Origin of the sequence: Yersinia enterocolitica, assembly GCA_002082245.2 — a bacterium.
Classification (GTDB): Bacteria; Pseudomonadota; Gammaproteobacteria; order Enterobacterales; family Enterobacteriaceae; genus Yersinia; species Yersinia enterocolitica_E.
In genome coordinates this window covers 1,384,114-1,499,456 of sequence record NBTC02000002.1, presented here as the reverse complement: position 1 = coordinate 1,499,456, position 115,343 = coordinate 1,384,114, and the positions used below count along the sequence as shown (strand labels likewise).

The window sequence follows — 115,343 nt, the reverse complement described above, 5'->3', positions numbered from 1 at the left end:
GTGGTGTGGCCTTCCGGGCGTTATATCACGCCTAAATTACGGGTATTTATCGATTTCCTTAGTGACAGGATGTTTGCGGGCAAATAGCCACTTAAGCTATAGGCGAAAAGTTTTTAGCACAGGATGATTGGCACCTTGATAATCCGGCCGTGGGGACATTACTTTTCTTCAGTCAATAAGACTTTTTTGGCTGCTTCAAGAAATTCATCCGACAACTTATCCCCGGCGGTGGCGCGCGCCAGTGTTAATGCACCGGACAACATAGCAAGCTGTGCCAGCGCGTGTTGCCTGCGTTGTTCTTCATTTTCTATATCAGAAACAGACATTAATCTGTCTAGCAGGGATCTCACGCCACTGAGATAAACCTCTCGCACCGGATTCTCATCATTCTCACGTGCCACATCGCTGGCTAGCGCAGTAATTGCACAGCCATCTTCTGCATGGTCACGGTGGGTGGTTGAGAGATAAAGTTCGACTAACGTGCGCAGATTATGATGCTCGGGCTGGCTGCTGATTTGCTGCCAACGGGTGCTGGAATCGTCGAGCGCTTTGCGACTGGCGATAGCCGCCAATTCATCTTTAGAGGTAAAGTGTCCATAGAACCCGCCATGAGTCAATCCGACCGCAGCCATTAAATCGTTGACGCTGACACCATTCAAACCCCGGGCACGGAAGAGTTGTGAAGAGGTCTGTACGATTGACTCGCGATTGAGTGCCATCTGTTGCTTTGATACTCGGGCCATACATTTCTCCTGATTGAACAGGCAGCATCATAAAGTATGCCATGCTAGCACATCAATAGATGTTGCCTCTCATCAATACAGATCTTGATTCATGCCCGCGGTGGTCGGGGGGCGATGATACGCGTACTATCGCCGCCCTGCGCCCGTGCCAGAGTGTTGGCGATTTGTTCGTGTGGCGTTCCCAGAGTAATGGCGCTGACCTTATCAAGACGTGCCACTTGTTCATCACTCAATATCACATCTAATGCTGCCAGTGTGTCATCCAGTTGGGCTTGGGTACGGGAGCCTAAAATAGGGATTAGGCTGGTAGGGGAGTTTGCGGCTTTATGGCGCAACCAGGCAACAGCAATATGTAATGGTTGCACGTGGTGTTCCTGTGCTATTGCGATAACTTCATCGAGTAGCGCAGTATCTTGCTCGGTATGCACCAATCGGCCCGCAAAACCAAGTAGACGACCTTCATCGCTTTGACGATATTTTCCTGTCAGCAATCCTCCCCCCAGAGGTGACCACAGTGTGGCTGCTAAGCCGAGTGCTTCGGCCATCGGCAGTAGTTCACGTTCAGCCGTTCGCTGTACCAAACTGTACTCTACCTGAATACCGGCAATACGTGACCAGCCGCGTAATTCTGCCAAGGTATCTGCCCGTGCAATGCGCCATGCCGGGAAATTGGAAAGCCCTGCATACTGTATTTTGCCTGCACGAGTCAGGTCGTCAAAAGCGCGCACAATTTCTTCAAGAGGCGTTAACTGGTCATCAAAATGGGCCCACAATAAATCAATGCGGTCGGTGTTAAGCCGTTTAAGGCTGCTTTCCACGGAAGCAATCATATTGCGGCGGCTGTTTCCGGTTTGAGCAATCCCCGCATCCGGTTGTGCTCCCAGCGTATATTTTGTTGCGACCACAAAACGATCACGTTCCGCAGCAATGAACTCTCCTACGATCTGTTCAGATTGACCGAATTGGTAAGTATCTGCGGTGTCGATGAAATTACCCCCGGCCTCGGCATAGCGGTCAAATACCTGTTTTGCTTCCTCTTTTTCCGAGCCATATCCCCAGGCAGTACCAAAGTTACCGGTACCCAGTGCCAGTTCGGAAACCCGTAGGCCGCTATTACGACCAAAAGTGGTGTATTTCATATTGATTCCCCATCCCAACAATTATTTATGATGACCAACATCTATTATATATGACATGCATAATCTATTTGTGCAAGTGAATCCTCTTTGACGCTTAGATGATGATTTTGGGGGGCTATTGTTATTATTGTTAGGCGACACATTTTATTAGAATAAACCCATCAATAAATTGTGGATTAATGACAGCGTAATCTTGCGTTACCGACAAGTTAGCCTATTATTTGAACAATTTAGCGTTGTAAGTGCTGCTTTGTCTGGTTTTCCCTCCATCCGACATTTTTTCCATCGATTATCAAAGTTTCCTTCAGAGGACGTCACGCACAACTTCGTATTCAAGCGTGGGGTGGATTTACCGTGGGCATTTGGATACCGAAGGCCAATGTTGAACTTGAATGCGACCTTAGCCAGCTTGAACGAGCTCCAAGCATCATAAAATCAAGATGACCTCCAGTATGAATAATGGGTCCGATCGTCGGTCTGGCACCGGAATTCGGTATATCAATTTATGGCGCGACGAAGGCTTTTGTGTTGTTCCTCCCTCAGGGACTGAACCTGGAGTTATAAATAGCGCTAAGAGAATCACATATTTTAATCGGATAAAAGTGTCTGAATCGCCATGGAGCGAATACACTCTTCTACGATGCCGTTTTTATTTGCATTACGTTCATCATCTAATTGTTGAGTGATATCACTGCCGTCCGAATGACGTTTCCTCTCTCGGGAACGCTCTGGTTTTAGTCGGTGACGATCCTGAGTCGGACTTTCTTTTATAGGCTGTTCGTTCGCGAACGGTCCCTGCATGCAACCAAGGAACGAAAGATGGCCTACGCAACAACCAATCCCTACACCGGCGAAACGATCAAGACGTTTTCTGACGCCACTACTGCCGATGTTGCTCTTGCTCTGGATCAAGGCGATGAGGCATTCAAGCAATGGAAAAATACTACAATCGCCGATCGTGTTGCCGTGCTGCAAAAGGCGGCCGACTTGCTCCGAGCCAAGCATACCGAATACGCCAAGTTGTTGACACTGGAGATGGGTAAGCTACTGGGAGAGGCCGAAGCGGAGGTTGAACTGTCGGCGGCTATCTTTGAGTACTACGTCGAGAATGCGCAGCAGCAACTGGCGCCGGAGAAGCTGCATTCTAAAGACCCTGCGGTAACCGAAGCGTGGCTGGTGCATGAGCCTCTAGGCATCATCCTGGCTATCGAACCGTGGAATTTTCCTTACTACCAGATAGCTCGAATCATCGCGCCGCAGTTAGCGGCCGGGAATGTCGTGATACTCAAGCATGCGTCTAACGTACCGCAATCCGCCGATGTGTTTGAGAAGCTAATGCTTGAAGCCGGCCTGCCGGTAGGCGGATTCAAAAACCTCTACGCTAGCCGTGAGCAACTCGAAACCATCATTAACGATCCGCGTGTACATGGTGTTGCGCTAACGGGTTCGGAGGACGCTGGCGCTGTGGTTGCAGCACAGGCCGGTAAGGCATTGAAGAAGTCAACGATGGAGCTGGGTGGTGCTGACGCCTTTGTGGTGTTGGAAGATGCTGATCTGGACAAGGCCGCTAAGTGGGCGGTGTTTGGCCGCCACTGGAATGCCGGCCAGGTGTGCTGCTCGTCCAAGCGTATTATCGTGGTCGAGGCTATCTACGACGCTTTCCTTGATAAGTACACAGCTGGCGTTGCCCAACTCAAGGCCGGCGATCCGCTGGACCCTGCCACGACTCTGGCCCCGCTGTCCTCACAGGGTGCGGCCGACGATGTGCGTAAACAGGTGAAGGAAGCTGTCGGCCACGGCGCGACCCTGACCGTGATTGGTGCTGAGGTGCCGTCGCAGGGCGCCTTCGTGCAGCCGGTGTTGCTCACCGGCCTGACTAAGGATAACCCGGCGTATTACTGGGAATTCTTTGGCCCGGTATCGCTGGTCTTTAAAGCCAAAGATGAAGCGGAAGCTATCGAGATTGCGAATGACTCGCCTTTCGGCCTTGGCGGTTCGGTGTTCACTCAAGACATCGAACGGGGCCGCAAGGTTGCAGCTCAAATGTCTACCGGCATGGTCTACATCAACCATCCGACTGCGGTGAAGGCTGACCTGCCATTTGGCGGTGTGCGCCGCTCAGGCTATGGCCGCGAGCTGATTGGTCTCGGACTGAAGGAGTTTGTCAATCATAAGCTGATTGGTGTGACGGATATCGATGGCGGCTTCTGATCTGCTCTGCAATTTTTAGTTATTCAGAATAAGATTTTATTAAATTGTTCGGAGATCAATAACGGTGCCGAAGCACCGTTATTGATGAGAGCTAATAACGATTAGAAGTTGTATTTCACCCCTAACATCACTGCAGTATCGCTGTAACCTTTGTCGCCCAATTGCTGGCCGACGTTACCCCAGACATTCAGTTGCTTGTTCAATTGCCCCTCAACACCCACTTTCAGTTCACCGATATTCTTCGCGCCAGCTTGTTTCACTTCAACCGCGTTCATATTGGTGCCAAAATCTTTGGTGTTGTGGATCCAGTTGGCTTCCACAAACGGTTGGAACTCGCGATCCTTGCCATTATCACTTTCGTGGTGGCCTTTCATATAAGAACGCAGCCCCAGACGGGTCTGGATATTACCGTCGCCTTGACCACTCACCTGAGTACCGTTTGCTTCACGGTGCTCGTCAGCCTTCACACCCATCCAGGTGATTTGGGCTTTCGGCTGGATAAAGTACGTTTCGTTCTTAGACTTATTCTCGCCGATTTTAAAGGTGTAGCCGCTCTCGACCGACGCGGTGATCCCTTTCGATTTATACTCTTCCGTCGCCAGACCGTCGCCCTGCACGCTATTGTTAAACCAGCTGTACTGCGCCCAACCGTCAACATACAAGCCCGACTTGTCTTCGTCGTTGGCATACCAGGTGCTGTACACCCCGGCGGTGTAACCATCAACCGAACCACTCGACTTATAGCCCGATTTCGCGTGGGTGTCGCTTTTGCTATTACCGTAACCGGCCATCACACCCAGGTGTAAACGGTCCAGACCATCGTTGCTCCACTGGGCGATATCGCCACCCAATTGCATCACATAGCGGTTGCTTTGGGTTTTCAACTGACCACTGGTGTCACGTGAACGGTTATGTCCGCCTTCGTTACGCAGCCACATGCTGGTCACTTTCTGCTCGCCAGTCAGGGCGTCGATATACTGTGTTTCGCCCAAACGATCGTGCAGACGCGTCACAAACATAGTGTTGGCTGCGGCCAGGTTCGCGGTGTAGCTGCCGGCTTCAGGACGTTTAGTTTCCTCGCCTGGGCCCACTGGATTTTCTGGATCAACCGGGTTCTCTGGATCAATCGGCAAATTGCTCAGGCTGGTCAAATACCAGTTACTGGCGTTTGAACCCACCCCACGTACGAGTGAGTAATCATATGCACCCGCTACGATACGGCCAGGGTTCACAAACTCACCGTCGGATTGACCATTCACCTGAATGAGCTCAATACCGTTTAAGGTTTTAGCGCCCGTACCGCCCGCATTATCTACGCTTACGTTAGTGGTGCCGCTGGTGTTGCCGTTCACAATCATGCTGTCGGTGGCAGAGCTGTCGTCGCCCAGCGCGGTGTTGAAGTGCAGCAGACCGTTGTTGCCAATATAGTTGCCGTTGACCACTAATTGGTTACCGGTGGTGCCCGTACCGTCACTGGTCTTGTTACCGATAAATACCGTGCCGCTGTTGGTTAAGTCAGTGCCAACGGTAAAGATATTACTGGCCGGCGCCAGGCGAGCCAGACGGCCCATCGCCGGTACCATCGGTGCCGCTGGGTTGCCCACAAACAGCACGCCCTGGTTATCAACCGCGCCCGCTACACCACCAAAACCGCCCATAAAGGCACCGCTGGCTATATTCACCTGCTGGCTTGCCAGCGTCATGGGGTCAGCACTGCTGCCTAACATCAGGCCACCCGCATTGATATCTGTCTGGCCGGTATAGGCCGCAGATTGTGTCAACGATACGGTGCCTGTGCCGTTTTTAGTCAGGCTGCCACTGCCGCTAATGCTGTTGGCCAGCAACCAGTCACTCGCACTATTGAGCACCAATGCGCCGTCGTTGGTGACCGCCGCCGTCCCCAGATGTTCTGCCTGAGAAGCAGTTAACTGGCTGCCGTTCGTGATAGCAAACAGGCCACTGAACAGGCTGTTATCACCGCTCAATGTGATGTCGCTGCTATCTTCCAGCACCACACTGCCGGCATCACTGATAGCATTTGCTAACTGGCCCGCAGCCCCTTTCAGTGTCAGCAGACCGGCGTTAACGATATTGCCATCGCCCAGACCCGCTGCATTGTTCAGTAACGCTTGTGCGCCACTGGCAATGGTGGTCACCGCGCTCAGGCCAGTATTGGCACCCTTAACGCTCAGCACATTGGCGGCAATTGTCAGCGCGCCACTGCCGGTCAGTTCACCCTCAGACATACCGCCCTGACTCAAGGTTAAGCTGCCACCATTGAGATCAACCGTTGAGCCCGCAGTACTGTTCAGTTCGCCCACGGTTTGGCTATGACCCTTCATGTCAAAGGCGGTATCTGCTGCCAGTGATAACAGCGAGGTATTCCCCAACACATTATCATTCAGCATCTGCAAGGTGCCGCTGCGTACATCGGTAGAACCGGTGTAATCATTGTCCAGATTGGACAGTGTTACCGTATTTCCTGCACCGGTATCAATCGCCAACTCACCACTGCCCGTCACTTTGGCACTCAAATCCGCCGCAGGACCGGTTTTATTGGTGGCATACAGCGCCAGTGCATCTGCACCGCTGCCCAGCAGTTCAACTTCGGTCAGGCCGTAACCGATATACAAACCGTCGTTACCCGTACCGCTGCTCAGGCGATAATCGTAAGTGCCTTTGGCGACCGTGGTGCCATTTTGTGCAATATCGGCCGTGGTGGCATCGGTAATGACATTGCCATCCTGGTCTTTCAGCACCAGATTGCCACCATTGCCTTGCACCACCACATCACTCACCGCCAGTTGCAGCAAGGTATTGGCATCATCCTGCTCCATGATGGGCAGTACCGGATTGACCGGCGTCTGGCTGTTGTCGACGCTGTCGATGTCCACCACCACCGTCCCGGTGCCCAGCAGGTTCATCTCTTTGGTGGTATGGATAGTGCTTTTCGCCACCGTCTCACCCGGAGTGCCGGTGTTAAATTTCACCGTACCGCCGTCAAAGGCCAACCCACCGATAGTTTGCACACCGTCACCGACGGTGGTGATACTGTCCGCGCCCAGTTTCAGGGTGGCATTCACTAATGCTGCCGTGTTATCCGCCGCCAGTTCAAAGGTGGCGTGACCTAATGCCAGTACCCCGTTAAAGGCGTTCTGTGCCGCATTGGCCGTAAAATCAAAGGCATTACCGGCGGTATTAACGGCCATCGTGCCGAGGCCGTTCAACTTGCTGTTAAAGCTCACGGCATTCAGGTTATTAACCTGCAACAGACTGCCGTCACCCAGATTAAAACCGGTGTTGGCATTGTCATCCTGACTGTCACCCAGCGCCAGCAGCACATTGTCCAGTGTCAGCGTTGAGTTATTGATCAGGTTGATGTATTCCATATTCTGGATGGCATCAGCATCACTCAGGGTATACAGCGAACTGTCCAGCGTCAGCGTATCGCTGCCGGTACCGCCGTTCAGTGAGCTGAACACGCCGGTATCGGCTAATGTCAGCCCTTTCAGAATGAAGGCATCATCGCCGCTGCCGGTGGTGAAGTCAGTGCCTTTACTGCCTTGCATCAGGGTCACGGTGTTGTTGCCCGCTAACAGATCCACCTTGCCAACAATTGTGCCACCCGTGGCGTTGGTAAATGCCAGACCCGTCCCAGTATTGGTTACGACAGCCTGCTGCGTGGCGCTGTTGGCTTGAATGGTACCGCTGTTGACGAAGCTGGTGACATAACCGTTATTGATGTCCACCACCGGGCTGGTGAGTGATGTTGATATCAGGTTACCGGACTGCTCGACACGGCCGGTAGTGCCTTTGACAATCAGGGCTGCACCGCCTGCGGCATCATTGACGTTTACGCTGGCACCGGTTTTCAGATCCTGACGGGAGTTGGTGACAATCCCTTTGCCCGCGGCTGAATTGACGTTAATCACCAGACCGGCCGAGTCGGACATGTCCAGCGTATTATCGGTGATGGTGTCGCCGGTGTTGGCAAACAGAATACCGGTACCGCTGCCGTTGACATTGATCGTGCCAGAGTTGGTTGCCGCCAGGGAGGCACCGGTACGAATACCTGCACCATTACCCACCGTCAGCGTGGTGTCTTTTAACTGAATACCGGTAATTTCCGCTTTGTTTTCAATCGCATTACCTGTGCCGCCCGCGGTCATGGTGATGGTTGCGCCATCCACGGTCAGTGCTGTGGCACCGGTATCAAGCAGTACGCCATGGGCAGTGCCGCCCGCTTTGGTTTCACCGTTACCGGATAAGGTCAGGCTCGCCCCCGCACCCAGCAGATAAGCGGCGGTGCCGTCGGTTGCGTTGACGGTACCGCTGTTATTCACGGTAGAGTTAGCACCCTGAATATTGACCGCAGTCCCATTGACTGTGATGAGGTTTTGGTTGGTCAGAATCCCGCCGTCTACCAGCACGCCAGTACTGCCTGCTTGTGTAAAATCAATGGAGCCATTGTGGATAAGCTCACCGCCATTACGGGCGATATAGCCATAGGCACCAGACGCGGTGTTACCGGTGGTCAATACCGCCGAACTGGTTAAGACAGATTTTCCGGTAGCACCGGTGGCAATACCATCCAGGCCGTAGTAGTTGCCATCGACGATACCGGCAGTAGCCCCATCACCGCTCAATTCCAGGCTGGCATCTGCCGTGATGGTGCCGCTGGCGCCACCCTCGACTTTTACCCCAGTAGAGCCCTCGCCAGACAGGACCATATCTAACGCGCCGGAGTTAAATGTACTGCCAACACCGGTGACTTGAATAAGAGAAGAATCTTTACCGGTGGCATTCATGGTTGAGGCTGTGGTCCCGATAAAGCTGGCACCCTTATCAACGCGATACAGTGTAGAGCCTTCGGTTGAAACCGTTTCATCACCCGTGGCAATGTTATTGACGCTAGAGCCCGTACCGTAAATCAGGTAGCCCACCTGTTTTTTACCTGAAACAAACTCAACCTGACCGGTACCGGAGACATTAATGGTACCTTTATCTTCAGCAACCACCCCAATAGCACCATCGCCCGCCAGCTTTACCTCACCAGAGAGATTAGCCACCGCGCCCGCACCAACCGCCTGAATACCGTAGTTCGCCAGTTTAGTGGCAGCATCAAGCCCGTTATTTACATAAACGTTACCGGCGTTAGTGGCTGAACTGTTGGTTAGTACTTTGATACCGACGGTATTGATACCATTTATAACGATATCACCATTATTGAAGATATTCGTGGCGTTAGCGCTGGAAGAGATACCGATATTCTGCCCTGCATTTTGTCCGGATACCGCACCAGCACCGTTGAGCTCAATAGTGCCGTTTTGATTGACTACTGTTCTCGCTCCTTGTGCAGCAATAGCTGTAGAGTTTTCAGTTTTGCTGCCAATCACGATTTTACCGGTCGCACTATTGGTAAAGGTAGCGATATTGCTCAGATTAACCGTATCTTGCAGTAATTTGACGGCATAAGACTGGGTCTTAATAGCCAGATCAGTGACGATATCAGTCGCTGAACGCTGTGCTTGACGGCCAATATAGACGGTACCGTTATTTTCAAAGGTAGAGCCTTTCTGAACACTCACCCCTTCGTTCAGATACCCTGTTGGAGGCGATTTATCGATAGTTGCAGCAATGTTAATAGCGCCGTTATTGACGAAGGTTGAGGTACCGTCAATGATAGCTACGCGGGTATAAACACTGCTCCCACGTGAAGCCGTGTTAATTACGCCGTTGTTAGTGACTGAGGAGGCCCCATTAGCCAAAATTGCAGTATGGCTCCCACTGGCGACATCCAGTGGTAAAGTGGCACTCGGTATGGGTTTGAAATCCAGCATGTCAGGGTTAGTCCCCGCGTCCAGAACCCCAGTCGCTTCATTGATTACTGTACTGTCAGTGGCGAAAATAATATTGGTGCCACGAACAGTGCCTGCGGCTGAACCTAATGTCCCAGCGTTATTCAGGGTCGCGCCATCGTTCAATCGCACCACGGAAATATCCGTATTGAACGCCTGAATATTGGCATCAGCACCTATATTCACAATAGCATGTTGACCATCACCATGAATAAAGGCAACACGGCTAGAATCGACCAGGTGATTTACGGCATCATTGGCATCAATCCCCATATCAAGATAGATCGGGGTGACTTTGGGTGTAACCTGGCCGCTAGTAGTTATATAAGCTCGCGCAAGTTCAGCCTGGTAGCCATTGCTGTCCAGTGCAATCGCACCACTTTTAATGCCTGCGATTAAATCATTGTTGTATTTTTGGAAATCAGCAAAGTTTTGAACATTTTGGGCCCCTAAATACGGGCTGGTGAATGCACCGGTAAAGTCATCAAGTACAGCATTCGCCACCGAGGTACCACTGTCACGAATGTTATTGCTGTTACTCCCCAGATTGACTACAGTTTTGGCGTTGTAATTTAAGACTGTATTCTGGGCTGAAGTCGTAGAGTCAACATAGAATCCTGAAGAAGTCGTTGTTGCCGCTTCACTTTTCAGGCTGCCTTTAAGAATGGCGTTAAAATAGTTATTGCTGTCATTAACCCAACCTGCGGCCGTGCTGCCGACAGCCACGGTCAGATCACTGCTATCCTGCACATGGAATAAGTTGCGATTCACATACTGGCCATTTTCACCAACCGCATAAGAAACAGGTACCACAAAATCAGCAAGTGGTTTAATTGACATCGCAGTACTGCTATACACATTAATAGTAATTAATGCGCCAGTGCCTTTCGGGTCAAGGAAAGTTTCAGTAACCATATCCCCTAAATTGAAAATATTTTTACTGATCAGATTCTCAGCACCATAGAGGAAGTTCCCCGGGGGAATATCACCCAGTTTACTGTTTTTGAAACCAACATCACCTTTGGCAATATTGCTAAAACTCCCCGATAAAGTATTGTTGGCCCCACTAAACGTCTGCGTAAAATCAACTTCAGGTGTAAATCCGGGAACACTTACATCCGCAGCAAAAGCAGAGCTCGCCCCTAATGTGAACATCAAGGTGATGGCAATTTGGCTCAGGCGAGAGGGGGTCGTTAAACCTAAAGTTGTATCGACAGTTCCCGAGCAAAGTGACTTAGTTTTTTTTCCTGATTTAGAGATTTCAGATGCAACGTCATAGCGGCCTAAGGCACTATTCCAAATGACTTTAAATACTTTATTCATAGTATTACTCTGATTAGATGCGTAGACCTAATAATCTGGTCTATCCACAAGGGTGTTGGTTTAGAACTGAGTAGGATTGTTTAAAATGTTAAATTAACAATGTTGACCTTTTAATCAGCACAATATAACTCACCCCACTAATTACGAATATAGGAGGGCGATAGGGGTGTTGTAGGAAATTTCCCTAAATTGATTTAATTTATTTATTAAGTGCAGTGCGACTTATTGTAAATGTAAGATGTTTGCTTTTTAATTTTTACTTGTTATTTTTCAGGCTGTTATGTTTTTTATTATGGTTTTGGTGGCGTGGTGTTTCGGATTTATTGGGGCGCTATCTTTATATTGATAGCGGTTGAGTTAACCATAGTAACTGAGTGGGTAACTTGCTGCTATTTTTTCGTCGCAATTATCTCAGCCACAGTTTTATATCTATTCTTATTTCAGGTTACGGATACAATGCTCAATGCGTTTAGTGTGTGATAGTTAAATAAAACTGAATCATTGTTAGATGTGTAATTGATAATCTTAATAAGATGAGAATGAAAAAATGTTTTTAATTATAAATTTAAACTGGAGTGAATTAATCTAGTTATTCAGCACCATTATTATCTTTTGTGTGCAGCTGAATTTATGAATGTTACCAAAAGCGCCGGACAAAGATGCTTTAACCCGTTTTTCTGCAGGTAAGGTTTCTGCAAGCCAGAATAGAGAAACCAGCATCAATGCACCGATAATTGCCAGCAACCAGAAAATGGCGTGCCAGGAGGTGATGCTAATCATTTGTCCGCCGACCAGTGGCCCGGCAATGGGCGCAATAGCCATAATGATCATCAGGGTAGAAAGCATCTGTGCTGCACGAGTACGACTAAACAGATCGCGTATCATTGCCCGTGCCAGCATGGGGCCTGTGCATACTCCCAAAGCCTGAAAGACACGCCAGAAAATGATTTGCACAATATCAGTCGATAATGCGCAGCCCACCGAGCCTATAACGAACAATATCATGCCGGCAGGCGTCGACTAAAGTGGTCACTAATTGACCCTAAAATCTGTTGGGCAAGACAAAAGCCGGTATAGTCAATTCCACATCGCCCTGCAAATCTATTGCCATGACTGGCATGGTAGGTAAATAGATATCGATTAAAAAGCCGGTGATAGCCATTAACGCACTGAGAATTAAAACAAGTGTAAGGCCGCTGGTTTTTCCGGCAGCTAGTTGCGATCGTGTCTGTGAGTTGGCCATGATCATCTATCTGAATATTAAGAGGTGAACGCATGTTAACGGATTTATGCAAAGAGATAATGGCAGGTAGCAGGATAAGCACTATGAGCAGTATTCATGAATACACTAAATAGCGGGTCCATTGAGTATCTTTTACCAGGCAGCCAATAAAGACATGACTCCTGGATACAACTAAAAGATAGTTCTCATGACTGTAGAATTTGGTCCGCACCTTCGGCAAATAACTTAGCCTGAAGGTGAGTGCGACAGCTTAAAGAAGAAGGTGTTGGGAAATCTTCGAAAGTGGCACCCATTTGAGGGGTTATTTTTTACGTATCCCATTACTCATAAATTATTCTCATTATTAACCATAATTGCCGGATTGTTCTACAGTTAAAGGGCGTTAATGCTTTCAAAAGGAAATAGGGTTAGGCTGATAAATAAATACTACCCCTTTTTATTGGCAAGTAATTTTTGCGGGTGATTGGATGATTCACGCATTTTCTGTACTTGAAGATAAATGTAGGACAATACTTTCTTGGGTAAAATCGTTTCGTTATATATCATCAGATAAGCGTGATTTAAGGATTGATCTGCTGCGGGGCATTGCTTTGGTGATGATGGTTGTAGCCCACATTGAAGTGATGTCGCTATTGAATATCTTTACTTGGGAGCGTTTTGGCCTGACAACCGGCGCGGAAGGGTTCGTTATTCTCTCGGGATTTATGTTGGGTGTAATCAATCGCCAGCGTTTAAAAAAAGAAGTTCTGCTAACTATAAGCTATGCACTATATCGACGAGCAGCAAAAATATATGTGGTTAATATAGTGATCATCCTTAGTATTTTACTTCTAGCTAAACTGACGTTCATAAACACTTTCGAAGTAACCCATTTTACCGATCGCTTTTCAAACGTAAGTTATACGTTATATCCACTTTACGACCAGCTAAAAGAATCTTGGTTTAACATGGTGCTCTACTTACAAATCGGGCCTCATCAGAGCCAGATTTTGGGGCTATATTTCTATCTGCTGTTGGCCAGTCCTATTTTTATCTATTTATTGCAACGCCGATGGGTAGGTGTATTGCTGCTGTTATCTCTGGCATTATATATTATCTACCATATTACCGGGATACGAGTTACATCAGCGGAATTTGAGTTTGCTTTTCCATTTTTGGCTTGGCAATTTATTTATGTCTTGGGGATGACGATTGGTTGGTACAAAGAAGAGTTGCTTTCTTTAGCCCATACTCAGGCTGGATTCTGGAGTTTGTCAGTTGTTGTATTATTTACATTAGTAATGATGTTTATTGCACAGAATCATACCAATCCATTTATGCCCTATAACACGATGCTCCATATCATAAATACGAAAAATTTCAATTGGTTCTATCTGAACTTTGCTGAAAAGAATGCATTAGGTCCACTGCGTATTATTAATGATTTTAGTCTGCTAACAACATGTTATTTGGTGTTAAGTTATTTTTGGAAACCAATAAATAAGATGTGTGGTTGGTTTTTAATAACATTAGGCCAACATTCTTTGTATGTTTTTATTATCCACGTGTATGTGGTCTTATTGGTTAGTCAGGTAGTTGATTTTGGTTTATGGCATCGGGCATGGTTGCTAAATACATTGGTTCATCTCTGTGCCTTAATGATGTTATGGCTATTAGCAAAATATGATGTCGGTAGGAGATTTATTCCTAACTGATTTGTATTTTTTTGACTCAATCTTATAAATAGGCTAGAAATGAAAAATACTCCATCGACTTCAGATAAGAATCAGATTAGCAAGCTACGTAATAGCATACTTTATGAACTGAAATATTCTCTCGGAGTGATACTATCAACAGCATCATCCAGTGACATTTTTAGTGCATTAGCACTGGTCGTGCGACGCAACCAAACTGATGATTATTTTAACACTCGGGAACGACATCACCAGGCAAGAAAAAAACGTATCTATTATATTTCTATGGAGTTTTTAATTGGTCAATCTCTGCGGAATAACTTAATAAATCAAGGGATAATGGAGATAGCTAAAGCCGCATTAGAATCTCTTGGGGTAGATTTTGAAGTTATTGTAAAAAGTGAAGAAGATGCAGCATTAGGTAATGGGGGGTTGGGGCGCCTGGCTGCATGTTTCATTGATTCAATGGCAACCTTGGATATTGCTGGCTCTGGTCACGGTATAAAATACGAATATGGCTTGTTTCACCAACAAATTCAGGATGGACAACAAATAGAGAAGCCTGATGATTGGCACTCTGCACACTCACCCTGGCTAATAGAACATCAAAGTCAGGCAATGATAATTCCGCTGTATGGGCGCATAGTCGAAATAGAGGACCAGCAAGGAAATTACAATCCAATGTGGATGGATTGGAAAATAATTATTGGTGTGCCTCACGACTATCTGGTCTCAGGTTATATTAATCATACCGTAAACTCGTTGCGTTTATATAGTGCTTGCGCTTCAGATTCATTTGATATTCATATCTTTAATCATGGTGATTATCTGAATGCTGTTAATCAAAAAATAGCATCGGAAAATATCTCTAAAGTGCTTTATCCCTCCGATGAAGTGTTGGCAGGGAAGGAATTACGCTTAACACAAGAGTATTTTCTGGTGGCTTGTACATTACGTGATGTCATGCATGATTTCTTCTTACTTTCCAGTGATATTAACCAGTTGCCGGATTTTGTAGCCATTCAACTTAATGATACCCACCCGGCCCTAGCTATTGTTGAGCTAATGAGAATATTGGTAGATGAACATACTGTTGATTGGGATATCGCTTGGGATTTGACACAACGGGTTTGCGCCTACACCAATCATACTTTAATGCCAGAGGCGTTAGAGAAGTGGTCAGTTAATTTATTCGAGTTGTTGCTGCCTCGACATCTACAAATTATTTATGAAATCAACCGCCGTTTCTTACTGGAAATACATAGATGGCGTCCTGAACGTGCAGATTTATTAGCATCAATGTCTTTGATTGAAGAGACGCCTGAAAAGAAAGTTCGCATGGCCTACCTTGCTATTATTGGTAGTCACAAAGTGAATGGAGTGGCTAAACTTCATTCGGAATTAATTAAATCGAATCTTGTACCCGATTTTTATCATTTAATGCCAGAGAAGTTCACTAATCAAACCAACGGTGTTACACCTCGTCGCTGGATTCAGCAGGCTAATCCTCGGTTATCGACTTTTCTGGATTGTCACTTAGGCCATGAATGGGTTACCGACCTGACTCTTTTGACTAAACTTAAATCGTTAGCGAACGAACGTGACATTATTGCCGAACTGGCTGAAATTAAAAAATTTAATAAATTAAAATTAAGTCAGATAATTACGCGTCAGCAAGGAATAATTATCAATCCCGAAGCTATGTTCGACTGTCAGATTAAACGAATTCATGAGTATAAACGGCAATTACTCAACATCCTCTATGTGATAAACCTTTACCAGAAAATGCTGAATGGAAGAGGAACTATTTCGCCGAAAGTCCATATATTCTCGGGCAAAGCTGCACCGGGTTATGCCATGGCCAAATTGATCATCCAGTTGATTAATCAAGTTGCTCTTAAAGTGAACAATGATCCTAGAGTCAATGAGCAACTAAAAGTGGTTTTTTTAGAAGACTATAAAGTCTCGCTAGCGGAAAATATTATTCCAGCCGCTGACTTATCAGAGCAGATATCTACTGCGGGTACTGAAGCATCGGGTACCAGCAATATGAAGCTGGCGATGAATGGTGCTTTAACTATCGGAACGCTAGATGGCGCTAATATTGAAATTAGAGATGCTGTGGGTCATGAGAATTTCTATGTTTTTGGTTTGTCTGCGGAGCAAATTGCTGAGCAAAGAGCTAAAGGACGGTCATCATATGATGAGTATTTATCTAATACAGAACTTAAAGAAACTGTTGATTCACTTATTTCAGGTGCTTTTCATGCCGATAAGAACCTGTTTTCACCGATATTTCATATGTTGGTGAGTCACGGTGACCACTATTTCCATTTGGCTGATTTTGATAGTTATTGTTACGCACAATATCAAGCATTGACCGATTATAGCGATACTTACAGTTGGCACAAGCGAGCATTAAACACGATAAGTGGCATGGGAGAGTTTTCCAGCGACAGGACTATTCGTGGATACAGCAAGGATATTTGGAGGGAGGACAACCTTAAGTGAAACATTACAAATCACTCACGGTATTACTTAGTGGACTCTTTTTCTGCCCGCTGGTGACTGCGAGTGAAACGACTAATCCACCAGCTGTTAAATTATTTACCAGCCCTTGGTCACGCCTTTTTTCTGGTGATGAGAACACATTTTCAACGGCATTAACCTATAGTTCGCCACTTAAAAAAAAGATGGTTAATGTACCTACAGGGAAATATAGCTCGGAGGAAATATATAAACTAAATCAGCGGGGACTTTTTAGTGTGCAGTATTCCCCAATAAGTTATCTTTTTGCCAATATGACGGTTCGGGTTCCATTACAAAATACCAGTAAATACAGTACCGATTTTGTTTATAGTTTTGGTTATGACGATTGGCATCCGGGTACTTTTAGTTTGGTTTATGGTAATTACAACGATAATAATAGTTTCTTCCCTACGACAGGTGCTCAAAGAACACGGTTTGAACAAGGCTCTTGGACTTTGGGCTATAAATTTACCTTACCCAAGACGGTGGAGTCTGCATTATTGATTAACAAAGATGACTCACTGATTTGTCAAGTTGGCTATAGCTATGTGCCTCGTTATTACTCTGACGCTTCATCAACTATCAAAGAAAATAAGAACAGTTTTTTAGGGAGTTGTGGCTATACCTTACAACAACACTATTTTTTGCGTTTGTCCGCGTTTTATTACCCTAACAAGAATCAGCAGCAACCTTGGAATTATGATTATACCTATAGTTTTGGCTATACGTCTGGCTACGCTCCGGGGTCCTGGTCGCTTTTTTATGGCAATTACACCGGGACTCGCTACCCGTGGCGGCAGAATGCAAATGCTAATTTTCGTAGTGGGACAATAAATCTCAGTTGGACATTACCCCTATAAATTGGAGGTGTAAGAATCTGTGCTACGCTTAATTACGCTATTAATAGTTAAGTGAGCATAATGTTTTTGTGGGTATGAAAGGTTCAGGGACGTTGAGCATCCTCTATCGACGATGATGTTTGATAAATTATGTTTACACGAAGCTCTTGGGTAACTTATGCAACCACATCCTTCCGCTACTGGTGTGACATCTATTCTTGTTGTTGATGATTCAGCAAGTTATCGCTTTTTACTGGTTAATCTACTAAAAAATTGGCAATTTACTGTTTTTGAAGCAGAAAATGGCCAAGATGCTTTGGCTATCCTTGATAATAATGCCATCAATATGGTGATCAGTGACTGGGAAATGCCAGTTATGGATGGGTTGAAACTCTGTACTACTATCCGTAAACATTATTCCGATAGGTATATTTACTTAGTATTGATAACCGTGCGGCAATCCGTCGAGGATTTGATCGCAGGATTAGATGCGGGCGCCGATGATTTTCTGTCAAAGCCGATAAATCAAAGTGAGCTACGCGCCCGATTACATGCAGGTGAACGGATATTAATGCTAGAGGCAACCCTCGATGCCCGTAATCAGAAACTGTCCCAAGCCTACCAACAAATAGAAGATGACTTGCAGGCTGCGGCAAAATTGCAACGTAGTGTTTTGCCAGCAGAAAAGCTAATGGTGAGTGGTTTTCAAGCCGAATGGATGTTTATACCCTCCGCGTATGTTTCGGGTGACTTGTTAAGTTTTTTCCAACTGGGAAATCAACACATTGGTTTTTATAGTATTGATGTTGCAGGGCATGGCGTGGCTGCGGCGATGCTCTCACTGTCAGTTGCACGCCAATTTCTTAATGGGCGCACGGTAGATAACTTACTGATTTCACTGGCAGATACTCCCTCTGGTTATCTAATTACCCCGCCACACAAAGTTGTGAGCGAACTTAATCGCCGTTTTTGTATAGAGAATGATGATATAGCCAGCTATTTCACTCTTATTTATGGCGTTATCGATGTTCAAACAGCGGGTGGGGTGCTTTGCCAAGCTGGGCATCCGACCCCCTTTATTGTCAGTAGTTCAGGTCAGATTACCCCTATTGGTGACGGTGGTGCACCGGTTGGACTTATTGATTCGATGGACTATCAGGACACTGCGTTCACTCTTGCTTCGGGTGATCGGCTCTATTTATTCACCGATGGCATTGTTGAGTGTGAAAACCCTGAGCAAGAGCTATTTGGAGAACGACGATTACAAGACTTACTGGCCGCAAGTCAACGTGACTGTGTGCAAACTGTTTTTGGGCAAGTACAGCAGGCACTGAAATACTGGCATCCGGTACAAAAAGATGAACATCAAAGTGATATTCAGAATGGGCGTTCTGTATTTAGTGATGATATCTCGTTACTGGTGATCGAACGCAATAACAATTCCCCTCTCCTGGCAGCATTGTAAGGAAGAAAAAATGAACTTTGAAACTCAGACAATTGACAATGTATTGGTGATAACCCCCTTGATCAGGCGACTCGATGCATCAGTTTCCCTGAAATTTAAGGAAGATATACAAGCAATGATCGCTCAGGGAGCCAAAAATATTTTATTGGATTTTAGTCGGGTAGATTTCATCGACAGTAGTTGTTTAGGTGCTCTGGTTTCGTTGTTGAAGACCTTAAATGGGAAAGGTGAACTGGCTATTTGCTCACTGAATAATAATATCCACGGAATGTTCAAATTAACCCGGATGGATAGGATATTTACTATCGGTGCTAATCAACCCGATACATTACAGCAGATGCATTCCGTAGCACCTTAATTTGTAAGGAATACCTATTTATGAAAGCCATGATCCTTGCTGCAGGGAAAGGAACCAGAGCCAGACCACTGACCACCATACTGCCAAAGCCAATGATTCCATTGATTCGAAAACCTATTATGGAATCGATTATTGAGCATTTAAGAAAATATGGTTTTAATCAGTTAATGGTGAATACCAGCTATCTATCTGTGGACATCGAGAATTATTTTCGTGATGGCCATGCCTGGGGAGTAGAAATAGGTTACTCCTACGAAGGTATTATGGAGGGTAATACTTTTGTTGACAATGTTCTGGGGTCAGCGGGTGGAATGAAACACATCCAAAATTTCTCAGGTTTTTTTGATGAAACTTTTGTCGTTGTCTGTGGTGATGCATTAATTGATGTAGATTTCGATAAGGTATTGGCTTTCCATCGAGCCAGAAAAAGTGTGGCAACCTTGGTGATGCGCCCAGTCTCAGCAGATCAGGTAAACAAATACGGTATTGTTGTTACTGATGAGCAGGGTAGAGTTAGTAAGTTTCAAGAAAAACCTAAAACCGAGGATGCATTATCAAACAATGCCAATACCGGAATCTATGTTTTTGAGCCAGAAATATTCGATTATATTCCTGATGGCGTTGAATACGACATTGGTAGTCAGTTGTTCCCCAAACTTGCTGAATTAGGTGTTCCTTTCTACGGTATTGCCTTGCCCTTCCAATGGGTTGATATTGGGTCTCTACAAGATTTTTGGCGTGTAAATCGCATGATCCTTAATCAAGATTTACCCGACTATCCCATGCCGGGAATTAAAATTGCACCTCAAATCTGGTGTGGACTTAATGTTAAAGCCGACTTTTCGACCTTAGATATTGAAGGGCCAGTCTATATTGGTAGTAGTACAGAAATACAGTCTGGCGTAACGATTAAAGGGCCTACAATTATTGGTGCGGGGTGTTTATTAGAGCAGGGAGCTGTTATCGATCAGAGTTTTATTGCTGATTATACCCGGGTCGGGGGTATTGCGCATTTGCATCAACAGATGATTTTTGCTGGGAAAGTTATCTCACCAGACGGTATGTCCATTGATTTATCTGAGGCGGGTTTAAACTGGCTCATTGATGATAAACGGCGTAAAGATATTATTATGGCAGAGAAATCTTTGTTCGATGAATTCCTACATAAAGATACGTTGATATGAGTTATCACCAGCGTGACTCACAGGGCTGGTTAATGAGAATATGTTTGCCTGCTTCCTTGTCTAGCCTGAATGTTTTACATGAAAAGTTACTACAATTTATTCAACCCTTAAAGATTGATTCATCTAGCAGTTATGCTATGGAACTTGCATTAAATGAAGCATTTATCAATATTGTAAAGCATGGTGTTAACTATGATGCCACCCAAGATATTACTATTGTGATGCATTATGGCAATAATCAACTAGCTGTGACCTTACAAGATAAAGGAAAGCCTATACCTACAAAATTTTTGCAAAATAAAAGTGGGTTGTCTCATATTCCTGAGTTGTCAGCGCCGGATTCTTGGCCAGAAAATGGGATGGGATTGATGATGATGTTTAATGCCGTTGATGACATCAGTTATAAAGTGGAAGAGGGCATCAATTATCTATCGCTGATAAAGAAAATAGAAGAGTAGGCGTAAAAATTATGTTTATTCATAAAATAATGCTCTTCGAACTCCCCCTTAAAATGGGCTGATTTATCTCACTTATCTTCATGGATTGACTGAGGTTGTGATAATGGCTTTTTATTTCTCTTCGTTTGAAAACAGGAAACCACCATCACCACTCAAAACTCATTGGGCTACTGAGTTTTTATGGCAAAGTCTGGCGGTTGCAGCGCTTATCTTGGGGGCAAATTATATCCGCTGGCGCTGGATGAATTCACTGAATTACGATGCGCTTTGGTATTCCATCCCTTTGGTAATGGCTGAAACACTAGCCTATATTGGTTCTGTTTTATTCACTATCAACCTCTGGAAAGTCAGAGATATTCCTGTACTCCCAGTACCTGAAACAATCGATGACTGTATAGCCGCGGAAGAGATGCAAGAAAGGCGTCAGATAAAAGTTGATTTGTTTATTGCCACCTATAATGAAGATGTCGAATTAGTGCGTTTATCGATTCGGGATGCACTCGCCGTAACTTATCCCTTCTCCTTGGATTATCGCATTCATGTATTAGATGATGGTAAACGAAGCGAAATGGAGGTTGTTGCAAAAGAAGAGGGGGTTAATTACTTAAGTCGGGAAAATAATATCGGTTACAAAGCAGGTAATCTCCGCCACGGGCTGGATATGACGGACGGTGACTTTATTATTATCTGTGATGCAGATACCCGAGTTTTCCCCACAATATTGACTCATACTTTGGGTTATTTTCGTGATGTTGATGTTGCCTGGGTCCAGACTCCTCAGTGGTTTTATGATTTACCACAGGGCAAGCGATTACCTGAATGGGCAAAGAAAAAATTAGGTTCAGCAGGTTATTTTGTTGGTAAAGGGATTGAAAAATTGGTTGGCCCGCTTACTGTGGGGCATGATCCCTTTTTTAATGATCCGCAAATGTTTTACGATGTTATTTTACGCCGACGTAATTGGGCTAATGCGGCTTTTTGTTGTGGCGCCGCATCAATTCATCGTCGTGAAGCTATTATGCAAGCTGCACTGCGTCGCTATGTAGATAATATAGAAGATGAGATCGAGCAATATACGGGCGACCTAACTGATAAAGAAACCAAAGTAGACTTGGCTAAGGCCATGTTACCTCATGTGGTGCATGATACCGAGCTGATGCCATATAAATTTCATGTTTCAGAAGATATCTATACTTCTATCGTTTTACATGGTGATCCAGGCCGTAAATGGCGATCTGTCATGCACCCGCAAATAGAATCAAAAATGCTTTCACCGCAGGATTTGTTGACCTGGATGATCCAGAGATTTAAATATGCGGCTGGTTCAATGGATATTGCCTTGCATGACAGACTTTTCACTAGTAAAAGGATTAAGCTCAGTGCAATACAAAAATTAATGTACGGAACTACTTTTTGGTCCTATTTTGCCTGTATCTGGAATACGGTATTCTTGATTGCCCCATTAATTTATCTTTTTACGGGGATCCCCCCCGTTTCGACTTACTCATCTCCTTTTTATTTGCATTTTTTGCCCTTCATGATTGTCTCTGAATTAGCATTTATGTTTGGCACCTGGGGTATATCAGCGTGGGATGGGAAATCGTCTTTTCTTGCTTTATTTTCCATGAATCTACGAGCTCTTGATACAGTACTAAGAGGTGAGAAAATCAAGTTTCATGTGACGCCCAAAGAACGCCAACAGGGCAATTTTTTATCCTTAGTTAAACCTCAGCTCGCCATTATTGGGCTGACGTTATTGGGGTTGATTTGGGGGGCGATTCAGATAGCCGTAGGGAACATAAAAGATCCCTCAGGTTTTGTGATCAATATCTTTTGGGGAGCTGCAAATATTGCAGCCATGATGCCGATGGTTTTAGCCGCATTTTGGCAACCCGAGCATGCTGAATCCACCGGACAGGAGGGGGCTTGATGTCATTCAAATATAACCTCCTCAAGGCGAGAAGTTATCTGGCGATGGTGATCGGTATTTTAATCGCATTTTCTATTGTGTTGTATGTCGAAAAGAACTCTCAAGATATGGAAGATTCTCGTGTCCATATCACCACCAGTATTGGCAGACCATTAACACCAGTTCCTCGACCATTGAGTTCCGAAGAAGTAATTTGGGCTAAGGCTGCATGGCAATATTTTATTAATAATACTCAGCCGAGTGGTTTAGTGAATTCCGTGGATAAATTCCCATCGTCGACAATGTGGGATACCAGTAGTTATTTTATGGCGCTGATTTCAGCGCAACGAATTGGTATTATTCAACAAGATGAGTTTGATACCCGAATCAGTAATGCATTAGGTGCATTGGCTAAATTGCCACTATTTGAAGGTAAATTACCTAATAAAGCCTATAATACACAGACTCTATCTATGGTTAATTATATTAATCAGCCCAGTACGAAAGGTATAGGCTGGTCGGCTATTGATATCAGTCGAATGATGGTGCCATTAAATATATTGGTCTGGAGTTATCCCCAGCATGCTGTCGAGGTCAATAAGGTTATTTCACGTTGGCAATTAGATGCGCTAGTGGTCGATGATCAATTACAAGGTTCGGTAGTTGATGATAAAACTCAGCTCATTTCATTGCATCAGGAAGGGCGTATGGGGTATGAGCAATATGCGGCACGGATCCTGCAATTAGTGGGTATTAATGCTAGCTTAGCCCTTGATTACACTGTACATCTACAATTTATTAAAGTTGAAGGGATATTGGTGCCAGATGATGATCGTGTCTCGCAAAAAGAGGGGGCAAATACATTTATCGTCAGTGAACCCTATATCTTGACCGGCTTAGAGTTGGGTTTTGATCTTTATTCATCAGAACTAGCCTGGCGGGTTTTTAAGGCTCAGGAAAATCGTTTTCAGCGTACTGCTATATATACCTCTGTCAGTGAGGATCATGTGGATCAAGCTCCTTTCTTTATTTATAGCACACTCCATTATGCTAATGAAGATTGGGCGGTAATTACGGACAAAGGTGAGAGTGTCAATCAGTTACGACAGTTATCAACCAAATCGGCATTTAGTTGGTATGCCTTATGGCGCACACCTTATAGTGAACAGACACGGAATCAATTAAATAGCTTGATGGATTCGAACAAAGGTTGGTATAGCGGAATTTATGAAGTTAACAATAAAATAAATACTTCACTAAATGCCAATACCAATGGCGTGGTGTTAGAAAGTTTGGCTTTTATCAAGGGTGGAAAACTACTTTGTGCTGCCTGTCCTCAGGTGATGCAATCCGTTGGCGCAACAGATAAACAACTAAGGTAGGAAGGTTTTATGATGGGAAATCAGTCATTTTTGATAAGGTTAAGTCTCATTGTTAAGGCTGGCTGCTTGATTTTGATACTCCTGGCCATACCGTCTTTTAATACCTTTGCTGAATTACCTGGCAATAAATTAGCGTCTGAAAACTACCCTGTGCGGCACGGTGAGTTAACGCCCAGAGAGATGGCGGTTGCAGTTAATGCCTGGCAATATTTTGTCCATAATTTACAACCTACAACTGGGCTTGTTAATGCAGTTAATAATTATCCTTCGACCACAATGTGGGACAGTGCATCTTATTTGGCGGCACTGGTGTCGGCGCGCGAGTTGGGTATTATTAATAAGGAAGAGTTTGACCACCGAATGTTACCTTTTTTAAAGACACTGAATAATATTTCACTATTCCAAGGGCAATTACCCAATAAAGCTTACAACACCATAACTGCTGAAAAAGTTAACTATATGAATAAATCCGGTGAAATAGGATTTTCAGCTATTGATACTGGCCGTATGTTAATTTGGCTGAAAATTATTAAAGAACGTTATCCTGAATATGCCAATAGCATTGATAACGTGGTCTTAGGTTGGGATTTTTCACATGTTGTCGATGATTGCGGTACGTTATATGGTGCGATATTAGATAAAAATAACACGCCTCAGTATGTACAGGAAGGGCGACTGGGTTATGAAGAATACGCCGCCAGTGGTTTCCAACTTTGGGGTTTTTCTACCTGTCAGGCATCGCGCCCTGAACCTTATGATTTGGCTAAAATTTATTGTGTATTAGTCCCTTATGACTCTAGGGATGCACGCAAAACGAATCAACACAACTATGTGGTTACCGAGTCGTATATCTTACATGGCCTTGAGATGGGGTGGGATCGCAGTAATGATCGGGCTAATAAAGCAGCGAGCTACAGCCATCCGTGGATGAAAGACTTCGCCAATCGCGTCTATCAGGCACAGGAAAACCGCTATCGTGAAACGGGAATACTGACAGCGCGTTCGGAGCATCAGTTAGACCACGCCCCTTACTTTGTTTATGACACGGTTTTTTCCGATGGCTATAACTGGAACACAATTACCGATCAGGGCTTTTTTGTCCCTGAAAATGCGGCAGTGTCATTAAAAGCTGCGCTAGGCATGTGGGTATTATGGCATTCGCCGTACACTGACCGATTATTTGATGCAATAGAAAATGCTAACGTTAAGGATATCGGCTTTAACGAGGGCCTCTACGAAAATGGTAAAGGGCCAATTAAAGAGTTTACGGCAAATAATAATGGCATCATGTTAGAAGCGCTATTATTTAAAAAAACAGGGAAAATACTCCGTTTCACCAGTGGTGATCCTAGCCATAAAGATTATATTCCCTCGTTGTGGGAACGGCAGTTAATTAATGCTTTTGATGATAATAACAGTAAAAGGAATCGGCCGTATATTGATGCAACACCGAGTTTAGCCGCATTTTGTGATCAAACGGACATTGCGATACGTAAAGCACCAGATTGTAAGAGCTGCCAGTGTGCTCAGTGTCAGGATGAAAGCAGCAGTAATAATTTATTTAAATTACCGGCGGCAACATCATCATGCGCAAAACAGTGAAGTCCGCCGCTTTTGCCTGGGTTATTGGTGCTGGGCTACTGGGTGCTGCATTTACGGGCGGTATGTTTGTGGCAAGCAGTATTACTCACAGCTCTGTTGCCTATTCTGCCCGTAGTGGTGTGCTATCTGATAATGAACAATTGTGGGCGAAAGTAGCTTGGCGTTACTTTGTTAATAATACGCAAGTGAGTACTGGGTTGGTTAATTCTTTGGATAATTACCCGGTTGTTAATCTCTGGCAAATCGGCGACACACTTGTCACATTAACCGCAGCAGCCCAATTAGGGTTGATCAATCGTCAGGAGTTTGATCAGCGCCTCACACTATTATTGGCAACAATAAGTCATTTACCTTTGGTGGAGGGAAAAACGCCAAATCTGCTTTACAACACCGCCAACGGACAGATGATTGATTATGCTCACCAGCCAAAACCACTGGGGTGGTCTGCACAAGATATCGGCCGCTTAATGATAGGTTTGAAAGTTGTTGTGCGTTTTTATCCTGAATATGCTGAGTATTTGGATAAGGTCCTATTACGATGGAATTTCTGTCAGATTATTGATGGTCATGGTGAGTTACTGAAATCAGCGACTGTTAATGGCAGATTTATAGCCAAACCCGAAGGCGTTTTGGGTTATAGCGAATATACCGCTGGTGCGTTTGGTCTGTGGGGTTTTCCTGTAGGAATATCAGCTAATCTTCCCTATAACACCACGTTTATTTATGACATACCTATCGATTTTGATATCAGAGATGCTCGAACAACCTATGTACCCTCTATTGTCGTCAGCTTGCCTTATTTACTTACTGTAATGGAATTAAAAAGCACCCCAATATTTAAACAGCAAAAAAAACGGATAGATAATATCTATCGGGTACAAGAAATACGGTGGCAAAAAGAACATATATTGACGGCACGTAGTGATTATTTCACCTCAGTTGCGCCATATCACGTTTACGATACGGTGTTCGCTAACGGTTATCATTGGAATACGATTAGCGAAGACGGGCAATTTCATCCTGACCTGGCGTTGGTATCAACCCGTGTAGTTTTTGGCTTATGGGTTTTGTGGAATAGCCCTTATACCGATGCATTAATGCAGTTGACTCAGATGCAGTATGATGAACAACGCGGATGGTATGAGGGGCGTTATGAAAATAATGGTGCCTATAACAAAACAATTAGTCTGACGACAAACGCTATGGTATTGGAAACGCTGCTCTATAAAGCGGCGGGGAGTTTAATTAATAGCGACTCTACCGCGGGATATCTGGATGTGCGCATGAGTGATATTTTTTCACGACCACAATTATGCCTGCCGCAAGAAAGAGTCATCCGTCGACAGGCGGCATCGAAATGAACATTAATTGCTGGTGCAGGGCTTCTATTTTAAGTTTGGGATTTCTTTTACAACTTATCTCGTCGGTTGTTGTTGCTCAGTTGCCATCCACTTTAGATTTGTCCGGTCAGTGGCGAATACGGGATGGCAATCCGCCAGCTTCTGACGCCTGGAGTGACACCCTGGATGACAGCCAGTGGCAACAGTTGAAAGTGCCCGCTAATTGGTACAGTGAGGGCGTCGATCATCAAGGCGTATTATGGTATCGCACCCGGTTTACATTACCGGTTTTAGATACCGATGATATGGCGACCTTGGTATTCGATGGCGTCGATTATCAAACGGATATTTGGCTCAACAGTCAACGAGCGGGGCAACATAAGGGGTATTTTCAGCGGTTCAGTATCGATATCACCGATATAGCCCGAATAGATAATGTGCTGGCTATGCGTGTAGATAGCCCTTACGAGACTCCGGGCAAAATTTGGTCATTTCGTAAGCAACTGATTAAGGGCGTGTTCAACCATCATGATACTCGGCCCGGTGGCGCGTGGTCGGATCACGGACAAGATGCTAATTCAGGCGGTATCTGGGCTCCGGTAACGTCACATATCAGCCGTGGCGCTGTTATAGACAATGTACTGGCCGTGCCTGACTGGTCACGGGGGCTTGCACATCCGATTCTGAAGGTGAGTTTGGATTATCGTGCTAACCACAACCGCCCCGTTGTTATGTTGCTACGCCTGATACCCGATAATTTTATCGGCCAATCTTATCAACTGGAGAAAAGTGTTTCATTGGTTGCCAGTCAGCATAATGCACAAACTCTCACCGCTAATTTTCTGCTTGATAACCCCGCATTGTGGTGGCCGTCTGGTCATGGGAAACAAAATCTTTATCGGCTGGAGGTCAGTTTCTCAGACCGTTTAGGCATGATGGATGTGACTCATGTTCGCACTGGCTTACGGCGAATTGCGATAGACCCCCAACAGCAAAGTTGGTCAATCAATGGCAAGCGACTATTCATAAGGGGGACGAACTATATTGGTAGCCCGTGGCTGGGAAGCCTGACACCGACAGATTATCGCCATGACTTGCTCATGATGCAGCTGGCGAACATCAACGCCATACGAGTACATGCCCATGTGGCTGGGCGGGCGTTGTACGACCTGGCTGATGAGATGGGGATACTGCTCTGGCAAGATTTTCCACTGCAATGGGGATATGACGATTCAGCCTCTTTTGCCAGAGAGGCTGCCAGGCAGGCCGCGGATATGACACAGCAGTTTGGCAGCCATCCAGCGATTGTATTGTGGTCTGGGCACAATGAACCGCCCTGGGATGCCACATGGATGCAATATCGTTATTCAGACTGGCGGCCTGACATCAACCGGGCGTTAACCGCGAGCGTCGCGCAGGTGCTCAGTCAGGACCATAGCCGGATCACTCATGCTTACTCGTCCACTGCTGAACACTACTGGCAAGGGTGGTACTCAGGGCAGAAAAGTGATCATCTTAAACCGGCAACTACCTCAATCATCAGCGAGTTTGGCGCACAAGCCTTACCTGACCTGGCAACGTTAAAAACGATAATTCCGCACGCTGAGCTGTGGCCCAAAACGGCGGATAAACAAGATGAAGGCTGGCGTATCTGGGCATACCATAACTTTCAACCTCATGAGACATTTGAATTAGCTAAAGTGACTCGCGGGCCAAATATCAATACGTTTATCAAGAACAGCCAACAGTATCAGGCAAGTTTAATCCAACTCGCCGCAGAGAGTTATCGACGCCAACGTTATCAACCCGTTGCTGCATTATTTCACTTTATGTTTACTGAAAACTGGCCGTCAATTAACTGGGGCGTGGTGGACTATCTCCGCCATCCTAAGCCGGGTTATTTTGCTTTGCAGCGAGCTTATCAGCCCGTTTTACCCTCTATAGATCCGAAAACAGAAAATTGGGTGCAGGGGCAGAGAGGGCGTATTGATTTATGGGCCATCAACGACCGTTGGTTCAACTATCAAAAGGCATCATTACATTGGAAAATATTGCAAAGTGGTATGATTTTATCTAAAGGATCGCGGAACATAAAATTAATGGCGGATAGCGGTCAAAAGGTGATTGAATTGCAAGTTATACCTCGTAGCGTTCAACCAATGAATGTAATGAGTGACATTATTAACGAACAGGGTGAGATATTAGGCCACAATGAACTACAAATTTACATTCAACCCTAACTAATACTGTTTATTATTAGCAGAGAACACTTAAGCTAGATTTGATTGTGGCCAATACTATCTTAAATTACAGAGTGATCCTATGCTTTAGCCAATAGTGATTATAAGGGTATAGATATTATATGAATCCTTCTCCATTCAATGCCCATACGCAGCAATTGTCCTCATCTTGGCTTTCATTTAAGTTACAACAAAATATTTTACTGCCACTGGTTATTTTCATTATTGGACTGGTTATTTCAGGTGCGGGAGCATGGTGGCTTTATAACGAAATTGAAGCCAATGCAAAAATCGATTTTCAACGTAATGTTGATAGGGTTTCTGGAGAAGTTGAGCGACGTTTCTCTCAGCCAATATATGGGTTGAATGGGATAAGAGGTGTTTATGCTACCAACAGTCATTTAACCCGCGAGCAATTTAATGCTTATGTTGCTTCGCGTAATTTGCCGGTGGAGTTCCCTGGCGTGAGGGGATTTGGTTTTATTCAACGGGTGTCGCGCAGCCAGTTAAATGCGTTTATTACTGATACCCGAGCTGACGGTGCGCCGACGTTTTCTTTGCGGCAACTTCAGGATAAACAGCATGATGATTTGTATATTATTAAATACATTGCACCAGCAGAAAAAAACCAAGGCGCAGAGGGGCTTGATATTGGCTCTGAGTCGGTCAGACGAGAAGCCGCATTGTTGGCAATAAACAGCGGAAAACCCACTCTTTCTGGCACTATTCATCTGGTTCAGTCTAATGTTAAAACTCCCGGCACATTACTTTTTGTCCCGGTTTATAAGTCGGGTACCTATCCTACGACACTTGCTGAACGGCAGGCGTCATTGGTCGGTCTACTCTATTCACCCATTGTGATTGCTGATCTATTACGTGATATTCCCGAGTTTATGAATGGGCGAGTGGATGTTGAATTGTTTGATAGTCTCAATGATTTATCTAATAGAACGATGATCTTCGATGCAGATGGCAGTAAATACGCCAATTTCATACCGGACGAAGAGCATGATGATGAAGCCATAGCTGCCAGAATATTTCACAATACCAGCGTCTTGCCACTACCTGGTCGAAAAATGACACTGCGAATCAGCAGCACACCAGTGTTTGAAGCGCTAACCGAACGTTATGCACCTTGGTTGGTGTTTGCTTTTGGTCTTTTGCTAAGTTCGGCATTGGCTTTACTTATTCGCCAGCAAATCAGTGGACGTAATCGGGCAGAGATGCTGGCGCGGAATATGACCGCAGATCTTGAACGTCTGGCTTTAGTGGCCAAGAACACCTCTAACGCCGTCGTTATTACCGATGTAAAACGTAATATCGTCTGGGTTAACGAGGGCTTTGAACGTATTACCGGATACAGTCAAGCCGAGGCTTTCGGCAAGTCGCCGGGGAAATTACTGCAATGTAGTAATACAGACCAAGGCGTAGCAAGTGAGATGAAAATTGCGTTAGATGCCGGAGAGCCATTTAAAGGTGAAATAGTCAATCGCGCTAAATCGGGGCAAGAATATTGGATTGAGCTGGAGATTCAACCGCGTTATAACGATAAGAGTGAACTTATCGGCTTTATGGCGATTGAGTCGGATATCAGTGAACGTAAAGCGACTTATCAACGTCTTGAAGCGGCCTTACGTGAAAATAATGCCTTACTCAGCACCCTTAATTTACACGGTATTATCTCTACTGCAGACCGGGATGGGATAATCACCGATGTTAATGACGCATTTTGTACTATCAGTGGTTACAGTCGCGAAGAACTTATAGGGCAGACTTACCGCTTAGTTGATTCTCATACACATTCGACTGATTTTTGGCAATCGATGTGGCATAACATTGCTAATGGGATCTCGTGGCGTGGAGAAATCTGTAATAAAGCTAAAGATGGCTCTTTATATTGGGTCGATACCACGATTGCTCCGTTTAACAATAGTACTGGCCAGATTGAGCGATATATTTCCATTCAAGTTGATATTACAACCAATAAAAATCAGCAAGCCAATCTGATTATTGCTCGAAATCAATTAGTCAGAGCGGCGGATGTTGCTGAGTTAGGTATTTGGACCTGGAACATTCCAGAAGGTACGCTTTCTTTCGATGAGCGGATGAATAATATCTATGGGATCCCTGAGGAGTTACACAATGCCGATATCCCGTTGGCGTATTGGTATAGCCTTTTGTATCCAGAGGATATTCCCGACGTTAAAAGTGCAATAAAAGCAGCGTTAGAAAATGAAAGTGTCTATCGTCAGGTTTTCCGTATTGTGGTGAGAAATGAAGTTCACTTTATTCAATCAACTGGAACGGTTGAACGGGATGAAAGTGGCAAAGCAATGTTGATGATGGGGATTAATCGGGATATTACTCAACAACGCGAGGCCGAGAATATCCTGAAAACAGCAAGAGAAGCTGCTGAAGAAGCCAATAAGGCCAAATCTGCATTTTTGGCCAATATGAGTCATGAGCTACGGACCCCGATGAATGCCATCCTTGGCATGCTGACATTGCTACGTAGGACGGGTCTTGATAGGAAACAAGCTGATTATGCGGTTAAAAGTGAAGCCGCCACGCGCACCTTGCTGCGCTTGCTGAACGATATCCTGGACTTCTCCAAAATCGAATCCGGTAAAATGGAACTGGAATGTATCCCGTTTGATATTCGTGTGATGTTGCGTGATTTGGCGGTTATCTTATCGAGCAATCTGAAGGTTAAAAAGGTTGAGGTCTTATTTGATATTGACCCTTCACTACCCCAGTTTGTTGAAGGCGATAGCATGCGACTCCAGCAAATATTAACCAATCTGGGGGGCAATGCGCTGAAGTTCACCGAACTTGGTGAGGTGGTGCTTTTCATCAAAGTTATCACACAGGATAGCCATCACGTTACGTTGCATTTTGGGGTGCGCGATACCGGAATTGGCATTGCACCAGAGAATCAAGAAAGTATTTTTAGTGGTTTTACACAAGCAGAAGCCTCGACAACGCGCCGGTTTGGTGGCACGGGCTTAGGGCTAGTGATAAGTCAGCGCTTTGTTGCACTGATGGGCGGGACGCTCACCTTAGAAAGTGAACCGGGTAAAGGGAGCCTATTTCATTTCACCATAACGCTGTCGCTACCTTCTTATACCAATCTGGTTATTAATAATGAAACACCAAACACTTTGGTAAACAGAGCACAGGCATTGAATAATTTACGAGTCTTGGTTGTTGATGATAATCCGACAGCCTGTGACCTGATCAAACAGATGGGGGAATCACTAAAATGGACCGTTGATGTCGCAACCAGTGGCAATGATGCATTGCAATTGATGAGACAGCAGCATGATAGTGGTATTACCTACGGGGCGCTCTTTATTGACTGGCAAATGCCGGGGTTAGATGGTTGGCAGACCAGTAAATGTGTGCGTGAACTGATGCCAGTAGATAACGGCCCTATGATTGTCATGATAACCGCCCATGATCGCGAAATGTTATTACAGCGCAGCGAAGAAGAGCAGGCATTACTGGATGGTTATTTGGTTAAGCCGATCACAGCATCAATGTTGTTGGATTCAGTGATTGATGCATTAAGCGAACGCAAACAACCTGATGTTGCGAAACCGGCAATAACCGAATCTTTACACCGACTGTCTGGTATAAGGCTATTAATTGTTGAAGATAACTTGAATAACCAGCAAATAGCACGTGAGTTACTTGAGGATGAGGGAGCAGAGGTCAGTATTGCCAATCATGGCAAAGAGGCAATTGAGATATTAGAACATCATCCGTCTTCATTTGATCTGATATTGATGGATTTACAAATGCCGGTCATGGATGGCTACAATGCGACGAAATATATTCGAAAAAGTCTTGGGTTAAAAAACTTACCGATTATAGCCATGACAGCTAATGCGATGGCCTCTGATCGTGATGCCTGCCTTGCTGCTGGAATGAATGACCATATTGGTAAACCCTTTGACTTGAATAATCTAATACACATCATACGGAAATACAGTGGGCAAACTGATGTTGTCGCTACGATTAGCCATATAACTCCTGTTTTGTTATCTGCTGAATTAAAAAATGTCGCGGCAACGGCAGGAATTGACGTTGATACCGCCCTTAATCGATTAGGTGGCGATATTACGCTGTACCAAAAAATGTTATCGCTGCTTAGTGAGGATTTGGCTAATTTCCCTACCCAGTTGGAGACATTATTGACTGAAGGTGACCATCTGTCGGCATCTCGTCTGCTACATACCATCAAAGGACTTGCCGCACAGCTGGGGGCCACTGGCCTTTCTTTGAGTGCGGGGCAGGGGGAGAAGTTATTTAGCCAGGGCGCTATACCTACGGCAGATACGATTAATCAATTACTGAGTGAGATGCGAAATAAAGTATCCGTTATACAATCTGGGATAATGATACTAATCCCAATGCTATCGAAAGATAACACTAGTAATGTTGTGGCAGAGGCAGTTGATATAAAACCTATCGAGTTGGAACTGAATCGTTTGATGCTGTTATTACAAAACTCAGATATGGCTGCGTTAGAGCTGATGAATAAATTGATGATGACTTTTGCTAAGCAACTTAATGGACAATTATCTCCTCTTAATGATGCAGTAAACCAACTAGATTTTGCCAACGCTATCAAGTTATGCCAAGCCTTGATGGTTAATCTTCCTACTCAGAGAGATAAGAAGATATGACTATAATCCATTCTTTTTCGCAAGATTTGACCTTAGATCTACCCGGCACGGGGAAGCCCAAGATCCTTATTGTTGATGATCATCCGATAAATATTCAGATGCTCTATCAAGCATTCTCTTCCGATTATCATGTGTGTATGGCCACCAGTGGTAAACAGGCACTCGACGTCTGTATTAGTCAACATCCAGACTTGATTCTACTGGATATTGAAATGCCCGGTATGAATGGTTTTGAGGTTTGTGCCAGACTCAAGGCATCGCCAGACACTCAGGATATTCCTGTTATCTTTGTCACTGCGCATATTGATGAAGAGACCGAAACTCGCTGCTTTAGCGAAGGTGCCGTAGATTTTATCAGTAAACCTATTAATAGGAACACCGTTCGGGCTAGAGTGAAAACACACTTATTGCTTAAAGCTCAATCCGACTTATTACGCCAACTAGTTTATTTAGATGGATTAACCGAAGTACATAACCGGCGTTACTTTGATAAACAGTTAGAATTGGAGTGGAAACTCTCAAATCGTAACCAGACTCCACTTAGCATGATCATGATTGATGTTGATTTTTTCAAAAAATATAATGATTTATATGGGCATCAGGCAGGGGACGATTGTTTACGGAGTATTGCAAAAGTTATCCGAGAAACTCTCCGACGCCCTGCGGATTTGGTGGCCCGCTATGGTGGTGAAGAATTTGTTTGTCTGCTCCCCGACACCGAGTTAGCCGGAGCAATGGATATGGCAGAAACTATCAGGCTGCAAATTCTTGAACAAAAAATTCCACATTCTGGTTCCACAGTTTACCCCTTTGTCAGCATTAGCCTTGGGGTTTGCTGCAAAGAAAATCAAAGCGTCGGTATGTCAACGGCACTTCTGCGTCAAACTGACCTGCAATTGTATCAGGCAAAGAAAAATGGCCGAAATCAAACTAGTGGTATGCTCTATCAACTGAACGAGGGGTAAATTAAATATATTCTCGGCATTGGATCAGGCACTTAGTGATTCGGCCTGATTATTTATCCATCTGTATTATTAATCAGAATATCGAAAGCAGTAAGGCAACTGGCAGGCTCAAGGGCCACGTTAATCCGATAAGAGATGATGATAAGCACCTTACTGCTAAGCTCTGATCACGTGTTAGTGGAAAGATGATGAGGGTAGAGGCAATAGCCCCAATTCCGTAAATGCAGAGCAGGATAAATCCGGTATTCATGGGGCAATTTTCCTTTTGACCATGTCATTTACTCATTATCGCTGAAAGTACGTGTATTTTTGCAAGATAATTCAAATTATAGGGCTGCACTATTGTGGGTCTTCTCCAATATTTTAAAAGGGTATAGGATAATGACTTCTCTGAATTGGGGGATTGATGCTCAAGAAAATTCTAAACAGTAAGCTAGCAGGCTATATCGTGGGCGTTTTTATTGCGATTGGTTTTGGCGAAAGCTTCATCACTACTCACGAAGAAGCTGAGAAATTCGCTAAATAATTCAGGGGGACTGGAACTACAGGGTCTGCTGTTATCAAAGAGTTATCGGTCAGGCTGTTGCGTTCCTGATGACTCATCTGGCGTTCAACTGCATTCTATGACCACAGACCAGATTCTATCAGGGCACTACAGGCCATGGCATGGAATCCGTGGTCAATGGTCCTGATTCGGTTTGATATTTAAGATACCAGAAACGTGAACCACTTGGATTGACCAAAAGGTACAAACCGTGTGAATCGGAAACTTTGAAAGGTTTTTCAGAAGGCTTGAGACTGCGGATTTTAGTGTCGTTCAGAGACATAGTGTGGTCACTCCATAATCGAACTGAAATGACCCCAAATCAGACCACCAATCTTGCCCGATGCGGAGGGGGAAATGAAAATGCATCGGGAAGACTTTTCACACTAACTCGTTGAATCTAAATCTTATAAAGATTCGTGAAGATGCATGAAAACACAAATTTGGCTCCTCTGACTGGACTCGAACCAGTGACATACGGATTAACAGTCCGCCGTTCTACCGACTGAACTACAGAGGAATCGTGTGAACGAGGCGAATAATAGCGAGGGTGGTGACGTTTGTCAAAGTAGAAAAACACTAAAAATGTGCGTTTGCTGAGAGAATGAGCTTATTGGCTTGTTTTTCAGCAAACTTGTTTATTTTCCCGTGAGTTATCCCGCCAAATGAGGTTATTTTTAATAAGGCGGAGAGGCGAGTTTGTATTGGGGAAGGTGATTGGCTCGGTAGTGACCGAAAAGCGCACATTACACGCCGAGGTTATGTATTTAACCCCGCTAATCAGTAGGAAAGACACTTTTAGCAGTGTGTTTTAGTGACATAAGCAACATAAGTGGGACATGTGTAAAATATCCCCTAAATTCAATAGGGTAATAATTTCGCGGCGGGTAGCCAGCATTGTCAGAGGAATTACATGAGCGCTGCAATTCCTCTGCGATTATCCGTGAAAACAGTAATTCGTTACAACGTCACTTTTATTAACTGGCTGTTTTTTAGCTGATTACCAGCATCATCAAAATAAACATAGTTCAAGGTTACTTCACCATTGAGTGAGGTAGGCTGCTGTTCAAAATGATATTGGCGTTCAGCAAAGGGTGTGACCATCATGTCCATCTCTTGTGCTATCAGAAAGCGTTGTTGTTGGTTTTCTAGCTGAACCTGACCAAAAGATACATGGTATGGTGTGGGGTTATGGGCAGTGAGAATGTATTCTTTGTTTTTCTTCTTAAGGGTAAAACTGACTTTTTTCATTGCCTCAGCCGGTTTCGGCGTTAGCCCATCAGGCCGGTAGAATATTTTCATTTGGGTATTCATCGCCATAGCAACCTGGGCTTGAGCATCGATGTTACGCCGGGATTTAGGCGGAATTTCATACAGATTGAGCCAATAAACAGACTCTCGATCTGTCGGCAGATTGTCACCTTTATTGATAATGCGCAGCCCTTGAGCCGCTCCTGCCTGCATTTTAAAAACAGCAGGCAAGACAATGAAAGGCGCTTTGCTCTGATCGGGAGTGCTGTCCACATCGCCATCATCAATCCAGGTCTGCACCACGACCGGATAATCATTGGTATTAGCCAACATCAGGGTGCGCTCACGCGATTCAGGCTGATAAATCATGCGGGTTGAACCTGCCACTAAACCGGCCATGGTGTGTTGGCTGATGCTCAACATCAGTAAAAATAGGCAGAGGAGTCTCATTGTATCTTCACCAAAACGTAAGCGGTCGCATCGACTTTGCCAGCAGTAGGCGTGCCGTTAGGTAATTTTTTCAAGGTGGCGACAAAGTGATGTGAATAGTTATCATAACCAGCACCATTGCTGCCATTAGCGCTGGCACCCGTGAGTACCGGGTACCAACCCGCGTTGGTATTGGCATTGCAATTACTGACACATCCTCCCCAACCAACAAAATTCATTGCCGCACCGCTGCTGTCACTCAGGCTGATTCCCACGCCGGTGGCTATATTTTTGTCAGTACCATAGTGGTCTGATAAAAGATAACTCACGCCGCCGGCTGCGTTTACTAACCCGAGTCCTTGTGCTTTCAGATAACCGGGTAATGAAGTTTGGATGCCCAGCGCAGTTTGCCCACTATTAATGCCAGATTCCGTACCCGACTGGCATTCGATATCGACAGTGATATCCGCGCTGCGTGATTGATTATCATTAAGTTCGTTCACGGTGATAATAGGGAAAACCACATAAGGTGTGACGTTACGTACTACGCAGGTATTTTTGCGTGTCAGGGCAGAGACCGGAGAGGTATTCATACCAAATGCCATATAGCGGCCACTTCCCCATGTTTGGTAATTGGTTGCTGAGTCATAGCCGGTTTCCGGTACTGGCATGCCAGGCCCTTTGAATACCACGTAACCGTTGGGTTGATTGCAGGAATAGCTACCCGAATAGTTATCAGCCGCAGGACCAGAACATCCCCAACTGGAAGGGCCGGGCGTGCGGTCTACAGAACCTACTTTTTTTAGCTCAGCACGAATTTGGCTGAAATGTTTACCCTTAATTTGAATTTTATTCCCGACTACGTCGTACTTTCTCAACGGGACCTGCTGCCAGATGCGGGTGAATTCGACGCCAGTATCAACATGAGTCAGTTTCAATGCGGTATAGGGGAAGAAAGTCTGAAAATAGTTATCACCCATATTGCTGTAGCCGCCGACATTACTGTCGCCATTAGTCGCAAAAACTTCAAATAAACTGTCTTTATCGGCCACATCACATTCATAGATAACCGCTTCTGGGTCTGACCAGAAACGGGCGGGTACCAAGCTGATAATGCTGGAGGCAAGGATTGAATCGACAGGCTGAATGTAATTACTGGTTATATTGATATTACCTAATTGCAAGGACGCACCGTAGTTATCACCACCGATATTGGCGCCTTTCCAAACACATTGTGCATAACTGGGTAAGCTGGTGCTCAGTAATGCGAGTGAAAAGAATAACCCCATATAGTGTGAGAATAGGGGCTTGTATCGGTATAACCTGGCGTAGTGAGTCGTTATAGGATTCATACTGTTTCTCTGATTCAATGCTGGGTAACGACACACAAGGCATCGAGTTTATATAACTGTTTATCGTTATTGGGCGTGCCTAAGTCGTAATTTAACTGGCAGCGTTCATCGGTAGCATCGCCCCATACTAAAATGAGTGTGCCTCGGGTTCCTTCAGCCCGAACATAAGCCTGGCTGGCCTGACCAACCATACCAACCTCGTTCTTTTGCTGCTGAGCACTGTTGTCGCTGTCGGCAGTCGTGCTGTATACCACGGTGCCCATAGGTAACTGACTACCATCAGCCAGCCGGACGGTAATGAGTACCGGGTAACCGCTGAGAGTGCGGAAAGTGACTTTCACTGCTGAGCCGGCAAAGGGGGCAACTTGCCGCTCACCATCCTGAAGCTCTGTATTGAAATCCATGCCATCAGGATTGAGCGTAATGGTGTTGTAGCGATACGGGGTGAGTGTTGGCACCAGTGCATAGCCAAATCTGTCAATACTTGAACCTTGGCCATACATCACTTTGGCACCACTGGCGCCTTTGGCCTCGATCAGGGCAAAAGTATCACTCAGATAAGGTCCCAGTGTGACACCGCCACTATGGAAGGCCACTGCCCCACGGGCGCTGGCTGAACCTTGCCAATAACCAGGGCTGCTGGACGCACTGCCGCTCAGACTAGTGACAGGAAGCCGTTTTTGTAAACTGCCACTAAAGGTGTTTTCTTTCGTTTGTTCACTGCGGGCAAAATCCATACTGTAACTGGAGGATTGGTCCTCGCCCATCACACCGGATAATGAGGTCTGATAGCTGGCGCCACTGAGCTTACTGTTGACAGCACCGGCGGAGATATACGGCGCATGCGCACTACCACCTAATGGGAATGAGACCGACATCTGCACCACAGTCTCGCTGATGCCAAGAATATTTGCACCATTAGCCGCTGGCATGCCGCTACCGGGGTCGACAAAGGAGGTTTCGTTGCTGCCGCCCCCGGTTTTTTGTCGTGAGACCGCAATATTGAAACTGGTATCGCGCCACAGAGTATTGGCATAGCCTAATTGCAACTGTGTATCCCGCTTGCGGTCATTGCGATAATCCTGTGAAGACGCGGTCAAATACAGAGAACCGTAGCTGTTAAAACTCTGATTCATCGATATTTCTGCCCGGCTGCGTTGCCGGTAAGTATCTGAATTCCAGACTTTGCCATTACGGGCTGCACGTACCCCCAAAACATCACTTAAATCGCGATAACCCTCGGTAGAATAGCGGTAACCCGCCACGGATAATGTGGTATTGGTAGCTTCGAACGTGCGGCTGAAGGAGGCTCGCGCCATCCAGCCCTGCTGCCGTTCATCACCATCACTGTTGTCATCCGCTAGCCTGGCATTCGAATAGGTAGCATCCAGCCCTAAGGCACCAATATAGTGGGTAAAGACTCCCCCCAGCATGATGGCCTGATAACCTGATGCCACGCGTAGCCCGGTATTGGCGGTAATGGCGTTACTGACCCCTCGTTGATAAGTCAGTTCACTGAACACTTCATTACTGCTCAGATCCCGCACTTGCCCAGCGGCGAAGCTATAGCGGGAATAACCGGGGCGCAACGACTCCGGCACGGAAGAGAATGGCACCTGAAAGGTGCTTACGCTGCCATCCGCTTCCTGAATTTCTACCGTCAGGTCACCGCCGAAATTGGTGGCTGATAAATCATTAAATTCAAACGGTCCTGGTGACACAGTGGTTTGGTAAATAGACCGATTGTTTTGATAAACCGTGACTTTGGCATTGGTTCTGGCAATCCCTCGCACAATAGGGGCATAGCCGCGTTGCGATTCAGGCAACATGCGGTCATCAGTGGCCAATGCGATGCCGTTAAAACCCAAGCTGGAGAAAAACTGACCAGCGCTGAACGTTTGGCCCAAGGTCACTTCACTGCCTATGGCGGGCAGCGCGCGTTGGCTGTATAGCCGGTTAGAGGTCCAGTCGGCTCCTCGGGTAGGGTCATAGCGCAATGAACCCTGTTGACGCAAGCGCCACATGCCAGCATTGATACCATTAGTTAGGCTGAGATAAGTTGAGTTGGTTGAACGCTTAATTCCATCTTTGTTATAGCCCACGTGATATTGGTTCAAGTTGTAATTGCTGAAACCAATGGTATCCCCCGAGGTTAAATTATGGGGGTCAACATAGCCACGCGGCACTTTTTTAACGAACAGCTGTGGTACCGACAAGTCGAAGCGCAACTTGGCGTAATCAAAGCGATAGTCACTGGCCGGCAAGGTGGTTTTAAAATCCAGACAGTCATCTTTTGGGTCGCTGTTCTTCAGCGCCTCCTCAGTGACGCCGGCTTGTTGCAGTAGTGCGACTGACAAACAGGGAATAACCGCATCATTTTTTGCAATAAATATCATTTCTATACGATCAACAAAATTGTTGTTCATATAGAGATCAACCTGATATTTGCCTTCTTGATAGGAGTCTTTTTTATTAAAGCGGGAGATGGAGCCTAAGCCGAGCGCTGAGCCGCGGACTAACGCATCCTCAAATACATATTCGTCTTGATTACTCTGCTCTGCTGCTGACACGAAATGGCTCGCCAGTAAACCGTGCGTTAGCAAATAGGATAACCAGGGAGCAAACCTCACTGGTTATCTCTATAACTGGGCACCGTCTGGATTATCATCACGGCTGGACTACAAATGATAATTCGTGGAAATGTTGGTGCCATAATCATTAACCACGTTCAGCGTCAGCACTTCGCCCTTTTTGGCCTTAACCCCAGCGGGTAAGGCTAAATCAGTGGTCGAATTGGGCGAGAACATCTCACTGGTGGCGAACGAAATCGTTTTCCCATCACTGACCAATTTGGCATCACGCAGGCTGATATAATAACCCGTCGGGTTACTTATCTTGATTTTATCACCGCTAGTGCCATCCAGAGTAACGCGTATCTTTTCACCTAATGTATCGACATTTTCTTTTAATGCCGCAGGGCGGTAAAAAACTTTCATTCGGTTATTAACGATCAAAACCAGTTTGTTTTCGGTCTGCTTATCTGCTTTTAACGCGGGGATCTGCAAGAAGTTAAGATAGAAAACTGATTCACGATCTTTGGGTAAATGGCGCTCAATATATGACAACCGTACCACTTGCCCACTTTGGGCTTCCATACGGAATATCTGTGGTGTCAGTGTGAAAGGGACATCACTTTTTGATGGCGAAGACTGGTTATTACCGTCGTCCATCCATAATTGGACTAAATTCGGATGGTCATCTTTGTTACTGAGCTGTATTACTTTTTCCCGCGTACCTTCGGGATAAATAATACGAGTACCGGTCATGACAACACTGGCTTGCGTCCATAAGGGTACGCCGCTGAGCAGCAGCAACGAGCAGGCGATCATTCTGTGGGCAATCAGTGTCATAGCAATTACTTATCCTTGATACTTCTGGTTTGTTTCGGCTTCGTTACCGATTGGCAACGTATTCATGATATGGCTTGGATCTCATGAATAGTCAGGGATAGGTGATCGCGTATTGTGCGGAAGCAATAACGCTCCCGGCGGTCGCACGACCTTCTTCCGTAATATATTGAGCCGCCAGATCCTGTGATGCTGAGGTTGCACCGGCGACCAAGGTGATCCCCGGTACTTCAACACTGCCACCAGACATGCGAATTGGGGCACCATTGGTATCAAGTAACTGAATAGCAACATTTTGAGCTGTACCCACATTGCCCAAATTACCCGCCGAAGTGACGTTCATCCCCTGAAAAACCGAACTGATCTTGGTGTCTTGAATGGCGATATTGCAGCCGGTTAGGTTAATCGTAAAATTGGTTTTACCTGCAACTGAATTAACTTGATTCAGGTTGCTGGTCGAAACTGTTGGTAACAAAACTACCGGGGTGTTAGCTGTGCCATTGATATCCACCATGCAAGTCTGTTCGGCTACCTCTCCCTGAAACTTGATAGTGTTATTTGAGGTTGCAGCTAACGCCATACCCGGCAGGGTAAGTAGCACCAACGTCATTAGAGTCTTTCCCATTTAATTCCTACTTAATTTTATAATTTATATTTCGTTGTACGGAGACCTCTAGCATTCATCACAATGAGCGATCATTAAGTTGAATAAAGTCAGCCGCGATTGAGCTGTGCTATTTGGTATCCGGGCCGAGGCTAGTGTAGGGGGAAATAGAGACAGATAAAATGAGAGGCGTCCTTGTTTTATATGTGAAATTTCCCACAAAAGGTGTAGGAACTTAGTCGATTAAAAAAAGTAAAAACTATAAATTATTTTAATTTCAATATCTTATGTTGTTTATTTTAATTAAATATGAAATTGTGTTTTTGCTATCACGCAGGAATGATTACTTGATAAATAAAAAAGCCCACCAAGTATGTACTGGCGGGCTTTAGATGAAAGCACTCTTTAAATATTTATTTAATCGGGGGTATCGCTATCTATTTCGGCATATGAGGCAACCAGCTTAACTAATAACTGATTAGTCTCCGTTAACTGTTTCAGATAGTCTGCTCCAAGTGAAATGACTGCTGGCCTATCATGAGCGAGTAACAGGGATTCGAATCTGATACAACAATCTACCAGATCTTGCGCATCAATCAGTTGTACCGCGCCTTTGATCCGGTGCACCAACGTTGCCATTTCGTTATAAATATCGCTAGCATTCGTACTGCTATCATCCGTTATCAGATGGTCAAACAGTTTCGTTAGCGCGGCAGTATCCTGCACATTGCTTTCCAGCAACGATTGTAATAACTGCAACTCTACCTCAGCTCTGCCACCCGAGAGCGATTTCAATTTATCTTGTGCTGCGACAATAGGGGGCTGTTGCGTTTTTGGGGTCTCACTGTTGTCCGCGGCTGAGTTCCTATTTTCCTGATGGCTCATCTCCATCGCATTGGGACCATCGTCGCCGGTAGTGTGATGATAATTCGCCTCGACATCGTTACCGACAATCTGTTGATGGAGCAAAACAGTGCGTAAGGTGTCAATAGTCACCGGTTTAACCATGCAATCATTCATACCAGCATCAGAACAGCGAGTTACGCTCTCTTCCCGCGCATCTGCGGTACAGCCAATGATTATCATCTCCTTCATTGCCGGACTATTGCGGATATGGGCGGCAAGTTCATAGCCATTCATCAGCGGCATGTTGTAATCGGTGATGACGATATCAAAACTGTAATGTTGCAATATTTTCCAGGCTTCTGCGCCATTTTCTGCGCTCATCACCTGTTCGATGCCGATAAAGGCCAATTGCTGCTGAAGTAACTGGCGGTTGGCCGGAAGGTCATCCACCACCAGAACACGTAGATTTTTCAACTGGTCCAACTGCTTTTCATCGGCATGCAGAATAGTCGCATCTGGCGGTAAATCCTCAGCAGTGGCAATCTCCAGTGGTAAAGTAATAAACAAACTGGTGCCTTTGCCGAGCTGGCTTTCTAAGCTGATTTGCCCGCCCATTTTATGAATCAATTGATGGCAGATCCAAAGCCCTAGCCCTGAGCCGCCAAAACGGGGTGATTTACCTTCATTCGCCTGGCTAAAGGGTTGGAACAGCGTGGCCTGTGCCGCTGGAGAAATACCAATACCGGTATCGGTAATATCGATATTCATTACGCCATGCTTATCATCCGTCGGCTCCCAAGTCACATCCACCGAAACACTACCTTGTTCGGTAAATTTCAACGCGTTACCTAACAGATTACCCATCACTTGTCGCACTCTGAGCATATCTGCCATCAGCAGGTGAGGGATTTGGTCATCCAGCCAACCCGAGAATTGAAGCCCACGCTCATCGGCGATGGGTTGATAGATAGTCAGCATCCGTTCCATTTCCTGGCGGAAATCTACCACCGCAGGGTGAACACTCAGTTGGCCGGCTTCAATTTTGGCAGAGTCGATGATGTCATCAAGCAGTAACATCAACGATTGAGCTGATTTGGACACGGTAATCAGTGTATCTTTATCAACCGGCTGGGAGCTGCGGATCTCCAGCTCCAATAAGCCCATAATGGCGTACATTGGCGTTCGCAGTTCATGACTGATTGTGGCAAGGAACGTACTCTTGGTCCGGTTGGCGCTTTCGGCTTCGACACGGGCCGCTTCTAACTCACGCTCAACGGTTTTACGTTGGCTAATGTCCAGCCAGCCGCCCAGTAAACTGCGTTCGGCATTGTCCAGTGGAATAATCCATAGGAAGATATCCCGTAGCTCACCATTGATTTCAAGAGATAAATCCACCATTTGTGGTTTTCTGTCCTGTAATACATAACGACAGTATTTATCTATCTCGCGATCAAGCGGACTGGTCATCGGCCAGTTGGCTTGTTCAATATCCTGATTGAGCAAATCGTGAAGCTTATCTTGGTGAGCCGCAGCAAAGTGGCTGTTATAAACGGCTAACTCGGCATTGGTTGTACGAATAAAGACCGCAAAGGGCAATGCATTGATAATCGATTCTTGCTGTAGCAAACGGGCATGTAGCAACTTGGCCTGGCGGCGCTTATTGAACACCAGATAGCACAGGTATAGACCGAAGACCAACAATAGCCCTGAACTTATTTTCAACGCCATCATCAGCCATTCATTATCTGATGAGTCTTCATCAAAACTTATTGGCTTAGGCTTGAAGGTACTCCATTCACTAATTAAGTTGTCTAACTCTTCTGGTGGAATAGATTCAATTACTTTATCAATAATGGCTTTTAATTCGGGCAGGTCTGGGCGGATGGCAAATGCCATCATCAGCGGTTCTTCACCTGCAACCGCGACCGTTTTTATATTCGGGCTAAAATTCTGAGCTGACAGGTAGTTGGCGGTCATCATATTCTTAACGACAGCATCCACTTTACCTTGCTGCAACCAACGCACCAGTGTCATGGTATCCGGGGCTTGGACAAAGGTAATCTTTTGAGCTAACAGGGGGTTACCAATAATCCCGCCAGAAGCACTACCCGCTTGTATCCCCACGCGCTTTCCTGCTAGATCTGCCACATTGTTGATATCCAGGCGATCTTCGCGCGTCAATATTCCCCATAAGGATTGAGCTACTGGTGAGGAGTAAAGGTTGTTACCATACATACCGTTGCGAACGGCTACAATCGGCAGTAAATCGGTTTTACCGGCGATAAAATCACGCACCCCTTCACCGGTATCTTTGGTATAAACCGGTTCAAATTTAATCCCGGTTCGGCGCGCGATAATATCGATAAGATCGACTGAGAAACCGGCCATTTGTCCGGTTTGACGATCGCGGAATATCAGTGGTGCCAGATCAAGTGGGGCGACATAAGTCACCACCGGATGGTGCTGAATCCAGCTCACCTCTTGTTCGGTCAACAGTAACTTGGCATCAATATTGTAATGATGTTTGCTACCAAACCAGCGTTGCTGAATATCACCGGTCGCGCGGGTCGGTAATAATTCTAAAATCTGATTAATGTAGTCAATCAGCTTTTGATTACTTTCCCTCGCCAGGAATGTGTAAGGGGCAGGGTGATAAGGCGCAAAGTTACGAATTTGCAACGTCAGCAATTGTAACTGATCAATCAGATAGTTAGCTGTTGTGGCATTCGCGACAAAGACATCGGCATTACCATAGGCGACAGCCAACAACCCCTGCAATTGGTTGGGGTAGGCAACAATTTTATCGGCATGATAATTAAATAAAAACTCAGGGGAGAGTGGCTCGTTATTAACGATAGCCACCGTTTCTGGGTGGGTACGTTTGGTCGGGTCCCAATTTTTGCTGCGAACTTCGACATGCCGGTTGGTAAAGAAGGCATGGGAAGCTATCAGCCCCGGCTGAGGGGGCATAGGTGTCCCGGCCATTAAGTCAATCTGGCCATTTTCCAATGCATTCAAAACTAACCCGTAATCGCAATAACCGATCATCTGGAAAGATAATTGGCTGGCATCACTGATTATTTTCAGGTAATCCGCAACAATACCTTCAATGGCATTATCATCACGGTTAACGACAAAAGGAGTATTGGCATCCATGACCACCCCCACTTTCACCGTGCGCCGGCTTGATTGGCGAGTGTCCGTGGAAGGTGTCAGTAATAGGTCTTCACTGTAGCTATTAGCGATACTGTGTATCGTCAATGGCTGCCCAGTATCGCACCCCTGACGACCGGTCATCATTGCGGCATTAAGCTGCCCGCTAAGCAACAGCAAACAGTAAAGAAGAATTCGCAAAGATAACCTACTCGGTAAAGATAAGATTGCCCGTGGTAAACCTGAGCCGCCTGAATTATACCAAATTATGGGTATGCGCATAATCTGCCAGTTCAATTACGGAACTTAGCCCTAATTTGGTCAAGATGCGGGTTTTATAGGTACTGACAGTTTTGTTACTGATAAACATTTCGTCGGCAATCTGTTTATTTGACAAACCATTCACCAGATAACGTAAAACATTAATTTCTCGTTCTGACAACAACCGCGCCCGATTGACAGGATCATGGCTGGAAGGTTGCCCGGCTAATTGGGTCAACGTTTCAGAGGGGAAGAAAGAATACCCACGTAATACGTTCTGTGCAGCAAAAAGAATTTCGCTAATATCTTTATTTTTACTGATGAAACCGTTGGCACCGGCCTGTAATGCCCGTACCGCAAAAACTTGCTCATTCTTGGCGGACAAGAATAATGATTTGCCTGTAAATCCACGTTGCTGTAGTTTTTTCAACAATGAGAAACCATCGAAGTTAGGTAACTCAATATCGATAATAACCAGATCAACAGGGTTGTTTTTTAAAATCTCTAAGGCTTCACTGCCATCAACCGATTCGTAAATGGTTGAAAATTCGTTACTTTGTGATAGTAATGCACGAATGGCGACACGAATAGCCGGGTGGTCATCAACTATCATCACTGATTTTGTCATGTTCTCTCCGTAAATCGTTATATCTTGGGATTCGCAGAGTTAATTCACTGCTCCTCACTCGCACCGATCGACTCCAAATGATTACCCAAGACGAGATAAACAAGAACCACGCTGCCGATGCCCAAAGTACTATTTCGGTGATTCTAATCTCTAATTATAGATTATCAAGAAAAGATTCTTACTCATGTATAGCCCGCTGAAGTCAACTCATCACCGCAACCTTATTCTGCCTAGTGAATTGATTATAAACGAATTAGGAATTTTTTTATTAAATTTAAAATAGATTATTCAGAAAAACAGAGAAGAAATAGTTAATTTATAATTCCAAATGTAAATATATACGACTTTTCAGAGTAGGGTGTAGGAAACTTCTATAATCTATTGTGTGGGTTATTCTAGTATGAATATCAGGGAGATAGGTCCTATCTGATAATGGTTTGCGGATGGTAACCTAATGCAATTAATGATAATACATTAACTATCGCAAAACTGCGGCGGAGCGTGAATCTACAGGATTAAAATAAAAAGCCCGCTTAGTTGCCTAAGCGGGCTTCTTTAATTTGGCTCCTCTGACTGGACTCGAACCAGTGACATACGGATTAACAGTCCGCCGTTCTACCGACTGAACTACAGAGGAATCGTGTGAACGGGGCGAATAATAGCGGGGTATGAGGAACATGTCAAAGGGGAAACAGTAAATTTGGATTGTTTGCTTACAGTTTGCGCAACTTATTGAGAATTTTGGCTTTTAGCTCAATCCTTGCGCAAAAAACGGCCGATTGTTTAACGAAAGAGCGAGCAACGTATTGTTACGCTGCTCGCCAACAAGTCTACTGGGGCGTATCAGCCAGAACAAACATGCCATAGGGATGGATTTGCAAATAATAACTGTCACCGGGGGCGGGTTGCAGTTGTGTGGCATTTACTTGCAATAGCAAAGATTGACCTTGCCAATCCACCAGTACCTCATATTGCGGCCCCATATAAGCCACTTTATTAATAGTACACCGCTGGCTTGGCTCACCTTGCTGACTTAGCGTGATAGCCTCTGGTCGTACACCTACGGTGGACTGTTGCCGTTGGGCGGCAAATCCCTGTGGTTTAGGAATGTGATAACCGAAGATTTCAACGCTACTGCTGTGAATAGTGGCTGGAAAGACGTTAGCGTCACCCATGAAACTGGCCATAAAATGCGAGGCGGGATGGCGATACAGTTCTTGTGGCGCACCAATTTGCATTATTTTACCTTTATTCATCACCAGCACGGTATCAGACACGGCAAAGGCTTCACTTTGGTCGTGGGTAACATACAGCGAGGTAATATTAAACTGCTGCTGCAATTCTCGAATTTTATCACGCATGCTGCGGCGCAAATTAGCATCCAGATTACTGAGCGGTTCATCAAAAAGCAGCACTTTAGGTTTGAGGATTAGTGCCCTTGCCAGCGCAACACGTTGCTGCTGCCCACCGGATATTTGATCCACGAAGCGATCGGCAAAGCCGTCTAAATCGACTAACGCTAAGGCTTCTTGTACACGATCTCGAATCTCATCTTTCGGCCGGCCCAGCATTTTCAGACCATAGCCAATGTTTTCGCCCAGTGACATGTGCGGGAACAAGGCATAGGACTGGAATACCATGCAGATATCCCGTTGCTGGATAGATCGGTCAGTCACATCTTCACCATCGATAAAGATTTGTCCACCGGACGGTTTTTCTAGCCCGGCAACCAGCCGTAATACCGTGGTTTTACCACAACCCGATGGCCCCAGCAGGGTGACCATTTCCCCTTTAGGGATAGCCAGATTGAGACTGTCAATCACGATATTGCTACCAAAACGCTTGGTGACGTGTTTTAGCTCGACGAAATGTTTCTTATCGCCAGTGACTGTCTTTTGCTCTGACAGATTATTTTGAGTAGATACTGTATTTATAGTAGACATAGCATTCAGCCTTATCAGTACGTCATTATTCAGCATTACTGGCTTTCGAGCGGGCAGTACGCGCTTCGCCAACCAGATAATCAAACAGGAAGATGATGGCGAGCATGACCACAATCAGAATCGAACCATAAGCGATGGCAATACCGTATTCGCCATCTTCCACCCGGTTAAGGATGTAAGAGGTGGCGACCCGTGTATCAGGTGTTACCAGGAAGACGATGGCACTGACGGTAGTCATGGCGCGCACAAAACTGTAAATCAGCGCCGATAGAATCGCCGGGCGTAGCAACGGCAGTAGAATATAAATCACCGTACGCAGCGAACCCGCCCGCAGACTAAGTGATGCCTCATCCAATGATTTATCCAGTTGTCCCAGCCCGGCAATCCCCGCGCGTATCCCTACCGGCACATTACGCATCACCATAGAGATAATAACGATGGCGGCAGTACCGGTCAGGTACACCGGGGCACTGTTAAAGGCCAGAATATAGGACACCCCCGCGACTGTACCCGGTACCGCGAAGCACAACATGGTGCTGAATTCGATGGTTTTTTTACCACGGAACTGTTGGCGCACCACGATATAGGCAATCAGCAGACCAAAGGCGGCGGTGATAGGGGCAGCAATACCCGCATAGAGCAGCGTATCGAGCAGAGAAGGCCATGCGCCGTCACTGAAACCTTGACCAAATAGCTGATTAAAGTTATTCAGCGTCAGGGTGTAATCGACCCCCCAGTTGACGGTGAAACTGCCGTAGAAAATGCTGCCATACAGTAAGACGTTAAAGGCAATCCACACATACAGCATGGCGGTGGTGCCCCACACCAGTGATACCGGTAATGGCTGGACATCGCCCCGAGAAGACTTACCAGAAATGGTGACGTAAGAGCGTTTACCTATCCACATATACTGAATGCAGAAGATAAACAGTGAAAACATCAGCAAGATAACCCCCAGCGTGGAGGCTGCTGGATAGTCAAGTTGTGCACCAGTGATATAGAAGTAGATTTGGGTAGCCAGCACGTCAAAGTTACCACCCAACACTAATGGGTTACTGAAATCAGCCAGTGATTGCACAATGACGATTAGGAATGAGTTGGCCAATGCCGGTTTTAGCAAGGGTAAAAACACCTGCATAAAGGTCTGCCAACGGCTGGCCCGCAAGGTATAAGAGGCTTCCTCCAGCGACGGGTGGATAGTTTTGATTGCGCCATCGAGGATCATAAATGACATCGGCGTAAAGGCTAAAACTTGTGCCAGCCAGATGCCGGTGAAGCCATATAACCAGTTGGTATTGGTCAGTCCGAACCAAGTGACCATCAACTCTGTCACATAGCCGGAGCGGCCCATCATCAAGGTTACACCCAGCCCGACGACAAAGGGTGGGGTAACAATAGGCAGAATTGAGAAGATGCGCCCCAGCAAAGCGGAGCGTTTGGCAATACGCGTGGTATAGATAGCCAGCACCATACCGAAAAAGGTACAACCTATGCCAACCGCCACCGACAGCAGGAACGAATTCCAGATAACTTGCAGGATATGCGCTTGACCGAGGATTGCCATAAACTGCCACGGTGCAAAAGCGCCACTCTCATCGGTAAAGATCGGGATAAAAATGGCAATACTGGGGAACAGAATAAAAACGGTGATCAGGGCAATGATAGTCACCAGTGATCCGAGTACAAAACGGTCACCACCCAGCCATTCAAGGCGCGCCAGCGCCAGAGTAATGATTGCCCCCAGAGCGATAAACAGCCCGATAGTGGCAAATCCTAACCCGCGCCCGAGCCAGGCTGAGCTTACCACCACCAGCAGTGCGCAGAATAAGGCATAGCCTGCATCAAACAGATGGCGGTAGCGATGTTCGCGACCAACGGGTGACAATGGCCTGAAAAGCAGCAGTAACGGCAGGCCAAACCACAGCGTACTGATATTAAGGCCAGACCAACCATAAGAGGCCAGTAGCTCCGAACGACTGGCCTCAAGCAGGCCGTAATCCAGGCTAAACGCGGGCAATAGGGCAAAAGCAGCCACGGCGAAAGCCAGCCAATAGAAAATAGCATCCCGTGTCTGCGGGAGCCGCAGAGCATGTGCATGTGTCATGGTGTTCCCCAGATACCCTTTGTCCCTGGCGTTACAGCAATGTTCGCTTACCTTGCGAACCGGCATAAATGCTATGCAAACCGGTCCCCGACCGATCTGTTATTCATTTGCTGCCTTGCTGCAACGCCAATGACTCGGTTATAGAAATAAATTATTTATATGAGTCGGAGTCCTTTGTGGGCTTTTATTGGCCCATCTTGACGTCGTTGACCCACTTGGTGATCAGCTTCTTACGCATTTCTGTGGCACCATAAGTGTCCATGTCGTAGTTAATCAGCTTCAGATCATCCAACTTGAGCGAGTTAGGTGAGGTTGCCGCCGTGGTATTGGTCAGAATCTGGTAGGACTGGCCCTTTTGCCATGCCAGTTCTTGTGCCTCTTTTGACAACACCCAATCAACAAATAACTTGGCATTATCCAGATTACGAGCGCCCTTTAGGATACTGACTCCGCCGATTTCATAGCCGGAACCCTCACATGGCGAGATCAATTTCAACGGTGCACCTTTCTCTTTTTCCAGCGAGTAGTCGTGCAGGAAGCCAATACCAATTGTGGTTTCGCCACGGGCAGCATTCCGGGCCGGGGCAATACCGGATTTGGTGTATTGCGACACGTTGGCATTCAGTTTTTTCAGGTAATCGAAGGCGGCATCTTCACCCCATAATTGTGAAAAAGTTGCCAACGCGGTGTAGGCGGTACCGGAGCTTTGTGGATCAGCAATCTGAATTTCACCTTTGTAAACTGGGTTGGTCAGGTCTTTCCAACATTTTGGCTCTGGCAGACCTTTTTCTTTCAAGCGGTCGGTATTCACGCCCATGCCTAAAATGCCGATGTAAACCGCTGAAGAGTAGTTACCTTTGCGTTTGGCCGGATCACGGAACTGCGGCATTATTTGCGCCAGATTAGGTGACTGGTAAGGATAGAGCAGGTCCATTTCACCCGCTTGAGATTGTGGATCCAGAGTGCCGCCATACCAAACATCGGCCTGCGGGTTCTTTTTCTCAGCATCCACTTTGGCCAGCGTGCTGCCGGAACCATTACGAATAAAGCTGGTTTTTACATCGTATTTTGCCCCAAAGGCTTTGGCTTCTTCTTCACACATCGCATTGGTGGCACTGCAATAAATCACCAGACGGCCTTCGGCTTTGGCGACAGTAGTCAAGGCGCTCAGGGCGAGGCCGGCGGCAATCAGAACTGAGAGTGGTGCGAGTTTCATAACATTATCCTTTTATCCCTTTTTGTCGCCGATACGGGGTGACAGGTCGGGCTGATGTTGTAGGGTAGAGGTCGTGCTGACTTCACGTAAGGTACTGTTTTATTTTCTTTTTTAGGTGCTACTCACCTGCGTTCCATTGCGGGCTAAAGATTATCTTTATCTTGTGGGGCGAATCTCTTTTGCGCGGGTTCCAACCCCGACAAATTCATACCGGTCATTAATAGCGGCATTAATAGCAACCCAACCCCGGCTGATGCCAACGTCAGTAAGGCAAAAAAGCCTTGCCAGCCATAATGTTGCAATACTTGCGCCAGTGGCCATCCCGCGAGTGCTGCACCGAGGTAGGCAAATAATCCGAGAAATCCAGTGACCGTACCGGCGGCGTCTTTATGGGTATATTCCGTTGCCGCCAATCCAATGAGCATTTGCGGCCCGAAAACAAAAAAACCGATACTGAAAAATGTCACTGACAGCAGCGGATAGTTATGTACCGGTGCCAACCACAGCGCGGTCATAGTCAGAAATAACCCCAGCGCGAATAACAAAATCATCGGTGCCCGCTGACCACGAAATAACAGATCTGATCCCCAGCCAGCAAACAGCGCGCCAAATAATCCACCTAACTCAAATAACGACAACGTGGCATTGGCACTGAGCAAATTGACCCCATGGCTCTCCGCCAGCCAGATATTGCCCCAGTCGTTGAGAGCAATGCGGATCAAATAGACCAGCACATAAGAGACCCCCAGCAACCAGATGGTGCGATTACCTAAAATGGCATCACGTAAAATACGCCCCATCGGCATCGGCGGGCTTTGTTGCTCCTGCCATTGATCCTGTGGATCGCGCCGCCATTGGCCGATAGTCGGCAAACCTTGCTGTTGCGGCTTATCGCACAACTGCCAGCACAGCCAAATCCCTAATACGATGCCTATCGCACCCGGTACCAGTAGTGCGGCTTGCCAGCCATAGTGCGAAGCCAGAAAGGCAGACAGCAGAGGCACTGCCGCCCCCCCGATGCTGATAGAGGTATTCCAGCATCCCCACCAGCTACCGCGTTCACTGCGTGAATACCATGTGCTGAGCAATTTGGCGCATGGCGGCCAGCCCCATCCCTGAAAGAAGCCATTCAAGGTCCACACAATTAACAGTGCGGGTAGGGTGTGGCATAGGGTGAACACCACATTCAGCACCCCGGTCATCATCAGGCCGATGCCCATAATCCAGCGGGCTTGAGTCCGGTCGCTGACGATACCGGAGACAAATTTAGAACCGCCGTAAGCCAGGTAAAACAGGGTGCCGAGTAAGCCGATATCCCCTTTGTCCAACCCCAGTTCCAGTTGCATCACTGGCATCGCGTAATTGACACTTTTACGCGTTAAATAAAAGGCGGCGTAACCCATCACCATGGCGGCCATCAGGCGCGGCCGCCAATAGCGATAACGCGCATTCACCTGTTCCGGCGTCAAAGGCTCGGGGGGTAAAGTCTTCGACGACGTGTACGATGCAGGCATGGATTCCTCCAGTAAGTGAGTTGAGTGTAGGGAAGGTGAAAGTGAAAGAGATGAGACAAGGTTTTAGGCGGCTAGGAATAATGCTTATTTATGAAGACTTTTGATTCAATTTTGTGGGCAGGTTCACAGTGTCATTACTGCGGACGTGAGTGGGTAGATTGACCACCACCCGGGTACCTAGCCGGCGTTGCAGTAACCAGTCTCCCCCCAGTGCGCGCACCCGTTCTTCAATGCCACGCAGGCCAAAACCACCTCCAGGCGGTTGTACCGGAATACCCATGCCATCATCGCGCACGTCCAGCGTGATGATATTGTTACCGATGCGCAGGCTGACGTGAATATTGTGTGCCTTGGCATGCTTATTAATATTGTTCAATAACTCCTGCACCAATCGATACAGGGTGAATATCACTGCATCTTCACCAGGGTCGGGTGGCAGCGCATAATCCAGTTGGAAGTTGATACCTTGCTCGGCAAAAGCAAATTCTTCAGCCAGATGGTGCAGTGCTTGATCCAGCGGCATTTCATCCAGAACTGGCGGACGTAACTGGCGTAACAGTTGGCGCGTGGTTTGATGAATACGTTGCGACAGGGTGCTTATCTGATTTGCTGCGGATTGCGCTGCCGCGGAGGGGGCGCTGCGGTTGACTAACATCGCTTGGATTTGAATTGCAGTGATATTCTGACCAATCTCATCATGCAACTCGCGTGCAATCTCTTTGCGCACATCCTCCTCGGTATGCACCAACCGCTCCATTAGTTTGCGGCGAGTTTGTAATTCTTGTTCTAACTGATTGCGGTAACGGTGCAGATGTTGTGTCAGTTGCTGCTGACGGCTGATAGCGATACCCAGCGTCATCCCCAGCAGGGCTTGGGTCGAGAGGAACAGCTCCAGTTCCGCCAGGTCATGAAACGCGCCACTGGCCTGACGGGTGACTGTTATCATCAGGCTGCCTAATACCGCAGCCAATACCCCCCCTTGCCAACCGAATTTGTAAGCCATAAACACATTGGGCAGAAAAACAAAAATCAGCAACAGGCGCTCCATATTCGGCGTAATAGCAACCTGTATACACACGCCAATGGCAAAAATAAGCGAGCACCAAATCAGTAGCGAGGTACGCAGCGGCGGATCGGGCATCTGTTGGGAAAACAGGTTACGGATGTGCTGCTGCTTTAAATATTCATAGATAAGATAGGTAAAGGGGACTAGCAAAATACCGCCGGTAAAGGTGGCAAGCAGGGTCTGCGTTAACGATAAAGGTAGCCAAAAACCCAGTACGAAGCCGTGCAGTAAGCTGTTGCCCGTCACCGCAGTGAGTAAAAGTAACAGCCGTTGCCAATAAAGGGTGTAGTGATGCCAGAAACGTTGACTCAGCCAGGCGGGCAATAAACTCAGCGCCGATGAAAGCACAATTAAGGCCGTAACTTGTAACTTTTCGCTATACAACCACCACAACATCCCAGATTCGGCCAGCAGCAGTACCGGCCAATAACGGCGGGGTAGCAGAATCATTAAGGCCAGCCGTAGCCCTTGCGGCAGCAGTAAAACGGCGTGTAAACCGTCATTACTGAGATAAAAACTGATGGTCCACAGGGCGAGCCAACTCAGAGAATAGAAGATGGTCAGAAACAGCGATAGCCCCACCGACCGTAGCTGCAACATACTTAGTTACCTGCCAACAACTGATGCTGTAGGGCAAAATGCACCAGTTCGACAGTGGTTTCACAGTTGAGTTTGCCCAGAATATTGGCTCGATGGACGTGGACGGTTTTGTGGCTGAGTGACAATTGCTCGGCAATGGATTTAACACTGATTCCATTGATTAACAATTGGAAAACCTCTTTCTCGCGTGGCGTTAATATTGCCAGTTGTGGCGGATGTTGTGGTATATAACGCAGTGCTCGCAGTGCGTCGGCACACAGATAGAGGCCGCCGCCATTGACCGTCCGCAGCGCCTGAACCAATTCATCCGGCCCACAGCGTTTAGTCAGATAGCCGCTGGCACCCGCATCCATCGCACTTTGCACAAAGGCGGTGGTGTCATAAATACTCAGAATAATTGCGCGAAAATGAGGCATGGTTTGACGCAGACGTTTGAGCAGACTTAGCCCGCTTTCATCCGGCATCGAAATATCCATAACGGTAACATGCACATCGATATTCGGTAGTTCGGCCCACGCCTGTGCTGCCGAACCATACTCACCAATAATGCGAATATCTTTTTCCAGCGAGAGCAGTTGGGCAAACCCAGAACGGACGACAATATGGTCATCTATCAATGCAACATTAATCATGATTTTTCTGTATTACGGAACCTAGCCTGCATGATGCTCATCAATCTTTGTTGTAGCAATAATTGTTATCAAAAATGTTAGAGGCTTAACAGATGCAGGAAAAATCTGATTATTAACTAGGCAATTATTATCTGAGAAATGAAGCGCTCCACGTGATTGACGGTGGAACGCCTTTGCTGTCGAGTGGAGAGTCGTGCCAACTACGCTGATTTTTTACTGCGATAAATCCGCTGTGGCCGACCCACCTTGCCATAAATAATTTCTGCCTGTAGGGCCTGATTAGTGGCACAGAACTCCAGATAACGGCGTGCCGTAGTACGGCTTAATCCCAGAACCTGGGCGACAGTTTCTGCGGTGTACTCCGCCGTGTTATCACTGAATAGGGTTTGGATTTTGTCCAATGTCATCTGGTCTATGCCTAATGGTAGCGTCACTTTCTGTTCACCACGGGCATAGGTATTATACATTTCATCGATCTGGCGCTGATTAACCTTGGTACCATCTTGTAATACCTGATGGCGGTGGCTGTAACGGGCTAATGACTGCTCCAACCGCTCATAGGCTACCGGTTTAATCAGGTAATCAAAAACCCCATAACGGATTGCTTCAGATACCGTCTCACTATCGCTGGCAGCAGTGACGAAAATAATGCCACCAGAGAAACCCTGTAAGGTCATCTCACGCAGTAATTCCAGGCCACTACCATCGGGCAGATAGTTATCCAGCAAAATCAAATCAGGCTTGAAACGCGTCACCATGCTGCGGGCTTGTTGCAAGTTACCCGCGAGCCAAACTTCGTGGCAATAGCTGCTTTGTTTGATAAATTCTGCATGCATCTCTGCCAGCGGTGTTTCGTCTTCTACCACTAAAATATTAAGCCATTCCATGGGATCTCCTCATCTTTGAGATCAACGCGTCTTCGGAATAAAGACCGTAAATAAGGTGCCGCGCGGCGGATTTTCTTCTATCGTAATGGTGCCGCCACTTTGCTGAACATAGGTGGCTACCAGGTACAGGCCGATCCCGTGTTCGTCTGAATTTTTAGAGCTGATACCGCGTTCGAATAAGCTATCTTGCAGTTGTGGATCGATACCGCAACCGTGGTCAGCAACCTCCAAAATCAAGTTATCCCCTTCATCAGAGAGGTAAATCTCAACCTGTTTATCGCATTCCGGGTTCTTCAAGCTAGCCTCAAAAGCGTTATCCAGTAAATTCCCCATGATGGCAGCCAATTCGTTCTCCCCGATGGTGGGCGGCAGTATGCCCAACTGGCAACCGGGAATAAAGTTCAAGCTCAGCCCTAACTCCTTGGCCCGGTGGTATTTACCGAAGAGTAAAGCGGCAATTTGCCGGTTACTGAACGCGGTACGTAACATATCAATCAGAGCCTGATGGGATGAAGACTCGGTTTTTACCATCTCAAGCGCCCGATCAAACTCTTTCATCTGCAATAACCCACTGATGGTTGACATCCAGTTCAAGTGTTCATGGCGTACCGTGCGCAGATTCTCGACATATTGCTTAATCTGGCTCAGTTGGACGCTAAGAGTATGAATATCATCCTGGCTACGAAAGCTCACCACCCAGCCTTGAAACACCCCCTCTTCAGACCAAATACCCGCCCGATTGGCGATAGTATTCAAGCCATTAAAGGTACATAGCTCATCCTGACGGTTATCGCCGGTTTGATCGAGGAAGAAATGGTCAGGTGAGACCACTTCACTGACGTTGCAACCTATTAACTGTTGTGGTGTGGCGGAGATGTGCAGCATTTTACGCGCATTTTGATTGATTGCAGTGATCCTTCCCTCAGGATCAACCGCCAGCAGCCCTTCAAATACGGCACCAAACAAGGCTTCTTGTTGGCGCAATACCCGCGCTATCTCTTTCGGCTCCATTCCCATCATTTGTCGGCGGATGTGGTGTGCAAACAGCCATGACAACAATAGCAATACAATCAGCACCATGATAAACGAGTGAGTGAGTGGCAGCAGATAAATGAGTCGCCAGTGGTCAATCTTGCTGATGAGGTAGCCCAGAGAAACGACCCCGATGATTTGTCCGTGTTCGTCACGGATCGGGGTTTTGGCCCGCATCGCTTCCCCCATCGAGCCTTTACCGAAAATGATATAACTTTCACCTCGTTCCAGCGCACCGGGTTTCGTCCATTGCATCGGATAACCAATCATTTGCGGATTAGGGTGATACAGACGAATCGACTGAGTATCGCCAATCACCAGATAATCAAGATCTGAGGTATCACCTAACCGCCCCACAATTTGTGCTAACTGAGCTTTATCGCGGCGTTTTACTGCAGCCACCACCGAATCCATCGCGGCGATAATCTTGGCCTGATTCATCGCGGTTTTACTGACCTGATCCAGTAAATATTGTTCAAAACTGTGGCTCAGAAAACGATCAAGTGTACCAACCAAAATGATCGAGACGGTTAATAGCAGCAAAAATATACGCAGCGGGAAGGCAATATTCTTCAAGCGACTCCATTTCAGGCCGTGCCATTTTAATTTGCGTAATGGGGAAGAACCTGAAGAGGAACTGGGCATGCTACTCACCTTAATTAACATATGGACCATTAGCACAGGCATTAACATAAGTGAATTTAAGCAATAATTAAATAGCTAAGAGAAATAAAAAATAATATTAATAATTAAAGAAATTAAAACCATTAAATAACTTATATTTACTCTCTTATATGTGAAATAGGTCAATTAACCACGCTATTTTTATGTTTAGCATGTGGTCGTAAATTAATTGGAATTAAAAATCAGTTTTTAAATGGTTATTTTATATTGTTGTTTTTATGTGAATTTTTAATTTAAATCGCACGCTTTGACTTGCCTGATTATCGGGAGTTTAACTTGTGTTTTATTTGTTATATAAACGTTATGCTAGAGAGTGAATTATGGATACGGTATTTAGTCAAATTAATCGTTCAGAGCATCAGCAAATTGCAGAAATAACACGTTTCTTGCGTGCAAACGATCTGAATATAGATACCACTGTTGACGTATTTATTACCGTAAGCCGTAATGAACAACTCGTGGCCTGTGGCGGGATTGCCGGCAATATTATCAAATGCGTGGCAATCAGTGAGCAGGTTAGGGGGGAAGGATTGGCGCTGACCCTGGCGACCGAACTGGTCAATTTGGCCTATGAACGTCACCATAGCCATCTGTTTATTTATACCAAGACCAAGAATGAAGACTTATTTAAAACCTGTGGCTTTTATCCGATAGCCAGTGTCCCCGGTATTGTGGTGTTGATGGAAAATAGCGCCTGCCGCTTGCAGCGTTATGCCAAACAACTAAGCCAGTTACGCCAACCGGGACAAAAAATTGGCAGCATTGTAATGAATGCCAATCCGTTTACCCGTGGGCATCAATATTTAGTCCGCCAGGCCGCGGCACAGTGTGATTGGTTGCACCTGTTTTTGGTGAAAGAAGATAACTCGCGTTTCCCTTATGAAGATCGCCTGCAATTAGTGCTCAGTGGCACCGAGGATATTGCCAATCTTACCGTGCATCCAGGCTCGGAATATATGATCTCTCGTGCCACTTTCCCGTGTTATTTCATTAAAGATCAAGGTGTGGCCGATGACTGTTATACCGAAATCGATCTGAAGATATTCCGTCAATATTTGGCCCCGGCATTGGGTGTCACTCACCGCTTTGTTGGTACCGAACCGTTTTGTACCGTGACCGCCAAATATAACCATGACATGAGCTACTGGCTGGAAACCCCGTTATTAGTCTATCCCCCCATCTCACTGGTAGAAATTGAGCGCCTTAAATATCACAACACCGCTATTTCTGCCTCTTGGGTACGCAAATTACTGGCTCAGGGGGATGGCGAAACCATTCGTAAATTGGTCCCCCCCGCCACCTGCCACTATCTACAACGCCTGCTGGCGCAGCGGGCAAAAAAGGTAGCTTCAGCAAAGGATCCAGCCCTGTTTTAGTCGAATAAAGCAGGGCACAAAGATAGGTGCAGATACGTAGATCAGCAATCTCGAATTTGAAGACAAGTTAATCAGGTGAAAAATGAAAATTATCAGAGAGGCCGTCGCCGGAACACTGGAGTCGAGCGACGTGATGGTGCGCATTGCGCCATTAAATCCACCCGAAATAGATCTGCAAATACATAGCAGTGTGGATAAGCAGTTTGGTGAAGCTATTCGTTACAGCGTTTTAGCGCTGTTGGAACAGTATCGGCTAAGCGGAGTGCAACTGATTATTGACGATAAAGGCGCACTGGATTGCGTGTTGCAGGCACGGTTGGAAACCGCGCTACTCAGGGCAAGTGACGAAAAAATTCTGCCATGGAGAGTATCGTGATGAAACCTGAAATGAAAAACAGAATGCGTCGCAGCATGTTATTTGTTCCTGGCGCTAATGCTGCAATGGTAAGCAATGCCTTTATTTATCAGGCTGATGCATTGATGTTCGATCTGGAAGACTCGGTTATTCTGCGCGAAAAAGATGCCGCCCGACGTTTGGTCTATCACGCCTTGCAACACCCGCTTTATCAAGATGTGGAAACCATTGTGCGAGTCAATGCGTTGGACTCAGCCTACGGACTGGCCGATTTGGAAGCGGTGGTCCGAGGGGGGGCCGATATTGTACGTCTGCCCAAAACTGACTGTGCGCAAGATGTGACCGATATGGCACGCGAGATCAGCCGTATCGAGTCGGAATGCGGCCGTGACGTTGGCAGTACAGGTCTGCTGGCCGCGATTGAGTCAGCACAAGGGATTACTCAGGCACTGGCTATTGCACAGGCATCTCCGCGCCTGATGGGGATTGCATTAGGTGCGGAGGACTATGTGCGTAACTTGCGTACCGAGCGCTCACCAGAAGGTATTGAGCTGCTGTTTGCGCGCTGTTCAATTTTGCAGGCGGCCCGCGCTGTTGGAATTCAGGCTTTCGATACCGTCTATTCCGATGCCAACAACGAAGCCGGTTTTTTGCAGGAAGCCGCATTGATCAAACAACTGGGCTTTGATGGCAAATCGCTGATTAACCCACGGCAAATCGAACTGCTACATAACCTCTACGCCCCGACCGAGAAGGAAGTCCACCACGCACAACGCGTGGTCGATGCGGCGGCGGCGGCGGAAGCCGAAGGACGTGGGGTGGTCTCCCTGAACGGCAAGATGGTAGATAGCCCGGTGATTGAACGGGCACGGTTGGTTTTGCAACGTGCGGTCAGTGGCCTGCGTGAGGAATAAAAGATGAATAGGCAACAACGAGTAGAAAGCTTAAGTCGCACTCAGGATAACGGCCCGGCGTACCACCTGTATCAAAACACCTCGAAAGCGAATTTACAGGCGCAGAAACCCCGTGATATCAAAATATGTGACTCACTGGAGACAGTTATCCGCCGTTGCGGGTTGCAAGATGGCATGACTATCTCCTTTCACCATGCTTTTCGTGCTGGTGATTTAACCCTGAATCTGGTGATGGATACCATTGCCGCCATGGGATTCAAAAATCTGCGTCTGGCCTCCAGCTCGCTGAGCGACTGCCATTCACCGCTGGTGGATCATATCCGCAATGGGGTGGTCAGTGAGATCTATACCTCTGGTCTGCGCGGGCCGTTGGCAGAGGAGATCTCTCGTGGGTTACTGGCTAAACCCGTACAGATTCACTCCCACGGTGGCCGGGTTAATCTGATTGAATCCGGCGAACTGACTATCGATATTGCCTTTATCGGCGTACCGGCCTGTGATGAATTTGGTAACGCCAATGGCTTTAGCGGTAATGCCTGTTGTGGCTCGTTGGGCTATGCCAGAGTCGATGCAGAATATGCACACTGTGTGGTATTGCTGACAGAAGCGGTGGTGACCTATCCCCATCATCCAGCCAGTATTACCCAAGATCAAGTTGACCTGATTGTACAGGTTGAAAAGGTCGGTGATGCCGACAAGATCGGTGCTGATACCACCCGAATGACCTCGAATCCTCGTGAGTTACTGATCGCCCGCCGAGCTGCCGAGGTGATTGCCGGTTCTGGCTATTTTATCGATGGATTTTCTTTGCAGACCGGGACCGGCGGGGCATCGCTGGCAGTGACGCGCTTCCTTGAGGATAAAATGCTGCGGCGCAACATTACTGCCGCTTTTGCCCTCGGTGGCATTACTTCAACAATGGTAGAACTGCACGAAAAAGGGCTGATTACCAAGTTGTTGGATGTGCAAAGCTTTGACCGGCAGGCTGCTTCCTCACTGGCCCGTAATCCACGTCACATCGAAATCAGTGCCAATCAATACGCCAATTTTAGTTCGAAAGGTGCGTCAGTCGACCGACTGGATGTGGTGGTGCTCAGTGCTCTGGAGATTGATACCCGTTTTAACGTCAATGTACTGACCGGCTCGGATGGCGTGTTACGCGGTGCCTCTGGCGGCCATTGCGATACGGCGGTCGCCGCCCGACTCTCTATCATCGTCGCTCCCTTGGTTCGTGGCCGGATCCCGACGCTGGTCAATGACGTCACCACCTGTGTGACGCCCGGCTCCAGCGTCGATATTTTAGTGACCGATCATGGTATTGCGGTTAATCCAGTCCGGCCCGAATTGGCAGAACGCTTACAGCAAGCCGGTTTAGCCGTAGTCACCATCGAATGGCTGCATCAGCGCGCGTTACTGCTGACTGGCGTGCCACAACCTATTGCATTTACTGATCGCGTCGTAGCGGTGGTGCGCTATCGCGACGGCTCAGTAATTGACGTTGTGCATCAAATACAGGAGTAGGCGATGAACACTCTCTCTCCTGCGTTAGCGGCCAACCGGCCCATCAGCTTACCGGAGTTACTTACCAGCCGTGAGTCCCGTCAGAGCAGACAACAGGCGTGGCTGGCTCGCCATCAGGTGACGTTGATTTCACTGACGTTGGTGGCACCCGGTGCGGTGAAAGATAACCCATTGACGCGCAAATTATTTGCATTGGCATGGCAGGCGATCACCTCGCTAAGTCAACAGCAGTGTTGGCCAGTGTTGCAACAAGAGATTTTTCCACTGCCGACCGGCTGTGAAGGTTTGATTGCGGTGGATTTACCTGCGGAACAGGTGAAGGACGCCGCGTTGTTACTTGAGCTAAAGCACCCGCAGGGCCGGTTATGGGATATCGATGTGCTTGATGCATCGGGGCAAATCTTATCGCGCCGTGATGTGGGGTTAGCGCCGCGCCGCTGTCTGCTTTGTCACCGTCCAGCCAATGTCTGTGCCCGCGCGCAAACCCACAGTATTGACCAACTATTGGTTCAGATGGAGTTGATGCTCAATGCCACAACTGCAACGCACTGACAACAGGGCGGCTCAATCACCTGTCGCCTCCTCTGACTTTGCCAAAAAATATGGCGCACTGGCGTATCGCGCCATGCTGGCAGAGGTGAATCTGACACCGAAACCGGGCCTGGTGGATCGCTTCAATTGTGGTGCACATAAGGATATGGCGCTGATCGATTTTTATCACAGTGCTGATGCTATTGCGCCGTGGCTCCCGCGCTTTATAGAACAGGGCATCAACCACGCTCAGCTTGGTGGGCAGGCAGCACTGAACAGCCTGCGACCGCTGGGACTGGCGTGTGAAAATAGTATGTTCCACGCCACTGGGGGGGTGAATACCCATAAAGGTAGCATTTTTTCGCTGGGATTAATTTGCTGTGCGTTGGGGCGGCTGAAAGCGCGAGGTGAATGGATTAGCGCTGATGCTATTTGCCAGGAGGCGGCGCGTCTGTGCTCTGGGCTGACAGAGCGTGAGTTGCGTCAATCCAATCCACAACAAACGGCGGGCCAACGGCTGTTCAATCACTATGGCCTGACCGGCGCACGCGGCGAGGCCGAATCTGGCTTCGCTACCGTGTTGAATTATGCCTTGCCGGCTTACCAACGCTTATTAGTTAACGGGGCGGAATCCGACCATGCCTTATTGCACACTTTGCTGATTTTGATGTCCGTCAACCGCGATACCAATGTGGTATCCCGTGGCGGTATGGCCGGGCTGCAATGGCTGCAACAGCAGGCGACAGAGATTCTGGCTTCACTCGCATCGGCAGGGATGGGTTCTCCTCTCAGCCTGAGGCGGGTGCGAATGTTTGATACCCAATGTATCGCCCGCAACCTTAGTCCCGGCGGCAGTGCTGACCTGCTGATCCTAACCTGGTTTCTGGCGCAGTTCCCTCATCATCTCCCTCACAAAAATAATAGCGTTGTTATTGAACCAGTAACAGCTATAGGAGTATCTCTATGTTGAAGTCGCAAGAGAAATTATGGAAAGCGCTCGCGCCTTTTGTGGTGCTGGCTGTTCTGCTGTTGATTCCCACCCCGGAAGGAATGCCACCTCAAGCCTGGCGCTATTTTGCGATTTTTGTCGCCATGATTGTTGGGATGATTTTAGAACCGATTCCAGCCACCGCGATAAGCTTTATCGCCGTGACGATATGTGTACTGAGTTCAGATTGGGTGCTATTTAGTGCGGCTGAAGTGGCTGATGCCAGCTTTAACGGCGGTAAAGAGTCTTTAAAATGGGGGCTGGCCGGGTTCTCCAGTACCACTGTCTGGCTGGTGTTTGGGGCATTTATCTTTGCGCTGGGTTATGAAGCCACCGGACTTGGCCGCCGTATCGCCCTGTTCATGGTGAAATTCATGGGCAAACGTACCCTGACGTTGGGTTATGCCATTGTTATTATAGATATTCTGTTGGCACCCTTTACACCATCAAATACTGCCCGTACCGGGGGAACAGTGTTCCCGGTAGTAAAAAATCTGCCACCCCTGTTTGATTCATTCCCCAATGATCCGTCGTCACGGCGTATCGGGGGGTACCTAATGTGGATGATGGTGATCGGGACCAGTATCAGCTCCTCCATGTTTGTCACTGGCGCGGCACCTAACGTACTGGGTATCGAGTTTGTCAATAAAATTGCCGGTGTCCATATTGGCTGGATGCAGTGGTTTTTGGCGTTCCTGCCCGTTGGGTTAATTTTACTGATAGTGGCACCCTGGCTCTCTTATGTGTTGTATAAACCCGGCGTGACCAAAAGCGATGAGGTAGCGGCTTGGGCGCAAACAGCACTGACTGAGATGGGGGCGTTAACGCGCAAGGAAGCAATCCTAATTGGTTTGGTGCTGCTGAGCCTGTGCTTATGGGTGTTTGGCGGTAAATTCATTGATGCGACGGCGGTAGGGTTGCTGGCAGTATCCCTGATGTTGGCACTGCATGTGGTGTCGTGGAAAGACATTACTAAATACTCAAGTGCCTGGAACACGCTGGTCAATCTGGCCACACTAGTGGTGATGGCCAATGGCTTAACGCGGTCGGGCTTCATTGATTGGTTCGCCAATACCATGAGTACCCATTTGGATGGTTTCTCGCCGAATATGACGGTGGTCGCGCTAGTATTGGTGTTCTATTTCTCTCATTATCTGTTTGCCAGCTTGTCTGCCCACACGGCAACCATGCTGCCGGTTATTTTGGCGGTCGGTAAAGGTTTAAGTGGTGTGCCGATGGAACATTTATCTATGCTGCTGGTGTTATCCATTGGGATCATGGGTGTCCTGACGCCGTATGCGACTGGCCCTGGTGTGATTATCTATGGCTGTGGTTATGTGAAATCGAAAGATTATTGGCGGCTGGGTGGCATCATGGGGGTGTTCTACATCTCAATGTTGCTGCTGGTGGGCTGGCCAATCATGAGCCTGTGGTATTGATGACAAAGTAACCGTGAGAAGGGCCGGTCAGCGGCCCGACTCATGATTATCGGTTTATCAGCCGGTGTACACGCCAAATACCCTTGGCAGCCACAGTGATATTTCAGGAATATAAGTGACCAACATCAGCACCAGGAACAGTGCGCCGTAGAACGGCAACATCGCTTTCACCACTTGTTCAATCTTCTGTTTACTCACCGCACTGGCGACAAACAGCACCGACCCCACCGGGGGAGTGATCAGACCAATTCCCAAATTGATCAACATAATCATACCGAAATGGACCGGATCAATACCTAATGAATTGGTCACTGGCATCAGTACCGGTGTTAGGATCAAAATCAGCGGTGCCATATCCATCAAGGTGCCAATCAGCAGCAGCATGATATTGATACACATCAGAATCACGTATTTGTTATCAGAAACCGAGGTAAAGAATTCAGTGATACGTTCTGGCAACTGCATGTAGGTCATGATAGCGCCGAAACTGGCGGCAAAACCTATTAAAATCATCACGATAGTGACAGTTTTTACTGTGCGATACATCAGTTTAGGCAATTCGGACCATTTATAGTCGCGATAGATAAACATAGTGACAAAGAATGACCACAAACAGGCAATCGCGGCAGATTCTGTGGCGGTAAATACCCCGGAAAGAATTCCTCCCATGATGATGACCACCGTCATCAACCCCCATAATGTATCGACAAAGATTTTGAGCGCCTGACGGAACGGCACTCGTTCACCTTTAGGGTAACCTCGCTTATAGGCAAAGCCGACACACATTAGCATCAGGGTAAAACTGAGCAGCAAGCCCGGTAAAATCCCGGCAATAAACAGTGCCGCGATGGATACGGTGCCGCCGGTTGCCAGTGAGTAAATCACCGAATTATGGCTGGGTGGGGTCAATATCGCCTGCACTGAACCACTGGCGGTGACTGCGGCGGCAAAATCACGCGGATAGCCTTTTTTATCCATTTCCGGGATCATTACCGAGCCAATGGAGGCGGTATCTGCCACTGATGATCCTGAAATGGCACCGAAAAATGTTGAAGCCACAATGTTAACTAGCGACAAACCACCACGGATGAAACCAACGAAAATATAGGCGAAACTCACCAGCCGCCGTGCGATGCCACCTTCGGCCATAATGGCCCCCGCCAGAATAAAGAACGGAATGGCCAGTAATGAGAATTTATTGACGCCACTGGTGATTTGAATCATCACCGCTTCCAACGGTAAATCAATCCAAAATGCACCGGCGATGGCACTTAAACCGACGGCATAAGCCACCGGGACACCAATAGCCAGCAAGATTGCCAGCGTAAAAACTAAAATAAATGCGTCCATAAGGCAAAGTTCCCCAAATTATGAATTGCCGATCATCACTACCGGGCGGTGGGTCTGCGGGCCAAAAAATAGCCGCTCGATGATAAACATCAGCGTAATCGCGGAGCCGATTGGCAGAGGAATATAGCTTTGTCCGGCTGTCAGTAATGGGAACTCAGCCACTGGTTGTGACCAAAGCTCGCTACACAGAATGTAGCTATAGACCAAAATAAACAGGCTTATCAGCACCATCAGCAAATCAACCAATAACAGGCATACTTTTTTACCGGTCTCAGAGAGCCGATCAGTGACCATACTGACAGCAATATGTGAACCAGAACGATAACTGGCGGCAGCACCAATAAAAGTAAATGTCACCATACATAATATGGCGACGGGTTCTGGCCAGGATAAGCCATCGTTTTGGACATAACGGGCAAATATCCCCATAGGGATAACCACAACCATAATGATTAAGGCAATACCAGCGACCCAGATTGACAGGCGATATAACGCATCCATCGTTGATAGATAATAGCGAGCCATAGCGGAGACCTCAGTGTACCCAGGGTCATTGGCTACAACCCCCATGACCTTGGGTAAATATCAGTAGTATTAAAATATTTAATACTGTCGGAAAGATGTTATTGCACGGCTGCAATCTGCTTGATCAGTTCTTGATGATCCTTACCGAATTCATCACGAACGGGTTGAGTGGCTTTATAATAATAGTCATGGTCCATTTCATGATATTGCACGCCACCGGCTTTCATTTTGTCATGGGATTGCTGCACATAGGCTTGCCATAATACGCGCTGCTCAGCCTGTGCTTCTTTGGCCAATTTCAGAATAGTTTGTTGATCTTCAGCAGATAATTTATCCCATTTTGTTTTGGAATAAAGGAACAGCTCAGGAATAATAAAATGGCCGCTCAGGGTATAGTTTTTGACAACCGGCAGATAATTGTGGGCGATAAAGGTCGGTTCGTTATTTTCGGTACCATCAATCACCCCGGTTTGCATCCCGCTGAATACCTCGCTTACACCCATACTGAGTGAGTTGGCACCCATGGCCTTAAGGGTAGCCAGTGCAATCGGGCTGCCCTGAACGCGGATTTTCATACCTTTGAGATCTTCTGGTTTAACCACCGGTTCTTTGGTAATCAGATTACGGGTACCCGCATCCATCCAGCCGAGAAATACCAATTTTGAGTTCTTATTGTTAGTGATTTTATCACCGATTTCTTGGCCGATTTGACCATCAATAACTTTATGTAAATGGTCTTCGTCGCGGAACATATAGGGCAGGGTAAAGACACTGATCTCCGGCAGAATAGAGGCAACAGGGGTCATAGAAACACGAATAATATCAATTGCTCCCATTTGAGCCTGTTCTATCATTTGCTTTTCATCACCTAAGACGCCACCTGGGAATGTTTTAATTTCCAGGCGACCATCCGTTGCGGTCTTTAGTTTGTCACCCATATTTTTAACAGCAACAACATTAGGATAATCTTTGGGATGAACATCGGCAGCTTTAATTTGTTGAGCAGAGGCCATTTGACTAAATAATATGGCAGAAATAGCCAGGCACAGTGTGGGCAAAGGCTTTGGGAATTTCATTCAGTGTTCTCCAGAAGTCGCTATACAAAAGATAAAATGGATTATTTTTAATAATGGGATAGGTATATACCCAATAGAATTCAAGCAGCAGGTGCGTATCTGTAACCTGTAACCTGACGGATATATCAATATATAAAAAAAGGTTATTCCTTTATCCCTCTGGTAATTAACCTAGCTGTTTACTTTTTCTTTTAAATTGACCATTGTCACAGAAAAAGAAACGTCAGGAACTGCGTTTCAATAATTGTGAAGTGACATTTCATAATGAATTAAGTCGTATTGGGTTATTTGTTGATGGGATTGGTGTTTTGGCTTTTGGTAGCAACTTGCTTTCACTGATGTGTTTTAGCCATCGGGATAGGTTCGGATATTGTGGTGCTGTGGGTTAACTACTATTATAAAGGCCTATGAATCCAGATGATTAGGATAACGCGTGACGTCGGTATTTATTCGTAACTTTACCTTTGCCGCACTGCCAGCCAGCGGTTTAAATGGCCAACCATTGTTTCACGGCCTGTTGGCAAAATGTGATTTTGATGTCAATGAATACCGGGATGAGCTGTTTGCTGCTTATGGCATTGCGTTTCCCGGCAGTTTACAAAAAGCAGTGGCAAAACGGCGTGCCGAATACCTGGCGGGCCGTTTTGTCGCCCGACAAGTGCTGAATATGCTTGAAGTACGCAATTATCCGTTAGCGAATGGGCTAGATCGCGCGCCACTATGGCCCGCCGGTTTGATTGGCAGCATCAGTCATAACAACCAACGTGCTCTGTGCACTGCGCAAATTATAACGCCGGCTACAGAGTATTCTGATCAAAGTGCCCATGTCCACGGTGTTGGGCTAGATATTGAAAGCCTGATTGCAGTTGAAAGGGCGAATGATCTATGGCCCGGAATCCTTAGTGAGCAGGAGTACCGCGATCTTCAGGAAGGCCCATTAGTATTCAACCATTTACTGACATTGGCTTTTTCAGCCAAAGAGAGTCTATTTAAAGCGGTGTATCCACAGCTAGGGCGTTATTTTGACTTCCTGGAGGCCCGTTTCCTGAGTTATTCCATGGCATCAGGGCGTTTTGAGTTGCAGCTATTACGCGATCTCAGCAGTGACTTCCCAGCAGGCCGCATTTTTACGGGATGTTTCACTGTTAATGACAGTGATATTCAAACATTTATTGCTTACTAAGTTGGGGCTAGTCACTTGTTGTAATAACTTTTTATTTTTTTAAGTTGGAAATTTCAATCAATATAGACTAAATATTTGACTATCAACCATATTTATTTGATAGGACATCATGAAATATATAGTGCTATTCGCTTTTATCTTATGTGTAGTCTATGTGCATTTTCGTGGCAAAGTTCGCTACAAGTTCTGGCGTCAGCTCTCAGATCATTCGACATTTGTTTCACCAATCAATGTGTTTATGTATCTGTTTTCACGGGTACCCACCACGCCCTATTTAAAGCAGGATCTCTTCCCTGAATTGACCGTGCTGCGTGAAAACTGGCAGCAAATCAGGGATGAAGGTAAGGCGCTGATGGAAATCCAGCAAATCAAAGCATCGGATAAATATAATGATGCGGGTTTTAATTCGTTTTTTAAAACTGGCTGGAAACGTTTTTATCTGAAATGGTATGAAGATAGCCATCCCTCGGCGATGACACTTTGCCCCTATACCACCTCGTTATTACGCGGATTACCTTCGGTAAAGGCAGCGATGTTTGCTGAATTACCGCACGGTAGCCGCCTGCCTCGGCATCGTGATCCTTATGCCGGTTCTTTACGTTATCACCTTGGTTTAATCACCCCGAATGATGACCGCTGTTTTATTGATGTTGATGGCACCACTTACAGTTGGCGTGACGGTCAAGGCATTTTATTTGATGAAACTTATATTCATTATGCCGAGAATCAGAGTGGGCAGAATAGGCTGATCCTGTTTTGTGATATTGAGCGGCCAATGCGTTACCGCTGGGCGCAATGGATTAACCACTGGTTGGGGCGCAATTTAATGAGTGCAGCCACAGCCCCCAACGAAGAGGGGGATCGTACCGGTGGTGTCAATCGTATGTTTAAATACATCTATGCAGTGCGCAAGGTGGGGAAACGGTTGAAAGCCTGGAATCGTAGGATCTATTATTTGATTAAATGGATATTATTCGGTGGTATTGCCGTATTGATTTTTTATGCACTGTAAAAGAAAACAGCTCACAGAACAGACTATCAAATAGCGAAAGCCCCGCCCAACCTTAGCTATACGGGGCTTTCTCATCAATTATCTTGATCACTTTTCTTTTTTGACGCCCGCAACCCCGCCACAAATCCAGACTCAGACCAACATCACACCCAAAATTGATACTTAGAGTCGTCAAAAACCAATGAAATATTTTATTCTATTGATGGCTTATTTTGAAATAATATAGTTATCTAAGTCACAAAATTGTAAATTTTTTTGTAATTATAGCGTGAATAACGCATCAGTGCCGTCATCTATTCTAAGTATAATATTACTTATATATCAGTGAGATAATTGTGTGTTTGATGATGAGATACCTGTATTACCTGAAATTCCCCTCACCAAAAATGAAATTATAATGCCATGTTGTGATCGATATAGAATTTTAATTTCAATCAAAATGATATGTTGTGTCACAGTGAGTTAACATACTTATCAGTGATAACGCCAGTTGAGGATCGCCAGAAACCGCTAGCGAGCATTCATTGATAGTCTATTTTTGTCTCGTCAGGAGGATATAGATGAAAGAAGTCAGTGTTGGATTGATTGGTGGTGGTTATTGCAGTCAAGCCGTCGGTTGGTTTCAGGCCGCAACCTTTGTTTGTGCTGTCAGCAGAATGAGGGGCTGGGACGTCGGTTGAGGCGGGGTAGCAAAATATAACGTATTACCAGTACCACCATGGTAATCGGTACATTTTAAAAATTGGGAGCGCAAAAGGATCATGCAAAATAAAAACCGTAGCAAGAATCATATAATATCGCACTCTGGAATAAAGCTTATTTGTCTTCAATAACTGCATTTATCTTATTAATAAATCAGAGTGTCAAAAAGTTCTTCATCACCTCCATGTTTTAAGGTGGAGAAGGAGTTACTTTTGTTTTTTGAAACCCTTTTTGACATTAAATGGATAATCAAATAAAAAGGTAATGATATGTCGTTAATGATGAATCTCAATGCACAACAGAGAAAACGATTACATCAAATAACATTAGTCGCTACATTTGGTGGCTTGCTCTTTGGTTATGATACCGGTGTTATTAATGGTGCATTTTCTTCATTGAAAGAAAATATGGCCCTGACGCCGACGACAGTGGGCCTGGTAATGAGTGTACTATTGGTCGGTGCCGCCATTGGTAGTGTTTTTGGCGGAAAATTGGCTGACTTTTTTGGTCGAAGAAAATACCTGCTCTATCTCTCCTTCGTTTTTTTCTTTGGTGCGTTATTGTGTGCATTATCACCTAATATCACCACTCTTTTAATTGCCAGATTTTTGCTTGGTTACGCGGTAGGCGGGGCATCGGTTACTGCACCTACATTTATATCCGAGGTTGCACCGACAGAAATGCGGGGCAAACTTACCGGGTTGAATGAAGTTGCCATTGTTATTGGACAATTAGCAGCATTTGCAGTAAATGCGGTAATTGGTATTGCCTGGGGCCATCTACCTGAGGTCTGGCGTTATATGCTATTGGTTCAAACTATCCCTGCTATTTGCTTGTTAGTGGGAATGTGGCGTTCGCCAGAAAGCCCCCGTTGGTTGATCAGTAAAAATAGGCGGGAAGAGGCATTAGTAATTTTAAAACAAATTCGCCCTGAGCCACGGGCTATTAAAGAATTTAATGATATCGTAACGTTGATTGATATCGAAAAAGAAAAGAAATTGTATGCTAAAAATGATTTGGCTATTATTTTTCAAACACCGTGGATCTTAAAATTAATTTTGGTAGGTATTGCCTGGGCAGCTTTACAGCAAACTACCGGTGTTAACGTCATTATGTATTATGGTACGGAAATATTAAAAACTGCCGGATTCTCGGAAAGAATGTCGCTAATCTGTAACGTGTTAAATGGCGTTTTTTCTGTCGGGGGGATGGTTATTGGGGTTATGTTCCTGGTTGATCGTTTTAAACGGAAAACACTGATTGTGTATGGTTTTGCCCTGATGGCAACGCTGCACTTGATTATTGCTGGTGCGGATTATTATCTGGTTGGTGAAATAAAGGCAACTGTTATTTGGTTGCTGGGTGCACTGTTTGTCGGGGTCATGCAGGGTACGATGGGCTTTCTGACTTGGGTCGTATTAGCAGAACTGTTCCCATTAAAGATTCGTGGCCTATCTATGGGGATCTCAGTATTTTTCATGTGGATCATGAATGCCATTGTGAGTTACTTGTTCCCCGTGCTTCAGGCGAAACTTGGCTTAGGTCCGGTCTTCTTGATTTTTGCTCTTATCAACTATCTGGCGATTATCTTTGTGATTACCGCCTTACCAGAAACATCCAATAAATCATTAGAACAACTTGAAGAAGAACTGTCTGCCGGTAATTAATAACATAATTTTTATATGAGATAAAAAAGATCATATCGCAAAGGGGACAGATAATGATAGATAATATTACCGTTGATAACCTACACTTAGGATGTCATGCAAAAAATAAAGCTGAAGTTTTAGCAATGATAGGAAAAGAGTTTAAATTAAAAGGTTATATTAACCAAGAATGTATCTCTTTTCTTAATGAAAGAGAACAACAAGTCTCTACATTCTTGGGGAATGGTATTACCTTACCTCATCTGCCTAAATCAGCCACAAATACCATTGTTAAAACCGGTGTTGAAATTTTTCAATTCCCTGATGGTGTCATCTGGGATAGAAGTAATGTTATGTTTATTGCCATTGGGGTTATTGCTAAAGAAAAGGAGCATATTGATGTGTTAAAAGATGTAGCCTCGATTTTTAGTGATGAAATTATTGCCAATGCGCTCTCATTAATCTCAAATAAACAGGATTTTCTCCGTATCCTTAATCGTAAATAGGGGGAGGGTCGTGTAAGCCTGGAGTTGTAGGGCTTATTAGCAGATTAAATAGTAAAAAGCTCACTTGAGGTTGCTTAAGTGGGCTTTTTTAATTTGGTAGTTGTAAAACCATCTCAATGTGCTGGCTGACGCTTAACAGTAGTGATTTTTATTAACCATTTCGGCATAAAGTTATTAAGGCGATTTGATGCCATTCGCGCATGTTCTCATCCTGAAAGAGAACCTAGGTACTCAGAAAAAGGTTACCAACGACAATAAAGGTATTGGTCCTTTTATTTTGGCAAGCAGTGAAATGAACAGAAGACAATAAAGAATTATTTTCAGTAACACTTTAGGTATTTGAACGCAAAACCAATGCCTAAAGTGGCTTCATTATAATAATCAGCCTTTTATTTATAGTTTTATGAAGTTCATTTTATAGAGTGTTAGACGACGCGGGCATGCCGAATAAACCGGAGTGGCAGGGTATCAACCCACCGGACAGTAACTCTGGAAGATAGCCGCGCACGTCTGGATCAGTTCGGGGAATTGCCGGTAAAGGCTATTCCCCGCAACCGCGGTTAATCTATGAGGGAGATGTATGATGAACGGCAATAACATCAGTAATGTCGATCTCGCCCCTATTAACTTGTGCGACCTTGCGTTCTGTCGCTGAGTTTGATTCTGCCGAGTTGTGTTGAATGGGGTACCAGTTATTCAGCCTATCAATGTAGGCGATGACATTTGTGTGTATTCTGTTGTGACTGAATGACATCTCAGGATGACTTATATCGTTGCCCTGTGTTGCTATCAGGTGTACCACCAAATACATGCATAGGGCTTGCGATACGTTACTGCGATAGTTGTTGTAGCCTTGAGCGTTGGAAAAGGACTGCTGAGCAGGCCCAGACATGTTGTAGTAGTACTCGTCGTTCTCATAATAGATGAAATACGGGGCTAAGCCTGGGCGGCTTATCATGACCTCCATGACCTTCCCACCAAACCAATTGCGTGGTCGGTCTTGCAAGCTGTCTGCCGTCATAACGACTTTCCCTGATTGCGTTATGAGGAGGACCGATGCCCCCATCTGCTCAAGATTAACTGCGATTTGTCTCTGAGTTTGCTCGACCTGAGACTCCCGCTTCCTGGCAGATAAGTCCATTTCGTTGGCATGACTCTCGCGTGATTCAGCTAATAATCCTGCATCCTCGATAAAGAACGTATCTATACCACGAAGCGGCTGAGAATGCTCTCCGTAGGGTGATTTTGCAATGATATGTCCCACGATAGAGCAACGGGCCATGGCAGCGAGCTTTTCACTTACACCTGACGATCTCATCGCAGCATGTAACTGATTTAGGCCATCAACGATTTGATCCGCGGCTGAATCGGGTTTTAACCGGTTCAAACCCCCTTCGTAGAAGTCCTTGTTTATGCCAGTTCGCTTGACGAATGAATGAACGAAATCAAAATTGCTCATTGTGGCTGCATCCAATTCATAAGCGATAACGTCCACCGTAGCGCCGTATTTTCGGCAAATCACATCATAAAAGCGGGCGGCACAAACCATTATCGAATATATCAGGCTATCCCCAGAATTCGCGTCTTTGGCAAATTTAGCGAGATTATTTGCTCCAAATCCACCTCGATCCGCTGCCTCCAACTGCCAGAGAATAGCTGTGGCTCGAGGATGACCGGCTTCCGCTGCTTTATACCAACAGTCTGCCGCCAGATCGAAATCATAGGGTGTCACACTGCCTGCCCCCCAAAGAAGAGAAAGATTGAATAATGCCGAAACGTGACCTCCCCGAGCAGCATTGCCTAAGTGTCTACTTGCAGCGTTGCAATCGCCTGCCCGTAAGGCCTCAACACCACAAACGTATTCGGCTTCCACGTCTTCTGATGTGCTGGTGAAAAACGGATCCTGAAACTCAGCCATATTCATATTCCTTCGCGTCGACTAATATCCATCTCGCACTTTTGTACGGATGTCTCCGTTGCACACAACGTTGTAATTTCCAGGATATCTAACAATTAACATATCAAAATGTCGGCCTGGTACGATAATAGCCGCACAGGATCAATCCAAATATAGGCTGGTGGATAACGGCAAACGAAGCAAAATAACGTATTCCAAACCGCCATTAGCAGTGGTGTAATCTGCTTTTTTTACGGCTAAAAAGCCAGTTTAGTACACTACACTTCTTGTTATTTGTTGAGCAAGGTGAGTTGCAGAAAATTCTGATTACAGGAAGGTTTAGTGTTTATGGTTGCAGCATCATCGCCACCATTCTCTATTTTTAACCCTCTTTTTTCGGCCAACACTAACGTATTGATTTTATACAGGATTTGTCGAGAGTATTAAAAAAGCCTTTTTTACCCTCGCAGTCTATTTTTCTTTTACCATCAGCAAGTTATGTGTATTTTATAACTGTTCACTGCCGTATCGGCAGGCTTAGAGAAGAGGCTTCGGCCAGTAACACACAAAAACGATCAAAAAAACAAAAGCAAAAAGCCCGCTTAGTTTCCTAAGCGAGCTTTTCTAATTTGGCTCCTCTGACTGGACTCGAACCAGTGACATACGGATTAACAGTCCGCCGTTCTACCGACTGAACTACAGAGGAATCGTGTGAACGGGGCGCATGATATCTAGCATGCCCGATACTGTCAACGCTAAATTAGTACATTGCGATTGACTGCTCAGCATCTGAGCAAAGAGGGTGGATATAGCGGCTAAATAAGGCCAGTCCGCGATTTATTATTAACTATCGACTCTTTACTGCTTCAACGAAGGTATAGGTAATTAACTTAGTGGCTGCATATTATCGGTATTTTGATTATCCGCTAACCCATTTTCCCAACGTTTTAATCTGGCGAGTGGGTCCTGACGATAGAATGCGCAGAAATGCTGATAAACAACAGGAAAACGACTTTCTAATAGTTCAGGCGCACTGAAGAAATACTCTGATAATACCGCAAAACATTCCGCCGGATCACTGGCGGCATACGCATCCATACTGGCAGCCTCGACACCTACCATATCTATCTCATCTTGAATACTGTCCATCGCCTGATGCAGGTCATATTCCCATGCAGCTACATCACGCATAGCAATAGGAGGCACCCCGTTAGAATTGCCACCATTACGCATATCCAGCTTGTGTGCGGCCTCATGAATAACCAGATTAAAGCCTGATAAATCAAAGGAATCTTGAATATCTTGCCAGTTCAAGACAATCGGCCCTTGTTCCCAACTTTGACCCGATTGTACCGTTTGACCAGAGTGCACCAAGCCGAGATCATCTTGCCAGTCGTCGTCAACCACAAAAGGTGAAGGATAAATAAGGACTTCATGAAAGCCATCTAACCATTTGGCGCCGAGTTCCATCACTGGCAGTGCGAATAGCAGACAAAGGCGGGCTTGCATCAGCGGTGTTAGTTCTAACCCCTGCAATGGCACCAGCCGCTTTTGTTGCAGCAAATTACTGGCAACAGAAACCAGCCGCTGCTGCTCCTGCTCATTCAGCGGAGCCAACAGTGGGATGTTCAGTGCTTCCTGCCACTGCGCAAGCATCTCCGCTTGCGGTTGATTTGCTTTCCACAGCCACTTAATCATCAGGTTGCCCACAAAGTGATAATTCGAATATCTAAAGCAGGGAGGTGTTGCCATAAACATGCCGTAAAAAGGTGCATGATCGCAACCGTTTCATGGAGAGATACCGGAGCGGCTGAAGAGGTTGCCCCGAAAACGACTGAGAAGATAACCTTTCTAAGGGGAAAACCCCGCTTGCTCCGCCATTATTCAAGCACTTATAGAAAAAAAATTCAGCGATCCTTATCACACTAAGTTGGCGTGGCAAGATGATAAATAATAGATCAGGGTTGTTGATTGTTTGCTGCTATTTAGGCCTATATTTAATTATGACATCAGAGAGTTCTGACTGATGAATCCCAAATGCAGGAGAAGGCTATTCGCGGCTTAACCGGTTTCATTGTAATACTGACGGCACTACTGCTGCCGGGCAGTGTTGCCTATGCAGCGATGGCGGGTGATGCCAGCCCGATGTTCATGCCAATATCGAGTCTCCTTACCTCTGACCCGATTCGGGTCGCTCAACACCATTTTGAGCAGATTGAATCCTATCAGGTCATAATTCATTCTCTGTCAGCACAAGGCGAGGCTACGGTGATTCGTTATAGCTATCGTAAGCCGGGATATGTGCGTATGGATTTTACTGAACCCCACAATGGCGCCGCGCTGGTCTATAGCCCTGACAGTGGCAAAGTTCGATTATGGCCCTTCGGTGTAAACACGCTACCTGTGCTGAGCCTTTTGCCCACCAATACCTTAATACGCGATAAAAATGGCCACCGGGTGGATCAATCAGACATTGGAAGGTTGTTAGACAACATCCAGCGCCTGCAACAAGGTGGCAAGACCGCAATTCTTGGTGAGGAGGTTTTCGCGCAACAACTGGTATTGCACCTCTCAATAACTGGCCCGGCCGGTTTCACTGTGGATAAGGTGCATCGCTGTGACATCTGGCTAGATAATCGATCCCATTTGCCTGTCAAAGTGATCAGTTATGGGGTGGATGAAAGGCAACTGGAAACGGTCATTATGGAGGCAATGATTATCAATTTGCATTTTCCTGAGCGTTTTTTCACCCCTTGATGCGGAGTTCGCTGGTATGGCTGAGTATCGGTTTTCCACCATTTGGCAGGTCAAGGCACCGCTTCAGGCAGTATGGGATATTTTATGCCACCCGGATATGTGGCCGTATTGGTGGAAAAGCCTGGAGCAAATCATTGAGATAGAAAAAGGCGATCTACAGGGTATCGGCGCATTACATCGTTATACCTGGAAAGGTGTACTTCCTTATCGGATAACCTTTGATATTCATGTAGTAACCATTATGCCTTTACATTTGTTAGAGGGGCAGGCGAGTGGTGAAGTTGAAGGGATTGGGCAGTGGTCATTATTTTACAATGGCAGCGACACCATTGTTCGTTACGATTGGCATATTCGAACCAATACGCGCTGGATGAACTGTCTGGCACCAATAGCTGCCCCATTATTTCGCTGGAATCATGATAGCGTTATGCGAGAAGGTGCCAAAGGGTTAGCGCGTAAATTAGGCACACAGGTGGAGATGAGGTGATGCTATCGCTCCATAAGATGGCATTACGTACTGGCTTACAATGATTGGCAGAGTCAAAAAAGATAACAGTAAGTGATAATTATTTCTGTTTATAAGATAATAAAAGTGGCTATTTTTGTTTCTTTTTGTCATGAGATTTGTTGATATTAATTTAATTTTTCGATAAATAGATATTTTTCACTTAAATATTATAAATAATTTGTAAAGATCATTTTTGGCTAAATTTATGTTTGGCATTTTTTGATGTGTTATATCTAAGAATGGTATTTTTTTAAGATGTCCTCATCTATCAGCGTAAGAAAAGTCCCACAAGCCTGTTTTATATTGTTTTTTTATTTATGAGTCATTCACGTGTTTAATATCGAATATAACTTATTTTTATATGTTATCTATCGATTGTAGGTAATTTCCCACACGGAATGAGATATGTCCTGCCGTGAATTTCCACTCTTCTTTTGTTTGTATTCTGTGATTCTTATTATTTGGTAATGCATTTATAACATCACGTTTTGGACTGGATTGACAATATTTAAAATGCTGAAATAATAGCCGTACGAAATCGGATGTCACTGATTCAGGATATTAATCCTAATTAATAGTATTGGTCTAAAACCTTATTTTAAAGCACAGGGAAATAAACATGAAAATTAAAACTAGCAATGCATTAATCGCTGCTATTGCAAGCGTATTTATTGCACAATCAGCATTTGCTGCTGATGGAACTATTACCATTAACGGTCAAATTACAGATACGACTTGTGGTGTCTCTGTCAACAACGGCACTAAAGATGGGACCGTTAACTTACCGACTATTTCTGCAAGCGCACTGAGTTCAGTCAACTCCGTTGCGGGTACCACTCCTTTCAATATCTCGTTGTCTGGTTGTACTGGGGCGACACTGAATAACGCTTATGCTTACTTCGAACCAGGTGCTTTTGTTGAGACCAGCACTGGCCGGTTGAACAACAATAGCGGTACAGCAACTGGTGTTCAGGTTCGTTTGTTAGACAAAAGCAGCACAGCAATCATGGTAGGCGGCGCTAGCCAGGGCGGCGTGGTGGAAGATATTTCCACTGGTGATGCAACATTGGGCTACTACGCACAATATTATGCGAATAGTGGCACTGTTGGTGCTGGTACCGTTGTAACACAAGTCGACTATACTATTGTTTACGATTAATCAAAGCGTGTGATATAGCGTAGCTGGTGGCAAGTGATTGTTATAGCTAATGTTATCTGTTGCCAAATGGGAGCTTAATGCTCCCTGTTTCATTCGCTCTATAATTGGAAACTCTTATGCGCAAAACATACTTTATAGCCTTTGCTTTTGTCACATTACTGGTTGCAGCAACGGTTACCCGTGCTGAAGTAATGATCACGGGTACGCGTGTTATTTATGACGAGAAGCAGCGTGAAGGTGTGGTTAAGGTTTCCAATACCGGTAATATGCCGGTTCTTCTTCAAGCCTGGATTGATAACGGTGATGCGAATGCGCGTCCTGATACCATCAAGGTGCCTTTTAGTGTTACGCCACCAGTAGTGCGTCTGGATCCTAAACGGGATCAGACTATTCGCCTGTTCCGTACTGGCAGCGGCTTAGCAACCGATCGTGAAACGCTTTTTTGGTTTAATTTGCTAGAGATTCCGCCTAAACCCACTAAAGGTGCCACGGGGGAAGATAATAAATTGCAATTGGCTTTTCGTACCCGAATAAAAATGTTCTATCGCCCAGCAGAATTAACGATGCCGATAGAACAGGCTATTACGAATCTGACCTTTTCTAAAAAGGGCAATCAACTGGTTATAAAAAATGCATCACCGTATTATATAACCTTTAGAAAATTGGAGTTACGGGCATCAAAAGAGAGCCCGGCGGTGGCGAACTTGAGCAAAATAAATAATAAGATGATTGCACCTTTTGCTGAGCTTAGCTTACCGGTTAGCGCTAACGGACCAATAAATAATACTACACAAGTTTTTTATTCTGTTATCAATGATCAGGGTGGCGAGACGCAGGGTGTTCAAAAGTTGGCGCAATAAAAACATAAATATAATTAATTAGTCTTTCTCTGCATCCACCGGGTGCATATTTATTAAATGGCCTCGATATAATGTTTAATTATTACATGTATTATCAAAAAAACGAGCGCCCGAAATATTTGTCGGCATTCTCCCTTGTTATTTTTAGCTTGGGCGGCATGCTATTTAATTTACCCGCCTGTGCTGAAGACCCTGAACATGTTGAGTTCAGTGATTCTTTCCTCCGTTTTTCTGTTGATGCCAGCCGCTATAGTGAGGGCAATCCCGTTGCTCCAGGTGAGCGTAGTATTGATATCTATTTGAATGAGCAATGGATCGGGCGTCAGGCGATACGCTTTGAGTTGCCGTCGCCAGAATCTAAAGTGGCTCTTCCGTGTTTTGACTTAAAGTTGTTTGATGAACTCGGAATTGATACCACTAAGCTCACGCCTGATGTACTGAAACAACTGGAAACTGCCAGTGTTTGCTCGTCATTGAGTACTCTGCTGGACGGTGGGAATGCCATTTTTGATGAGAATACCCAGCGGTTGGATATTCAGATCCCACAGGCTTCCTTAATCCGTCAGGCGCGTGGCTATGTTAATCCCAAATATTGGGATGACGGTGTGACGGCGGCAACGCTGAAATATGATTACACCGGTTATCGCAGTAATCAGAGTGATGCCAGCAGCCAGACTTATCAATATCTCGGGCTGCTAGGCGGATTCAACTGGCAAAGTTGGCGTTTATACTATCGTAGCGCATTAAATCGAAGTGACAGTCAGGGATTTGATTATCAAAATCTGGCCACTTACGCGGAGCGTGCGGTGCCATCCTTATACAGCAAAATGACGATTGGTGACTCCAATACTGATGGTCAGGTATTCGACAGTCTCAGCTATCGTGGCATTGAATTAAGCTCGGATGATCGTATGTTCGCTGACTCTCAGCGTGGTTATGCACCCGTAGTGCGCGGCATCGCCCGTACTAACGCCCGTGTCGTGGTGCGTCAACAAGGCCAATCTATTTATGAAACCACGGTGCCACCGGGGCCTTTTACCATCGACGATCTCTACCCTACAGGTCAGGGCGGCAATCTGATTGTCACTATTACTGAAGCTGATGGTAGCGAGCAGTCGTTTACCGTGCCATTTGCATCAATTGCCGAGCTATTGCGGCCGGGAACCACGCGCTATTCTTTAATGGCCGGTGAGTATCGTGATAATTCAATGGCGGAAAAACCGGCTCTCTTGATGGGAACCTTGCGCCATGGCTTATCCAATTTAATCACCGGTAACGGTGGAGTGGTTGCAGCCGAAGGGTATCTATCGGCCTCTGCCGGGCTGGCGTTTAATACTCCCGTAGGCGCGGTGGCATTTAGTTTGACACAAGCACAAACCAGGTTACCCGGTGAGAGTGATCAGAACGGTCAGAGTATGGGCATTACCTATGCGAACTCATTACCGGAAACCAATACCAGCCTGACCATCGCCAGTTACCACTATTCCAGTGACGGTTTTTATACGCCGTCAGAAGCGATGCGCATGCGTGACTATTTGCAACATGGCGAAGTTAATAACACTATTTTCAATTCAAGCCTGCCAGATGGTAATACTCGCTACGATGACAGTTTTAAGTATCGTCGCCGCAATCAGGCGCAAATCAGTATTACTCAAGGTTTGCCAGAGGGTTATGGTTCGTTTTATGCCAATGCGAATGCGCAGGATTATTGGGGCGGGCAGCGTCGCGATATGAATTTCCAACTCGGTTATAATAATAGTTATAAGTCACTGAGTTATAACCTAGCTCTTAATCGGCTGCGCAATATGTCCAGTGGGGATTGGGATAATCAACTGAGCGTCTCTTTCTCCATTCCGTTGGGCAGCAAACGGGGTTCACCGCGGTTGAGTACCAGTTACACCAACACTCGTGACAGCAGTTCAGTTCAAACCGGGGTTTCAGGTTCTGCTGGCGACGATAATCAATTTAACTATGGTGTTTCAGCGGCGAATAACCGTACTGACGTGAACGGTAACTACAACACTGTAGGCGTGACGGGCAGTTGGCTGGCGCCTAAAACGACTATTGGTGGCAGTTATTCGAAAAGTAATGATTACGAGCAGGCCAGTGTCAATATGTCTGGTGGCATCGTCGCCTACGGTGGTGGTGTGGTTTTTGCCTCCTATCTGGGCGATACGGTAGGGATTGTTGAGGCCCCGGATGCTGCCGGAGCCCGTGTGGCCAACTATTCGGGGATGCGTCTCGATAGCAGTGGCCGGGCGGTGGTGCCTTACTTAAGCCCTTACCGACAAAATGATGTAGAACTGGATCCAAAAGGCTTATCGTCGGATGTGGAATTTAAAACTACCAGTCAACGGGTTGCCCCTACTGCCGGTGCGGTGGCACTGGTGAAGTTTGAGACCTCTAGTGGCTATTCGATGTTATTGACCGGACATCGGGCGGATAACACACCACTGCCGTTTGGTGCCGAGGTGAAAGATGCCACTGGTGCCAGTGTGGGCTATATCGCTCAGGGCGGGCAAGCCATGGTGCGGGTGAACCAGCAAGATGGACATCTGCGCGTGATATGGGGTGAGGGCGTTGGTGATAGTTGCGGCTTTGATTATAAATTACCCAGCAGCACATTGGTTAAGGGTGAATTCCGGCAGTTAGAGGTGATATGCAAATGAGTTCTTATCGGAATATAGCGCAATATTACATGGACAGGTTCTGTGGTGCAGCCAGTGATTCGATAGCGCGCGGCTGCCGTCAACTAAAACAACTTTTACTGTGGTTACTGGTGATGAGTAGTTTAGCGATCAGCCATAATGCTAATGCATTGGGCTCTGCCATGGATTGTGACTATAGCGGTACTTACTATATTTATGGCCCGACAACCACACTGCGAGTTCCGCCCAACACCGCGGTTGGTTCGCCGATTGGTTCATGGATAAGCTTCCCCGCAGGGGGCTGGGTGTGCAAGATATTATCCACCTCAATGAATGACAGTATTAAGGCTGGGGCAGGGCTGTTCTCGCCGTACAGCATCGACCGGACAATCAACATTGATGGCAATAGTCACAGTGTATTTTCTTATACCGGTAAAGCTGGCTTAGGCTATGCACTGCGTTTTCGCGTGACCGGCGCAGGTTTCAGCAGCGACTGGAAGCCGATGAATGGCTTTAGCGCGGCAAATATAGTTTATTCCTCACCGCTGTTAGGCCCTATTCCTTACAACAATGGGGCTAATTTTAACTTGAACGTAGAACTACAAATCAAGTTTGTTAAGATTGCCACGACATTAACCAGTGGATGGGCTGCCGCTTTTGACCCTGCTTATGCCTATAACTATCGCACCTATAACAATGGCGCCAGTAGTTATCTTGAATCAACCCGCTACCGATTATTTGATTTTGCGCCAAATTCCCTGAATATCCAGTTAATGACACAGACCTGCACCACACCGGATGTGATTGTCAATTTACCGGATGTCGCCAGCAATAAATTTACTGGGATTGGCAATATTGAAGGGTTAAGATCATTTAATCTCAATTTTAATAACTGCCCTGGTGGATTGGCGGGTATTAATTATACGTTTGGCGCGGCAACTAATGTGCTGAATGCGGCAAATGGTGTGGTAGCGTTGAATAGCGGATCTACTGCCAGAGGCGTGGGGGTATTATTGCGTAGCCAGACAAATACACCTATCGTGTTGAATACCGAATACACCTTGAGCGGCTATAATTCAGCGAGCACGCAGAGCTACACCGTGCCGATGAACGCCGGGCTTTATCAAACTGAAAGCACCGTGCAAAGTGGTTCCGTCAACGGCGCATTTACTTTTACGTTGATCTATAAATGAAAACGCTATCGTACTGGCTCATGCTGTATATCCGCAGGTTCACGCATCGGTATCACGTGTTTGCGGCGGTGACCCTTGCCTCCTTCTTGCTCAGTACCACAGCGCTGGCGGGTATTGCTATTGGTCTGACCCGAGTGGTGGTTACTGGAGATGATAAATCAGGCAGCGTGCAGATCCTCAATAAGGGCAATCGCCCAGCTTTACTGCAACTGTGGGTTGATAACAATATTGCTGAAATGGATAAATCAATTGAGCAGATAAAGGTACCGTTTGTTGTTGATACTCCAGTGTTCCGCCTTGATCCCCAAACCAATAAATCTGTTCGCATTTACTATACCGGTACTGCCGGTCAACTGCCGTCTGATCGCGAATCGATGTTTTGGCTGAATGTATTAGAAGTGCCACCGAAAACCGCTTCACCGCAGGCTGCCGACAATGAAGTGCAAATTGCCTTCCGTTCGCGCATCAAACTGTTCTATCGCCCGGCGGGTATTCCTGCCAGTTCAGAGGGGGTGCTTAACCAACTCTCTTTCAGATGGGTTCCAGAGGGCAGTGGCGGGGTTTTTCGTGTCACCAATCCGACGCCATTTAATGTGACATTCCAGACTGTGGAGATTGCGCAAAGTAAAAGTGCCGCGAGAACCCCGGTTAAGTTGGGGAATGACGATATGGTCGCGCCGAAAAGTAGCATCGATGGTGGGCTAGTCGGTAATCAAATTCCGGCTAAGAATATGACGGTATTCTTCTCAATTATTGATGATTTTGGCTCGACAGTGGAAGGTCAACAGCCACTACAATAACCCGCGTTGTTACTCCTTACTGCTGCGGCGAGACTAACGATAGCCCGCAAACAGGCAAACAACGTGGTCATAAGAAAAATCCTACAAATCAAACGGATACAATTCATTCCTGCTTTGCTTTTCCTATTGGTCTCTCCGGCCACAAGTGATACCTTTCTATTATCACGATGATAAACAGGCGTTTCGCACAGAATTTCAGCAGCGATTTATCATTTTGCAACAACTTGTCACAAGGAAAATGCCGTGACTCAAGGAAACCGTATCGCGCAGGAACTGGCGTTTAGCACCAGTGATAATGTTCCGTTATTCTACCGTTGTTGGGTTGGCCTGTTCGGTACAAGATGCTGATGAGTTTGTCCGTTTCGCCGCCGTTAACTGACCTGTTCTTAGCGCGTTAAATCCTGAAAAAGCAGGCGGTGTCGCCTGCTTTTTTTGGCGTAAAATTTAGATAGTGGGTTCCTGATTACCTAACTGTGTGACCACCAGTTCCACCTGTTGTTGCTGCAACAGTGCGGCCAGTTGTGACGGGGGGGAAACATTGGTAAACAGCGCTGTAGCTTTGGCAACATTACCAATTTCGACGGCGGCGGAGGCGTGGAACTTGGTATGATCGGCTGCCAATAAGATGTGGCGGGAGTGTGCCATCATCGCTTTCACCACTGTCGCCTCATTAACATCAAACTCCAGCAGGCTGCCGTCGCTATCAATTGCCCCCATGCTGGTAATCAGATAGTCGGCGCGGAAACCTTCAACGAAAGAGACCGCACTGGGGCCAATAATGCCACCATTGTTTGGTCGTAGCGTACCGCCTGGCACCATCACTTCAAAATCGGTATTTTTATATAAAATGTGTGCCACCCTCAGGCTATTAGTAATAATCCGCAGGTGGCTGTGATTTATCAATGCGCGGGCGATATGTTCAACAGTGGTACCAATAGTGATAAACACCGTTGAACGATCGGGAATGTAATCAGCAATCGCCTCAGCAATGGCCATTTTCTCTTTAGTATATGAAAGCTCTCGCTGTTCAAACGCGGTATTCACGACGCTAGACGCTCGCCCGGCCCCACCGTGATGACGGGTAATCAGCCCTTGTTCGCTAAGCTTACGGATATCGCGACGCACGGTTTGAGTCGAAACATCCAGCAATTGTGCCAATTCATCAATATTCATATAGCCACGACTGGCGATCAGTTGAATCAGTTGATCGTGGCGCGGGTTACCGGTTAGTTCGGTCAGACTCATGCTTTGCTCTCTCTCATTCATCATACTATTGTTTATTTTATACAAAATGCGTCAGGAAAGAGTCAGTTTGATCACAATCAGGTATTCCGGCCCGCCCACCGGGGCGGGTACATTTTAATGCCGCCACGGCATTAGCATAGCGCACTGCCGCAGTAATTGTGTGTTGTCGGCCCAGCGTTACCGCTAATGCACCATGAAAAACATCCCCCGCACCGGTAGTATCGACCACGGCTACCTCAAATCCCGCTTGATGTTGCTGTTCGCCGTTCTCCAGCCAATAACAACCTTTTTTACCTCGGGTGACATACACCTGTCCGTTTGTGTCACTGGCGGCTAATAAGAGCGCAGCGTCAGTGTCATTTTTGCCCGTCATTCGCTGTAAACCCGGCTCGGAGAAGACCGCGTGGTCCGCAAGAGCGACCAACGGGCGGATATCTTGCGGCGTGACATCGGCATCAAGTAGGGTGGTGATACCGGTTTGGCGGGCCAGTGTAAATGCGGTTAGCGCCCCCTGATGCCAACGGACATCCGCCAACACGACATCATAGTGGCTGAAATCTATCCCCGTCAGCCATTGGGCATCTTCTGGCAGGTCAGGACTGGGATGGTTAATGATGATGCGCTCCCCATGACGGTCGACTAAGATCGCCGACTGCGATGAACGGGCATTGGCGTAGCGGCGGCTAAGGGCGGTATTTACCCCATAGTGTTCCAGCTCATCGAGCAGAGTATTGCCCGTGGCATCATCACCTACCCGGCCAATAAAATCGACTTGCGCGCCCAGTCGAGCCGCCGCTACCGCTGCTGTTGCCGCCGGGCCTCCACCAATCTCACGATAATCATCCGCCACATATTTACCGCCGCTATCGGGCAGTTTTGCCAGGTAATAGAGGCGGTCCTGCACCGCAATTCCTACACATGCAATCCGGGTCATGGTTTCAGTTCCTTGGTTAGCCAAAAAAGGGCTGTTGATCACGATGTGACCATTTTAATTCGTTCAAATGTTAAAAGAGTGACGGATGTCAATTTTTTGACCATAAATTACAAATACGATCAAAAACAGACAAAATATTCCAATCAAGTGACTAAAAATGACATCAGGTGACAGGAGAGAATAATGGCACAGGTAGCATTCATCGGGTTAGGGCAAATGGGATCGCCCATGGCGCGTAACCTCATTAAACACGGGCATCAATTACATGTTTTCGATACTAACCCCGGCGCGGTAGCGGCGTTGGCTGCGCTGGGTGCCACGCCATGTGGTAACGCAGGGCAGGCCGCCGAAGGAGCAGAGTTTGTTATCACCATGCTCCCTAACGGAGAACTGGTGCATGACGTGCTGTTCGGCAACGACGGCGTTTGTAGCCGCTTGTCACCAGAAGCACTGGTGATTGATATGTCCACTATCCATCCGTTACAGACTGACCGTTTGGCGCAACAGATGCAGGCCAAAGGGTATGGCTTTATGGATGCGCCGGTGGGGCGTACCTCTGACCATGCACAGGTCGGCACCTTATTGATACTGGCGGGGGGAACGCAAGCGCAGGTTGAGCGGGCAACGCCATTACTGATGGCAATGGGATCTGAACTTATCAATGCGGGCGGGCCGGGGATGGGGATCCGCGTGAAGCTTATCAACAACTACATGAGTATTGCGCTCAATGCGTTGTCGGCGGAGGCCGCCGTACTATGCGAAGCACTGGGACTGTCTTTCGATGTCGCACTGCAAGTGATGAGTGGCACTCCGGCGGGTAAAGGGCATTTCACTACCACGTGGCCAAATAAGGTGCTGAAGGGAGATTTAACGCCAGCGTTCATGATTGATTTAGCACATAAAGATTTAGGTATCGCTCTTGATGTGGCTAACCAATTGCACGTCACCATGCCGATGGGGGCTGCTTCCCGCGAGGTTTACAGTCAGGCCAGAGCCTGCGGGCGCGGGCGCCAGGATTGGAGTGCCATTTTACAACAGGTTCGCAGTCAGTCTGGTCTGCCAACAACCGAATGATTTCCGATTAATTGATGGTTTTTAAAGCGGCTGTTATCAGCACGCAGAGGGAGAGAAAATGTCTTATGTATCCGGTAATACCTTAATTCAACACGCATGGCAGCATGGCTATGCCATCGGCGCTTTTAGTGCCCACAATGCTGAAACAATCCGCGCGATCTTGCTGGCTGCCGAAGAGGAGCAGGCGCCCATCATGCTGCAAATTGGGCAGAAAGTGATTAGCGTCATGGGGTTAAAACCCATGAAAGAGATGGTTGATGCCTTTATGCATGACATTACGGTACCGGTCTGTATCCATCTGGATCACAGCCGTAGTTTTGAGCAGACCATGGCGGCAGTTCAGGCCGGTTTCCAGTCGGTGATGTTCGATGGCTCTCACCTGCCATTCGATGAAAATGTGCGTATTACCCGCGCGGTGGCAGATGTCGCTCATGCCTTGAATATCGGCGTTGAGGGTGAAATTGGTAAAATCGGTGGTACTGAAGATGATATCTCAGTTGACGAAAAAGATGCCCTGATCACCGGTTGCGATGAAGCGCTACAGTTCGCCGAACTGACCACCGTTGATTATCTGGCGGTATCGATTGGTACCGCTCACGGGATGTATAAGCAAGAGCCGAAACTGGCATTTAAGCGCCTGCAAGAAATCCGCGAAATCGTCAAGAAACCTATCGTATTGCATGGCGGCTCTGGGGTGCCGGATGAGCAAATTCGCCGCGCGATTACCTTGGGGGTTGCCAAGGTCAATGTCGATACCGAACTACGTCAGGCCTTTACCCAAGGGGTTAGCGAAGTATTGAATCAATCACCAGAGGAGTATGTCTTGGCGGTTTCGCTGGGCCACGGGCGTGATGTGATGAAACAAAAAGTGATTGAAAAAATCCGCTTGTTTGGCAGCCAGGGGAAAGCCGCTGCTTTTGCTGGCTAATCCTTTCTATCTATCGTACGGCATGGTGTTTTGCACTTGAACGGGCAGGCGACCAAAGCCGTACGAAATACGAGGTTGAGTGTATGACGACAATTCAACGCCAGCAATTTGGCGAGCATCAGGGGCAGGAAGTTTCGCTGTTTACACTAACTAACCGCAATGGTATGCGGCTCTGCGTGACCGACTACGGTTGTATCATCACCCAACTTTGGGCGCCAGACCGCCACGGGCAACTGGAGGATGTGGTGATGGGGTTTGATGATTTGACCTCCTATCAGGCCGGTCATCCGTTCTTTGGTGCCATTGCCGGTCGCTGTGCCAATCGCATTGCGGGTGGGCGCTTTAACATTGACGGGCAAGAGTATCTGCTGGCAACCAATGAACTGCCGACCGGGCAGCATTTGCACGGTGGCCTGCGCGGCTTTGATAAGTATGTCTGGCAGGCGCAGGAAGAGGGCGATGGTCTTATTTTTAGCCGCACGTCGCCCGATGGCGAAGAGGGATATCCGGGGAATTTACAGGTGCGCCACCGTATCGGCCTGACGGATGACAATGTCATGACCTTCAGTTTCGAGGCGCAAACCGATAAGGCAACCATCGTCAATCTGGTGAATCACAGCCATTACAATCTGCGCGGTCACACTCATTTAATTCACGACCAGCAACTGAAAATTGACGCTGACTTTATCACGCCAGTGGATGAAAGCAGCATGCTACCGACCGGCGAGATTGTCCGTGTTGCAGGCACTGCATTTGACTTTCGTAATGCCCGCCGCTTGGGTGATGCGATGCAACAGCGGCCAGCGCAGGATTTTGACATCAACTATGTGCTGAAAAAAAACGATTTATCGCAGAAAAATAGCACCACTCTGCAACCGGCGGCCACGCTGATTTGCCCACATTCAGGTCGGGTGATGGCGGTTCATACCACCCTGCCAGGTATTCAGTTTTATAACGCATTCAAGCTTTCTAACAAGGTATGGAATGGCAAAGCAGGGCATCGCTATCAGGCATTTTCAGGAATATGTCTGGAGACACAGGCCTTCCCTGACAGCATTCATCATGGGCACTTCCCCGATGTCATTCTGCGACCAAATCAAAATTATTCTAGCTACACCGAACACCGTTTCAGTGTTGTCGCTTGAGCTGCGCCAACCGATAAGTCATTAAATTCACTGGAAGCAATATGATGAATAAAAAAGCAAAAGTGGGCGTGTTGGCCTTGGGCCGTAGTACTTTTGATGTGCCGTATGCGCAGGAAATGCTGGCGCAGGCGTGGAATACCCTGAGAGCAATGGATATCGAGTTGATTGGGGAACCGGCATTACAGTTTGATGCCGAGTCTGCGTTACAAGCGTTGCCCGCGCTGAAGCAGGCCAATCTTGATTTACTGCTAATTTTACAGGTGACGTTTACCGATGCTTCGCTGACCTGTGAAGTGGTGCGTGACTTCCCGGTCCCAACAGCTATGTGGTCCTTCCCGGAGGCTCGTACCGGTGGTCGTTTACGGCTCAACTCCTTCTGCGGGGTTAATTTGGCCTGCCATGCATTGAGCCGCGAAAATATCAAGGTCCAGACTGTTCACGGCCTGCCGGATGATGCCCATGTGGTCAGCGAGCTACAACAATTGGCGCAGGCTGCCGCGATCGTCAATCGCTTTAAGTGCGCCAAAGTGATGGTAATAGGCGAACATCCACTGGGGTTCGATGCTTGTAACTACAACCAACAACAACTAACACAACACTTTGGTGTCAGCGTTGATCGCCAACCCGTGTTGGAATTTATCGATGAAGTAAAAGCGCTACCGGACAGTGCCGCCGATGCACCCTATCAGCGCCGCGCTAAAGATTTCCCGAATTTGGCGGAAATGGACCAAAGTGCGACCTGTAAAACGCTGAAAGTCTACTCAGCGTTGCGTGAGAAAGCGCAACAGCAGGGTTACTCCGGTATTGCGGTGCGCTGCTGGCCAGACTTTTTTACCGATTATGGGTGCGCTGCCTGTGGCGCATTGGCGCTGATGAATGAAGACCTCGTTCCATGTGGCTGCGAGGCTGACATGTTCGGTGTGCTCTCGTCATTAATGGCGCAGTGGGCCTCTGGTAGTGCCGCGTTCAATACCGACTTGGTCGATATCGACCCGGTGAGCAACAGTGTGGTGTTCTGGCATTGTGGTCAGGCACCGATTGAAATGGCTGATCGCGACGGGCCGGTGCAAGCCACCATCCACTCCAACCGCAAGTTACCCCTGCTATCCGAGTTTGCCCTTAAACCAGGCCGCATCACCCTATGCCGTATTACGCAGGGTGAAGGCAAGTTGCGTCTGATGCTGGCAGGCGGCGAGATGATCAAAGCTCCGCTGGCATTCTCTGGCACTGCCGGGACGGCAAAACTGGATATCGATGCTGATAGCTATCGTCAACGGCTACTGGATGCCGGAATGGAACATCATACCTCGCTGGTCTATGGCGAGCATCGCCCGCTGCTGCGCAAGGTGGCTCGTTTACTCAACCTTGAGGTGATTGAGCTGACCTGATAGGGCAACCATTCTGATAATAGGGGTTCTGATGAATGTTAAGAACCCTAACTAAATCAACAGTATTTATACTTTTTGGGGATTTTTATTATGACTTATCAAGCGGACAACCTGCCGGGAGTGGTATTGGTTGAGCACGATGGCGGTTTCACTCTTTCATTCCAACAACGTTTGTTACTGCAACACAGCGCACAAACGCCGTGCCTGTGGATTGGCCGGGGTAAAGCGGACATCGATATGTTCCGTGGCAATTTCAGTATCAAAGATTGCTTGAGTGAAAAACTGGCATTGACCGATGCGGTTATCATCCCACAACAGCAGGGGTGGGAGATTCAATTTAGCCGGGGAGAGGTAGCCCAAGCCACATTACATATTACCTACGACGCGGCCGGGCGGTTGGAGATGTCCCTGCGCAATGGTGATAAAGAGAATAACCGAATGTGGCTACGGCTCGCCGCGCAATCGGAGGACCATATCTACGGCTGTGGTGAACAGTTCTCCTATTTCGATCTCCGTGGCAAGCCATTCCCACTGTGGACCAGCGAGCAGGGGGTGGGGCGCAATAAGCAAAGTTATGTTACCTGGCAGGCCGACTGTAAAGAGAACGCGGGCGGTGACTATTACTGGACCTTCTTCCCGCAGCCCACTTTTGTTAGCAGCCAAAAATACTACTGTCACGTTGATAACAGTTGCTATATGAATTTCGATTTTTCAGCCCCTGACTATCACGAACTGGCGATTTGGCAAGACGTAGCGGTGCTACGGTTTGACTGTGCTGACAGTTATATCGGTCTGTTGGAGCAATTGACCGCATTATTGGGCCGCCAGCCTGAGTTACCGGATTGGGTATATGACGGCGTGATCCTGGGGATTCAGGGCGGGACCGAGGTGTGCCAGCAAAAGCTGGAGGTGATGCGTGAGCATGGGGTGAAAGTCAGCGGGATTTGGGCGCAGGACTGGGAAGGTCGCCGCATAACCTCTTTTGGTAAACGCCTGATGTGGAACTGGCGCTGGGACAGCGACCTCTATCCTGAGCTGGATAAACGGATTGTGCAATGGAAGAAAGAAGGTGTGCGCTTCCTCGGCTATATCAATCCCTATGTGGCGATTGAAAAAAAGCTGTATGCCGAAGCGGCAGAGAAGGGCTATCTGACCAAAGACTACAGCGGCAATGACTACCAGGTGGAGTTTGGTGAGTTCTATGCCGGGGTGGTTGATCTGACCAAACCGGCGGCCTACGACTGGTATAAGGAAGTGATTAAAAAGAATCTGATCGCGTTTGGCCTTGATGGCTGGATGGCCGACTTTGGCGAATACTTGCCGACCGACACCGTGATGGACAATGGTGTCGATGCTGAAATCATGCATAACGCCTGGCCCGCGCTGTGGGCCAAATGTAACTACGACGCCCTGGCCGAAACCGGCAAATTAGGCGAAATATTGTTCTTTATGCGGGCCGGTTATACCGGTAGCCAAAAATACTCGGTGATGATGTGGGCTGGTGACCAGAACGTGGATTGGAGTCTGGATGATGGGTTGGCATCTGTTATACCTGCGGCGTTATCACTGGCAATGACCGGTCATGGTTTGCATCACAGCGATATTGGTGGTTACACCACGTTATTTGAGATGAAACGCAGTAAAGAGTTGTTGATGCGCTGGTGTGAATTCTGCGCCTTTACCCCACTGATGCGTACTCATGAAGGTAACCGCCCGGATGATAACTGGCAGTTTGATAGCGATGTCGAGACTATCCGTCAGTTTGCCCGGATGACCCAAGTCTTTACCACGCTGAAGCCGTATATCAAACAAGCCGTGGCGCTTAACTCACAATCTGGCTTGCCGGTAATGCGCCCACTGTTCCTGCATTACGAGAATGATGCTCACACCTATGGCCTGAAATACCAGTATCTGTTTGGCCGTGATCTGTTAGTTGCACCGGTATATGAAGAGGGGCGCACCGATTGGTCACTCTATTTGCCATCAGACAACTGGATCAATCTGTGGACCGGTGAATCACACTGTGGCGGGGCTGATGTAACTGTCGCGGCACCAATGGGACAACCGCCGGTGTTCTACCGGGCGGGCAGTGAATGGGCTGAATTGTTTGCATCATTACGGGCGTTATAACACAGGCAGAGGCCCGCGGGTGGCTGGCCTCTCAGGAGAGTGACATGAGTGAAATACATCAAGATCCAGTAAAATTGACACTGCCGCTGCGCGAGAAATTCTCCTACGGGATTGGCGATGTGGGTTCAAACCTACTGTTGTGTGTGGGTACATTGTACTTGCTTAAGTTTTATACGGATGTGTTGGAAATCCCCGCCGCTTGGGGAGGATTAATCTTTCTAATCTCGCGTTTCTTTACTGCATTCACCGATATTGGTACCGGTGTCATGCTGGATAACCGCCGCAATATCGGGCCAAAGGGTAAGTTCCGCCCCTTTATCCTCTATGCATCGATGCCGGTGGCCTTGCTGGTGGTGGCTAACTTTATTGGTACCTCATTTAGTATTACCGGTAAAACCATCACGGCCACGTTGATCTTTATGAGCTTTGGCCTGTTCTTTAGCATGATGAACTGCTCATACGGTGCAATGGTTCCCGCCATGACCAAAAACCCACAAGAGCGAGCTCAGCTTGCCGCATGGCGTCAGGGGGGGGCAACCGTCGGACTACTATTGTGTACCGTCGGTTTTGTGCCCATCTTGTCGCTATTTGAAGGGCAGGCGCAGACCGGTTATCTGGTGGCTGCATCCATCTTCGCTTTTGTCGGCATGCTGTGCATGTGGTGGTGTTATTCCGGCGTTAAAGAACGTTATGTCGAACTGCCAAAGCCGGGAGCAGCCAAACCTGGTCTGTTGCAATCATTCAAAGCCATTACTGGCAATAAGCCGTTGTTTGTCCTCTGTATTGCTAATCTGTGCACCTTGGCTGGTTTCAATATAAAACTAGCGATTCAGATCTATTACACCCAATACGTACTCAACGATGTCACGTTACTGTCATATATGGGGTTCTTCAGTATGGGGTGCATCTTACTGGGGGTGCTGCTGGTACCGACGGTGGTGAAACGCTTTGGTAAGAAAAACGTCTATTTGGGTGGGCTGAGCTTGTGGATCTTGGGGGATGCCATGAACTACATGTGGGGCAGCACCTCGACTTTATTTGTTCTGTTCTCTTGCCTGGCTTTCTTCGGCACGGCTTTTGTGAACAGCCTGAACTGGGCGCTGGTTTCTGACACGGTGGAATATGGTGAGTGGAAAACCGGCGTGCGCTCAGAGGGGACGGTATACACCGGTTTCACCTTCTTCCGTAAGATTTCCCAAGGGTTAGCAGGCTTCTTCCCCGGTGTCATGCTGGCGTATATCGGCTATGTGCCTAACGTGGCACAGGGAGAAAGAACTCTGGAGGGGCTAACGCAGCTTATCTTCTTGTACCCATGCGGGTTGGCGATACTTACCGCACTGACTATGGGGTTGTTCTACCATCTGACCGAGAAAAATTACATCAAGATTGTCACCGAGCTGGAAGAGCGCAAACGCGATGTCAGTCCGGCAATCTAGCCTTGATCTGTTTAATCAGATGAATTAACACCACCAAAACCCTACAACCCGCTTATGGCAGGATCCGGTGCGAGTGAGATTTAACCGGAGGTAAGCGGGTTAAAAAATAAAAAGGACCTGTCAGATGCCGAATTCAACTTACCAGGATCCCGTAACACTTCGATTACCGCTGCGGGAAAAAATAGCTTATGGAATGGGCGATTTTGGTTCTAACCTGATGCTGTGCATCGGGACACTTTATTTACTGAAGTTTTATACCGATATTCTGGGGCTCCCGGCTATTTACGGTGGCGTGATTTTTTTGATTGCCAAGTTCTTTACCGCCTTTACCGATATGTTTACCGGCGTACTATTAGATTCTCGCCGTCACATTGGTGTGAAAGGGAAGTTCCGGCCATTTATTCTGTATGCCTCATTACCTGTGGCATTGCTGGCTGTCGCGAACTTTCTCAATACCGGTTTTAGTCTAAATATCAAAACGGTATTGGCAACAGTGCTGTTTATGTTATTCGGTTTATTCTACAGTTTGATGAATTGCTCTTATGGTGCGATGGTCCCGGCAATGACCAAAAACCCAAATGAGCGCGCGCACCTGGCAGCCTGGCGACAGGGTGGGGCGACGGTAGGGCTATTACTGTGCACGGTAGCTTTTATGCCAATTCAACTGCTGTTTACGTCCTCACCTGAGATAGGCTATCTGGTTGCAGCGCTAATATTTGTCACGTTCGGCCTGGTCTGCATGTGGTGGTGTTATTCCGGTGTCAAAGAACGCTATGTGGAACCGGTATCGGTACACCATAAACCGGGTATTTTTAAATCATTTTGCGCCATCTTTAAGAACCCGCCGCTATTAGTGTTATGTATTGCCAATTTGTGCACGTTGGCAGCATTCAATATCAAACTGGCGATTCAGGTTTATTACACTCAGTACGTATTGCAGGATATTCATTTACTGTCCTATATGGGCTTTTTCAGTATGGGCTGTATTTTGATTGGTGTATTGCTGGTCCCCACGGCGGTGAAGTATTTCGGCAAGAAAACCGTCTACCTTAGTGGCTTAATGTTATGGGGCATGGGGGATGTACTGAATTATATCTGGGGCACCAGTTCGGTCAGCTTTGTTGCATTCTCCTGTATGGCCTTTTTCGGTACTGCATTTGTCAACAGCCTGAACTGGGCATTAGTCTCCGATACGGTGGATTATGGTGAATGGAAAACAGGGATTCGCGCAGAAGGGTCGGTGTATACCGGCTATACCTTCTCACGAAAAATTTCTGCCGCACTGGCTGGATTTCTGCCCGGTATCATGCTCACTCAGATTGGTTATATTCCCAATGTTGCCCAATCGACATCAGTATTGGAGGGGTTGCGCCAATTGATTTTTATTTACCCTTGCACTCTGGCAATGATTGCAGCCATAACCATGGGGCTATTTTATAAGCTCAATGAGCAGCGCTTTGTTAAAATTATTGCTGAATTGAATTTACGTAAAATGGCTACGTCGGGGTGATTTCTATTTTTAGTGGTAATAAGAAATGCTATTAAATATAGAGTGATGTGACGTTAAAAACTGGCATGTTGTTATTTTGATTGTGTTATTCCTCTACCGGTTATTTATGGCAGAGGAATAGCCATGATAACTATTTGTCATTTTTCATGATGTAAGAAAAATAATAAACCTTCATTTATTGTTATCAATAGGGATTTGTCATGAATAAATATAATTCAATTATCTTGATTACCTCGTTGGTTTGCTCTGCCAGTGCCTTTGCCGGTCGAGCTTATGTTGAAACCCGTGAAGCATATAATACGGCCTCTGAGCTGCATGAAGTTATCCTGCGCGGTGGGTATAACTTTGATAATGGTTCCGGCCTGATGTTAACGAATGCTTATAACACAGGGAAAATGGATCAATTCAAACATAGCTATAACGAACTGGAGGGTTGGTATCCATTATTTCGCCCAACAGATAAATTCACTATTTCCCCTGGCGGCTTAGTGAACTCCAATAGCTCAGGTTCGGGTGGTTCCGTCTATATGGATTTTAACTACAAATTCTTACCGGTATTTAATTTGACTGCGCGCTATCGTTATAATCACAATAACTATGAATCAAAAGATCTCAATGGTCATTATGCTCACAATGACAGCCATGAGTTTGCTACTTATTGGAATTTCAAACTGACTGATGCGTTGTCATATACTTTTGAACCTCATTACTTTGTGCGCGTCAATGATTTTCACGGTAAAAATGGCAAAAGTTCTCACTGGGAAATAACCAATAAATTCAGTTATAAAATTGACACTCACTGGATGCCCTATTTTGAATTGCAATGGTTGGATCGTTGGAATGAATACAACAGCGAGCAATATCGTTTCCGCTTAGGGTTACGTTACACCTTCTGATCGATAATGAGATTGTTATCACAAAAAAAGACGGCACATTGATGCGCCGTCTTATTCTATCAATACCCGTCATACTTCAAGCTGCATGTGTGCTGGCTGCGCTCGTTACTCGGTCCATCCTTGGGCCTCGCCTCTGCGAGGCCGCTGCAAGCAGCGTACAAATCTGCTCCCGACCGATTTGTATCTCGCTTGTCGCCTTCCTGCAACTTGAATTATTTAGGGTATATTCTGACAACTGAAAAGGTTAGCGGTCTTTCTTCTTACCAAAAATCCTCAGTAACGCGCCAACGGCACAACCAATAACCACACCCAATATGACCCATTCAGTAAATGACATAATCAGACCTTTTGATTTGTTTGGTCTGATTATATAAATTATTCCTCACTTGTCCATGTCAGGCCACCTCTGTCCTTACAGCTTTGCCAGCATCTCGCGGGTGACTAATACAATGCCACTCTCTGAACGATAGAAACGACGGGCATCTTCATCTGCATTTTCGCCAATCACCATCCCCTCGGGGATAGTACTCGCACGATCGATTACACAACGGTGTAGACGACAAGAGCGGCCCACATTGACGTCGGGTAGCAATACGCAAGAATCAATATTGCAGAAGGAGTTGACCCGCACTCGGGAAAATAGCACTGAGTTGACCACCACTGAACCGGAGATAAAGCAACCGCCGGAAACTAAGGTATTCATGGTCATCCCGTGACTGCCAGAACGATCCTGAACAAATTTCGCCGGTGGTAAGGGCTCGGCATAGGTACGTATTGGCCAATGGGGGTCATACATATCCAGCTCGGGTGTGATAGCTGCTTGATCGAGGTTAGCCTGCCAGTAGGCATCCAATGTTCCTACATCACGCCAATAATCAGGGGCATCGGGTGACGTTGAGACACAAGACAGTGAGAATGGATGCGCCCAGACATGACCTTGTTCAGTAATTTTCGGCAAAATATCTTTGCCAAAATCATGGCTACTGCCTTTATCTGCGTGATCGCTTTCCAGTAAATTGAACAGGAACTCAGCATTAAAGACATAAATTCCCATACTGGCCAGGCTGCGCTCAGGTTTGCCGGGTAACGTTGGCGGATCCTCCGGTTTTTCCCAAAACATTTTTACTTGTAGATCTTCAGACACTTCCATTACACCGAAGGCACTCGCTTCCTCTTTGGGCACTTCAATACAGGCTACGGTGCAGGCAGCGCCGCTTTCCACGTGATCTAACAGCATGCGGGAGTAGTCCATTTTATATATATGGTCCCCGGCGAGGATCACGACATATTCAGAACGATAACGGCGGATAATATCCAGGTTCTGGAAGACGGCATCAGCGGTGCCGGTATACCAGTGCTCTTGTCCTTGGCGCTGTTGTGCAGGTAACAAATCAACAAACTCGTTCATCTCTTCACTGAGAAACGACCAACCATGCTGAATATGTTGCACCAAGGTATGAGATTGATACTGCGTTATCACGCCGATTCGGCGAATACCTGAATTGAGGCAGTTAGAGAGTGCGAAGTCGATAATGCGGTATTTTCCGCCAAAGTGAACTGCGGGTTTCGCGCGAACGGACGTAAGATCTTTAAGGCGTGAGCCACGGCCTCCTGCAAGAATCAGTGCTACGGCTTTGTTTGGAAGTTGTCTGGCCGACATGACTCTGTCGATATCGCCTGTTTTCCGCATGTCAGACTCCTTATGATGTGTATGTATAGCTGCCGGATTACGGGCTATATTCTCCAATCCTAATGTGCCAAATGCTTTTATGCGCTTAATGCTTTTCGGACAATAGCCGGAATGATAAAGCGGATTTGTACCCTCCCTCCTTTCAATATAAATATTGTTAATGACATAATCGGCTAATTATCGTTCTAACACTGAGAAGCGAATCAAGTTTAGCGCCAATTGACATAATTTTTTGCGCTATAGCACTTATTAGCACTCCTACTGCTTATTGCTTTCGCACATTGTGGGGGCGTCGATCGTCGACCATACTCGTTGAGGCAAAAGTATTCGTAGTTTTAATAAGGATATAAAATTATGACAGTAACAGTAGATAGTCTGCGATTATCCGCACTGGTCTTGATGCTAAGTAGCAGCGCGATTAGTGCCGCACCGGTTGCTATCCCGCCTACCGGTTACACATTGGAGCGCGTGGTTATTTTGAGCCGCCATGGTGTCCGCTCGCCGACCAAACAAACACAGTTAATGAATGATGTAACCCCCGACAAGTGGCCGCAATGGCCGGTCGCCGCAGGATACTTAACCCCCCGAGGTGCACAATTAGTAACATTGATGGGCGGATTCTATGGCGATTACTTCCGTAGCAAAGGGTTACTCGCGCCAGGGTGCCCAACTGATACGGCTATCTATGCGCAGGCCGATATTGATCAACGAACGCGTTTAACCGGGCAGGCATTTCTTGATGGAATAGCACCGGGGTGCGGCCTGAAAGTACATTATCAGGCTGATTTGAAAAAAGTGGATCCGCTATTTCACCCGGTCGATGCGGGGGTGTGTAAGTTAGATTCGACACAGACCCATCAGGCTGTTGAGGAGCGACTGGGTGCGCCATTAAGTGAACTGAGCCAGCGCTATGCTAAACCCTTTGCCCAGATGGGCGAGGTATTGAACTTTGCAGCATCGCCTTACTGTAAATCACTACAACAGCAAGGAAAAACCTGTGATTTTGCCCAATTTGCAGCGAATGAAATCACGGTGAATAATACCGGGACAAAAGTCTCGCTCAGTGGACCATTGGCGCTATCATCAACCTTGGGTGAGATCTTCCTGCTACAGAATTCACAAGCGATGCCCGATGTTGCCTGGCATCGGTTAACGGGAGAAGAAAATTGGATCTCGTTATTATCGTTGCATAATGCGCAATTTGATTTAATGGCCAAAACACCTTATATCGCTCGTCATAAGGGCACTCCATTATTGCAACAGATCGAGACCGCACTCGTCCTTCAGCGCGATGCTCAGGGACAAACACTGCCGTTATCACCACAAACCAAAGTTCTTTTCCTTGGTGGGCATGATACGAATATTGCCAATATTGGCGGAATGTTGGGTGCCAATTGGCAACTACCACAGCAACCCGATAATACACCGCCCGGTGGAGGGTTAGTCTTTGAGCTATGGCAGAACCCAGATAATCATCAACGCTATGTCGCGGTGAAAATGTTCTATCAAACCATGGAGCAATTACGAAATGCTGAGAAACTAGATTTGAAAAACAATCCGGCAGGTAGGGTTCCTGTTGCGATTGAAGGTTGTGAAAACAGCGGAGAGGACAAACTTTGTCAGCTTGAGACCTTCCAAAAGAAAGTGGCTCAGGCGATTGAACCGGCTTGTCATATTTAAATAACGCTGATCCGACGGGCGGCCATTAACACCCGCCGGATATATTATTGGGAGTTGATGATAATAAGTGTTGGCTAGGATTCCACTCTCTATTGTTATAGTTGATGGCTATCATAGTTGTGTTGTTAAATGCCATAATTATATAAATAGCAAGGTTATATAAAAATGATGGGGCGACCTTTTAATACAGGTGCCCCAGCATATTAGTGCCACTGCTAATAAATTAGCTTTTCAATTTTTGCCAAGAAAGTCGCATGTCTAAATCTATTCATTATATGCACTCACGACTATTAGCCTAGTCTGACTAAATCGAAAGGCACATAACGTTCACCTGTTTGCTGCAATTCAACCACTCTTTCCCGTTCGGCCTGTACTGGGGCCAGCCCGTCGGCATGGATAGCTTTTGCCACGTCAATCTCACCGGTTTGTGCGACCATTACACGTTTTCCCGGGATAATTTGGTTTCTGTTTCTGTCATAGACCTTAACCATATTAACCTCCAATCGCTATCTGATCAGATTCCATGATTATAAGCTATATAATAAAACTGCTATCTAAAATCACAAACAGAGCAATAATATACCCTATATGGATTGTGCTCGATGAGGCTAATCTATTTACCTCAAGTAAAACCATTGCGGAGTTGGCTTACATAACGTGAGGAATTATATTTATTTTTTATCGAGGATCAAGCTTAACAATGATTTTTTTTGCTAATTTACTCGCGATATAACCGGTGCGGTTTGGCAATGATATTTTTAATCACTAATCCGCCGAGTTGGCGGATTAGTGGAATCTCTGTATGGATTATATTAGTGCTTTCTGCGTCAATGATTCCAGTATCTTTAACGGGGATTGCTCAGGGTGTTTCATGCCGGTAACCGGCAATAGGAAAGTTTGTTCTAACATATATTGCCCACCCATTGCGGCATGGGGGGTTTGATCAGAAAAACAGATCCAACTGCTGCCCGATGGGAAATCAATCGCTTGTTGTGAGCCATTCTTCTGATAATCCAAATCGGACTTCATTTTGTCGTGTAACTGAAGCATCAAATGGTCGTAATGGCTGCGACGGCGTTTAGTGATACCCACTTTATTTTGTAGCCAACTACTGATAGGGGAGTAGTCATCCAGTTGCGGTAAATAACGGCTGGCCAACTGGGTGAAATTTTCGCCAACACGCCATGACCGGGGTTCACCCTGAGGGTTGATATTGGTGAAGATACGGATGATACGTTCACCATAATTGGGGCGTGAAGGGAATGCATCAACATGTAGGCGGCTATCGTCTTTACGCCATGATGTGTTATCACGCCAGGCCGCAACCGGGTGTAAACGTAAACTATTGGTTGGGCTGTGCAGGGCAGATTTATACTCTGGCAATAGTTGATTAATTAAATTTAAGCAACGTTGGTAATAGCGTTCAAGTAACTGACGGGTTAAGGTAATTTTGCTTTCATCAATAACACCCGTTAGCGTGCCTTCCACTGGCTTGAAGCTGATATTTTTACGCTTAGCATCAACCAATGCAGGGTTGAGCAGTTGTTTCTCCTGTTCACTTAGTGCAAAGGCCAGATGAGGTAAAAATAGCACTTTACCTTGTTCTAGAGCCTCAATAGCGCGGGCATTTTCTGTTTCACTCTGATCCCAACTGCTGTTGGGGAGTGTTAGAATCAATGACTCCGGCACCTGGCTTAGGGTTTCACTGCTCATCAACTATCCATTTTTTGATATCTATCTAATGGTAGGAAGCATAACTCTTTATTATAAATAAAGTGAGCCTGGAGGCACATATTTTAGATTTTTGTGCCCCTGATTGGCTGCATTAATGGGGGTAATCGCCGCATAATAGGGGATGATTTTACGATTGAGGTATGAATTTCGGCGTGTTCAGACCAATGGTCAGTGATGGCATCTAATTGCTCCAATGACTGAAGGTATAGACGGCTAATAAAGCAATCGTCACCGGTTACTTTGTCACACTCAACACATTCTGGTGTCTCCTGGATCATCTTTGCAACGCTATGCAGCATTCCCGTCAAGGGCTTGACCCGGACAATGGCTTGCAAGTTATAACCGAAAGCTCGCGGGTCTAAGTCTAGAGTGTAACTGCGGATGATATTACGTTCTTCAAGACGCCGCAGACGTTCGGATGTACTCGGAGAGGAGAGGTCCACTTGTTGTGACAGATCTTTTAGAGATATCCGAGAATTTTCCGCTAAAATAGCAATCAGTTGTTCATCAATTTTATCCATACCTATTAGCCTCTTTTTATTAGGAGCATTAACCTTATTATAGGCAAAATTTTAGCGTATTAACGATATCTGCCTAACAAAACTAATGAGTATGCTGGATAAAAAGGCTACTTTGATATAACGATTAAAGCCCCATACGGGGCATAAGTGTTATGAATACGGGTATTTACTGCCCAATAACTGACGAACTGGCTAACGAGGAGGTGACGTTTGGTTCATTAAACCGTGAGGGCTTTTTTTGTAAATAAGCCAAATCATAGACATCATAAAAATCTATTTCGCCTTTATTATTAATAATATGCTTAAAGCGAAGTTTAAAGTCATCACTGATATTCTTGTTATTTAATATTTCATCAATTGCTTGTGTTGATAACGCACGACTAAAGAACCACTCTCCGTTGTAGCAAACGCGTAAGTCAAGAATGCCAATATCCTCAAACTTAAATACAGGTTTGATTTCCATCATAAGGATGGCTGACATCAGGACAAAGAAAGCGGTAAATGCAATCATGTAGCCTGTGCCAAAGTATGGCGTTAAGTACATCAAAACTAAGACGAAAAAATATGACACTAGCATTGCCAGGCAAAGGTAGGGATGTTTGTAGACAAAATCGCTGTTAAATTTTAACCGGCCATCTCTTTTTTCTTTTTGATTTATTCTTGCGATGTCGTCAATTAATATTTTTTTAATTATGTCCATAATTATGACCTTGTGATTAATGACTCATAAAAATTAAACCATAATGGTTTGTTATAGATTAACATAGAAGATCAAATCTAAAGTATATCAGTTCAATAAATTAGTTAGCTAAACTGTTATAGGCTGATAAGGGATAATAGTGATGTATATTATTTACTCATCCGCAGAAATCAACCCTTGAGTGTCGATTTCTGCGGATGAGTATAAATAATAGCGGTTTTTATCGTTTTGCATTGCTTTAAACGGTCAAAACAATTTTCCCGATATGTGTACTGCCTTCCATCAACTCATGCGCTTTCGATGCTTCTTCCAGTGGGAATGTCTGGCAGATTTGCGGCTTCATATTGCCCTTACCTAGTAAAGGCCAGACTTGCTTTTCCAGTTCTTGGGCGATCAGTGCCTTTTCTGCAACGCTACGAGAGCGCAATGTAGATCCGGTGTGTGTCAGGCGTTTTAGCAACATTAACATCAGGTTAAGATCTTTAGCATTACCATTTTGTGTACCAATTTGAACAATACGCCCATTCATGGCCGCAGCTTCATAATTGCGCCCGACATACTCTCCAGCAATTAAATCAACAATAACATCAGCCCCTTTACCGGCAGTAGCGCGTTTAGTTTCAGTGACAAAATCTTGGGTGTGGTAGTTAATAGCAACATCTGCCCCTAACTTCAGGCACGCTTGACGTTTTTCCTCTGAACCCACAGTGACAATCACTGTCTGTGCGCCAAATGCTTTGCTCAGTAATATTGCGGTGGTCCCAATACCCGAAGATCCGCCGTGAATTAAGACTGTTTCGCCGGCGCTAAAATGGCCTCGTTGGAATAGGTTGGTCCATACGGTAAAGAATGTTTCAGGTAACGCCGCTGCTTCAATATCAGTAAGGGGGGAGGGAATAGGTAAGGCATTGGTTTCATGTATGACACAGTATTGCGCATAACCCCCACCAGCTATCAGCCCACAGACTCTGTCTCCGATCTTAAAACGGCTCACATCAGCTGCAATGGCGACCACTTCGCCGGCAACTTCTAATCCAGGAATATCTGAGGCCCCCGGCGGCGGCGCATACTGACCACGACGTTGCATCACATCAGGGCGGTTAACACCTGCGGCTGAAACTTTAACTAATATTTCGCCCGCAGCAGGCATCGGTGTTGGACGCTGTACGGCCACTAAGACTTCTGGTCCACCAGACTGAGTGATTTCAATTGCGACCATATTCGCCGGGAGGTGCGTTAACGATGTCATAATATTCCTCTTGTCGCCTAAAAGTGGTAAGTCCGATGCTATGCCGGTGACTACGAGACTATCTTAGTCTGGTAATGGAAATAATTCATGACGAGAATGTGCTTAAGTGATGACAAAAATAAGCGTCAGAAAACATCAGTGAAGTAGAAAACAAAAAAAGCGCCCAACAGAGTGGGCGCACAAATTTGCAAAGGAGTCGTGCATGTATGGCTTACTTGCAGGGCTACAATCAAGACTAAGAGATGTTTGGAACGCTTTGATTGTATGAACATTACTTTTCTTACGCTATAGGTATAAATCTGAAATTGTGGACCAGGATAACCCGCGGCGTACGGTGACGAGATAGCCACCGTACGCCGCGCTAAGCTTAAGCCTAACCCTTATAGTGCCAGCAGACCTGATAGTGATAGCTTTCGTCCGTCAGCAAGTGATCAGCGTGAACACTAGGGCTCCATGAGTCGTCACCACCGACCCCCATATGAAAACCATCGATATTCAACCAGGTACCTTGATCGGGTTTTAGTAAGTGCTGGTGGCTGGTTATCATCAGTTGCTGCGTGCTGTAACGGCTGATACCAAAATGGAACCGACCGGTTAATTGCCAGTTTCCGTAACGCAGAGAGTGGGTATTACAGCGTAAGCCATTTTCACTCGGGAAAATGTAGGGTGTGTGCATCTGCTCAAGCGGCTGTGACCACTGACCATATTGTGCTGAAAGCTGCCGGTCAGGATAGTTTTCATGTGGCCCTAACCCTTGCCAGTCAACATATGGAGCGAGATCTGATAGTTGGCAGCACATACCGATTCTGGCCGGAGGGGGAAGTGATGTTGCCACTTCAACCTGAACATCAATGGTCATACGGCCTTGCTGATCAAAACGGTATAACCAATGTGAATGCAATAGCACTTCATTGGCAAACTCATAGCTGTAGTCGGCACAGATTTGTATTGAGTGGGAGAGGCTATCAGCGTGTAATGATAGACAACGTTGTTCCAACTGATACATTCCCGCCTTTTTCCAGCGTTCGACCCAGGCGTTGGGGTCGATACGGGTTGCTTCGCTAATACCAATATCGTTATCCAGTGGCGCACGAACAAATTGATCACGCAGCGGGCTAAGTAACACCGGTAATTCACCCACCCACCATTGTTCCAGCAAGCCAGTCTGACGATTGAACTGCCAACGCTGTTGCTGGTGAGTCACCATAATCGAGTGCGCATCTTGGATGAGCTGAAGCTCGCTTGGCTCGGTACTATTTAGCTCAGTGCTATTTGGCACAGAGCGGCGGGGTATAGATAGCGCCCGAGGTAAACGCCATTGATGCCAGGCGCTGCGATGGTTGCTGGCTGCCCAAGGTGTTTCTGTTCTCAACCTGACGTCAACGTTTAACCATAAATGGCCGGGTTTATCTGTCAGGGGTAATTGCTCTGCCAGCCTGTAGTGCTGCGTAGTCTCAGGAGATAAATCAAGAGAAAAGTCACCTTCCTGTATCAATTCGCCGTCTAATTCAATTCGCCAATAGAGCTGTTCATTATCACTGTGTCTGAACAGATATTCACTGGTGACACTTATCACCAGTGGCGTGGTGCTCAGTAATGAAAATTGGAAAAACTGCTGCGCGCATTGTGCTTCGTACAAGCTGGGATGAGGGCTGCGGTCAGGGAAAACTAACCCGTTCATACAAAATTGGCGGTCATTGGGGCTATCACCAAAATCACCGCCATAAGCCCAGTAAGGTTCACCATTCTCATCATCGCGGATAAGGCTTTGATCTACCCAATCCCAAATAAAACCACCCTGTAACCGAGGATATTGGCGGAATGCCTGCCAGTAACGGGCAAACCCACCGAAGCTATTACCCATTGCATGAGCGTATTCACACAGAATCAATGGGCGAGATTCATCAGGCAAACCAATCCATTTCTTGATTGCCCACTTGGGCACCGCTGGGAAAGGTTGGTCCTCATCCACGCGAGCATACATTGGGCATACAATATCGGTCGCGAGCGTATTTGCGCCGCCGCCTTCGTATTGTACCGGACGTGTCGGGTCATTGGTTTTAATCCAGCGATAGAGGGCATCATGGGTTGCGCCATGGCCAGATTCGTTGCCCAAAGACCAAATAATGATACAGGCGTGATTACGGTCACGCTGAACCATACGCGTAACCCGTTCGCTGAAAGCAGAGAACCACTGAGGATCGTCCGCGAGACGCCCCATCGGTTGCATACCGTGTGTTTCAATATTGGCTTCGTCCACAACATACAGACCATAGCGATCACACAGGCGGTACCACAATGGATGGTTTGGATAGTGTGAGCAGCGCACGGCATTAAAGTTATGCTGTTTCATCAGAATGATGTCTTGCCGCATGCTCTCTTCATCGATGGTCTGACCGGTTTGCGGATGATGTTCATGACGGTTCACCCCCCGAATCAATACCGTTTTACCATTAACCTTAAGCAGACCCTGGTGGATGGTAACTTGTCGAAAACCGACATCATAGGCTTCTGACTCAATCAATTCTTGCTGCTGAGTGAGCAGCGAAATCACGGCGCGATACAGTGTGGGTTGTTCTGCACTCCATAAAGAGGGGGATTCCACCCGCAGCTTAAGATGGGTGCGATCAGTGTATTGCCCGCGTTCATCAATGGCTTGGGTACCTAGCGGTTGCTGCAAACTGCTAATTAACTTATCTGCCAGCCACAATTGTACGCGGACTTGATAAGCCCCAGTTATCTGTGGATCGTTGATGCTGAGTGGAGGAATATTTATCGCTGCCATTACCTCTAAATTGGCAGAGCTGAACTCCGGGGACAAATGTGTGGCGATATGGATATCCCGCAAATGGATCGCTGGTTTGTGAAGCAAACTGACATCACGGAAAATACCGCTCATGCGCCACATATCCTGATCTTCCAGATAACTGCCATCACTCCAACGTAAAACCAGAACGGCGATACGGTTATCACCCGCCTGTAAGTAAGGAGTGAGATCGAACTCAGCAGGCAGGCGACTGTCTTGGGAATAACCCACCCATTTTCCGTTACACCACAGATAAAATGCGGAACTGACACCATCAAAAATAATGCGTGTTTGGCCTGATGAGAGCCAATCTGGCTCTAAAACGAAATTACGCGAATAACAACCGGTCGGGTTCTGTTGTGGTACTCGCGGCGGGTCGACCGGAATAGGGTATTGGACGTTAGTGTAAATCGGGGTGTCGTAACCATGGCGTTGCCAGTTGGCGGGGACTGGCAGTAATCTCGCTCCCGATAAATCGTGCTCAACCCACTCATCTGGTACTCTTTCTGGCTGGTCGAAATAGTTGAATGACCATTGTCCGTTGAGTAAACACCGTTGTGGCGAAGGGGTATCATTTTTTGCGCTGTCGCTATCACGCCAACTGTAAAAGGGAGGATGTGCTTCAAGGCAGTGATACTGCGTCACCTGCGGGTTCTCCCAATCTCTGCGTGACAAAATCTGCGATAGGGGCGGTTGAACCTGCTGTTGAACCTTCTGCTGTGACGTCATGATATCAGCCTCATTTCTGCGATGTGCGTGGATACTTTTTGTGCTGGTAAGTGATCAAAGGGTAAAAATGTTATGCGCTCACAATTGTGTTGGGGTAAAGATGAATTCAACGACAGATAAAGTAAATAGTGGTTGGATAAATAGTCGAGAGTGATCGCATTTATTCGTTTTTAAGGATAGAGCGCTTAAAGCGTGCTGTTGTTTGGCGTATTGTCAGTTCAGTGGCTAACAAGAGAGACTCAGAAGGTAGCTCAATTGAGTGGTGCAGCCTGACAATCAGGCGGGAAACGCTCTCTTCCCCTAATTGCTTGAAGTCCTGCCTGACAGTCGTCAGTGGCGGTTGGAAATAGGCGCTGTCTGCGGTGTCATCGTAACCAATGACCGAGACGTGCTCAGGGACATTGATATTATGCTCATGCAGAGCGCGTAATACACCAAGAGCCATTTGATCGTTAGCGACCAAAATGGCGCTAAAAGGGATGTTGCTGGTAATGAGTTGCAGTGTGGTCTGATAGCCGCTTTTGGCATTCCACTCACCGTGATAGACCGCCTGCGGTATTAACGAGGCATCATTGAGTACCTGTAACCAGCCCTGATAACGTAACTGGGCTGAAATGGCATTTTTGGGTCCACAGATAAGGGCAATCTGCTGATGGCCTAAGCTAATTAGGTGTTCAGCCCCCTGAACTGCCCCGACCTTGGCATCAAACAGAACACTGAAGGCGGTAGATTGTGGATCAACATCCAAGAACAGCACTGGAGTATCAGCACACTGTTGGACAATTTTCTCGCAGCCTTTGGGCTTCAGCGGAATATTCACTAAGATCCCGTCCACCCGTTGAGCTAATAGCTCATTTATGGCTTGCTGGCAGGCTGGGCCAGTTTGATCATCAACCATGGCAATCACTATTGCGTATCCCAACTCGCGGGCTTTGCTTTTTATCGCTGCGGCTATTTGAGAGGGGGCATGCAACGCGAGATCTGCCGTTGCCAGCCCAAGCGTAAGGCTATGTTTCCCCGCTAATTGCTGTGCTACGCGGTTCGGAACATAGTTTAAGTCAGCCATGGCCTGTTCGACCTTGCTGCGGGTTTTTGGCGAGACATGAAGGGCCTGGTTTAAAACACGTGATACGGTTTGATATGACACTCCCGCCTGACGTGCAACATCATCTAAGGTGACAGACTTCGGCCTCATGTGTTTCTCTCAGGGGTAGGTGGCTGCATATTATAGCAAACTCATGAGATAAACTTTCAGTACCCATCGGAAAACATGACGTGAAACAGCCTATTTAATATATTTTGCTCTTTTTATTATCGCCAGCGTTTGGGCAGCAGTAGTTTAGTAACAATAAATTTTATGATTATTCTGCGTAAAAGTGGGCATCAAGAGTATAATTAATAGCTTTTTTGGTTTTATTTTAGCCATGCAAACAAGAATCTGTAGTTTGCCCGCTAAAAAGAGTTGCTATTAAAAGCCGGTCATGAGTTAATGCGTCTCGGCCTGTGGTACAGACCTATTTATGCACGACATCTTGAGTAAAGTGGTTCATATTTAAAGCGTTATCGTTGATAGCTCTTCACTGACGAATTTCCTTCATAGTGCCTCCATAAGTAACGACTGATAACCGGCTATAACACGCCCATGGTGGCAAATTTTTTTAATAAAGGAAATACACATGTCTAACATGATGAAAGGTCAAGTAAAGTGGTTCAACGAGTCTAAAGGCTTCGGTTTCATCACTCCAGCTGATGGCAGCAAAGACGTGTTCGTTCACTTCTCTGCAATCCAAGATCAAGGCTTCAAGACCCTGGCTGAAGGCCAGAATGTACAGTTCTCTATCGAGAACGGTGCTAAAGGTCCGTCTGCAGCAAACGTAACTGCAATCTAATTGGCCTTTGGCTGATTATAAAAAAACCCGCTAAGGCGGGTTTTTTACTTTCTGGCATCCAGTAAGATCCTCTGCTTTATCCCCTCGACTCTGATTAACTCAGCTTCTCTTACTCAGTAAGCCAATACTGTTCTGCCCTCGAATATATTCACCAAAAGCATACCGTTGTTTATACGTAAACCTTATCATTCTCACCTTATTCTGTACTACACTAGCAGCATTGATTTAATTGAAGGTAATATCATGAAAGTGAATGATCGGGTGACAGTAAAAACCGATGGCGGCCCACGGCGTGAGGGGGTTGTGTTAGAGGTTGAGCAGTTTAGTGAGGGTATTATGTATCTGGTTTCGTTGGAAGATTACCCCTCAGGTGTCTGGTTCTTTAACGAGATTGATAGCCATGATGGCACCTTTGTCGAGCCGCTTCACCCGTAACATTGGTGTTCTGTCTGTTGTGCTGCGGGCGACGCAATAAAAAACCGGAGGAAGGTGAGTACACCTTGCCTCCGGTTTTGCTATCTAAATATCGTCACTATAGTTTGGTTGAACGGTTTCTGGTGTTAACTCAGAACGTTTCCCAGTTTAGTGAGTCGTCACCGGACTTCTTATTCCCGACCGCGCTCTTCTGTTTGGTGGACATAGGTGCCGGAGTTTTCAGTGACGGGGCAGGGTTGCCGCCTTTTAAATGGAATACTGCAACGGCTTGAGTCAAGATTTCAGCTTGTTGTTCCAAAGAGGCCGCCGCCGCTGACGCTTCCTGAACTAAAGAGGCATTCTGTTGCGTGACATTGTCCATTTCTGAAACTGCCTGGGCAACCTGACTAATACCACGACTCTGCTCATCAGAAGCAGAGGCAATTTCACCCATAATATCAGTTACATGACTAACGGCTGTCACGATCTCATTCATCGCTTTACCGGCATCGGACACCAGAATGGATCCATCACCAATCAGGTCAACCGAGGCCTCAATCAACGATTCTATCTCTTTGGCAGCATCGGCACTGCGCTGTGCCAGATTACGGACTTCACTGGCCACTACAGCAAAACCACGGCCTTGTTCACCCGCCCGGGCAGCTTCAACCGCAGCATTCAGAGCCAGAATATTCGTTTGGAACGCGATACTATTAATTACATTGGTAATTTCAGCAATTTTCATTGAACTGAGGGATATCTTATCCATCGTGCTAACAACATCATTAACGATATCGCCACCCTGGGCAGCTTTACCTGATGCGTTGGCTGCGAGCTGGCTCGCATGATGGGCATTCTCCGCATTTTGTTTTACGGTTGCGGTCAGTTGCTCCATGCTGGCGGCGGTCTGTTCAAGTGATGCGGCTTGTTGCTCGGTACGTGCCGAAAGGTCGGTATTACCCAGTGCAATTTCACTCGATCCTTGGTAAATAGATTCAGCACTGCTGCGCACAGCTTCCACAGTTAGGGATAACGAATCCTGCATTTGTTGAATATTGTTACCCAACACACCAATTTCATTGCGGCCAAATGAGACCGAACTTTGTGTCAAATCCCCCTGAGCAATACGCTGAATACGTGCTACCAGCCAATTAATCGGCTTGATGATGACTTTGCTGATCACTAAAAAAGCAATTAATGTCAGTAAGATGGCCAGAATAAAAGCGCCTCCCATCAGCATATAACCAAGACGGGCTTGTTGTTGGGCGGTCTGATTAATCTGGTTAGCCCGTTCGGTACGATACTTAACTGCTTTCAGCAGTGGTTCATTATAAGCATCATCCAACTGATTAAGTTTTTCAGCTTCAAGGGAAATAACTTCTTCAAAATGACCTTCTTTCGTCGCGTCGAGCATGAGTTTCATTCCCTCGTCGCGATACTGTTCATAGGCTTTTTTCAATGGTGCATCTAATGCGCTATCCGTTTCGGATTTAACCGGACGGTTATAGTAGAGATTAAACATTTGCTGCGATTGAGCGATACGGCTCTCAGCGTTTTTTAGCCCCTGCTGATAACCCTCGGTATCACCGATACGTGCCGCTGATGCTGCTTGAATCAGAATAAGGCGTGCAGTACGCAGGTGGTTCGAACTGTTAGACAGACCCAGGCGGATATCTAGTTCTTGCGTCGCCTCTTCCAGTGATTGGTTACTCTGTTTTAAGAAGTAACCTGACGTCCCAATCGCCGCTGCAAATAAAAGCAGTATTCCCGCCAAGATGGCGATAAACAACGTGACCAGACGCATATTATTAATAAACAATACTTTCGTATTTTTATTCTGTTCTGGCGCTATTTTTATATCCAATGGCTGATGCGTACTTCCACGTTTCATTGTTAGTTCCGTTTCTATAGTCGCTCGAGGAAAGGTCCTTGCCTGATGTACCCGGTATGGTTGAAGCTATAGCCTGGTTCGCTGTAACGCCGATTTACGGTGGGTACAGGCATCGCTACTTAAAGTTAATCCACCCCTATATCTAAAAAAATTTCAACAGTCCTTTAAGAACCTATCGGCAACGGAGCTAAAATAGTTAGGGTTATAAATGGGATCACGATCGCAATTTGGATTAAAGATTGATGGGATTTCTGTAATTGCGTCAATGACTTGATGGTAAGGACAGGGGGATGCTCTCAGTTGGTTGAGTTAGGGGGTATAGGTGTCATTGTGCGCGAGTCTTAGCGAAGGTGATTGAGTATGGGCGCCGACGCGGGGAATGGCAGGTAAGAGTGTTTGAGTTGATTCTCTTATCTCTGTTTTATTCTTATATGCCCCTGACGCATGCTCAATGGCTTGAGTAGAGTATGATGTAATTAATCGATATATTATAAATATTAAGTTTATTGTTTAATTCATTGGGGCTGGTTTAGGTTTTGTTTAGAAATATAGACTTTACATAATTATCACACGCAACTATACTCTTGAAAAATTTCGGTGGAGAAAATAATGGATACGCAAAGTAGTAGTCAAATAAGCAAGGCAAGCTAACCTATCTCTCTACAGATTTGTTGCTTGCCGAAAATGGCGGGCAGCACCCTCTCTTATTTCCTGAGTTGTGCATACCCAAGTAGACCCTTATTACTTGACGTTATCGTGGCGCTGGTGGTGTTTATTCACTTGAAGCCCATGTTTTAGTCAGCGCAACGAGATTCATTCAATCGTTGTCTGGTTATAACGCCAATGAATGTGGGTGTAATATTTAACTCGATGTTTAATCATCGAGGGTAATAATTCGGGTTTTTATTATGGTATTTAACAACCACGCACTTTTTCCTCCTGGCAGAAACACAGGCTATTGCTGATTTATACCCTCGGGTTATATATCTCAGCACAATTACCTGTGTGCTAAATAGCACATGATTATTCTACCAATGATTAATTCATGGAGAGAATCATGGCATTAACTCCTTTTGTCGTAAATTTATTACTGGCGATGTGTT

The 115,343-nt window shown here is 46.4% G+C and carries 81 protein-coding genes, 3 tRNA genes and 4 pseudogenes (2 of these 88 only partly in view); 48 read left to right on the top strand and 40 right to left on the bottom strand.

Features of this window, described 5'->3' with window-relative positions; genetic code table 11:
- On the top strand, positions 1-87 hold the final stretch of the coding sequence (locus A6J66_008170) for a LysR family transcriptional regulator (protein ID PNM24168.1). It extends 795 nt beyond the left edge of the window; only the last 87 of its 882 coding nucleotides appear in the window; its start codon lies beyond the left edge, outside the window; it ends in the stop codon at positions 85-87.
- Between the two features lie 71 nt (positions 88-158).
- Here A6J66_008170 and A6J66_008165 read toward each other — a convergent pair whose 3' ends face one another.
- A complete protein-coding gene (locus A6J66_008165) occupies positions 159-743 on the bottom strand; it encodes a TetR/AcrR family transcriptional regulator (protein ID PNM24167.1) in 585 nt (194 codons plus the stop codon).
- Between the two features lie 89 nt (positions 744-832).
- Positions 833-1,882, bottom strand: a complete 1,050-nt coding sequence (locus A6J66_008160) for an aldo/keto reductase (GenBank protein PNM24166.1) — start codon at positions 1,880-1,882, stop codon at positions 833-835.
- Between the two features lie 459 nt (positions 1,883-2,341).
- Between A6J66_008160 and A6J66_008155 the strand changes: the two are divergent.
- Together A6J66_008155 and A6J66_008150 are read left to right on the top strand one after the other, a co-directional pair.
- A pseudogene (locus A6J66_008155) lies at positions 2,342-2,443 on the top strand (SDR family oxidoreductase).
- A 258-nt stretch (positions 2,444-2,701) separates the two neighbouring features.
- A complete protein-coding gene (locus tag A6J66_008150) occupies positions 2,702-4,093 on the top strand; it encodes an NAD-dependent succinate-semialdehyde dehydrogenase (GenBank protein ID PNM24165.1) in 1,392 nt (463 codons plus the stop codon).
- 101 nt (positions 4,094-4,194) lie between these two features.
- On the opposite strand, the gene A6J66_008145 is transcribed toward A6J66_008150, so the two are convergent.
- Positions 4,195-11,274 carry an autotransporter outer membrane beta-barrel domain-containing protein gene (locus A6J66_008145; GenBank protein PNM24164.1) on the bottom strand — a complete coding sequence of 2,360 codons (7,080 nt, stop codon included), beginning with the start codon at positions 11,272-11,274 and terminating at the stop codon, positions 4,195-4,197.
- Between the two features lie 585 nt (positions 11,275-11,859).
- Positions 11,860-12,517: pseudogene (locus tag A6J66_008140) on the bottom strand (hypothetical protein).
- A 467-nt stretch (positions 12,518-12,984) separates the two neighbouring features.
- On the opposite strand from A6J66_008140, the gene A6J66_008135 reads away from it, so the two are divergent.
- The 14 genes from A6J66_008135 to A6J66_008070 all read left to right on the top strand — a co-directional run bounded on the left by A6J66_008135 (position 12,985) and on the right by A6J66_008070 (position 35,152).
- The gene (locus A6J66_008135) at positions 12,985-14,211 is read left to right on the top strand and encodes an OpgC protein (protein ID PNM24163.1); all 1,227 of its coding nucleotides are present in this window, start codon (positions 12,985-12,987) and stop codon (positions 14,209-14,211) included.
- Positions 14,212-14,250: 39 nt separating this feature from the next.
- Complete coding sequence (locus A6J66_008130) at positions 14,251-16,701, top strand: glycogen/starch/alpha-glucan phosphorylase (GenBank protein PNM24162.1); 2,451 nt, start codon at positions 14,251-14,253, stop codon at positions 16,699-16,701.
- 53 nt (positions 16,702-16,754) lie between these two features.
- Positions 16,755-17,579: a hypothetical protein gene (locus A6J66_008125; protein PNM26938.1), complete on the top strand. Its 825-nt coding sequence runs from the start codon at positions 16,755-16,757 to the stop codon at positions 17,577-17,579.
- Between the two features lie 157 nt (positions 17,580-17,736).
- Positions 17,737-19,023, top strand: coding sequence for a response regulator (locus tag A6J66_008120; GenBank protein ID PNM24161.1), 1,287 nt, complete (start codon positions 17,737-17,739; stop codon positions 19,021-19,023).
- Positions 19,024-19,033: 10 nt separating this feature from the next.
- Entirely contained in the window at positions 19,034-19,381 is a 348-nt protein-coding gene (locus A6J66_008115; protein PNM24160.1) for an anti-sigma factor antagonist, read from the top strand.
- Between the two features lie 20 nt (positions 19,382-19,401).
- A complete protein-coding gene (locus tag A6J66_008110) occupies positions 19,402-20,565 on the top strand; it encodes a mannose-1-phosphate guanyltransferase (GenBank protein ID PNM24159.1) in 1,164 nt (387 codons plus the stop codon).
- A gap of 32 nt (positions 20,566-20,597) precedes the next feature.
- Positions 20,598-21,023, top strand: a complete 426-nt coding sequence (locus tag A6J66_008105) for an ATP-binding protein (GenBank protein PNM26937.1) — start codon at positions 20,598-20,600, stop codon at positions 21,021-21,023.
- A 103-nt stretch (positions 21,024-21,126) separates the two neighbouring features.
- Positions 21,127-22,953 (top strand): cellulose synthase, encoded by a 1,827-nt coding sequence (locus tag A6J66_008100; protein PNM24158.1) that lies wholly within the window; start codon positions 21,127-21,129, stop codon positions 22,951-22,953.
- A gap of 44 nt (positions 22,954-22,997) precedes the next feature.
- Positions 22,998-24,314, top strand: a complete 1,317-nt coding sequence (locus tag A6J66_008095; protein ID PNM26936.1) for a DUF3131 domain-containing protein — start codon at positions 22,998-23,000, stop codon at positions 24,312-24,314.
- Between the two features lie 87 nt (positions 24,315-24,401).
- The gene (locus A6J66_008090) at positions 24,402-25,916 is read left to right on the top strand and encodes a hypothetical protein (GenBank protein ID PNM26935.1); all 1,515 of its coding nucleotides are present in this window, start codon (positions 24,402-24,404) and stop codon (positions 25,914-25,916) included.
- Positions 25,901-27,277 carry a DUF3131 domain-containing protein gene (locus A6J66_008085; GenBank protein PNM24157.1) on the top strand — a complete coding sequence of 459 codons (1,377 nt, stop codon included), beginning with the start codon at positions 25,901-25,903 and terminating at the stop codon, positions 27,275-27,277. The genes A6J66_008090 and A6J66_008085 overlap by 16 nt, the downstream gene beginning before the upstream one ends.
- Positions 27,278-27,312: 35 nt before the next feature.
- Complete coding sequence (locus A6J66_008080) at positions 27,313-29,496, top strand: glycoside hydrolase family 2 (protein ID PNM26934.1); 2,184 nt, start codon at positions 27,313-27,315, stop codon at positions 29,494-29,496.
- A gap of 122 nt (positions 29,497-29,618) precedes the next feature.
- Complete coding sequence (locus A6J66_008075) at positions 29,619-34,187, top strand: PAS domain S-box protein (GenBank protein ID PNM24156.1); 4,569 nt, start codon at positions 29,619-29,621, stop codon at positions 34,185-34,187.
- Complete coding sequence (locus A6J66_008070; protein ID PNM24155.1) at positions 34,184-35,152, top strand: diguanylate cyclase response regulator; 969 nt, start codon at positions 34,184-34,186, stop codon at positions 35,150-35,152. Before A6J66_008075 ends, A6J66_008070 begins: the two co-directional genes overlap by 4 nt.
- A 73-nt stretch (positions 35,153-35,225) precedes the next feature.
- Here A6J66_008070 and A6J66_008065 read toward each other — a convergent pair whose 3' ends face one another.
- The 19 genes and pseudogenes from A6J66_008065 to A6J66_007975 all read right to left on the bottom strand — a co-directional run bounded on the left by A6J66_008065 (position 35,226) and on the right by A6J66_007975 (position 59,266).
- Positions 35,226-35,402, bottom strand: a complete 177-nt coding sequence (locus A6J66_008065) for a GhoT/OrtT family toxin (GenBank protein ID PNM24154.1) — start codon at positions 35,400-35,402, stop codon at positions 35,226-35,228.
- Positions 35,403-35,850: 448 nt separating this feature from the next.
- Positions 35,851-35,979 (bottom strand): annotated as a pseudogene (locus tag A6J66_008060) (integrase).
- A gap of 161 nt (positions 35,980-36,140) precedes the next feature.
- Positions 36,141-36,216 (bottom strand) — tRNA-Asn (locus A6J66_008055).
- A gap of 440 nt (positions 36,217-36,656) precedes the next feature.
- Positions 36,657-37,397 carry a molecular chaperone gene (locus A6J66_008050; GenBank protein ID PNM24153.1) on the bottom strand — a complete coding sequence of 247 codons (741 nt, stop codon included), beginning with the start codon at positions 37,395-37,397 and terminating at the stop codon, positions 36,657-36,659.
- Positions 37,394-38,638 (bottom strand): hypothetical protein, encoded by a 1,245-nt coding sequence (locus A6J66_008045; protein PNM26933.1) that lies wholly within the window; start codon positions 38,636-38,638, stop codon positions 37,394-37,396. Before A6J66_008045 ends, A6J66_008050 begins: the two co-directional genes overlap by 4 nt.
- Positions 38,639-38,742: 104 nt before the next feature.
- Positions 38,743-41,358 (bottom strand): fimbrial biogenesis outer membrane usher protein, encoded by a 2,616-nt coding sequence (locus A6J66_008040; protein ID PNM24152.1) that lies wholly within the window; start codon positions 41,356-41,358, stop codon positions 38,743-38,745.
- Between the two features lie 48 nt (positions 41,359-41,406).
- Positions 41,407-42,138: a molecular chaperone gene (locus tag A6J66_008035; GenBank protein ID PNM24151.1), complete on the bottom strand. Its 732-nt coding sequence runs from the start codon at positions 42,136-42,138 to the stop codon at positions 41,407-41,409.
- A gap of 91 nt (positions 42,139-42,229) precedes the next feature.
- Entirely contained in the window at positions 42,230-42,760 is a 531-nt protein-coding gene (locus tag A6J66_008030; GenBank protein ID PNM24150.1) for a type 1 fimbrial protein, read from the bottom strand.
- Between the two features lie 396 nt (positions 42,761-43,156).
- The gene (locus tag A6J66_008025) at positions 43,157-47,020 is read right to left on the bottom strand and encodes a sensor histidine kinase (GenBank protein PNM24149.1); all 3,864 of its coding nucleotides are present in this window, start codon (positions 47,018-47,020) and stop codon (positions 43,157-43,159) included.
- Positions 46,995-47,627 (bottom strand): DNA-binding response regulator, encoded by a 633-nt coding sequence (locus A6J66_008020; GenBank protein ID PNM24148.1) that lies wholly within the window; start codon positions 47,625-47,627, stop codon positions 46,995-46,997. The genes A6J66_008025 and A6J66_008020 overlap by 26 nt, the downstream gene beginning before the upstream one ends.
- 561 nt (positions 47,628-48,188) lie before the next feature.
- A tRNA-Asn gene (locus A6J66_008015) sits at positions 48,189-48,264 on the bottom strand.
- A 193-nt stretch (positions 48,265-48,457) separates the two neighbouring features.
- The gene (fbpC, locus tag A6J66_008010) at positions 48,458-49,534 is read right to left on the bottom strand and encodes a TOBE domain-containing protein (GenBank protein PNM26932.1); all 1,077 of its coding nucleotides are present in this window, start codon (positions 49,532-49,534) and stop codon (positions 48,458-48,460) included.
- A 61-nt stretch (positions 49,535-49,595) separates the two neighbouring features.
- Entirely contained in the window at positions 49,596-51,674 is a 2,079-nt protein-coding gene (locus A6J66_008005) for an iron ABC transporter permease (protein PNM24147.1), read from the bottom strand.
- Between the two features lie 184 nt (positions 51,675-51,858).
- The gene (locus tag A6J66_008000; protein PNM24146.1) at positions 51,859-52,890 is read right to left on the bottom strand and encodes a hypothetical protein; all 1,032 of its coding nucleotides are present in this window, start codon (positions 52,888-52,890) and stop codon (positions 51,859-51,861) included.
- 143 nt (positions 52,891-53,033) lie between these two features.
- Positions 53,034-54,404, bottom strand: a complete 1,371-nt coding sequence (locus A6J66_007995) for an MFS transporter family glucose-6-phosphate receptor UhpC (GenBank protein ID PNM24145.1) — start codon at positions 54,402-54,404, stop codon at positions 53,034-53,036.
- Positions 54,405-54,492: 88 nt separating this feature from the next.
- A complete protein-coding gene (locus tag A6J66_007990) occupies positions 54,493-56,070 on the bottom strand; it encodes an MASE1 sensor histidine kinase (protein ID PNM24144.1) in 1,578 nt (525 codons plus the stop codon).
- 2 nt (positions 56,071-56,072) lie between these two features.
- Positions 56,073-56,702 carry a DNA-binding response regulator gene (locus tag A6J66_007985; protein PNM24143.1) on the bottom strand — a complete coding sequence of 210 codons (630 nt, stop codon included), beginning with the start codon at positions 56,700-56,702 and terminating at the stop codon, positions 56,073-56,075.
- Positions 56,703-56,902: 200 nt separating this feature from the next.
- A complete protein-coding gene (dpiA, locus tag A6J66_007980) occupies positions 56,903-57,589 on the bottom strand; it encodes a response regulator (GenBank protein PNM24142.1) in 687 nt (228 codons plus the stop codon).
- 21 nt (positions 57,590-57,610) lie between these two features.
- The gene (locus tag A6J66_007975) at positions 57,611-59,266 is read right to left on the bottom strand and encodes a histidine kinase (GenBank protein PNM24141.1); all 1,656 of its coding nucleotides are present in this window, start codon (positions 59,264-59,266) and stop codon (positions 57,611-57,613) included.
- 359 nt (positions 59,267-59,625) lie between these two features.
- On the opposite strand from A6J66_007975, the gene citC reads away from it, so the two are divergent.
- From citC to A6J66_007940, 7 genes are all read left to right on the top strand, one after another.
- Positions 59,626-60,681, top strand: coding sequence for a [citrate (pro-3S)-lyase] ligase (gene citC / locus A6J66_007970; GenBank protein PNM24140.1), 1,056 nt, complete (start codon positions 59,626-59,628; stop codon positions 60,679-60,681).
- An 82-nt stretch (positions 60,682-60,763) separates the two neighbouring features.
- Positions 60,764-61,057 carry a citrate lyase acyl carrier protein gene (gene citD, locus A6J66_007965; GenBank protein ID PNM24139.1) on the top strand — a complete coding sequence of 98 codons (294 nt, stop codon included), beginning with the start codon at positions 60,764-60,766 and terminating at the stop codon, positions 61,055-61,057.
- Positions 61,054-61,950, top strand: a complete 897-nt coding sequence (citE, locus tag A6J66_007960) for a citrate (pro-3S)-lyase subunit beta (GenBank protein ID PNM24138.1) — start codon at positions 61,054-61,056, stop codon at positions 61,948-61,950. The genes citD and citE overlap by 4 nt, the downstream gene beginning before the upstream one ends.
- A 3-nt stretch (positions 61,951-61,953) precedes the next feature.
- Complete coding sequence (gene citF / locus A6J66_007955; GenBank protein PNM24137.1) at positions 61,954-63,471, top strand: citrate lyase subunit alpha; 1,518 nt, start codon at positions 61,954-61,956, stop codon at positions 63,469-63,471.
- Positions 63,472-63,474: 3 nt separating this feature from the next.
- Positions 63,475-64,023 carry a citrate lyase holo-[acyl-carrier protein] synthase gene (gene citX / locus A6J66_007950; GenBank protein PNM24136.1) on the top strand — a complete coding sequence of 183 codons (549 nt, stop codon included), beginning with the start codon at positions 63,475-63,477 and terminating at the stop codon, positions 64,021-64,023.
- Positions 64,001-64,972 (top strand): triphosphoribosyl-dephospho-CoA synthase CitG, encoded by a 972-nt coding sequence (gene citG, locus A6J66_007945; protein PNM24135.1) that lies wholly within the window; start codon positions 64,001-64,003, stop codon positions 64,970-64,972. Before citX ends, citG begins: the two co-directional genes overlap by 23 nt.
- A complete protein-coding gene (locus A6J66_007940) occupies positions 64,966-66,429 on the top strand; it encodes an anion permease (protein ID PNM24134.1) in 1,464 nt (487 codons plus the stop codon). Before citG ends, A6J66_007940 begins: the two co-directional genes overlap by 7 nt.
- A 57-nt stretch (positions 66,430-66,486) precedes the next feature.
- On the opposite strand, the gene A6J66_007935 is transcribed toward A6J66_007940, so the two are convergent.
- From A6J66_007935 to A6J66_007925, 3 genes are all read right to left on the bottom strand, one after another.
- On the bottom strand, positions 66,487-67,779 hold the full coding sequence (locus A6J66_007935) for a TRAP transporter large permease (GenBank protein PNM24133.1): 1,293 nt from the start codon (positions 67,777-67,779) through the stop codon (positions 66,487-66,489).
- Between the two features lie 18 nt (positions 67,780-67,797).
- Positions 67,798-68,304, bottom strand: coding sequence for a TRAP transporter small permease (locus tag A6J66_007930; protein PNM24132.1), 507 nt, complete (start codon positions 68,302-68,304; stop codon positions 67,798-67,800).
- Positions 68,305-68,402: 98 nt separating this feature from the next.
- A complete protein-coding gene (locus tag A6J66_007925) occupies positions 68,403-69,380 on the bottom strand; it encodes a C4-dicarboxylate ABC transporter (protein ID PNM24131.1) in 978 nt (325 codons plus the stop codon).
- Between the two features lie 433 nt (positions 69,381-69,813).
- On the opposite strand from A6J66_007925, the gene A6J66_007920 reads away from it, so the two are divergent.
- The 4 genes from A6J66_007920 to A6J66_007905 all read left to right on the top strand — a co-directional run bounded on the left by A6J66_007920 (position 69,814) and on the right by A6J66_007905 (position 74,429).
- Positions 69,814-70,563: a phosphopantetheinyl transferase gene (locus A6J66_007920; protein ID PNM24130.1), complete on the top strand. Its 750-nt coding sequence runs from the start codon at positions 69,814-69,816 to the stop codon at positions 70,561-70,563.
- A gap of 109 nt (positions 70,564-70,672) precedes the next feature.
- Positions 70,673-71,575, top strand: coding sequence for a lipid A hydroxylase LpxO (gene lpxO / locus A6J66_007915; protein PNM24129.1), 903 nt, complete (start codon positions 70,673-70,675; stop codon positions 71,573-71,575).
- 971 nt (positions 71,576-72,546) lie between these two features.
- Complete coding sequence (locus A6J66_007910) at positions 72,547-73,944, top strand: sugar porter family MFS transporter (GenBank protein PNM24128.1); 1,398 nt, start codon at positions 72,547-72,549, stop codon at positions 73,942-73,944.
- Positions 73,945-73,997: 53 nt separating this feature from the next.
- Positions 73,998-74,429, top strand: coding sequence for a PTS sugar transporter subunit IIA (locus A6J66_007905; GenBank protein ID PNM24127.1), 432 nt, complete (start codon positions 73,998-74,000; stop codon positions 74,427-74,429).
- Between the two features lie 565 nt (positions 74,430-74,994).
- Here the strand turns inward: A6J66_007905 and A6J66_007900 are convergent.
- From A6J66_007900 to A6J66_007890, 3 genes are all read right to left on the bottom strand, one after another.
- Positions 74,995-76,347, bottom strand: coding sequence for a hypothetical protein (locus tag A6J66_007900; protein ID PNM24126.1), 1,353 nt, complete (start codon positions 76,345-76,347; stop codon positions 74,995-74,997).
- A 609-nt stretch (positions 76,348-76,956) separates the two neighbouring features.
- A tRNA-Asn gene (locus A6J66_007895) sits at positions 76,957-77,032 on the bottom strand.
- A gap of 179 nt (positions 77,033-77,211) precedes the next feature.
- A complete protein-coding gene (locus tag A6J66_007890; protein PNM24125.1) occupies positions 77,212-78,024 on the bottom strand; it encodes a DgsA anti-repressor MtfA in 813 nt (270 codons plus the stop codon).
- A 426-nt stretch (positions 78,025-78,450) separates the two neighbouring features.
- Between A6J66_007890 and A6J66_007885 the strand changes: the two genes are divergently transcribed.
- The 8 genes and pseudogenes from A6J66_007885 (at position 78,451) to A6J66_007850 (ending at position 86,498) form a co-directional block, all read left to right on the top strand.
- Positions 78,451-79,083, top strand: coding sequence for a DUF1571 domain-containing protein (locus A6J66_007885; GenBank protein PNM26931.1), 633 nt, complete (start codon positions 78,451-78,453; stop codon positions 79,081-79,083).
- Between the two features lie 16 nt (positions 79,084-79,099).
- Positions 79,100-79,570 carry a polyketide cyclase gene (locus tag A6J66_007880; protein PNM24124.1) on the top strand — a complete coding sequence of 157 codons (471 nt, stop codon included), beginning with the start codon at positions 79,100-79,102 and terminating at the stop codon, positions 79,568-79,570.
- A 640-nt stretch (positions 79,571-80,210) separates the two neighbouring features.
- The gene (locus A6J66_007875) at positions 80,211-80,750 is read left to right on the top strand and encodes a type 1 fimbrial protein (GenBank protein ID PNM24123.1); all 540 of its coding nucleotides are present in this window, start codon (positions 80,211-80,213) and stop codon (positions 80,748-80,750) included.
- A gap of 116 nt (positions 80,751-80,866) precedes the next feature.
- The gene (locus A6J66_007870) at positions 80,867-81,610 is read left to right on the top strand and encodes a molecular chaperone (protein PNM24122.1); all 744 of its coding nucleotides are present in this window, start codon (positions 80,867-80,869) and stop codon (positions 81,608-81,610) included.
- 71 nt (positions 81,611-81,681) lie between these two features.
- Positions 81,682-84,279: a fimbrial biogenesis outer membrane usher protein gene (locus A6J66_007865; protein ID PNM24121.1), complete on the top strand. Its 2,598-nt coding sequence runs from the start codon at positions 81,682-81,684 to the stop codon at positions 84,277-84,279.
- A 113-nt stretch (positions 84,280-84,392) separates the two neighbouring features.
- A complete protein-coding gene (locus A6J66_007860; GenBank protein ID PNM26930.1) occupies positions 84,393-85,451 on the top strand; it encodes a type 1 fimbrial protein in 1,059 nt (352 codons plus the stop codon).
- Complete coding sequence (locus A6J66_007855; protein ID PNM24120.1) at positions 85,448-86,251, top strand: molecular chaperone; 804 nt, start codon at positions 85,448-85,450, stop codon at positions 86,249-86,251. The genes A6J66_007860 and A6J66_007855 overlap by 4 nt, the downstream gene beginning before the upstream one ends.
- A gap of 151 nt (positions 86,252-86,402) precedes the next feature.
- Positions 86,403-86,498, top strand: a pseudogene (locus A6J66_007850) (1-acyl-sn-glycerol-3-phosphate acyltransferase).
- Positions 86,499-86,695: 197 nt separating this feature from the next.
- Here A6J66_007850 and A6J66_007845 read toward each other — a convergent pair.
- The gene (locus tag A6J66_007845; protein ID PNM24119.1) at positions 86,696-87,496 is read right to left on the bottom strand and encodes a DeoR/GlpR transcriptional regulator; all 801 of its coding nucleotides are present in this window, start codon (positions 87,494-87,496) and stop codon (positions 86,696-86,698) included.
- Between the two features lie 37 nt (positions 87,497-87,533).
- A complete protein-coding gene (locus A6J66_007840) occupies positions 87,534-88,430 on the bottom strand; it encodes a sugar kinase (protein ID PNM24118.1) in 897 nt (298 codons plus the stop codon).
- Positions 88,431-88,613: 183 nt separating this feature from the next.
- On the opposite strand from A6J66_007840, the gene A6J66_007835 reads away from it, so the two are divergent.
- From A6J66_007835 to A6J66_007800, 8 genes are all read left to right on the top strand, one after another.
- The gene (locus A6J66_007835; GenBank protein ID PNM24117.1) at positions 88,614-89,504 is read left to right on the top strand and encodes a sulfolactaldehyde 3-reductase; all 891 of its coding nucleotides are present in this window, start codon (positions 88,614-88,616) and stop codon (positions 89,502-89,504) included.
- A 58-nt stretch (positions 89,505-89,562) separates the two neighbouring features.
- Positions 89,563-90,432 (top strand): ketose-bisphosphate aldolase, encoded by an 870-nt coding sequence (kbaY, locus tag A6J66_007830; protein PNM24116.1) that lies wholly within the window; start codon positions 89,563-89,565, stop codon positions 90,430-90,432.
- A gap of 83 nt (positions 90,433-90,515) precedes the next feature.
- Positions 90,516-91,577 (top strand): galactose mutarotase, encoded by a 1,062-nt coding sequence (locus A6J66_007825; protein PNM24115.1) that lies wholly within the window; start codon positions 90,516-90,518, stop codon positions 91,575-91,577.
- Between the two features lie 44 nt (positions 91,578-91,621).
- Positions 91,622-92,965, top strand: coding sequence for a fucose isomerase (locus A6J66_007820; GenBank protein ID PNM26929.1), 1,344 nt, complete (start codon positions 91,622-91,624; stop codon positions 92,963-92,965).
- Positions 92,966-93,055: 90 nt separating this feature from the next.
- The gene (locus A6J66_007815; protein PNM24114.1) at positions 93,056-95,095 is read left to right on the top strand and encodes an alpha-glucosidase; all 2,040 of its coding nucleotides are present in this window, start codon (positions 93,056-93,058) and stop codon (positions 95,093-95,095) included.
- 44 nt (positions 95,096-95,139) lie between these two features.
- Positions 95,140-96,531 (top strand): MFS transporter, encoded by a 1,392-nt coding sequence (locus A6J66_007810; protein ID PNM24113.1) that lies wholly within the window; start codon positions 95,140-95,142, stop codon positions 96,529-96,531.
- Between the two features lie 124 nt (positions 96,532-96,655).
- The gene (locus tag A6J66_007805) at positions 96,656-98,041 is read left to right on the top strand and encodes an MFS transporter (GenBank protein PNM24112.1); all 1,386 of its coding nucleotides are present in this window, start codon (positions 96,656-96,658) and stop codon (positions 98,039-98,041) included.
- 200 nt (positions 98,042-98,241) lie between these two features.
- Complete coding sequence (locus A6J66_007800) at positions 98,242-98,937, top strand: porin OmpL (protein PNM24111.1); 696 nt, start codon at positions 98,242-98,244, stop codon at positions 98,935-98,937.
- Positions 98,938-99,349: 412 nt separating this feature from the next.
- Here the strand turns inward: A6J66_007800 and glgC are convergent, their stop codons facing one another.
- The gene (gene glgC / locus A6J66_007795) at positions 99,350-100,627 is read right to left on the bottom strand and encodes a glucose-1-phosphate adenylyltransferase (protein PNM24110.1); all 1,278 of its coding nucleotides are present in this window, start codon (positions 100,625-100,627) and stop codon (positions 99,350-99,352) included.
- 354 nt (positions 100,628-100,981) lie between these two features.
- Here glgC and A6J66_007790 point away from each other — a divergent pair, with 354 nt between their 5' ends.
- On the top strand, positions 100,982-102,307 hold the full coding sequence (locus A6J66_007790; GenBank protein ID PNM24109.1) for an AppA family phytase/histidine-type acid phosphatase: 1,326 nt from the start codon (positions 100,982-100,984) through the stop codon (positions 102,305-102,307).
- A gap of 290 nt (positions 102,308-102,597) precedes the next feature.
- Here A6J66_007790 and A6J66_007785 read toward each other — a convergent pair whose 3' ends face one another.
- The 7 genes from A6J66_007785 to lacI all read right to left on the bottom strand — a co-directional run bounded on the left by A6J66_007785 (position 102,598) and on the right by lacI (position 111,241).
- Positions 102,598-102,810, bottom strand: coding sequence for a selenoprotein YdfZ (locus A6J66_007785; protein ID PNM24108.1), 213 nt, complete (start codon positions 102,808-102,810; stop codon positions 102,598-102,600).
- Between the two features lie 304 nt (positions 102,811-103,114).
- Positions 103,115-104,020 carry a hypothetical protein gene (locus A6J66_007780; protein PNM24107.1) on the bottom strand — a complete coding sequence of 302 codons (906 nt, stop codon included), beginning with the start codon at positions 104,018-104,020 and terminating at the stop codon, positions 103,115-103,117.
- A gap of 83 nt (positions 104,021-104,103) precedes the next feature.
- Entirely contained in the window at positions 104,104-104,562 is a 459-nt protein-coding gene (locus A6J66_007775; GenBank protein PNM24106.1) for an Lrp/AsnC family transcriptional regulator, read from the bottom strand.
- 166 nt (positions 104,563-104,728) lie between these two features.
- Complete coding sequence (locus A6J66_007770) at positions 104,729-105,262, bottom strand: hypothetical protein (protein PNM24105.1); 534 nt, start codon at positions 105,260-105,262, stop codon at positions 104,729-104,731.
- Between the two features lie 238 nt (positions 105,263-105,500).
- Positions 105,501-106,511, bottom strand: a complete 1,011-nt coding sequence (locus A6J66_007765) for a zinc-binding dehydrogenase (GenBank protein PNM24104.1) — start codon at positions 106,509-106,511, stop codon at positions 105,501-105,503.
- A 373-nt stretch (positions 106,512-106,884) separates the two neighbouring features.
- Positions 106,885-110,046, bottom strand: coding sequence for a beta-galactosidase (lacZ, locus tag A6J66_007760; protein PNM24103.1), 3,162 nt, complete (start codon positions 110,044-110,046; stop codon positions 106,885-106,887).
- A 160-nt stretch (positions 110,047-110,206) separates the two neighbouring features.
- Positions 110,207-111,241: a LacI family DNA-binding transcriptional regulator gene (gene lacI / locus A6J66_007755; GenBank protein PNM24102.1), complete on the bottom strand. Its 1,035-nt coding sequence runs from the start codon at positions 111,239-111,241 to the stop codon at positions 110,207-110,209.
- 481 nt (positions 111,242-111,722) lie between these two features.
- Between lacI and A6J66_007750 the strand changes: the two genes are divergently transcribed.
- The gene (locus A6J66_007750) at positions 111,723-111,935 is read left to right on the top strand and encodes a cold-shock protein (GenBank protein PNM24101.1); all 213 of its coding nucleotides are present in this window, start codon (positions 111,723-111,725) and stop codon (positions 111,933-111,935) included.
- Between the two features lie 171 nt (positions 111,936-112,106).
- Positions 112,107-112,370 carry a DsrB protein gene (locus A6J66_007745; GenBank protein PNM26928.1) on the top strand — a complete coding sequence of 88 codons (264 nt, stop codon included), beginning with the start codon at positions 112,107-112,109 and terminating at the stop codon, positions 112,368-112,370.
- A gap of 130 nt (positions 112,371-112,500) precedes the next feature.
- Here the strand turns inward: A6J66_007745 and A6J66_007740 are convergent, their stop codons facing one another.
- Positions 112,501-114,240, bottom strand: coding sequence for a HAMP domain-containing protein (locus A6J66_007740; protein PNM24100.1), 1,740 nt, complete (start codon positions 114,238-114,240; stop codon positions 112,501-112,503).
- A 1,045-nt stretch (positions 114,241-115,285) separates the two neighbouring features.
- Between A6J66_007740 and A6J66_007735 the strand changes: the two genes are divergently transcribed.
- Positions 115,286-115,343: the start of a hypothetical protein gene (locus A6J66_007735; protein ID PNM24099.1), read on the top strand. It continues 653 nt past the right edge of the window; the window shows 58 of its 711 coding nt (coding positions 1-58); the start codon lies at positions 115,286-115,288; the stop codon falls past the right edge of the window.

What these genes read in the sequence shown, in the direction of transcription:
- A6J66_008165 (PNM24167.1), bottom strand. Translation starts at nt 743, where the DNA reads ATGGCCCGAGTATCAAAGCAACAGATGGCACTCAATCGCGAGTCAATC.
- A6J66_008160 (PNM24166.1), bottom strand. Translation starts at nt 1,882, where the DNA reads ATGAAATACACCACTTTTGGTCGTAATAGCGGCCTACGGGTTTCCGAA.
- A6J66_008150 (PNM24165.1), top strand. Translation starts at nt 2,702, where the DNA reads ATGGCCTACGCAACAACCAATCCCTACACCGGCGAAACGATCAAGACG.
- A6J66_008145 (PNM24164.1), bottom strand. Translation starts at nt 11,274, where the DNA reads ATGAATAAAGTATTTAAAGTCATTTGGAATAGTGCCTTAGGCCGCTAT.
- A6J66_008135 (PNM24163.1), top strand. Translation starts at nt 12,985, where the DNA reads ATGATTCACGCATTTTCTGTACTTGAAGATAAATGTAGGACAATACTT.
- A6J66_008130 (PNM24162.1), top strand. Translation starts at nt 14,251, where the DNA reads ATGAAAAATACTCCATCGACTTCAGATAAGAATCAGATTAGCAAGCTA.
- A6J66_008120 (PNM24161.1), top strand. Translation starts at nt 17,737, where the DNA reads ATGCAACCACATCCTTCCGCTACTGGTGTGACATCTATTCTTGTTGTT.
- A6J66_008115 (PNM24160.1), top strand. Translation starts at nt 19,034, where the DNA reads ATGAACTTTGAAACTCAGACAATTGACAATGTATTGGTGATAACCCCC.
- A6J66_008110 (PNM24159.1), top strand. Translation starts at nt 19,402, where the DNA reads ATGAAAGCCATGATCCTTGCTGCAGGGAAAGGAACCAGAGCCAGACCA.
- A6J66_008105 (PNM26937.1), top strand. Translation starts at nt 20,598, where the DNA reads ATGAGAATATGTTTGCCTGCTTCCTTGTCTAGCCTGAATGTTTTACAT.
- A6J66_008100 (PNM24158.1), top strand. Translation starts at nt 21,127, where the DNA reads ATGGCTTTTTATTTCTCTTCGTTTGAAAACAGGAAACCACCATCACCA.
- A6J66_008095 (PNM26936.1), top strand. Translation starts at nt 22,998, where the DNA reads ATGGTGATCGGTATTTTAATCGCATTTTCTATTGTGTTGTATGTCGAA.
- A6J66_008085 (PNM24157.1), top strand. Translation starts at nt 25,901, where the DNA reads ATGCGCAAAACAGTGAAGTCCGCCGCTTTTGCCTGGGTTATTGGTGCT.
- A6J66_008075 (PNM24156.1), top strand. Translation starts at nt 29,619, where the DNA reads ATGAATCCTTCTCCATTCAATGCCCATACGCAGCAATTGTCCTCATCT.
- A6J66_008070 (PNM24155.1), top strand. Translation starts at nt 34,184, where the DNA reads ATGACTATAATCCATTCTTTTTCGCAAGATTTGACCTTAGATCTACCC.
- A6J66_008065 (PNM24154.1), bottom strand. Translation starts at nt 35,402, where the DNA reads ATGAATACCGGATTTATCCTGCTCTGCATTTACGGAATTGGGGCTATT.
- A6J66_008050 (PNM24153.1), bottom strand. Translation starts at nt 37,397, where the DNA reads ATGAGACTCCTCTGCCTATTTTTACTGATGTTGAGCATCAGCCAACAC.
- A6J66_008035 (PNM24151.1), bottom strand. Translation starts at nt 42,138, where the DNA reads ATGACACTGATTGCCCACAGAATGATCGCCTGCTCGTTGCTGCTGCTC.
- A6J66_008030 (PNM24150.1), bottom strand. Translation starts at nt 42,760, where the DNA reads ATGGGAAAGACTCTAATGACGTTGGTGCTACTTACCCTGCCGGGTATG.
- A6J66_008025 (PNM24149.1), bottom strand. Translation starts at nt 47,020, where the DNA reads ATGCGCATACCCATAATTTGGTATAATTCAGGCGGCTCAGGTTTACCA.
- A6J66_008020 (PNM24148.1), bottom strand. Translation starts at nt 47,627, where the DNA reads ATGACAAAATCAGTGATGATAGTTGATGACCACCCGGCTATTCGTGTC.
- A6J66_008005 (PNM24147.1), bottom strand. Translation starts at nt 51,674, where the DNA reads ATGACACATGCACATGCTCTGCGGCTCCCGCAGACACGGGATGCTATT.
- A6J66_008000 (PNM24146.1), bottom strand. Translation starts at nt 52,890, where the DNA reads ATGAAACTCGCACCACTCTCAGTTCTGATTGCCGCCGGCCTCGCCCTG.
- A6J66_007995 (PNM24145.1), bottom strand. Translation starts at nt 54,404, where the DNA reads ATGCCTGCATCGTACACGTCGTCGAAGACTTTACCCCCCGAGCCTTTG.
- A6J66_007990 (PNM24144.1), bottom strand. Translation starts at nt 56,070, where the DNA reads ATGTTGCAGCTACGGTCGGTGGGGCTATCGCTGTTTCTGACCATCTTC.
- A6J66_007985 (PNM24143.1), bottom strand. Translation starts at nt 56,702, where the DNA reads ATGATTAATGTTGCATTGATAGATGACCATATTGTCGTCCGTTCTGGG.
- dpiA (PNM24142.1), bottom strand. Translation starts at nt 57,589, where the DNA reads ATGGAATGGCTTAATATTTTAGTGGTAGAAGACGAAACACCGCTGGCA.
- A6J66_007975 (PNM24141.1), bottom strand. Translation starts at nt 59,266, where the DNA reads ATGCCCAGTTCCTCTTCAGGTTCTTCCCCATTACGCAAATTAAAATGG.
- citC (PNM24140.1), top strand. Translation starts at nt 59,626, where the DNA reads ATGGATACGGTATTTAGTCAAATTAATCGTTCAGAGCATCAGCAAATT.
- citD (PNM24139.1), top strand. Translation starts at nt 60,764, where the DNA reads ATGAAAATTATCAGAGAGGCCGTCGCCGGAACACTGGAGTCGAGCGAC.
- citF (PNM24137.1), top strand. Translation starts at nt 61,954, where the DNA reads ATGAATAGGCAACAACGAGTAGAAAGCTTAAGTCGCACTCAGGATAAC.
- citX (PNM24136.1), top strand. Translation starts at nt 63,475, where the DNA reads ATGAACACTCTCTCTCCTGCGTTAGCGGCCAACCGGCCCATCAGCTTA.
- citG (PNM24135.1), top strand. Translation starts at nt 64,001, where the DNA reads ATGCCACAACTGCAACGCACTGACAACAGGGCGGCTCAATCACCTGTC.
- A6J66_007940 (PNM24134.1), top strand. Translation starts at nt 64,966, where the DNA reads ATGTTGAAGTCGCAAGAGAAATTATGGAAAGCGCTCGCGCCTTTTGTG.
- A6J66_007935 (PNM24133.1), bottom strand. Translation starts at nt 67,779, where the DNA reads ATGGACGCATTTATTTTAGTTTTTACGCTGGCAATCTTGCTGGCTATT.
- A6J66_007930 (PNM24132.1), bottom strand. Translation starts at nt 68,304, where the DNA reads ATGGCTCGCTATTATCTATCAACGATGGATGCGTTATATCGCCTGTCA.
- A6J66_007925 (PNM24131.1), bottom strand. Translation starts at nt 69,380, where the DNA reads ATGAAATTCCCAAAGCCTTTGCCCACACTGTGCCTGGCTATTTCTGCC.
- lpxO (PNM24129.1), top strand. Translation starts at nt 70,673, where the DNA reads ATGAAATATATAGTGCTATTCGCTTTTATCTTATGTGTAGTCTATGTG.
- A6J66_007910 (PNM24128.1), top strand. Translation starts at nt 72,547, where the DNA reads ATGTCGTTAATGATGAATCTCAATGCACAACAGAGAAAACGATTACAT.
- A6J66_007905 (PNM24127.1), top strand. Translation starts at nt 73,998, where the DNA reads ATGATAGATAATATTACCGTTGATAACCTACACTTAGGATGTCATGCA.
- A6J66_007900 (PNM24126.1), bottom strand. Translation starts at nt 76,347, where the DNA reads ATGGCTGAGTTTCAGGATCCGTTTTTCACCAGCACATCAGAAGACGTG.
- A6J66_007890 (PNM24125.1), bottom strand. Translation starts at nt 78,024, where the DNA reads ATGATTAAGTGGCTGTGGAAAGCAAATCAACCGCAAGCGGAGATGCTT.
- A6J66_007885 (PNM26931.1), top strand. Translation starts at nt 78,451, where the DNA reads ATGGCGGGTGATGCCAGCCCGATGTTCATGCCAATATCGAGTCTCCTT.
- A6J66_007880 (PNM24124.1), top strand. Translation starts at nt 79,100, where the DNA reads ATGGCTGAGTATCGGTTTTCCACCATTTGGCAGGTCAAGGCACCGCTT.
- A6J66_007875 (PNM24123.1), top strand. Translation starts at nt 80,211, where the DNA reads ATGAAAATTAAAACTAGCAATGCATTAATCGCTGCTATTGCAAGCGTA.
- A6J66_007870 (PNM24122.1), top strand. Translation starts at nt 80,867, where the DNA reads ATGCGCAAAACATACTTTATAGCCTTTGCTTTTGTCACATTACTGGTT.
- A6J66_007865 (PNM24121.1), top strand. Translation starts at nt 81,682, where the DNA reads ATGTTTAATTATTACATGTATTATCAAAAAAACGAGCGCCCGAAATAT.
- A6J66_007860 (PNM26930.1), top strand. Translation starts at nt 84,393, where the DNA reads ATGAGTAGTTTAGCGATCAGCCATAATGCTAATGCATTGGGCTCTGCC.
- A6J66_007855 (PNM24120.1), top strand. Translation starts at nt 85,448, where the DNA reads ATGAAAACGCTATCGTACTGGCTCATGCTGTATATCCGCAGGTTCACG.
- A6J66_007845 (PNM24119.1), bottom strand. Translation starts at nt 87,496, where the DNA reads ATGAGTCTGACCGAACTAACCGGTAACCCGCGCCACGATCAACTGATT.
- A6J66_007840 (PNM24118.1), bottom strand. Translation starts at nt 88,430, where the DNA reads ATGACCCGGATTGCATGTGTAGGAATTGCGGTGCAGGACCGCCTCTAT.
- A6J66_007835 (PNM24117.1), top strand. Translation starts at nt 88,614, where the DNA reads ATGGCACAGGTAGCATTCATCGGGTTAGGGCAAATGGGATCGCCCATG.
- kbaY (PNM24116.1), top strand. Translation starts at nt 89,563, where the DNA reads ATGTCTTATGTATCCGGTAATACCTTAATTCAACACGCATGGCAGCAT.
- A6J66_007825 (PNM24115.1), top strand. Translation starts at nt 90,516, where the DNA reads ATGACGACAATTCAACGCCAGCAATTTGGCGAGCATCAGGGGCAGGAA.
- A6J66_007820 (PNM26929.1), top strand. Translation starts at nt 91,622, where the DNA reads ATGAATAAAAAAGCAAAAGTGGGCGTGTTGGCCTTGGGCCGTAGTACT.
- A6J66_007815 (PNM24114.1), top strand. Translation starts at nt 93,056, where the DNA reads ATGACTTATCAAGCGGACAACCTGCCGGGAGTGGTATTGGTTGAGCAC.
- A6J66_007810 (PNM24113.1), top strand. Translation starts at nt 95,140, where the DNA reads ATGAGTGAAATACATCAAGATCCAGTAAAATTGACACTGCCGCTGCGC.
- A6J66_007805 (PNM24112.1), top strand. Translation starts at nt 96,656, where the DNA reads ATGCCGAATTCAACTTACCAGGATCCCGTAACACTTCGATTACCGCTG.
- A6J66_007800 (PNM24111.1), top strand. Translation starts at nt 98,242, where the DNA reads ATGAATAAATATAATTCAATTATCTTGATTACCTCGTTGGTTTGCTCT.
- glgC (PNM24110.1), bottom strand. Translation starts at nt 100,627, where the DNA reads ATGCGGAAAACAGGCGATATCGACAGAGTCATGTCGGCCAGACAACTT.
- A6J66_007790 (PNM24109.1), top strand. Translation starts at nt 100,982, where the DNA reads ATGACAGTAACAGTAGATAGTCTGCGATTATCCGCACTGGTCTTGATG.
- A6J66_007780 (PNM24107.1), bottom strand. Translation starts at nt 104,020, where the DNA reads ATGAGCAGTGAAACCCTAAGCCAGGTGCCGGAGTCATTGATTCTAACA.
- A6J66_007775 (PNM24106.1), bottom strand. Translation starts at nt 104,562, where the DNA reads ATGGATAAAATTGATGAACAACTGATTGCTATTTTAGCGGAAAATTCT.
- A6J66_007770 (PNM24105.1), bottom strand. Translation starts at nt 105,262, where the DNA reads ATGGACATAATTAAAAAAATATTAATTGACGACATCGCAAGAATAAAT.
- A6J66_007765 (PNM24104.1), bottom strand. Translation starts at nt 106,511, where the DNA reads ATGACATCGTTAACGCACCTCCCGGCGAATATGGTCGCAATTGAAATC.
- lacZ (PNM24103.1), bottom strand. Translation starts at nt 110,046, where the DNA reads ATGACGTCACAGCAGAAGGTTCAACAGCAGGTTCAACCGCCCCTATCG.
- lacI (PNM24102.1), bottom strand. Translation starts at nt 111,241, where the DNA reads ATGAGGCCGAAGTCTGTCACCTTAGATGATGTTGCACGTCAGGCGGGA.
- A6J66_007750 (PNM24101.1), top strand. Translation starts at nt 111,723, where the DNA reads ATGTCTAACATGATGAAAGGTCAAGTAAAGTGGTTCAACGAGTCTAAA.
- A6J66_007740 (PNM24100.1), bottom strand. Translation starts at nt 114,240, where the DNA reads ATGAAACGTGGAAGTACGCATCAGCCATTGGATATAAAAATAGCGCCA.